The following is a 103,381-nucleotide window of genomic DNA, read 5'->3' as shown; positions in this document are numbered from 1 at the left end:
AAGTTATCCACAAGCAAAAATGCGGGGGATAAGTTGTGGATAAGTTGTGTGTAAAGAACAATTTTTTAATTAAATCAGTTATTTAAAAAATTTAACCAAAATAATTAGGCAAAACCCGGATATAAAGTTGACGCTATCCGTATAAATAGAGAAAATAGAGGGTTTTCTTAGGATCAATCATGAAAAGAACATACCAACCATCTGTAACGCGTCGTAAAAGAACCCATGGGTTTCGGGTTCGCATGAAAACCAAAGGTGGTCGCGCCGTACTTAATGCGCGTCGCTCCAAAGGTCGCAAAAGACTCGCAGTGTAATGAATTGAAATCGGCTCGAATCCAGGCGCTTTTGCGAACTAGGCCAACAAGCAGTGAAGCCTGGGCTATTTATGCCGAATCAAAAAACGAGCCCCCCCTCGATCTTGGCCTTGCAATTGCAAAAAAATTTGCCAAACGGGCCGTCGATCGCAATCGCCTTAAAAGAGCAGCGCGAGAGCTGACTCGCAACAAGACCCCTGGTAATTTTGTAGAGCTTGTCATTCGGCTAAAGCAGCCCGTGGGCCAATCCACGCGCGGCAGACTTCGTAACCCCGAATACCAAGAGCTTAAGAGCCAACTGCAAGGCTTGGTTTCATGAACCGATTATTGGGCTATTTAGTAAGGGCGTATCAACTCACCCTCTCACCTTTTGTGGGCGGACAGTGCCGTTTTGTGCCGAGCTGCTCAGATTACGCATGCGAGTGCTTAAAGAAACACTCTACGTTAAAAAGCATCGGTAAAATCAGTTGGCGAATTTTGCGCTGTAATCCTTGGTCGGCTGGTGGCTATGACCCGGTCGATCAAGAGCAAAACAAACAAAACTTTATACAAACAAATCATTGACTATGGACATTAAGCGCACACTCCTTTGGGCGGTATTAACGATTTCGGGCTTGATGCTCTATAACAATTGGCTTATCTATGATGGTCGCCAGGCGCTCTTTGGACCCACACCACTAACGCCTTCAAGTCAAACCCCAAGCCCGCTCAAGGCGTCAGAAAGTGTGCCCCCAGCTGCAAGCGCAACTCAAGCCCAGGTCGCGGCACCGGGCCAGTCACAAAAATCAGCCGACCTTCCTAAGGCGGAGAGCTTGCCCACCCCCCAGCAGGCTCCAGCATTTAATGTGGCCAATTTAGCCTCTGGCGAAAAACATACCATCAAAAATGATGTCTTAGAGCTCGAAATTAATACCACGGGCGCAAGCGTGGTTAGCGCAAAGCTATTGAAACAATTAATGCCCGACCAAAAACCAGTCGCCTTATTACAAATCACACCACAAAACCAATATTTTGTCCGATCCGGCCTTATCTCGGCAGGCAGTAATGAACTACCAAATCACACAGCCTCCTTTGTAGTCAGCAAAAACGGTCGTGTTGATAACAAATCGTTTGTAACGTTTGTAAATGAGCGCGGTGGGGTTCGTCTTGAAAAAACCTATTATTTGGTCGATGGAAGCTATGTCGTTGAGGTCGAACACCGGATCACTCAGCTCAATCAAAACAATGCCGGCGGCTTAGTTCTTTACAACGAAATCGTACGGGATAGCTCGGCCGTTAGCGACAGCGAGTTCTACAGCACCTTTACTGGCCCGGCGCTGTATACCGACAAAGATAAATTTCTTAAGATCAATTTTTCTGATATTGAAAAAAATAAAGCAGATATTCCTAAGCAAATCCCCGCTGGGGAACCCGGCTGGATTGCCATGGTGCAGCATTATTTTGCAAGCGCTTGGATACCAAGTGATAAATCGGTCAGAGACGTGTACGTTGGAAAGGTAGAGCAAAACCTGTTTCGAATCGGCTTACAGGTTCCAATTGCCGCAATAGCAACGGGATCCAGTTATGTTGAAAGCACACGCTTATTTATCGGCCCCCAGGAGGAAACGCTCTTGGAAAAAATTGCTCCTGGCTTTGACTTAATTAAAGATTACGGTTACCTCACGGTCATTGCAAAACCAATTTTTTGGCTCTTAGAACAAATTCATTCCTACGTTGCCAATTGGGGCTGGGCAATCGTTATTCTGACCTTCATTATTAAATTAGTTTTCTTCCCGCTTTCCGCTGCTAGCTATAAATCGATGGCACGCATGAAAGAAGTGCAGCCGCGATTAATGAATCTCCGCGAGCAATTTAAAGGTGATCCACAGAAATTAAATCGCGCCATGATGGATCTTTATAAGCAAGAAAAAATTAATCCCTTGGGCGGATGTTTGCCAGTGGTTGTTCAGATTCCTGTTTTTATTGCTTTGTATTGGGTCCTGCTTTCGTCGGTTGAAATGCGAAATGCGCCATGGATTCTTTGGATCAAGGATTTATCAGTACCCGACCCCTATTTCATCCTGCCAATCATTATGGCGGTGTCGATGTTCGTGCAAACGCGCTTGAATCCCACACCACCCGACCCACTCCAAGCAAAAATTATGCTGTGGATGCCCATTATCTTTTCTGTCATGTTCTTTTTCTTCCCGGCAGGACTGGTGTTGTATTGGGTGGTTAACAATATTTTGTCAATTGCTCAGCAGTGGCAAATTAATCAAATGTTTACTAAGCGACCGGCCAAATAAGCCTCTAAGGGTCGGGGTTGAATGCATAAAAATCCCATTGCTGCGATAGCAAGCCCTCGGGGCGCTGGCGGCGTTGGGATTATTCGTGCCTCTGGTTCTGACCTTATTGGACTTGCCAAAGCACTTCTTGGTGCTGAGCCGAAGCCCCGCTATGCGCATTATTTGGTTTTAAAAGATGCCCACCAACAGCAAATTGATCAAGTTTTGTTGTTGTTCTTTAGGGCGCCCGCTTCGTTCACCGGCGAAGATGTGCTTGAACTTCACTGCCACGGCGGATCGCGCGTCACGCAATTGGTCCTAAATCGCGTCATGGAGCTTGGCGCCCCCGACGGGATGAAGCTTGCTGAGCCCGGTGAGTTTTCATTGAGAGCGTTTTTAAATGGCAAGATTGATTTGGTGCAGGCCGAAGCCATTGCAGACCTCATTAATGCACAAAGCGACGCGTCCCTACGAGGAGCAAATCTTTCCCTGCAAGGACTCTTTTCAGAACAAATTAATCAGTTGATTGATCAAATCACGCAGTTACGAATTTTGGTTGAATCAACCCTTGATTTTCCTGAGGAAGAGATTGAGTTTATTGAGGCTGCCAATGCAAAGCAGCGCCTTGAAAAAATCATGAACGATTTAGAGCAGATTATTAAGATTTCGAGTCAAGGAAAAATTTTGCGAGACGGCATTCGTCTAGCGCTCGTTGGTCCTCCAAATGTTGGTAAGAGCTCTTTGTTAAATACATTGGTGGGAGAGGAAAGAGCAATCGTCACGCCAATTGCTGGCACGACACGTGATCGAATCATTGAAAATATTTCGATCGATGGTATACCTGTGCATGTAATTGATACTGCCGGGATTCGGGAGTCCAATGATGTTGTCGAGCAGATCGGCGTAGCCCAAACCTGGGACGAGATTGCTAAAGCCGACATCGTTTTGCTAATCCACGATGCTACACAAGGCCCCGAAACCAACTTTGCAGACATCAAAACAATGGTCAGGGAGCGCGTCCACTCGGGCGCCCATATTTTGGATGTGATGAACAAATTAGATTTGCTAGAGAGCCCGCAAGCAGCTTGCCTAAACACTGGAGGAGAATCGAAAGAAGTTTTTATTTCAGCAAAAACGGGCGAGGGTATTAAACAACTTCAGGAAACTATTTTGCATCTTGCGGGATGGGAGGGAAACGCAGAGGGCGGCATTTACACTGCGCGTTCGCGCCATCTTCGCGCCATCGTGCTTGCAAAAGAACATTTACAAAAAGCGATGGCGCACGGATTTGGTGGTAATCGCGCCTTGGAATTGTTTGCCGAAGAACTTCATTGCGCTCAAAATGACTTAGGTGAAATCACTGGAAAATTGTTGCCCGACGACCTACTGGGCAAGATATTTAGCGAGTTTTGTATTGGCAAATAAGCCGTCAATTTAATGTTACACAAATGTTAAAATTGTTATAAATTTTTCTAGCGCATTAAATAATCTTGTTAAAAATTAAACGGTTACGTTTGAGGGCCCAATGAATAAACCAGCCAATCCCGCCACAGTGAATCTAAATGTTCCAGCGTATGTAAAGAACGCAAAGTTGATTCAATGGGTTGAAGAAGTTGCCTCCCTAACCCAGCCTGATCAGATCCATTGGTGTGACGGCTCTCAGACCGAATACAATGAGCTGTGCGAGCTACTGGTTAAGGCCGGCAGCCTGAAGAGGTTGAATCCGCAAAAACGCAAGAATTCGTATTTAGCGATTTCAGACCCGATGGACGTAGCGCGCGTCGAGGACCGAACCTTTATTTGTTCAACCCATCAAGAGGATGCAGGGCCAACCAATAATTGGGTGGATCCCAATGAAATGCGCGCAACCTTAACCCCACTGTTTGAGGGTTGCATGCGGGGCCGCACGATGTATGTTGTTCCTTTTTCAATGGGCCCCCTCGGATCGCCAATCGCACATATTGGTGTTGAGTTATCCGATAGCCCATATGTAGCAATTAATATGCGCATCATGACGCGCATGGGCAAATCGGTTCTCGAGCTCTTGGGGACCGATGGCGAATTTGTTCACTGCGTTCATTCGGTTGGTAAGCCATTGGCTCCCGGAGAAAAGGACGCGGTTTGGCCCAATAATCCAACGAAATATATCGTTCACTATCCCGAAACGCGAGAGATTTGGTCGTTTGGTTCGGGCTATGGTGGTAACGCTCTTTTAGGAAAAAAATGTTTTGCTTTGCGAATTGCTTCAACCATGGGGCGCGAACAAGGATGGTTGGCAGAGCACATGCTGATTTTAGGAGTCACTTCTCCTGAAGGAAAAAAATACCATGTGGCAGCTGCCTTTCCGTCGGCTTGTGGCAAAACTAATTTCTCAATGATGATTCCCCCCAAAGGCTTTGAGGGTTGGAAGGTAACCACGGTTGGCGACGATATCGCTTGGATTAAACCTCGCAAAGATCCAAAAACGGGTCAAGTATGTCTTTATGCAATTAATCCAGAGTCCGGCTATTTTGGTGTGGCGCCTGGCACCAATCGCGAGACCAATGCCAATTGCGTTGACTCATTAAATGAAGACGTTATTTTTACTAACGTAGCGCTCACCGATGACGGCGATGTATGGTGGGAAGGCTTAACCGACACCCCACCAAGTCATTTAATTGATTGGCAGGGCAAAGATTGGACACCCGAAGATGGCAAAGCCGGTCGCTTAGCTGCGCATCCCAATGCACGCTTTACTACAGCCGCTATTAATAACCCCGCGGTTGATCCAAATTGGGATAACCCGGAAGGCGTTCCATTGGACGCGTTTATTTTTGGAGGCCGTCGCTCAAATACAGTTCCCTTGGTTAGCGAAGCTCGAAATTGGACCGAGGGCGTTTATATGGCCGCAACCATGGGCTCAGAGACGACTGCTGCGATTACCGGTAAGGTTGGTGTCGTGCGGCGCGACCCGTTTGCGATGATTGCGTTTGCAGGCTACAACATGAGCGATTATTTTCAGCACTGGCTCAATATGGGCAAGAAGCTTGAGACAGAAGGTGCCGCTTTGCCAAAAATCTATTTAGTAAATTGGTTTCGCAAAGATGAAAATGGCAAGTTTATTTGGCCAGGCTTTGGCGAGAATATGCGCGTTTTGGCGTGGATCTTGGGCCGCACCGAGAACAAAGCTGGCGCAACCGAAACCCCTCTTGGCCTGTCGCCAAGTCATGTGGATTTCAATTGGAATGGTTTGACCTTATCGCCCGAGCAATTTAATCAATCGACCGCGGTGCATGCTGATGATTGGAAGGTCGAGCTGGATTTGCACCAAGAGCTTTTTGATAAGTTGGCTAACCGCCTCCCAAAAGAACTGCTCGAAATCAAAACCAAGATTGCTAATCGCTTTCAAGCCTAAGCAGTTTGCTTGCAAAACCGGTTGATGTTCTCGTGATCGGTGCCGGGATTGCCGGCGCCTCGATCGCTAATGAATATCACCGCCTTGGTGTCTCGGTGTGTATTGTCGATAGTGCCTCCGGACCAGGTCGGGCAACATCAGCTCATGATGGTGCAATTACCCACCCAGCGCTTGGTCGCACAGCTAGCAGGTTACATCGTTTAGCGTTGGCCGCCTATCGGATGGTTGAGCTTGACTGTGCTGGTGCATGGGACCACCGCGGCGTTTTTGCCCTTGCCAAAATTGGGACCCCCTTTGATGAAGAGGCATTGCAAAATAAATTAACTCAATTGGGTATTACGGGTGATATTGGAGAATCTATTTCGGCCGAGGGTGCCCGAAGGCGTTTTGGGATTGAGCGCGCCGGCGTTTGGTTTCCTGGCGCTGGCTCCATCAATCTCGCGGCCCTATGTAAAGAACGAATTCTGTCTTGCAAGGAGTTGCAAACTATTTGGTCTAGCACCATCGAACATCTTGAATTTAAAGGCAACCTCTGGGGCGCTTTAGACAAAAATGGCAGCTGCATAGCGAGAGCACAAACAGTTGTCCTTGCAAACGCCTTTGGTGCTCAAAATCTTCTGAGCCCCTTTGCTCAAAAGCTTTATCTAAAGCCTGTGCGCGGCCAGCTTAGCATTTTTAGAATCGATCAACAGACTGATTTATTAGAGCACATTCCCAGAATAAATTTATCGGGAGATGGCTATTGCACCCCTCCTGTTTGGAATCCAGAGACCCAATCGTATCGATGGTTAGTGGGCTCAACTTATGATGAGAATCAGGACTCTACACAACCAAGTGCTGCGAGCGATGACCATAATCGTCGGCTGGCAGCAGGACTATTAAGACCTCAAATAATTGATGCAGCCAGACTAACGGTGGCTGATCAATTTGTCGGGGTGCGCTGCGTCAGCAAAGACCGACTCCCGATCATAGGGGCAATTTCGGGTATGCCAAACTTATATGTAGTCACTGCGCTTGGCTCGCGCGGACTGCTTTGGTCAACACTTGCATCAGCCCTTATTCCAGCCCTCTCTCATTCCTCGGACTTTGCTTTAGAGCGACTCGCACGTTTTGGTTTGGACTCCGAATCGCTTGCAGTCTTATCGCCCGCGCGCTTTTTGGCGGGCGCCTTAGCCTCAAATTCAAAACCAATTTTCCCCTTGGGATCTAAGGCGAGATAGGCCTTAAAGCCCCGCCCAGTGCGATTGGATTTAAAGTTAGTTAATAGATCGGTTTTACCTTCTTTTAAGAGCTTCTTAATCTGATCAGAAGACACTTCTTGCTGTAAAACGACTTTGCCAGTTTTAAAGTCACAGGTTTTAGCAGGACCCGTATTATGTTCGCAAACATAGCGCATGCCGTCCTCGTAGACCGCGCCAGAGCATTTTGGGCATACTCCAAGCGCTTCTTTGCCAGTGAAGTCGACTGCTTCCTCATCCTCTCCCCCCGAGTTGCCAAAATCAAACTCTAGTTTGAAGCCTGCATTGGGATAATCCGCATCATCAGGCGGTATCTCAGTAAGACGAATAATTGCCGCAAAAGGCCTACCCATTTTGCTGCGAAAGCCCTGCAAGGGCCCGATGGTTTTTTCTTTCAGTAACGATTCAACTTCTTCGTACTCAAATGCTCGACCGCCCGGGGTTTTGCTAATCGTAAAACCACAGGATTCGCAGGCAAAGCGTCGATAGTTTTCTTTTACGGCCTTGCCGCAATGCGGGCAAGGGGTTTTTAAAGTTGCGTAGTCGCCTGGAATGGTGTCGCTATTAAATTCTTTTGCACGCTTCACAATTTTTTGTGTCATTTGCGCAATTTCTTGCATGAAGGTGTTGCGATCGAGCTTTCCTTCCTCGATGAGCGCCAGCTTATGTTCCCAAGTTCCTGTCAGGTCGGGCTGGGTGAGCTCGGCAACGTCTAGACCGCGCAAAAGGGTCATTAATTGAAATGCCTTTGCGGTTGGAATTAATTCGCGGGCTTCACGAACGATATATTTTTCTGCCAACAGACCTTCGATGATCGCAGCGCGAGTCGCGGGGGTCCCAAGACCCTTTTCAGCCATTGCTTCACGCATTTCGTCATCATCGACCCATTTCCCCGCACTTTCCATCGCCGACAATAAGGTTGCTTCGCTATAGCGCGCCGGCGGCTTTGTTTTTAAAGGGACCAGCTCAACAGTTTCGTTTTGAACGGCCTCATTTTTCTGGACAGGCACCAGTTCATCGTCTGTTTGAGACGATTTACCATAAACAGTCAGCCAGCCCGGCTCAACCAACACGCGGCCCTCGGTTTTAAATTGATGGCCTGACACCTCGGTGATGCGGGTCGTGACTCGGTACTCGGCGGCAGGATAAAACACTGCCAAGAATCGCCGAACGACTAGGTCATACAGCTTTTGTTCGGGCTCGCTTAAATTTTTAGGCGCTTCGAGTGTAGGGATGATGGCAAAGTGGTCCGATATTTTGCTATTGTCAAAAATCCGTTTATTGGGTTTGACCCATGATTTTTTACCATCGCCTTTGAGGATTGCGGCTGCAAACGATCGGTACTCTTGAGCGTTTTCACCAAGCAGCGCGATGGTTTTTTGAACCGTATCCAAATAGTCTTCAGGCAGTGCGCGCGCATCCGTTCTTGGATAGGTTAGGACCTTATGGCGCTCATATAAGGCTTGTGCAAGCCCCAAGGTATTTTTGGCAGAGAAACCGAAGCGTGCGTTTGCTTCACGTTGCAAACTGGTGAGGTCAAAAAGTTGGGGCGCCAGTTGGGTCGCGGGTTTTGATTCTTCAGAGACGCCGCCCTTTTTTCCTCGACAAGCAGCCACAATGCTCTTAGCCGCAGCTTCGCTCCAGAGGCGATTTTCTCGTGCGTCAGGATCTGTAGGATCCTTTTTAAAATCGGGATTGATCCAGCGGCCCTCATAAACACCGGCTGCGGCAATAAACTCAGCACGCACCTCCCAGTAGTCTTTGGATACAAACTTCCGAATTTGTTCTTCGCGCTGGACAACAATCGACAGGGTTGGCGTTTGAACGCGCCCAACCGTGGTCAGAAAAAACCCACCACTCTTACTATTAAATGCGGTCATGGCTCGGGTACCATTAATCCCCACCAACCAGTCTGCCTCTGATCGGCAACGTGCTGCATCAGCAAGGGGAATTAACTCATCGTCCGAGCGTAGCTTATTAAAACCCTCCCGAATTGCAGCGGGCGTCATGGATTGAAGCCATAGACGCTCAATTTTTTGTGGTGCTTTGGCGTGCTGCGTAATTAAACGAAAGATCAGCTCACCCTCACGACCGGCATCGCAGGCATTAATAATTCGATTGACGTCTTTGCGTTTAATGAGCTTTTGTAAAACCTTTAGGCGGGATTCCGTTTTCGCAATAGGTCGCAGATCAAAATGCGGGGGAATCACAGGTAAATTAGCAAAGGACCACTTACCCCGTTTGACCTCATATTCGTCGGGGGCGGCAATTTCAAGAAGATGTCCGACGGCCGATGAGATCAAAAACGCATCATTCTCAAAATACTCGTCATGCTTTGTAAAGCCACCCAGGGCCTTAGCAATGTCGTTTGCTACGGATGGTTTTTCAGCAATAATGAGCGCTTTTGGGTGCTCGACGACTAAATTTTTTTTGCTGCTCGACTTTGTACTGGTTGCCACACTTTGCCTAATTAAGATAAGTTTTCTGCGCCCGGATATGGACTAAAAGGAAGACTAATTTAAACGTTTTTTGAAAGAAACCCTCTCCACCCCCTTTTTTATTATTAGCCCAGGTCTTTGTAAAAAGTCAAACAAGCTCCCAGGCTAGTAACCTCGAGACACAATAAAAATGTTTGAATTCAATGACTTACATGGATTTAAGCTCAATGAAAGCGGATGCTGGGTAATTCTTCAAGCACATCCTGGGCGCCCCTAACTAATTTCGCCCCTTCCTGAATCAGTTGGTGTGACCCCTCAAAAAGGGGTGATGTAATCGACCCAGGTAAAACGAAAACCTCTCTTCCTAGCGAGCTGGCTAAATAGGCCGTAATTAGGGACCCTGATTTTTGGGCAGCCTCAATCACCACAACTCCTAAAGAGAGGGCGGCGATGATTCGATTGCGCCTTGGAAAATGAAAGCCTTTTGGGCAGGTTCCTGGTGGGTATTCGGAGAGTAAAAGGCCTTGTAATGCGATGCGGGTTGCCAATTCGTGATGTTCAGGCGGATAAGTACGATCAAGTCCATTGCCGCAAACCGCGATGGTTTTGCAGGCCGCCCTAAGATCCAAGATGCCCCGGTGGGCGGCGCCATCAATTCCGTAGGCCATCCCGGAAATAATGTGATAGCCAGCAAGTCCCAGGGCGCTGGAAAAGTGCTGCGCCAATAAGAGTCCAGAGGGCGAGGCCTTGCGCGCCCCTACTATTGCTAGCATGGGCTGTGCCAATAACTGAATGTCCCCGATATAAAAAAGTCTTTTTGGTGGGTCACTTAGATCCAATAAGCGTTTTGGGTAATGCGAACACTCTTGTGTGATCGATTGAATTCGAAAATTAGCGGTTGATTGGAGTTGCTTGTGCATCCCTCATTGTTACGAGAGTAAAAAGGCTGCACTAGAGGGCCGGGCGGATTTGTTTGTAAGATAATTGGGATATGCCTGTTTTACCTATCCTTCATTATCCCGACCCGCGCTTGCATAAGGTTGCCAAGCCGGTCACTGTCGTTGATGAGCGAATCCAAACCATTGTCGCGAACATGGCACAAACCATGTATGAAGCCCCAGGGATTGGGCTTGCGGCCACTCAGGTCGATATTCATGAGCGCATTATTGTGATCGATACCTCCGAGGAGCGTGACCAATTAATGGTGTTTATTAATCCAGAAGTGGTGTGGGCTAGCCCTGAAAAGAAATCATGGCGCGAGGGGTGTTTGTCCGTCCCTGAATTTTTTGATGAGGTAGAGCGTCCCGAGCGAATTCGGGTGAAGGCTTTAAATCAAGATGGCAGGGCATTTGAGCTCGAGGCCGATGGTTTACTGGCAGTCTGTTTGCAACACGAAATGGACCACTTGCAAGGCAAAGTATTTGTTGAGTATTTGTCACCCTTAAAGCAGAGTCGAATTTCAGCAAAACTGAAAAAGCGGGCAAAAGAAATGGTTGGTCTTCGCTAAGCGAGACATCATGAAAATTATTTTTGCTGGCACCCCAGAGTTTGCCGCCACTGCATTGGCCGCGATACTTTCAGCGGGTCACGAAGTGGTGGCTGCTCTAACCCAGCCCGATCGCCCGGCGGGTCGCGGTTTGCAATTACAAGAAAGTCCAGTCAAGCGTCTTGCGAAGACTAACCATATTCCAGTATTCCAGCCACAAAGCCTGCATTTGCAGAACAAGGATGAGAAGCGGCTAGAGGAGGCTCAGCAGACTCTGGCTGCATTAGACCAGATGAATTTTGAGGCAGTCGTCGTAGTTGCCTACGGCCTTATTCTGCCGGCGGCATTTTTGGAAATGGCCAAGCGCTCCGGTCGCAGGGGTTGTTTTAATATCCACGCCTCACTATTGCCGCGTTGGCGCGGGGCTGCTCCAATTCAGCGAGCGATTGAGGCAGGCGATTCCAAAACTGGAGTGGCCATTATGGAAATGGAGCCCGGTTTAGATACTGGCCCCGTTTTAATCGATGAAGCATTGTTGATCTCAAATAACGATACCACCCAAACACTCCATGACCGCTTAGCGTGTTTGGGCGGCGAGTTAATCGTTAAGGCCTTGAAACACATTGCCGACACCCCCAACTTAATATTGCATCCACAGGATCCAAGCCAAGTGACGTATGCCCATAAGATTCTGAAAAGCGAGGCAAAACTGGATTGGACTAACGCTGCCGAGTTGATAGATCGCAAGGTGCGCGCACTCAATCCAGCACCCGGCGCAAGCACAGAGCTCGATGGCGAACGTGTGAAAGTGTGGCTAAGCCGTGTTCCAAAGGTGGTGAGTGATGCATGTAATGCAAGACCCGGCACGATTTTAGGTACAAGCGAGGAAGGCGTTTTGGTTCAGTGCGGGGATCGTGCGATTGAGCTGCTTGAGGTACAGAATGCAGGAGGTAAAAAGATTACAGGGCGGCAGTGGTTTTTAGGAAGAGCCAACGAAAAGACACAGTGTTTTTCATAAGAAGATTTGAGGGGACTTCAAACCCGATCGTTTAGAAATAATGGAGATAAGGCGATGTTTAATTTAGTCAAAACAGCGATCTTGATGGCCGCAATCACTGCTTTGTTTATCGTGATTGGCGGCATACTCGGTGGGCGAGAGGGCGTAGTGATGGCCCTACTCTTTGCCTTGGCCATGAACTTCTTTAGTTATTGGTATTCCGATCAATTGGTATTGCGCATGACTAATGCGCAAGAGGTTGATGAACATTCGGCGCCCCAGTTTTATGCCATGGTTCAAGAGTTGGCAGCACAAGCCGAACTACCAATGCCTAAAGTGTATTTAATTCACGAAGACTCGCCCAATGCATTTGCAACGGGCCGTAATCCTGAACATGCTGCGGTTGCTGCCACAACCGGCATCATGCGTATTTTGTCGAACCGCGAGTTGCGTGGGGTGATGGCCCATGAGTTGGCGCATGTAAAGCACCGCGATATTTTGATATCAACTATTGCTGCGACGATGGCGGGCGCTATTTCAGCGATTGCGAACATGGCGCTCTTGTTTGGAAATCGCCAATCGGATGGTCGTTCTGGCAATCCGATTGCTGGCCTACTAGTTGCTCTATTGGCTCCAATGGCTGCTGGATTAATTCAGATGAGCATCTCACGCGCCCGCGAGTACGAGGCCGATCGGGGCGGTGCGGAGATTGCCCAGGATCCAGAGGCACTTGCATCCGCTTTAGAAAAGATCCATCGCTATGCGAAGGGTATTCCATTTAATGCGGTAGAGCATCATCCGGAGACGGCACAAATGATGATCATGAATCCGCTGACCGCCTCTGGAATCTCGCAATTATTCTCAACCCATCCAGCAACAGAAGAGCGCGTCCATCGCCTGATGGAAATGGCACGAACGGGACGCTATCCTGCCTAAGATTCCCAATGATGATGGGGTTGCTAAGCGCAGCGCCCCCCTGGCCCAGCTAATACTTGCGACTAAAAAAGTCTTGATGCAGGTGGTGCACGAGGGGCGCTCTTTAACAACATTGTTCGACGTATTGAATGAAGCAGAGCGGCCTGCAATCCAAAGCCTGACCTATGCGACCTTGCGGGATTGGAATCATGCCCAAGCGCTTATTTCTAACTATGTGAGCAAAAAGCCCAGCAAGGAACTTGATGCGCTCCTGACGGTTGCAGCAATGCTGATCAAGAATCAGGGGGGCGCTCAAAACCAGTACACTGTTCCGACCATTGTGAACGAGGCAGTGAAGGCAGCGGGGATGTCGCCCAAGACAAAGCATGCCCAAGGACTCATTAACGCGGTATTGCGCAAAGTCGCCACTGCGACGCAAAACGCTAGCGCCCTAAAAAGTCGGTTTGGACTCCCGTATCCAGACTGGTGGCTAAGGCGAATTCAGGAAGCATATCCAGATCGGTGGGAGAGTATTTGTAGCCATCAACAAATGCCACCCCCGCTCACCTTGCGGGCCAATCAGATGATTAATACGCGCGCTGATTATGTCGCGAAGTTGGAAGGTTCGGGCATTACCTACCAAATCATTGCTGAGCTCGCTGGTGCCCCAATAGAGAGCGCGGTGATCATTGATACGCCGCTACCCGTTTCCCAGTTACCCGAGTTTATGAAAGGGGCCGTATCAGTTCAGGATGCGGGAGCTCAGCTTGCCCCAGTCCTATTGAGCCCACAGAAAGGCGAACGGCTGTTAGATGCGTGTGCTGCACCCGGAGGAAAGACCGCGCACCTTTTGGAGACAATTCTTGCCGAGCCAGCAGAATTCATTGCGCTTGAGATCGATCCAGAGCGCGCGAAGAAAATTGTGAATACGCTTACCCGGCTTCGGCTTCTCAATGATCAAGTGCACGTAATCACAGGCGACGCTAGTCGACGGGATTGGTGGGATGGCAATTTATTTGACAAGATCCTGTTGGATGTTCCTTGTTCTGCGTCTGGAATTGTGCGTCGTCATCCTGATATTGTCTTTTTACGAAGATCGGAGGATATAGAGCGCTTGGCGGAGACCCAACGGACTATTCTCGAGAATGCCTGGATGATGCTAAAAAATGGCGGCACATTACTGTATTTAACCTGCTCTATTTTTCCTGAAGAGGGTGAAGAGCAAATCACCCGGTTTGTGAAAGACCATTCAAATGCTTTACGATTAGAAGCGCCGGGCCAGCTGCTGCCAAGCGAGTATCACGACGGATTTTTTTATGGCTTATTAAAAAAGCATCAACCATGACCACCTTCTTACGACATTCTCTGTGGGGACTGGCTTGCCTGATTGCGGTGTGCCTGACCGGCCCTGCCCAAGCACAAGTCATCAAGGTGAAGCAGGCAGAGTTAGAAAAGGTTGAAAGCGCCTGGCTATTAAACGCCAATTTTGGAATTGAACTACCGCCTGGCTTAGAAAACGCCCTAAAAAAAGGAGTAACGTTCCACTTTCTGGTTCAGTTCGAGTTGACCCGCAGTCGTTGGTATTGGTTTGATGAAAAAGCGGTTAATGTTCAGCGTCAAGTACGCCTTTCGCATCAACCACTCATTAATCAATATCGCATCAACGCGGGAGGACTCGCATTAAACGCGAACTCATTGGTGGAGGCATTGCGGATCGCTGGCACGATTGGTGGGTGGAGCGTCATTGAGGCCACCGCGATCGATGCGGATAAACAATATGAGGCTGCGTTAAGAATGACCTTGGACCTTGGAAAGTTACCAAAACCTTTTCAGGTGGATGCACTTAATAGCCGAGACTGGTCCTTAAGCGGTGAGTGGTTGCGCTTTCCGTTTAACGCATCGATGAGCTCTGTAACGGGGCGCAAATAATGAGCTCTATATTTACCCTGAGCAATAAAGACTTTATTAAGCGCAGAGCCCTACCGTTAGTCACATTATTAAGCGGCCTGATTGCGTTGATTTTGCTGCTTCTTTTATCTACTGCCACATCCAATACCGAGTTCTTTGATCAATACTTCATTTGGTTGTATGCCGCCAATATTGTGGTGGGTATCTTGCTCTTGCTCACTATCATTATTTTGGCGGTGGTTATTGGCATTCGTTGGCGCAAGGGTCGATTTGGCACGCGCTTAATTGCAAAGCTCGCTATGATTTTTGCCTTGGTTGGGGTGGTGCCAGGACTTATTTTGTATAGCGTATCGTGGCAGTTTGTCTCAAAAAGTATTGAGACCTGGTTTGACGTCAAGGTGGAGTCTGCCCTGAACTCCGGCTTGGAATTAGGCCGTGTGACCTTGCGCATTGCCCAAGAAGAAATCCTGGCAGAAGGAAAGTTTATTGCAGAACAGGTGGTCCAGGTCCCGCCGGGTACGAGCTCAGAACAGGTTGGGGGCATGGTTGCCAAGATACGTAATCAGTTTGGGATACAAGAGGTGAGCTTATTTAATATGCAGCGCACCTTGATTCTCAGTACCGAATCTAGACCCCAACAATTTTTCCCAGCGCCCAGTGCTGAGGTCGTGGCCGAGGCCTTTCAGAAAAACGGCATCACCTTTCTCGATGAGATTGAGCTTACGAAGGGCCAGCCCGGGTACCGTGTACGTGCAATTGTCCCGATTGTTCGCCAAAAAGCCGTTCCAAGTAAGACCGGTTCCTCTAGATATGTTGATGATAAGTACTTCTTACAGCTGGTCCGATTCATTCCCGAGCCATTGGCTAAAAATATTTATGCAGTGGAGTCTGCGTATAGCGAATACCAAGAGAAGGCCCTTGGGCGCATTGGGCTGCGCAAGATGTATATCGGCACGCTCACCCTAACACTCTTTTTTGCTCTATTTGTTGCGGTGACCTTGGCGCTTCTCTTGGGTCGCCAATTGGCGCAACCATTATTGATGCTCTTGCGCGGCACCCAGGCCGTGGCACAGGGCGATTTAAGCCCTAAGCCCGAACTTGATACAGGCGATGAGTTGGGTATGCTGACCCGTCAATTTAATGTGATGACCAAGCAGCTCTCCGATGCGCGCGATTCGCTTCAGGAATCGAAATCCTTTTTGGAGACCGTGCTGGGTAATTTAACGGCTGGCGTTTGCATTTTTGATAACAACTTTAATTTGGCATCAAGCAACCCCGGAGCGGCAAAAATATTAGGACGAGACCTCTTACCAATCACAGGTAAGGCCCTTGGTACGGTTGCCGAGCTTGCGGAATTCGATAGCGCTGTCCGTGAAGGCTTTGCCACTCAAAATTTAATTACTTCAGCTAAAACGGAGGGGGCCAATAAAGCTGAGTTAGTGTGGCAAAAGCAAATCCAAGTCAATCCTGTTAATGAATATGAAAGTGATCTTGGCTCAACCCTATTTGTTCGGGGAACCCAACTTTCCCCCAGCCTAAAGATGATAGTGTTTGATGACATTAGTGACGTCATTGCGGCGCAGCGTTCGATCGCATGGAGTGAGGTGGCCAGGAGATTGGCGCATGAGATTAAGAATCCGCTAACACCTATTCAGCTATCAGCAGAACGCCTGCAGCAAAAACTGGTTGGTAAATTAAGCCCCGATCAGGATGAGATGATCGAGCGCAGCACCAATACCATTATTGGTCAGGTGCAAGCTATGAAGCAAATGGTCAATGAGTTCCGAGATTTTGCTAAGACCCCTAGCCCAACCCTGGGAAGTCTTGATTTAAATGGTTTGATTCAAGAGGTGATGGGTTTGTATGAGGGCAGCAATATTGGGGTTCGCTTGGATTCTAGGTGCCCGCGGGTCATGGGCGATCCAACCCAATTGCGGCAAGTGATTCATAATCTTTTGCAAAATGCTCAAGACGCTAGTTTAGAAACCAATCGGCCTCAACAACTCATCGAGATCACAACAGAGCTTGTACAAATTCAAGATGCCGATCAAAATAGATCCGCGGTGCGTATGACAATTACCGATAGCGGACCTGGTTTTCAGGCTAAGATATTGGCACGAGCATTTGAGCCTTATATAACAACCAAGTTAAAGGGAACCGGATTGGGATTGGCGGTCGTGAAAAAAATTATTGATGATCATGGTGCAAAAATCGAGATCCGTAATCGCAAACAAGGAGATGACGTATTGGGTGCCCAAGTATCCATTTTGTTTGTAAAGCTTGCTAGAGAGGCGGCCTAGCAATGGCAAGCATATTGGTGGTTGATGATGAGATGGGAATCCGTGAGCTCTTACACGAGATCTTGACGGAAGAAGGTCACACGGTTTATCCAGCAGAGAGCGCCAATCAGGCGAGAGCGGTGCGAGAGCAAATGGAGCCCGATTTGGTGCTTCTCGATATTTGGATGCCAGACACTGACGGTATCACTTTATTAAAAGAGTGGGCTCGAGATAATTTGCTAACGATGCCAGTGGTCATGATGTCTGGCCATGCAACCATTGATACGGCAGTTGAAGCAACTCGCATTGGTGCTCTTAATTTTCTGGAAAAGCCAATTGCACTCCAGAAGCTCTTAAAGACAGTCAGCAAAGCCCTTGAGCGCGCCCCCCTGAAAAAGCCAGATGAACTAGAGCCTCAAGTTCAATCGAAGTCAATTGATTTGCCGAAAACTGCAAATCAGGACGAATATATTGGTGGAATTGCAAAAAGCTACTACACCCTGCCACTGCGTGAGTCACGTGATCTCTTCGAAAAAGCCTATTTTGAATACCAAATGGTGGTCACGGGCGGTAGCATGACTCGTATCTCAGAGTTCACTGGACTGGAGCGAACCCATCTTTATCGCAAACTAAAAGCACTCGGCATTGATGTCACTAAAAAGCAAGAGTAATTGATCCTATATAATCTCAACTCTTGGCCTGGTAGCTCAGTCGGTAGAGCAGAGGACTGAAAATCCTTGTGTCGGTGGTTCGATTCCGCCCCGGGCCACCAAAATGCATCAAAACCACCTTCGGGTGGTTTTTTCTTTTTACACAGCAAACAAGAGCTTCATCATTATTTAATGGTGTAATAAGCGACAAGAATTACATATTGGGGAGCTCGTAATGAGAGAAATTTCAATTGATGATTTATCTTCCTTTGGTTTGTTGATCGGATTTATCGTAGTCTTTTTCATACTAATCGTGTATCACGGACTATGTTTGTGGGGTGCTCAATCTATATATCACCGGCACGCTAAAACACTGATTGCCAAAAATCAATACTTCAGAATGGAAATTTTTTTCTTCATGGGCCTATCCGCCCTTGCCTTAATTCATTTAAGTGAAATTGGAATACTTTCTATATTGGGACTAAAGCATGGAGTAGCAACCAGTATTGATCATGCAATTTTTGTGATTGGTAGTATTTACACGACTATTGGGGCAGAGGGGGCCGTTTCAAATTTACCAAGCCGATATCGCATTCTTGCTGTGGTTCTCTCTATGAGCAGTCTTTTTTGTTTTGCTTGGAGCACGGCCGTAATGATGGATATGATGCGAACTTATCGCAATATAAGAGCGGTTAACCAAAGCCCTGAATCTAGTTCTAATTAGTTCAGAGAAGTCATAGGATTTTTAATACTGACCTATCAAAATATTAACCATATGCCACTCTTCTAGATCTTTTGGGGTTACGTTAACGTCTTTAGCTTATCTAGGATCTCAACATGCTACTAGTAACCTCCATCATTGCTGCTACTCTGACAATTATTTTTATTAAGCTATCTTTCAATGTGATTAGTTTGCGCAGAAAGAATAAGGTTGCCTTGGGAAGCGGTGGCAATGAGGACCTAGAGAGGGCAATTCGTGCGCAGGGCAATTTTGCCGAGTATGTCCCTTTCGGAATTATTCTGATTGCCTGTTTGGAATTAAACGGAGCACCGCGGTGGTTAGTTCTTGTGCCAGGAATTTTTCTGATTATTGGACGTTTAATTCACGCTAAAGGTATCAATACTCCGCCTCCAGATTTCAGTTTGCGTGTGCTCGGCATGAAATTTACATTCAATACATTAATTGCCCTAGTGGTCTTGAATTTATGTTGGACCCTCTATCAATTGATGATTTAGGCGCTCTGTTTTAAATAAACACTATTGACTAGCTCAACCTAAAAACTAGAGGGTTATTGTCTCTGGGTAAATGGCCTCCCCATACAATGCTCAAAAATAACCTTTAGGACATTTATGCGTTTTTTGGCCATCATCGCATTCACTATTTCACTGTTAACTGGTTGCGCGTTACATAACTATGGAGACGACCAGTTTCAGTTAACGATGGCTGCCCATGGAAAAGACATTATGTGGGTGCCCACCAAGGTCGATACGGCGACACAGATGCTCGCACTGGCGCAAGTAAAGTCCGGGGATACAGTCTATGACCTTGGCTCGGGGGATGGTGTGATTCCGATACAAGCCGCCAAGCGCTATGGTGTTCGGGCTATTGGAATTGAATACAACCCGGATTTGGTTGCACTATCAAAGCGCAATGCAATTCGTGAGAATGTGCAAAATTTAGTGACCTTTAAGCAAGGCGATATCTTTGTTGAGGACTTTTCGTCGGCGACGGTCTTAACATTATTTTTGGGTGAGAGCCTTAATCTAAAACTGATGCCAACGATTTTAAAGATGAAGCCTGGAACCCGAGTGGTTTCAAATACATTTCGAATGGAATCCTGGATTCCTGATCAAGAGGTATCGGTTAGATCAAGCGAGACCACGATTGGCACATTAAATGAAACGATTTATTTATGGATCGTGCCAGCAAGCATCGATGGCATATGGGAATTTACTGGTTTACCGAGCTTAGACAAATCGACCATTCGGTTTGTTCAGAAAAAACAGTTTTTTGATGGAACGATTAATTCGTTAGGTAAGGGATCTTTAGCATTTGAGGACGGCCGAATTCGGGGAGATGCGATTCAATTTGATTTTGAGGGTAATGGAAAAAAATATTCGTTTAGAGGTCAGATCAGCGGAACTCAAATAAGGGGCTTGCTTAACGAAGATCCCAAATTGATGGTTGCCGGTAAACGTCTTTGATAAACTCTTGGCAGTGAATCGCCGGGTCATGTATTTATTAACTAGCATTTCTATCGATGTGAGATGGGGCCTAATAGACAAAAGAATTAATAACTGAGCCTGACACCTACAACGCACTTACCGTTAGCCCATTTTTAGCAGGATCACGCCCAGCAGAATGAGTGCAACACCAATCCAACGAATCGGAATATTAGGGTCACCAAAAACCAAGACCCCTAGGGTAAACGTACCTACTGCGCCAATCGACGTCCAAACGGCATAGGCCGTTCCAATCGGAATCTCCTTTAAAGAGTACCAAAGCAGGACCCCACTAAGCGCCATACTAATCACAGCAATGCCAATGCCCCAAATTTTCATATTGGGGAAGTCGGCAAGCTTTAATCTTAAGGGCCAGCCTATTTCGCAGACGCCAGCGAGAAGAAGCGAGATCCAGTAAATACTCATGAGTAATTAATCTTCTATGTGAATAAACTACGCTAGCATAGCAAAGATGAAAATATTGATCACTGGCGCCACGGGATTTATTGGGCGGCATTTAGTAAGTGGCCTATTGGAGGAGGGTTACTCGATCAGTGGCACCGCCAGATCTGAGGCCGATGCGCAATTTTTAAATCAGCGTGGGGTCAACACGACCCAAATCGATCTTCTATTGACGAATGATTTGCAATCCTTAGTTCGTGGTCACGACTGCCTGATTCATTGTGCGGCCCATGTTGGGCTGTGGGGCCCCAAATCACTCTATGAGAATCTGAATATTCAGTTAACGAAACGACTGCTTCAGGCCGCAACTCAAGAGAGCGTTGGAAAATTTATTTACATGAGTTGTGCAAATGTGGTTCTCAATGATTCTGTGCCGATCGAAGATGCAACTGAAGAAATGCCAATTTGCTATCAAGATTCATTGCGTTACGCTCACTCAAAGGCGCAGGCTGAACAATTAGTAATGTCGAGCGCATCAGAGTGTTTTACTACCATCGCATTGCGACCCGCCTTGGTTTGGGGTAATGGAGACATCATCGATCGCCAAATCGGACCTGCCGCAGATCGTGGACAGTTTGGTTGGTTTGGTCATGGTCGCTATCCTTATTCCACCTGCTATATCGGAAATTTATGCCAAGCCGTCTTGCAAGTGCTCACAGCAAATGTTGCTAGCGGAGCGTTTTTTATTCGGGACGAAGAACAACTGAATCTGCGCGAATTTCTGAGCGCACGACTTCAGGCCAGTGGCTATGCAGTGCCAACCCTATCGATCCCACTATCGCTTGCTTGGCCTTTAGCGCGATTTACAGAAAATGGCTGGAATTATTTGCCACTCAAAGGAGATCCTCCGCTTGTGCGTGAAGCGGTGCGTACTATGGGCTATCCACTCACCCTCTCCGTCGCTAAGGCAAAGAATGCGTTTGACTACCGTGCCCCATATTCGGTGGTTGAGGGCTTGGGGGCAATTCAGAGGTAGACCAATAAATCACTCAATATTTCGTAATACGAAATGGTGTGCTGAAAAATGAAACAAGCTCTCTTAAAAACCCATATAGAAGTAATGCTAATACTATAAGTAATTGATTTATATAGATTTATTTTGAAATATCCTGTGCTACATTGATTCCATCAAATTACTTTTTTCTTTTGGAGGATCTATGAATAGCAAGCTTGTTGACGAAGCGCCATACCACCCAGGTTATGAGGATGCGTCCTTTGAGCGGGTTGAGAACCCATTAATGACGGAATTAGCTCAATATCGCAAAATGAATGAGCGCTATATTGAAACTGCTAAGAAAATCGTTGAGTTTTTAGGTGCTGGCAGTAAGGCCGCAGCTTGAGACGTCGCTCCCCGATTAATAAAAAACCACCTTCGGGTGGTTTTTTATTGTTAACTCCATCCAACACCATGTCTCAAAACCGAAAGGATATCTTTCCATAGATAGACCAATCATAGGCCTGAAAGGTTTCCACCACCTGTTTGCTGGCGCCCACCGCAAACAAAAGATGTTTGTTTAGAGAATGAGTCACCATGGCATCTAAGGGTACAAACCAACCACCACCCGCGGTGTTATACAGAATCCCGTTTTCATCCCAAAAACGAATTTGTGTGCTAGGGGAGAGTTGTAATCCAATCGTGGGATACAGTTGAAGCGTGCGCAATAGCGGCGACTGCGATGGATTAACCGCAAACGAATTATTTTTGCTATCAAACCCGTACATGTAACGAACTAAAGGTGAAAAGTCAGATAGCAAGGACTTACTTGAGGACTGAGGAACAAACGACGCACTTACTTGTGGGCCAATCGCCCATTGACCGTTATTGCCAAATGGAAAAATAATACGACCACCTAGGTTTAGATTCCACTTGGGGAAAAAATCAGGAGGCATACCCCAAACAGTAAGCATCGTGTTGCCCGCACTAAATTGGCCGCTGCTTTGCCCCGGGGCTTCAGGCCCCCAAGTGGAGTTATAGGCAGTATCAATCCGAATCATGCCTTTCCAGTGATTGATCGATAGTGGTTGATAGAATCGAAGACGATAAATGTCGCTAAGGGTGCTATCACCATATCCATTTTGATAGACCCATAACTCCAAAATCGACTCCTTGCTGTAATTAAAGGAATCCGTTTTCAGTCTTAAGAGATTATCTGGCTCTCCTGCGGTATCGCCATCTTGAGCAAAGCCGTATTGAGTGAACAGTACAAAAAATCCACAGAATAGGGTTCTAAAAATTCTCATGACTTCATTGGCGTATGTATGAAGGAGTAACAAGATCTTGTATATTAGACTCCATAGCCACCAAAGGTATAAAAATGGGTATTAATAATTCAAAACCCGATCTTGAGCGACTCTTTGAGCAAAACCGGCAGTGGATCGAGTCGGTGACGAGTGCTGACCCAGATTATTTTTCAAGATTAGTTGATCAGCAAAATCCCGAGTATCTGTGGATTGGATGTTCGGATTCACGTGTTCCTGCCAACCAAATCGTCGGGCTCAAGCCTGGTGAGGTATTTGTTCATCGCAACATCGCCAATATCGTCGTTCATACTGACTTCAATGCCCTATCGGTGATTCAATTTGCGATTGATCGTTTAAAAGTTAAGCATATTATTGTGGTGGGGCATTATGGTTGTTCAGGAATTGCTGCCGCGCTGAATAATACCCGTATTGGAATCGCGGATAACTGGATTCGACACATTAAAGATGTGCACGATAAGCATCATCATGAGCTTTGTGCTATCAAAGAAGAGAATGCTCGATTAGATCGGCTTTGTGAGCTCAATGTATTAGAGCAGGTCATCAATATTGGACAAACCAATATCGTGCAAGATGCTTGGGCGAAGGGGCAAACCATTTCAATTCATGGTTGTATCTATCGACTGCATGACGGCTTGCTCAAAGATCTTCATACCAGCATCTCTAATCCCCAAGAGCTACATGATCGATATCATGCACAGTTAATGAGCCAAGGGTCGTCATGAGCGTTCATGTCATCGGAATATTTAAAATACAGAGCCCGCGAGATTTTGATGACTATCGTGCTCAGGTTGGCGCAACCATTGAGCTCTATGGAGGCAAGGTAATACGCAGGGGGGTTTGCGAGAATCCTTTTTGGAACCAGCTATACGCCGCGCCGTTTGATACCTTTGTTGAACTCAGTTTTTCAAGTCTAGAAGACGCAAAGCGTTGGGCCAATAGCCCCGAATACTCAGCATTACTTCCAGTGCGCGAGCGAGCGATGCAATTGACACTCTTTCCGGTATTGGTCTAAAAACGCTCTTCTTTGCCTAAGATACGCCACTGCCCACTTGGCAGTGATCCTAGGGTTATCTGACCAATGCGGATTCGTTTTAGACCAATAACATTGAGCTCAACGAGCTCACACATTCGACGAATTTGTCGTTTGCGTCCCTCTCGCAACACAAAACGGAGTTGATCTTCGTTTTGCCAGCCCACTTTAGCTGGCTTTAGTGCTTTGCCATCTAGCGATAGTCCGTGCTGCAAAGAGCGCAAACCCGCGTCTGACAATTTACCGCTGACACGAACCAGATACTCCTTTTCGATCGGACTATCTTCTCCGATTAACAACTTTGCGATCCGTCCATCTTGGGTAAGCACTAATAGACCCGAGGAATCAATATCAAGACGTCCGGCAGGGGCGAGGCCTTTAAAGATGGAGCGTTCAGTTCGCTGGGGCGCGCTCGCATATTGATTTTCGGGGACGATGAGAGACGCTGCTGGCTTATATTGTCCCTCATCATCTAAATGCGAAATATAGCCTACTGGCTTATTCAGCAAAATGGTGAGGCGTTGTTCTTGCTGACGCTTGGCCCCTGATCGTAACTCAATCGTTTGGTGCCGATAGGCCCGCGTACCTAATTCTTGAACAATCTCGCCATCAAGGGTTACCAAACCCTGTTCAATATAAGCATCTGCTTCCCGTCTCGAACATAAACCACGCTCGGATAGTAGTTTGGAGACCCGAATTTTTTCCATCACCAAAATATCAACCAAACTAGGCCAATAATTAACACCCACTTGCCAATGTAATAGATCTTGCGGTGTGAAGCCTTTAGCTTTTTCGTCTGCATGCGCAGTCGATAAAAATAAGTAAAGAGGATATTTACAAAACCGAGTGATTCACCCTCAACGTTTTGTGAGGCCGCAGCACTCATTACTTGTAAACCAAACCAGCGATTGAAGCCTCGCATCATTTTGGTGTGGAGTGGCCTCTCAATATCGCAAAACAAGACAATCCGTTGATGGTCGGTATTATTGGCTGCAAAGTGGATGTAGGTTTCATCAAATACAACTGCCTCGCCATCCTTCCAATAGTAGGGTTCACCATCGACATCGATAAAACAGTATGGGCTGTTCGGAGTCACGAGCCCCAAATGGTAGCGTAATGACCCAGCATAAGGATCGCGATGGCGAACCAATTTTGCTCCGGGAGGCAGCGAGGCAAACATGGCAGCCTTGATGCTTGGGATCGATTTAAGTAGCGCAACTGTTTGGGGGCAGGCCGCTTCGGCTGACGGCAGATCTTTGCCGTACCAGTATAAATAAAAGCGTTTCCAGCCAGTACGAAAAAAAGAATTAAAGCCAATATCGTTATAGCCAGTTGCTTGACGAATTTGCCCGCTATCTTGAAGAGCCAAGGCTTCATCCCGGATGATCTGCCAGCGATCTTTTAAGGGCTGTAGCTCTGGGAATGCATTAACAGGTAGGTAGGGGCTACGACCTACTTTAGAAAACAAATAAATCAAGGTATTAATGGGCGCTAATAACACCACATAATCAGTAAGGGAGCGTAGTAAGCCAAAGCGAACCTTGCCCCGAAAATAAATAAACAGGGCTGATCCTAAAAAAACCAGAAAAATACTATGACGAATCTCCATTCCGATCCCTACTTACGAAGCTGCGCCAGACGTCGTTGGATCTCTGCGTCAATTTTCTTCAACATAGCATCATCTGGATTTTTCCAACTGGCACCCGATTGATTGGCCATATAGACAACCGATGCCGCAAAATCGCTGACACTCAAATCGGGTTTCCCCCCCTTTGCGGGCATGCCACGAACTCCAACGTAGCCATGGGCCGTAATTTGGACCTGCCCTTCCTTAATGAGCGCCCCCCATTTGGCTTTATCACCCAGCTTTGGAGCTCCGGCCACTCCGGGGGTATGACAACTGGCGCAAACCTGCTGATAGGTCGACTCACCCGAGTTGGCCAATGAGGTACCTGAAAATAGAAGCAAGGCGTAGGCACTAAATAAATAAGAAGCTGTAATGGGGCGCATCATAAACTCATCCTCTTTAGTCAATTGAATCCAGTAAGATAGCTTTTTAATTCAGTCACTTATATGGCACGTTTTTTTCGATCACTTCTTATTTTAGTTCTGATTGGCGGCGTTTTAACTGCCGGCTATACCTATCTAATGCTTCATTGGAGCTATGCGGAGGGTGAGCGAGCTGGATATGTTCAAAAGTTTTCCAAGCGGGGCTGGATTTGTAAAACCTGGGAAGGTGAGCTAGCGATGGTCTCGATGCCAGGAACGATGTCTGAAAAGTTCTTCTTTTCGGTGCGTGATGATGCCGTTGTCAATAAGATTAACGCCAATATGGGGCGTAAAGTTGCATTGCAGTATGAGCAGCACGTTGGTTTACCGACAAATTGCTTTGCAGAAACTCAGTATTTTGTCGTTGACTTGGTCGTTTTGGATTAGTCATATCCTAAAAGGCTCTGCGGCCAATTTTTTTCAAAAGATTATTTATTTTTATAACATTTTGTGTTTACAATTGCGTCAGCGCATATGCGCAACATAATGAACAATCAACAAGGAGCTTCACTTGAATAAAGCAGACTTAATCGCAGCAATTGCTGACGATGCCGAGATTTCTAAAGCAAAAGCAGAGTACGCACTAAATTCTGCTATTGAGCACATCATCAAAGCAGTAACCAAGGGTGACTCAGTGCAATTAATTGGTTTTGGAACATTTGCCTCTGGCAAGCGTGCTGCCCGCATGGGTCGCAATCCAAAAACTGGTGAGCCTCTCAAAATTGCCGCTTCCAAGACTGTTAAGTTTTCTGCTGGTAAGGCATTTAAAGACGCTGTTAATAAGCGTAAAAAGTAATCGAGAGCGATCTCTTATAAACCCAGCTTCGGCTGGGTTTTTTATTGCCACCTAGCTTTGTACGAGTCGTCGGTGGCGATGGATACTCATTAAGATACCAGCCCCAAACCCAAGCGTAACAAGGGCTGTGCCGCCATAGCTAAGGAGTGGGAGCGGTACGCCAACCACCGGTAAGAGCCCAGTGACCATGCCGATATTGACAAAGGCATAGGTGAAAAAGATCATGCTAATGGCACCTCCCAAGAGGCGCGTAAATAAAGTAGGCGCATTGACTGAGATCGCCAGACCACGCTTAATCAGTGCAAAAAAGAGCAGGATCAAAAGAATATTGCCAAGAAATCCAAACTCTTCAGCAAAAACAGCAAAAACAAAGTCAGTATGTTTTTCAGGAATAAACTCCAAATGGGACTGAGTTCCTTCGCGCCAGCCTTTCCCAAAAAACCCACCGGAGCCAACCGCAATGACTGCCTGAATGGTATGAAAGCCTTTTCCAAGTGGATCACTAGATGGGTCTAGCAATGTACAAACTCTATTTTTTTGATACTCCCGAATGAATGGCCAAGTGACGTCGGGAGTACAAATGCTGCTACTAAATATAATCAGCAAAAGAGTCGCAATTCCGCCAATTACTACAACAGGAATGATCCAGCGCCAAGGTAAGCCTGCCAAAATAATGACGTAGAGGCCAGAGGCAAGCACCAATAGAGAGGTTCCTAAATCAGGCTGACGAGCAATCAAAAATACCGGTAAAGCTAGCAATAGCGCTGCCACCAGATAATCAAATCCTGAGCGAATCCCCTCGCGTTTTTGGAAATACCAGGCGAGCATGAGTGGTACCGCGATCTTCATAATCTCGGATGGCTGAATCACAATACCGACATTAATCCAGCGTCTAGCCCCCTTTTTGATTAATCCAAAAATAGCAACGGCGATTAGTAGGGCAATACCAATGCCGTATATCCAAACCGCAGCCATCTCCAGCCATTTGGGCGGAATCTGTGAAACAAGCCACATAATCACAAAGGCAATCAGAAGGTTGCGAACCTGATCGAGAATCGCTACCGTCGTTCCTTGGCCAGCCGATAAAAACACAAAGAAGCTAATCAAGGCAAGGGCTAAGAAGATAAAGCCCAGGCGAGAATCGAAGCCACTAAACGCTCGTAAAAGTAATGGTTTGAGACGAACTAAGGTACTCTTTTCCATTCCGGAATCTCCTTAGGCCATTTGCCATCAATATAGTAATCAAGCGCTTTACGAGCAATCGGTGCAGCATGCTGGGCACCAAAACCTGCATTTTCAACAATCATCGCAATTGCAATTTTTGGCTTGTCATTGGGCGCATACGCCACAAATAGAGCATGGTCACGTAAGAACTCAGGCGTTGAGGAATGATTATATGTTTTTGCATTCAAGCTAAATACTTGAGCCGTGCCTGTTTTGCCTCCTACGCTATATGGCGTATTCCGAAATGAAGATGCTGATGTTCCCGATCGATTTACCTCCACCATCGCTTTTTTAATCACTTCAACATTCTCTGGCTTGAGATTAATGCGATAACTTTCCTTAGGGGTCGTGAGTTCTTTTTGGCGCGTGAATGGATCTTCAATTGCTTTTGCAATGTGAGGCTTCATGACCACACCATAATTGAGTACATTTGCAAGCCCATGTGCTAATTGCAAAATGGTGAATGCGTTATAGCCTTGACCAATTCCGAGTGAGATCGTTTCGCCTTCGAACCACTTTTGTTGTTCGGGTTTTTTAAATGCTGTCTTTTTCCATTCCGTAGACGGTAGCACCCCTTTTGCTTCACCTTCGAGATCAATGCCTGTGAGCTGACCAAAGCCCAAGGGTTTCATAAAATCGTGCATCATGTTGACGCCCATGTCGCGCGCTAACAAGTAGTAGTAGGTATCGCAAGACTCCACAATGGATTTCTCCATATTAACCATTCCATGCCCGCCAACTTTATCGTCACGGAACGTGTTATTACCAAAGGTAAAAAAACCTGGATCAGCAATCGCATCTTCAGCCTTACGTTTGTTGAGCTCAAGTGCGGCTAATGCCATAAAAGGTTTATAGGTTGATGCGGGGGGATAAATTCCTTTCAGGGGCCGGTTATAGAGCGGCTTTTCCTTTGACTCGTTTAGCTCTTTCCAAGTAACTGGATCAATGCCTTCCACAAAGTCATTGGGATTGAAGTTTGGTTTCGATACAAAAGCCAGAACATCACCAGTCTCAGGTTCAATGGCGACAAAAGCGCCGCGATATTTACCATAGAGCTGTTCAACCAGAGCTTGCAACTTAATGTCAATTGAGAGAATGACATTTTTACCAGGGATGGATGGCCTACTGGATAGAGTGCGCACAGGCTTGCCGCCCGCGGTAATTTCGACCTCGTCGTAGCCCGGAACACCACGCAAGACCCTCTCATACGTTTGTTCAATGCCAATCTTCCCGACGTATTGAATACCAGGCAAGAATGCACCTTGAAGCGCATAAGGGTCTTGACTGCCTTTCGTGGTCTCAAGTTCGTTTTGCATCCGCTCCTTATCTTTTTGTGAGACGCGCCCAATGTAGCCAATTAGATGCGAGGCTAATTCGTTATAGGGATATTCACGAAAATTGCGCGCACTGACATCGACGCCAGGAAAGCGATAGCGATTTGCTAGAAACCGAGCCATCTCTGCCTCAGTCAGCATGGAGCGCAGCGGAAAGGTGCCCATGTTGCGAGAATCTTCCAAGGCGCGCTTAAAGTTACGACGATCTCTGGGGCCAATCTGAATAATTTCAGAGAGCTGATTAATCAGGTCATCGACGTTGCCTTTAATTTGAGAGGCGTCAACCTCTAGTGTCAGTGCTGAATAATTACGCCCAATCACAATGCCATTACGATCAATCAGCAATCCTCGATTGGCGGGGACTGGGACAATGGCAATTCGATTGCTCTCAGCAAGGGTTGAATATTGCTGGTGGCTAACAATTTGTAACCAAAATAAGCGGACAACGAGAAACCCAAAACAGATACCTACAAAGATCATTGCGATCCGCGCTCGCTCCTGAAACGAATAGAGATCGGGTTTTTTAATTGAGGACATGCTGCTTACAGGGGTCGATGGGGGTCGACATCAATGGGTCGTCGCTGTGGCAAGAGCAAAAGATAACTGGCAAGTGGCCAAAGCAGGGCCTCAATGGCTGCTTGGATAAGGCTCGTTAGACCCCACCAATAGATTTGCTCATTTAGAGCCCAAAGCACAATGACTGGAAAAATTGAAACTAAGGCAAAGATAGGAAATACGTTTAGGATTTGGGTGGTCACGGGCAAAGCAGTAATGCGGTGATGCCAGGCAATTGCAATGTACGCCACCAGTGAGTAACTAAAGGCATGAACTCCGAGCAAGGCCCCGCCATGAATATCCATTACTAACCCAAATACAAATGCTGTGATTACACCAACAAAGCGATGCTGATGGATGTTCCAAAACACAATGCAAATAATGAGCCAGTCTGGAACCCAGGCATGATTGCCCCAGGGTAAAAAATTCAATAACAGGGCGACGGATAGGCTAAAGTAAATAAAAGGTAGCTTGACCGGGCGAAGAATGTAGCCGCTTTGGTAATCAATCATGGCTGCCCCTTGGGTCGCGTTTGTCGTCGACCGGTCGATGATGGCGTACTACTATTTGAGGCTGGCTTGGCGTCGAACTGCGGGTCGTAGATTAAGGCAAGCGCCTGGAGATGACGATTGACTTCGGCAATCGGACTGCAAAAGACATTCGCGGAGTTTTGATCGAGATTGCGCTCGATTTTGATAATCACAGCCACCGCAAACCCTGGGGGATATACACCATCAACCCCTGAAGTTAGGAGAATGTCGCCAACCTCAAGATCACTGGCCACTGGTAAGTAACGCAGTTGCAATAACTGACCACGTCCGCTGCCGACCACTGCCGCGCGAAGTCCATTGCGTGCGACAAGGACTGGAACTGCAAAATCACGATCTTCCAATAAAGATACTTCGGCTGAATTGTCATACAGGCGAACCACTTGACCGAGAATGCCCATGTCATTGGCAATTGGTGAACCTAATCGTAGGCCTTGGTTTTCACCCCGATTAATCACAACGCGTTGGGAGATGGGGTTTGGTGGATTAAATAAAATTTCCACAGGAACCGTTTTAAACGTCACCTTTTTTTGCAAATCCAAGAGACTACGAAGATTTTGATTCTCAACCGCGAGGAGCGCAGATTGATTGGCTAGCAGCGAGAGTTCTGCTTGTCTTAATTTGAGAGCCTCATTTTCCTTTTCAAGCGTGCTGCGACTGGTTAAATAGTCACTACCCCCTGAAATCATCGAGCCAGGTAGAAGCATCAGCTGCTCAAACGGTCGCAGAACGATATTGACTTGGTTGCGAATAAAGTCCAGCGACTTGATCTGAAAATCAATAATCATGAGTGCCAGAGCAATCACAAGGCACGCAATTAACTTGGCAAGCGCAGGAATGCCTTGCTTGAAAAGTGGTGGGGCGCTATAGTGCACGGCCCGCTCCGGCGTTTAGCCGCCTATTCTTGTGAGAACACTCCACCTAATTTATCCATGCGCTCTAATGCAATGCCGCAACCACGTGCAACACAGGTCAGGGGATCTTCTGCGACATGGATTGGCAAGCCAGTTTCTTCCATTAAGAGGCGATCGAGGTCACGCAGTAAGGCGCCACCACCAGTTAGCATAATGCCGCGTTCCGCAATGTCGGCAGCAAGCTCAGGCGGAGTTTGCTCAAGGGCTGCTTTTACCGCAGTCACAATTTGATTAAGTGGATCAGTTAATGCTTCTAGGATTTCATTGCTGGTCACAGTAAAGCTTCGGGGAATCCCCTCCGAGATATTGCGCCCCTTGATTTCTAGTTCTTTGACTTCAGTGCCTGGGAAAGCAGAACCAATCGCTTTTTTAACTGCTTCAGCCGTTTGTTCACCAATGAGCATGCCGTAGTTCCGTCGGATGTAATTCGTAATTGCTTCATCGAACTTGTCTCCTCCAACCCGAACCGAACCTTTGTAAACAACACCACCTAAGGACATCACACCCACTTCAGTCGTTCCGCCACCAATGTCAACCACCATGGATCCCGCAGCTTCCGAAACTGGGAGCCCCGCACCAATGGCAGCCGCCATTGGCTCTTCAATGAGAAATACTTGAGAGGCACCCGCACCTAAGGCAGATTCACGAATCGCACGACGCTCAACTTGTGTCGAGCCGCAAGGCACACAGATAATGATTCGAGGGCTAGGTTTTAATAGTTTGCTCTCATGAACCATTTTGATAAATTGCTTGAGCATTTGCTCGGTGATGGTGAAATCTGCAATCACACCATCTTTCATGGGACGAATTGCTTCGATGTTTCCTGGCACTCGTCCTAACATGCTCTTTGCTTCGCGACCAACCGCCAAAATGGTTTTTTTGGCATTCGGGCCGCCCTCTTGGCGGATTGCAACAACCGAGGGCTCATCGAGCACAATACCCTTATCGCGCATGTAAATTAAGGTGTTTGCGGTACCTAGATCAATGGCTAGGTCATTGGAAAAATAGCTACGAAAGAGACCAAACATAATGTAAGTGGGAAAATAGAAATGTTAATTAGCTCAAAGATGAAATGATACTCTAGCACCCCATGGATATAAATGAAGTTCACCGTATAGCGAAGCTCTCTCGCTTGCAATTAAGCGCCTCAGAGGCCGAGGCGGTATTGCCACAATTAGAGGCCGTTTTTGCTCTCGTCGAACAAATGCAAGCGGTCAATACTGAGCAGATTGAGCCTTTGCCCCACCCCATTTTGTTTATAGAAGATTTGGCTCAGCCTTTGAGGCCCGACGCATGCATCGAGGCAAATACGCGGGAACAGAATATGGCGAACGCACCCGCGCAAGCCAAGGGTTACTTTTTGGTCCCGAGGGTGATCGAATGAATTGGCAGCACCAAACCCTGCAAAGTTTATCTAAGTCATTGATTAATAAAGAAATATCAAGCTTAGAGTTATGTGAGTTCTTTCTTGAGCGGATCACAAAATACCAGCATCTAAATGCCTACCTCGATGTTTTGCCAGACCAGACGCGAGAGCAGGCTAGACGCGCCGATCAGCTGATATCACAAGGGCTTGCGGGACCCTTAACCGGAATTCCGATTGCCCATAAGGATGTCTTTGTGACCAAAGAGTGGGCCACGACGGCGGCTTCCAAAATGTTGGCGGGCTATAAAAGCCCCTTTGATGCAGCCGTGGTAGCAAGTTTGGGCTTGCCAGATGCCGATAATCCAAAGGCTGCAGGTATGGTGTGTCTGGGCAAAACCAATATGGATGAGTTTGCAATGGGCTCCTCCAATGAGAACTCTGCATTTGGGGCTGCCCTCAACCCATGGAATAACGGGCGGGTCTCGGGCGGATCCTCTGGCGGTTCAGCAGTTGCCGTTGCCGCTGGATTGGCGCCAATCGCTACTGGGACCGATACCGGTGGATCGATTCGGCAACCAGCTGCTTTTTGTGGTCTGACTGGAATTAAGCCAACTTACGGTCGTGTTTCGCGATACGGCATGATTGCTTACGCCTCCTCATTGGATCAGGCAGGCCCCATTGGAAAAACCGCCGAGGATTGCGCTCTATTACTAAGTGCCATGTCGAAGCACGATCCCCGTGATTCAACATCCCTGGCTGATAGCGGCGAAGACTACGGACGTTTTCTGAATCAAGCTTGGTCGGGTGAAGATCCTAAAAAACCTCTATTGGGGTTACGCATTGGTTTGCCCAAAGAATTTTTTGCCGAGGGTCTGTCGCACGATGTAGCGCAAGCGGTGCTAGCTGCGAAAGAGGTGCTTCAGTCTTTGGGGGCTGTTGTTTGCGAAGTGAGTTTGCCTAAAACTAAGCTTTCGATCCCGGTGTATTACGTTTTAGCTCCTGCTGAAGCATCGAGCAACTTGAGTCGTTACGACGGGGTGCGTTATGGCCATCGTGCGAGCGAGTACTCTGATTTATTGGAGATGTATCAACGCTCCCGCAGTGAAGGTTTTGGTGAGGAGGTGAAGCGGCGCATTTTGATTGGAAGTTATGTCTTATCGCACGGCTACTACGATGCTTATTATCTGCAAGCCCAGAAAATTCGTCGCATTATTGCTGCAGATTTTGCGCAAGCTTTCACTCAGTGCGACGTGATTTTGGGACCTGTAGCTCCGGATGTCGCTTGGGGCCTGGGTGAAAAGAGCAAAGACCCCTTGCAGATGTACTTAGAAGACATTTATACCTTGTCAGCGAATTTGGCGGGTTTGCCAGCAATGAGCGCGCCTTGTGGATTCTCGGGCGATGGATTACCGATTGGAATGCAATTGATCGGAAATTATTTCTCTGAGGCTCGCCTATTGCAAGTGGCGCACCAGTATCAGCAAGTCAGCGACTGGCATCTGCGCAGACCCGAAGGGATAGCATGATGAAGTGGGAAATTGTCATTGGTCTCGAGACCCATACGCAATTACTAACGCAGTCCAAGATATTTAGTGGGGCGAGTACGCAATTTGGTGCTGCCCCAAACACACAAGCCTGCGCCGTTGATTTAGCGCTGCCGGGAGTATTGCCCGTTCTTAATCGACAAGCAGTTGAGCACGCGATTCGTTTTGGTTTGGCAATTGGTGCCCAGATTTCTCCGCGCAGTATTTTTGCCCGTAAAAATTATTTTTACCCCGATCTGCCTAAGGGCTATCAAATTAGTCAATACGAGATACCAGTGGTCGTCGGTGGACAAATTGAAATCGTTGTCGATGGTCAGACAAAGGTGATTGAGTTAACGCGAGCCCACTTAGAGGAAGATGCTGGCAAATCCGTTCATGAGAACTTTTCTGGCCCTCATGGCGAACCAGCTAGCGGGATTGATTTAAATCGAGCCGGCACTCCTCTTTTAGAAATTGTCACTGAGCCCGTAATGCGCAGTGCTGCTGAGGCGGTTGCTTATGCCAAAGCCCTTCATGCGTTAGTAGTGTGGTTAGGGGTATGCGATGGCAATATGCAAGAAGGCTCTTTTCGCTGCGATGCCAATGTATCGGTGCGGCCCAAGGGACAGAGTGAATTCGGGACGCGTTGCGAGATTAAGAATTTAAATTCTTTCCGATTCTTAGAAGAGGCAATTCAGTATGAAGTGCGACGCCAAATTGAACTAATTGAAGATGGCGGTACGGTTATTCAGGAAACGCGCTTATACGACCCCGATCTTCAAGAAACGCGCAGTATGCGCAGCAAAGAAGACGCACAAGATTATCGGTATTTTCCAGACCCTGATTTATTGCCACTCGTTATTCATGCGGATTGGATTGAAGAAATTCGCGCTGGTATGCCAGCATTGCCAGCGACGTTACGCGCGCAGTGGCAATCTGAATATGGACTAAGCCCTTACGATAGTCAGATCCTCAGTCAGGACCGTGCCACAGCTGATTTATTGATGGAGCTGGTCCGCCGTTTGGGCGCGAAACACGCCAAGACGATTGCAAACTTCATTACTGGCGATTTGGCCTCGGCTTTAAATCGCTCGAATTTATCCGCTCATGAATTACCAATTGAAATTGCTCAGATTGAGGCGCTACTTAATCGTTCTCTAGACGGAACGATTTCCAACAAGATTGCAAAAGAGATATTCATCTCAATTTGGGAGGATGCGCTCGCCAACAAACCGGCCATCCCAATTGATGAAATGATTGAGCAACGCGGATTAAAGCAAATTACCGACATTGGCGCCCTAGAAGCCCTCGTTGATGGGGTGTTACAGGCCAATTCAAAATCCGTTGAAGAGTTTAAGTCTGGCAAAGAGAAAGCCTTTAACGCCTTAATTGGGCAGGCGATGAAAGCCTCGCAAGGTAAAGCAAATCCTCAGCAGCTCAATGAGATATTGCGCAAGAAATTACAAAGTGGATAGGAAACGAAATGAGTGCTCCAGAGCTGAGTCAGGATGAACAAGAAGCCTTAGTGGCCCAATGGCTAAAAGCTTGCCCAGGATTTTTTGAGCGCCATGCTGAGGTCTTGCAAGAAGTTCGTCTAAAAGATCCCAACAGCGATCGAGCCATTTCGCTGCAAGAGCGGCAAATGCATTTGCTACGCTCACAAAACCAAGAGCTCAATGCACGCTTAAACGAAATGCTGCGTTTTGGCAGTCGCAATGACAAGACCCAAGTGGGAATGGTTGCTTGGTTACAAAAGCTCATTGAAGCGCAAGATACTCAGCAAGTAAATAGCGCGATCGAAAGTGGTCTTTCCTCTGTCTTTGAGGTCGAGGTTTGTAAAGTATTGCCAATTGATTCTGCGTTTGAGGCATTGTTAGAGCGCCCCATTTGCCAGCCCTTCGCAAAATGTCCGGATGTATTTAAAGAAAAGCTAGCTCATTTGCAGGCCAAGGATGATTGGCAGAGCGTAGCAATACTAGCAATGCCATTGGAGCAAAATCGCTTTGCCGGCTTAGCTCTTCTCAGTAAAGATGGCGAACGTTTTACAGAGGATATGGGCGTGTTTTATTTAAGACAAATTGCTGGTTTGGCTGCAGCAGCGTTGCGGCGGGTTGCCGGTTAAGCTCAAGGTAAGTAAACGATTGTGGACACTCTCTCGGCAAAGATCGAGGCTTACCTAAATAACTTGCATGTTGTGCGGCAATTATCAGTTCATACGATTAAAGCGTATCGCGCTGATTTAAAAATTCTCTGTGAGAGCGCGCAAGTCGAGCAGTGTGCGATTGATCAAATTAATCATGCACTCATTCGTCGTTGGACTGCAACGCTTCATGCGAAGGGATTGTCTGCGCGATCGATTGCTCGGGTTTTATCAGCGTGGCGCGGTTTTTATGACTGGCTCTTATTGGAAAGTAAAGGTCAGTCTGGCCTAGGCTCAAATCCCGTGGCTGATATCAAAGCGCCTAAGCGCAGTAAATTACTGCCAAAGGCATTATCGGTAGAGCAAGCGCTAGCCCTCATTGAGTTCGCCGCCAAAGAGGCGACTGAAAACGATAATTGGGAACTGAGTCGTGATTATGCTTTGATTGAACTTTTGTATTCATCAGGCTTGCGCCTCTCAGAGCTCCTAGGCCTAGATAGTGATCCTAGTCGAGATTCTTTAGGTTGGATTGATTGGCGCGCAAGTGAAGTTTCGGTTCTTGGTAAGGGCAATAAGCGCAGGACCATTCCAGTTGGCAAGCCCGCCATGGCAGCGTTACAGCGTTGGAAATCGCAACGCGCTTTATTAACGTTGCAGGATGAGCGAGCTTTATTTGTGTCTATTCAGGGTAAGCGGCTTGCGCCACGAACCGTTCAGGCCCGTTTGCGATCAATGGCTATTCGTGCCGGTTTGCCTACTCATGTGCACCCACATATGATGCGCCATAGCTTTGCCAGCCATGTACTGCAATCCTCACATGACTTGCGAGCTGTACAAGAAATGCTGGGTCACGCGAGTATTGCCAGTACGCAAATTTATACTGCGCTGGATTTTCAGCATCTAGCAAAAGCCTATGACAATGCTCACCCCCGCGCCAAAGTGAAGAGTAATAAAGCGTGAACTACAACATCATCCTTGAGGCGGGAAAAGAGCGGCCCATTGTGCGCAGGCACCCTTGGGTCTATGCCACTGCAATCAAGCGGGTTGATGGAAAGCCTAAAGCAGGTGCAACGGTTCAGATCCTGAGTCAAGATGGCCGCTGGATTGCCAAAGGAGCCTATAGTCCTTTATCTAAAATCCGCGTTCGCGTTTGGTCATGGAATGAAAGCGAAGCTATCGATCACGCCTTCTTTAAGCGCAAAATTAGTACCGCAATACAGCACCGGCAGCAATGGGTAAAAGATAGCAATGCGATTCGGTTAATTGCTGGGGAGGCCGATGGATTGCCCGGTCTGATTGTTGACCAATATGATCGCGTGATTGTTTGCCAGTTTCTGAGTGCAGGTGTGGAATATTGGCGAGACGCCATCATCAGTGCCTTACAAGAGCAAACCCAGTGCTCTTTGATGGTCGAGCGATCGGATGCCGCAGTGCGAGCACGAGAGGGATTAGCTGAGCAGAGTGGTATTTTGTCTGGCGAGCATGATGGCGAGCTCGTTTTGGTCAATGAGCATGGGATTCAGTATGGAATCGATGTGCTAGAAGGTCATAAGACCGGTTTTTATATTGATCAGCGCGATAACCGCAAGCTGGTGTCTGAGCTCGCAAGCAATCGCCGGGTGCTCAATATGTTTTGCTACACCGGCGGCTTCTCTTTGGCTGCTTTGCAAGGAGGGGCAAACAGCGTCATGTCAGTTGATTCATCGGGGGATGCCCTAGCGTTGGCACAGTGTCAAATGGCAATGAATGGCTATTCTCCGGAATTGGCCACTTGGCATGATGCCGATGCCTTTTCTACCCTTCGAGAATTGCGGGGCGCCCAGGAAAAATTTGATTTAATCGTCTTGGACCCCCCAAAGTTTGCCCCATCGGCTCAGCATCTTGAGCGTGCCCTAAAAGCTTATAAAGAGATTAATCGCGCTGCCTTGCAATTACTCAATCCGGGCGGCTTGCTATTTACATTTTCCTGCTCGGGCGCTGTTAGCCCCCAGCATTTTGAGCAAATGATCACCTCATCCGTGAATGAGGCTATGGCACATATGCAAGATCATGGAACAAGCTACCGGGTCATGCGGCGTTTGGCGGCGGGATTGGATCACCCGGTTCTGGCTAGTTTTCCGGAAGGGGAGTACCTCAAGGGATTGCTGCTCCAACGTACCCAATAATCGGTAAGATACTTCTTTATCCATTCTTTTTAAGAAATGACATCACGATGGCATTAATACCAGTAACGATTCTCACAGGATTTTTGGGCAGCGGTAAGACCACTTTGTTAAAACACATTTTGACCGGTGAGCATGGCAAAAAAATTGCGGTGATTGAAAACGAGTTTGGTGAAGAAAATATCGATAACGATATTTTGGTTCAAGATACGCAAGAGCAAATTGTGCAAATGAACAATGGCTGCGTATGCTGTTCGATTCGAGGCGATTTGGTTGAAGCATTAAATCAGCTATGGGAGCAGCGTAAGAGTAAAAAAATTCAGTTTGACCAGGTGGTCATTGAAACGACTGGTGTGGCAAACCCCGGTCCGGTTGCGCAAACGTTTTTTATTGATGATGACATTGCGAATCATTACGTGTTAGACGCCGTGGTTACCCTTGTCGATGCTAAGCACGGCCAGAAACAGCTCAACGAGCACGAGGAAGTTCAGCGTCAGGTTGGCTTTGCCGATCGCATCTTTATTACCAAAACAGACCTTGCAAGCCCAGAAGAAATTGCGGCTCTAAAAAATCGGTTGATGCATATGAACCCAAGAGCACCCATCCAAACGATTACAAAGGGCGTAGTGCCGCTCGATTCTGTCTTGGATTTGCGGGGATTTAATTTAAACGCGAAGCTTGATATTGACCCCCATTTTTTGGAAGAGGATGATCACGACCACAGCGAGTGCGGTCATGATCACCACCACGATCATGAGCATCACCATGACCATGGCCACAATCATCACCATCACCATGGGCATACCGATCGGATTCAATCATTTGTTTTTAAGAGCGACAAACCTTTTGATCACCGCAAGTTAGAGGACTTCTTAGGAGGGGTCTTGTCCGTGTTTGGCGAGAAGATGTTGCGCTACAAGGGCGTCTTGTATGTGAAGGGTTCAGCCCGCAAAGTGGTTCTTCAGGGCGTTCATGAAATGATGGGTAGTGATTTGGCTGGCCCATGGGGGGCAGAGGCCAAACAAACTCGGATGGTATTCATTGGAATTGATCTGCCAAAAGATACTTTGTTGGCCGGATTGGAAGGCTGCTTGGCTAACTAATTGAATTGATTGAATTACTGTACAATGCGCCGCCACGGTTGTATTTAAATAGCCATTGAAACTTTTATAGAAAGCGTAATAATGCACCCTTGAAAGTGCAATTAAGTAACTTTTAGTAGTAACCCTGATTGGCGATTTTGCTCTAGGGTTTAAGGTGTTGATTATTTGGAACGAAGGAAAAACGATGACGACAAAAGAAGCGAGTACCAAAGCGAAGTCTGCTGAGTCCAGCAAGAAAGCTTCTGGATCGTCCGCTAAGGGCGCCCCCCTAACTGAGGCTGATTTACTAAAGATGTCTGAAAAGGACTATATGAATGCCGCTCAGTTGGAGTTCTTTCGCACCAAATTGCAGGCGCTCAAAGAAGATATCTTAAAGCACGCGAGCGAAACAACCGAGCACTTACGTGAAAACATACTGGTCCCCGATCCCGCGGATCGGGCGACGATTGAAGAGGAGCACGCCCTAGAGCTCCGAACTCGAGATCGCGAACGAAAGCTCCTAAAGAAGGTTGAACAAGCCTTGGCTAGGATTGAGTCAGGTGATTATGGGTGGTGCGAAGAAACCGGTGAGGCGATTGGTTTATCACGCCTGATCGCTCGTCCAACCGCTAATCTCTCACTCGAGGCTCAAGAGCGTCGTGAGCTACGCCAAAAGTTATTTGGTGAATAGGATTTCTATTCATCATGACTAAAGCAGTACCAACACTCGCTGACATTCCGCCATTGTTGAAGGCCGAGATTCTGGCCGAGGCTTTGCCTTATATTCGGCAATACCATGGCAAAACCATTGTGATCAAATATGGTGGTAACGCCATGGTTCAAGAGCGCCTCAAAGAGAGTTTTGCGCGTGATGTGATTTTGCTAAAGCTAGTTGGCATGAACCCGGTCGTGGTTCATGGTGGCGGACCGCAAATTGATGAAGCCCTTAAGAAAATTGGCAAGACTGGCACCTTTATTCAGGGAATGCGGGTTACCGATGAAGAGACCATGGAAGTGGTTGAGTGGGTATTGGGTGGCGAGGTGCAGCAAGACATCGTGATGTTAATTAATCATTTTGGCGGCCAGGCCGTTGGCTTAACTGGTAAAGATGGCGGTTTGATTCATGCCAAGAAAATGATGGTTCCGAATGAACAAACTCCCTCTGGTGCGCCGATTGACTTAGGATTTGTCGGTGAAATTGAATCGATTAATCCAGCTGTGGTGAAAGCTTTACAAGACGATGCATTTATTCCCGTGATTTCACCAATTGGTTTTAGTGAAGAAGGCCAAGCCTATAACATCAATGCAGATTTGGTTGCGGGCAAAATGGCGGAAATCCTCAAAGCTGAGAAATTGGTGATGATGACCAATATACCGGGCGTTATGGATAAGGCGGGTAAGCTCTTGACTGATTTGAGTGCACGTGAGATTGATGCGCTTTTTGCAGACGGTACGATTTCTGGAGGTATGCTTCCTAAAATTTCATCTGCCTTGGATGCCGCCAAGAGTGGCGTGAACTCTGTTCATATTATTGATGGGCGAATTGAGCACTCCCTACTCTTAGAAATTTTGACGGAACAAGCTTTTGGTACCATGATACGTTCTAGATAAAAAATAATCATGAACAGCAGCGGTAGCCCTCTTCATCAAGAATCAGCTTCTGAGATTAGCGGGGGCGAGACCAAGACGCGTAAGCGCCCACGTCCAGGCGAGCGCCGCTTACAAATTCTGCAAATTTTGGCCGAGATGCTGCAAAACCCAAGTGGTGATCGCGTCACCACAGCCGCTTTGGCTGCCAAGATCGGCGTTTCAGAGGCTGCTCTCTATCGACATTTTGCTAGTAAGGCGCAAATGTTTGAGGGTCTAATCGCATTTATCGAGCAAACCATTTTTGGCCTCATTAATCAGATTAATCAAAAAGAGGAATTGGGCATTGCACAAGTGAAGGGGATGGTGCAAATGCTTTTGGTTTTTGCCGAGAAAAATCCCGGCATGGTGCGTGTTTTATTGGGCGACGCATTATTGCAGGAGGATGATCGCTTACAGGAGCGCATCAATCAAGTTTTGGATCGTGTTGAAACATCCCTAAAGCAATCGTTGCGGATTGCACAAAGTCAACATCAGGATGGGGCAGTTGCTGATACTGCTGGCTTACAGTCTGCGCTTCTGATGAGTTATGTGGTTGGTCGCTGGCATCGCTTTGCTCGAAGTGGTTTTAAGAAGTTGCCCAGCGAAGGAATTGAGCCAAGTCTACGAATTCTGCTGACTGCATGAGTGAGCTGCATCTTTCAAAGAAAACCTATCATTTTGATGCACCGCTAAGGTTGCAAAGTGGCGCTAGCATTGATCAATACGATTTAGTCGTTGAGACTTATGGACGACTGAATGCAAATACTAGCAATGCGGTTTTGATTTGCCATGCTCTAAATGCATCGCATCATGTTGCTGGTATAGACTCTGACAATGCCAATGAGTTGGGCTGGTGGGACAACATGGTTGGACCTGGAAAGCCAGTCGATACCAATCACTTTTTTGTGATTGGGGTGAATAATCTAGGTTCGTGTTTTGGCTCAACGGGCCCGATGAGCATCAATCCACAAACGAATGAACCTTATGGGGCTCGTTTTCCAGTGCTAACTGTTGAGGATTGGGTCAACGCACAAGCACGTCTAGCCGATCAAATGGGGATTGAGAAGTTTGCTGCAGTCATGGGAGGCAGTCTTGGCGGGATGCAGGCTATGTCATGGGCAATTCAATACCCAGAGCGCGTTGCCCATTGCGTGGTGATTGCCTCCACGCCAAAGCTTAGCGCACAAAATATCGCATTTAATGAAGTTGCGCGCAATGCAATTTTGTCAGACCCTGATTTTTATGGCGGTGACTATTACAAGCATGGCGTTGTTCCCAAGCGTGGTTTGCGCTTAGCCCGGATGGTGGGACATATTACCTATCTATCAGACGATGATATGGCTGAAAAGTTTGGCCGTGATTTGCAGCGTTTAGCTGGCGCGCCGGACGAGTATCGCTTCAGTTTTGATGTGGAGTTTGCCGTTGAGAGTTACTTGCGGCATCAAGGCGATAAGTTCTCGGGATATTTTGATGCCAATACGTATTTGTTAATTACGCGTGCGCTAGACTATTTTGATCCAGCAAAGCGTTATCAAGGGGATTTGAGTCAAGCCCTAGCGCATGCTCAAGCTAAATTTTTAGTCATCAGTTTTTCAACGGATTGGCGTTTTTCACCTGATCGTAGTCGTGAGATCGTGCAAGCCTTGCTCAATAACAAAGCCGACGTGAGCTATGCTGAAATTGATGCGCCGCATGGGCATGATGCATTCTTACTCAATGATGAACGCTACCATCGCTTGGTGCGAGCCTATTTTGCGACGATGGCGGAGGCGCAATGCAATTAAGATCCGATTTTGATGCGATCGCCAATTGGGTTGAAACGAACAGCTCTTTACTAGACTTGGGTTGTGGTGACGGCTCGTTCCTCGAGTTCATTCGTGCAAAGCGTCAAGCGATTACTTATGGCGTTGAAATTAAAGATAGTGCGGTATTGGCGTGTGTGGAAAAGGGCTTAAATGTAATCCAGCAGGATTTGGAAGGTGGTCTAGCGCTTTTCAAGGATCAAAGCTTTGATACTGTTGTGCTGTCTCAAACTCTACAGACGATCCATCAAACCGAGCGAATCTTGCGTGAGGTGGTGCGGGTTGGAAAGCAATGCGTTGTATCTTTCCCAAACTTTGGACACTGGTCGCACCGCTATGCAGTTGCGCTTGGCCGCATGCCTGTTTCGAAATCCTTGCCCTACGAGTGGTTCAATACCCCCAATGTACGAGTTCTGACGATTGCTGATTTTGAAGCCTTAGCCCACAAATTAGGAATTGAGATTTTGGGGCGGGTTGTTTTGCATCATGGCAAGACAGTCCACTGGCTACCTAATTTATTTGGTAGCATAGCAATCTACCGCGTGCGTGGAGCTAAATAGCATCCGCTCCTGGTTGAATGATTTACGGGTCTATCTTGAGTGGCCCAGCATTCGTATTTTCTTTCTAGGATTCTCGGCCGGCCTTCCTCTTCTCTTAGTATTGGGCACCTTAAGTTTTCGCCTAAGAGAGCTTGGCATTGATCGCAGCACCATTGGCTATTTATCGTGGGTTGGCCTGTTCTATGCTGGTAAGTGGCTCTGGGCTCCATTAGTGGATCGAGTACCAATTCCTGGGATCACAAAATACTTAGGGCGTCGGCGTAGTTGGTTGCTATTCGCTCAAGCGCTCATCATGATTGGTTTGGTGGGCATGGCCATGAACGATCCCAAGCAAGATTTACAGGTCATTATTTGGTTTGCATTATTAGTTGCCTTTGCTTCGGCCACCCAAGACATTGCACTTGATGCCTTTCGGATCGAGTCGGCCAAGGCAGAGTACCAAGCTGCTTTAGCGGCTAGTTATCAAACGGGTTATCGCTTGGCGATGATTTGGGCAGGAGCGGGCGCATTGTGGCTGGCAGCGCGCGCCGAAGAAAGCACTAGCCTCTACTTTGCCAACGCCTGGCAATTTGCGTATTTGATGATGGCATTGTCGATGGGGGTTGGTGTGATCACCACCTTACTGAGTCCTGAGCCCCAAATAGTTCAACTACCCAAAGCGCGCTCCGCAGGCGAGTGGTTGCACCAAACTCTGATTCAACCCTTTGCAGACTTTATTCGTCGATATCGTTGGCATGCTCTTTTAATTCTGGCGCTCATTGCTGTCTACCGCATTAGCGATGTTGTGATGGGTATTATGGCGAACCCGTTTTATGTGGACATGGGCTATACCAAGGATGAGGTGGCAGCTGTCACGAAAGTATTTGGGGTCATTATGACTTTAGTCGGCGCGTTTGTGGGCGGAATTCTGGCACTGCGTTTTGGAGTGATGCGCATTTTATTTCTAGGAGCCATTCTCTCGGCAGCCAGCAATCTTCTTTTTGCGTGGTTAAGCACGCGCGGCCATGATCTAACAGGTTTAATTTGGGTGATCTCCGCGGATAATCTGAGCTCCGGTATCGCGTCAGCCGCGTTTATCGCTTACCTTTCTTCATTAACCAATGTTCAATATTCAGCAACGCAATACGCATTATTTAGTTCGATGATGCTATTGCTGCCAAAATGGCTGGCCGGATTTTCTGGGGTGTATGTCGATCGATTTGGTTATGAAACCTTTTTTATTTCAACCGCATTGATTGGCATCCCAGTACTCATCTTGATTGGAATCGCGATTCGGATGCAGGTTAAAGGGTCCAATCATATTCAATCATAAGTGGCGCATGGTCTGAGAAGCGCTGTTTTTTATAAACACTCGCCTTCTTAGCGGATTTGCCAAACTCTGGTGTGGCGATTTGATAATCAATACGCCATCCAACATTATTGGTATACGCTTGGCCGCGTTGACTCCACCAGGTATAACAAGTATCACTCGCATGGGGCTCGAGATGTCGATAGACGTCCATATAGCCTTCTTCGGTAAACAGTCTGGTTAGCCAAGCGCGCTCTTCCGGTAAGAACCCTGAATTCTTTAAATTACCTTTCCAGTTTTTTAAATCAATCTCGTGATGTGCAATGTTGACATCCCCGCACAAGACAATCTGTCGCCCTTTGTTTCTAAGCTCGATGAGGTGGGGTAAAAACGCATCCAGAAACCGAAATTTTGCTTCTTGTCGTTCGGGAGAGCTGGAACCAGAGGGCATGTAGACTGAGACCACCGACAGGGAACCGATCGAAATTTCAACATAGCGCCCTTCAGCATCAAATTCAGGGTTACCAAATCCAATTTGCAAGTCATCGATGGGGTGGGGGGTGAAGATCCCGGCACCGCTATACCCTTTTTTCTCGGCGTAATGAAAATAGGCATTGAGTCCACCAGGAGTAAGGATGGTGCTGTCTAGGTCAGCCTCTTGGGCCTTGAGTTCTTGGACACAGATAAAATCAGCACGCTGATCGTGCATCCACTCCATAAAGCCTTTTTTGGCCGCTGAGCGAATGCCATTGAGATTGGCAGAAATGATGCGTAACATACAGACCTATGAGTGTAAATTCAGAACAAATTCAATCGGACTTTATTCAATTCGCGCTAGAGGCAAAGGTATTGTCCTTTGGCGAGTTTAAAACGAAGGCCGGGCGATTGTCCCCCTATTTTTTTAATGCCGGTCTCTTTAATGATGGCGCACACCTGGGAAGGCTTGGTGAGTTTTATGCCCAAGCGCTCCTCGGATCCAAAGTTGATTTTGATATGCTTTTTGGCCCCGCGTACAAAGGTATTACCTTGGCAGCGAGTGCGGCGATTGCACTAGCACGCTCTGGACGTAATACCCCGTTTGCCTATAACCGCAAAGAGGCCAAAGATCATGGCGAAGGCGGAACCTTAATTGGTGCTCCGGTTTGTGGTCGGGTTGTCATTATTGATGATGTGATTTCAGCGGGTACCTCAGTGCGCGAGTCGGTTGATTTAATTGAGCGAGCCGGTGCCAAGCCTTGCGCAGTATTAATCGCGCTCGATCGCATGGAAAGATCCGGAGACGCAGTTAATATTGGCCAATATTCTGCGGTACAAAGCGTCGGGCAAGAATTTGGTTTACCAGTGATTGCAATCGCTAATTTGGATAGCCTGATGCGTTATTTGCAGCAATCGCATGATCAGCAATTGCAAATGCACCTACCTGCAGTTCAAAATTACCGCACTCGGTACGGGATTTAAAGCGTATCTAAATCAATTTCGCCCCGATACACAGTCTGAGTGGGTCCACGCATCAAAACGGGGGCGTGGGGATTTTGAAAGCCATCCCACAAAATTTCGAGTTCCCCGCCACGGGTGCTTACCTTTACTGGGGAGTCCAGTAGTCCACGGCGGATGCCCGATACCACTGCAGCACAGGCTCCAGTACCGCACGATAGGGTCTCGCCTACGCCACGTTCATAGACTCGCAATCGAATTGTGTGGCGATCAAGAACTTGCATAAAGCCTGCATTGACTCGACTCGGAAAAGCAGGGTGCGACTCAATCAGCGGCCCATCCATTAATATCGGCGCACTATCAATATCTTCGACTACTTGAACGGCATGAGGGTTACCCATGGACAGAGCGGCAATCCAATCGGCATGTGCGCCGCTATTGCGACTAAGCGGAAGTGCATAAAGGATTTCATGCAATTCTTGTTTGCTCGTCAGGCCCGCGGGATTAAATGGAATGTCTTGAGGGGTAAAGATGGGACTGCCCATATCAACTTCCACATACCCATTAGCCAAGCGTTTGAGAGTTAGAAGACCATTGCGGACTTCAACTCGGATTTGATCTTTAGTGCTGAGACCTTCCTCATGAACAAAACGAACAAAGCATCTCGAACCATTACCGCATTGCTCGACTTCACCGCCATCCGCATTCAAGATGCGGTATTTAAAGTCGACATCTGGCAGGCTACTTTGTTCCACAAGCAAGATTTGATCGGCCCCGATACCAAGTTGACGATGGGCTAGCTTGCGCCAAATCGTAGAGGTAATCGATCGAATGTCTTGGCGAGTTGCATCAATCACAATAAAGTCATTGCCAGCGCCATGCATTTTAGTAAAGCGTAATCGGGTCATAACATGTATTTGATGAATATGGACTAATCATACAAGCTTGCTTCGCCTGGCGGGCGATATTTGAAGCGCTTATGAACCCAATAGTATTCAGCGGGCCGTTGACGAATTTCTTCTTCAAAGTACTGATTTAATCGCGCAGTGTCAGATACTGGATCATCGCTTGGAAAATTTGGTAACGCTTTATGGATTTTGCAAATGTATTTACTCTGGTCCGCATTCAGCGTTGTGATCATGAGGCATACTTCCGCATCACATGCTTTTGCTAGACGTGATATCGCAGTGATCGTATTGGTTGGAATGCCAAAGAAGGGAACAAAAACCGAGTCTTTAGGGCCAAGATCAATATCGGGTGCAATGACCACAAAATTGCCCTTGCGAATTTCTCGAATTAAGTCAAAAAGCCTATTCTGTCGATTAATAGACTTCGCACCGAAGCGATTACGCCACTCAATAATTTTTTGATTAAAAAATGGGTTCTTCATATTTTGATAAAAGCCAGCACCTCGCTGCCAACCATTTTTTTCCCCAAGGGCGGAGAGCGCCATGAATCCACATTCAAAACCGACAAAATGGGGGATCACTAAAATCCGAGGTTTGTTATCCCCCAAAGGAATTTCGGTCTCAATGTCGACCATCGAGAAAATTTGTTCTGCACTGCCAAGCCAAACCCGGCTTCGCTCAATCACTGCGCGCCCCAAGAGGCGCCAGTGTTCATTGGCTAAGGTTTGTATTTGGTGGCGGGTCAGATTTGGAAAACACAGTTCTAAATTACGAAGAACTACGTATTTGCGTTGGTGAGGCAGACGCCCGAATAGTGATCCGAGGGCATATCCGATTTGAACGATCCACTCATAGGGCAGGAAAGCAAAAAGCTTAAGAATGCTCAGGCCAATGTAATTGAGAAGGGTGTGTAGCCAGCTCATCGAGTAATTTAGCCTTGGGGCGGAAGCTCAGCGCCCTCTGGATGTTTATAGCGGTTGTATGACCAAATGAATTGCTCCGGGGCCTCAAGAATGACTGTTTCAATTGCCTCGTTCATTTGTGTGGCCGCCTGATGGGGATCCTCTGAAAATGCGTTTAGGCGTTGCGCTTTAATGATCCAGCCTTGGCCAAGCGATTTACGAATGGCTGAAAACAAGATGACGGGGGTTCGATTGCGATTCGCTAACCGAGCGGGCAGTGGGGTCGTATAAGCGTAGCGATTAAAAAACTTCACCCACACTCCATCGCCGCCACTCGGCACTTGATCTGGAAGAATACCAATCGCCTCACCCTCTTGAAGGGCTTTGACCATTTTTCGTACTCCTTGCAGATTGGTGGGTACAAAGTGCATATTGGGATAGGCGCGTTGCTCCTCAATTAAATCATTTAGCCACTCTTGACGAGCCGGACGATACAAAATGGTAGCTGGAAAATGAGTGGCCAATATGCGGGGGATGATTTCAAAGCCGCCCAGGTGGGGTGTGAGCATCACCAAGCCTCTACCCTCTTGAACCGCTTGATTGACTGAGCTCCAGTCTTGAACGTCAGCCAGTTGAAGGGCCCTTTGGGGGTTATGCCAGATCCAAAGGCTATCGATAAAAAGCATGCCAGAGGCTGCGGCCGCTCTTAGCGGATGGATTGTCCTGCCATGAAGCTGCATCGCATAGTGATAGTTTTCTTGAAATAAACCACGAAAATGAGGGGAAAAGGTATAGGCCAGAATCCCGCCCAAGCCACCCAGAATCTGGGCCAAACTCAAGGGGAGGCTGGCAACACCTTTTAGAATGAAATGCAGGGCCCAATGTGACATGTGCTAATGATATTCAATTCAAAATGGGGTTTGGCAGCCAGTTCTTAGATGCGATAAAATTTATACATTCGCCGAGTTAAAGACAACTTGCGGGGCGAATTAAAAAAATCTGCTAAAGCGTCGCCGTTGTATTCCCCGGCACGTGTTGTCAGTGCTTAATTAAATGGAGAATAGAATGGCCAATAATTATTTCTTTACCTCAGAATCGGTATCTGAAGGACATCCCGATAAAGTTGCAGACCAAATCTCAGACTCGATCTTAGATGCTATTTTGGCGCAAGATCCAAAGGCGCGGGTTGCCGCTGAGACACTTTGTAATACCGGCTTAGTGGTTCTGGCTGGTGAAATCACCACCAATGCCAATGTTGATTACATCCAAGTCGCACGGAATACTTTGCGCGAGATTGGCTATGACAACACTGAATATGGCATCGATTACAAAGGCTGCGCTGTTTTAGTGGCCTATGACAAACAAAGCCCAGATATTGCGCAAGGGGTTGATAAAGCGCATGATGACGGATTGGATCAAGGCGCAGGCGATCAGGGATTAATGTTTGGCTATGCCTGCGATGAGACTCCCGAGCTAATGCCTTTGCCTATTTATTTGTCGCATCGTTTAGTTGAGCGTCAATCTCAATTGCGTCGCGACGGGCGTCTAAATTGGCTACGCCCCGATGCAAAATCCCAAGTGACCTTGCGCTATGTCGATGGAAAGCCTGACTCGATTGATACGGTGGTGCTATCGACACAGCATGCTGCGGATATTCCTTTGGAGAAATTACGTGAAGCGGTGATTGAAGAAATTATCAAACCCGTTTTACCTAAGCATTTAATCAAGGGCGATATTAAATATTTAGTAAACCCAACCGGTCGTTTTGTGATTGGCGGCCCCCAAGGCGATTGCGGTCTTACCGGACGCAAAATTATTGTGGATACCTACGGTGGCGCCGCTCCTCACGGTGGCGGTGCATTCTCTGGGAAAGACCCATCGAAGGTTGATCGATCGGCGGCCTATGCTGGCCGGTATGTTGCCAAGAATGTGGTGGCTGCTGGTTTGGCCAGTAAATGCCTCATTCAGATCTCGTATGCGATTGGTGTGGCTCGTCCTACATCGGTGATGGTTAGCACCTTTGGTACTGGCAAGATTGCGGATGAGCAGATTGCAAAACTGGTATCTGAGCATTTTGATCTGCGTCCGAAGGGTATTGTGAAAATGCTTGATCTCTTGCGGCCTATTTATAAAAAGACCGCTGCATATGGCCATTTTGGCCGCGAGGAGCCGGAATTCACATGGGAGCGCAAGGACAAGGCGGCCACTTTGAAGACTGCGGCAGGCCTCTAGTCGAAAATTGATTACAATTTAGGCAAATCCTTCAAGGAGCGTTGCAAGGGGCGAATCGTCGCCCCCCAGGCTTGAAGGGGAGTTACCCAGTAACTTCATTGCAACTGCGCTCGCTAACCCGAATGCTAGTGGTTAGCGAGTCAATACTGGCTCCACTTGCATTCTTTAGCTGGAGCTATTTATGAATACCGTTGCTGATTTAAAGTTAAATGGCGATTTTGCAATTGCCGATATCGGTTTGGCTGACTTTGGCCGTAAAGAAATCAAAATTGCCGAAACCGAGATGCCTGGTTTGATGGCGATTCGTGAGGAGTTTGCCGCAAAGCAGCCATTACGTGGCGCGCGCATCACCGGGTCACTGCATATGACCATTCAGACTGCAGTACTGATTGAAACGCTTGAGGCCTTGGGTGCCGAAGTGCGTTGGGCTTCATGCAATATTTATTCAACACAAGACCATGCCGCCGCCGCAATCGCTGCGAATGGCACCCCGGTATTTGCGATTAAAGGCGAGACCCTTGAACAGTATTGGGATTTCACTCACAAGATCTTTGAGTGGGCCGACGGCGGCTACAGCAATATGATCTTGGATGACGGTGGTGACGCAACTCTACTGCTGCATTTAGGAACCAAGGCTGAAAAAGACCAAGCCGTTCTAAATCATCCGACGAGCGAAGAGGAGCGCATTCTCTTTGCGGCGATTAAGAGCAAATTGGCGATCGACCCCACATGGTACTCAACCCGGTTAGCGAAGATTAACGGCGTTACCGAAGAAACCACAACGGGTGTGCATCGTCTCTATCAAATGCACGCCAAGGGCGAATTGCACTTCCCGGCCATTAACGTTAATGACTCGGTTACCAAGAGCAAATTTGATAACTTGTACGGTTGCCGTGAATCTTTAGTTGATGCGATCAAGCGTGCGACCGACGTGATGATTGCCGGCAAGGTTGCCGTTGTGGCTGGTTATGGTGATGTGGGTAAAGGCTCGGCTCAAGCATTGCGAGCCCTCTCAGCTCAAGTATGGGTTACAGAGGTTGATCCAATCTGTGCGCTTCAGGCCGCGATGGAAGGATATCGCGTAGTCACGATGGAGTATGCCGCCGATAAAGCCGATATTTTTGTGACTGCGACCGGTAACTATCATGTCATCACGCACGATCATATGAAGAGGATGAAAGACCAGGCGATTGTGTGCAACATCGGTCACTTTGATAACGAAATTGATATCGCTAGTATTGAAAAATACCAATGGGAGGAAATTAAGCCACAGGTTGATCACGTGATCTTCCCGGCGGCCAACGGTCTTCCAGAAAAGCGCCTCATTATTTTGGCCAAGGGCCGTTTAGTGAACTTAGGCTGCGGTACTGGACACCCTTCGTATGTCATGAGCTCTTCGTTTGCGAACCAAGTGATTGCACAGATTGAGCTCTGGGGAGCGGCAGGAACGAACAAATATCCTGTTGGGGTTTATACCTTGCCTAAGCATTTAGATGAAAAGGTTGCCCGTCTGCAACTGAAGAAATTGAATGCACAGTTGACAGAGCTTTCAGATCAACAAGCGGTTTATATTGGCGTTAAGAAAGAAGGCCCATTTAAGCCTGAAACCTACCGTTACTAAAAGGCTGAAAGGTCTGCTATGGAATTAAGCGTCGAGTTCTTTCCCCCTAAAACCCCGGAGGGGGAGGCGCGCTTGTTGCAAACGCGAGAGCGAATAACAGCGGCATTGCAGCCCGCCTTTTACTCGGTGACCTTTGGTGCGGGTGGATCGACTCAATCAGGAACCTTGCAAACGGTTGAAGCGATTCATCGATCAGGAGAGGTGGTCGCGCCCCACTTATCCTGTGTCGGCAGCTCTAAAGAACTAATTACAAAGCTTCTCTCGCAATATAAGGCATTGGGTATTAAACGAATTGTGGCGCTGCGTGGTGATTTACCCTCCGGCATGGGTCAGTACGGTGAGTTGCAGCATGCCAATCAGTTAGTGGAATTTATTCGCCAAGAGACCGGTGATTGGTTTCATATTGAGGTGGCTGCTTATCCAGAGACTCATCCGCAGGCACAGTCGCCAAGTAAGGACATCGCCTACTTTGCCCAAAAAATTAAGGCCGGTGCTAACTCAGCGATTACCCAATACTTCTTTAATAGCGATGCGTATTTTCGGTTTGTAGATGACGCTTATCAATTAGGCGTTGATGTGCCTGTAGTTGCGGGCATTATGCCCATTACGAGTAGTACCCAATTACTGCGTTTTTCAGATGCATGCGGCGCAGAAATACCGCGCTGGATTCGTCTACGTCTTTTGGCATATGGTGATGACAGCGCTTCGATCAAGGCCTTTGGTGAGGATGTGGTGAGCACATTGTGCGAGCAGCTCATCGTTGCTGGAGTGCCAGGGCTGCATTTTTATTCCCTAAATCAAGCAGAGCCCGTGATTCGCATTGCGCAGAATCTGCAATTGGACCAAGCCTCTAAGACTTAATCGGGTTTCGATAGACTCCAGTATTTGTGATCAGCAGGTCTAGTGCTTGGTCATGAGCTTCGGGAGTCCAGCGATCAAGATCCAGTGCTTGCCAGTCAAACGCAATACCAACCGTTGTAAATCGATGCCCTGCTTGCTTTAAAGAAGCAATGGTGCGATCGAAATAGCCTCCTCCATATCCAAGCCGCCAGTATCGATTCTGATAACTCAGCCATCCAACACAGGGGATTAGGATGCAGTCGGGGTTCTTGGGTTGTACACCGCTTGCGGTCGGATCGGGTTCCGCAATCCCATAGGTATTGTGAATCAGGGGGTCGGAGTCCGACCAGGTATAAAAACTCAACTGCCGATCAGCCCTAACTTTAGGTAACAGGAGGCATCGATCTGAGTTCGAGGATCGCCACTTACGCAGGGGCTGGCGTAGATCAAGTTCCTCGCGATAGGGCCAGCAAAATGCAATGGATTGATACATCCCTGCGTCTTGGAACAGAAATTCATGAAAATGCGATAAAAAATGGGTGTATGCAGAATCAAATTGGGGGGATCGAGCAAATGACGTGCGCTGACTCAAAAGATCCTGTCGAATTTGATGAATAGGGGTATGCATGGCACTTATTATCGGGTGAAAATAGCAAAATGAATCAAAATTTTGCATTTATGCCAAAACACCCGATCAAGCACTTTCTTCTTTTAGCGGTCCTAGTACTTTGCTTGGGTGCCTGGGAAAGCGGCTTTGCTAAAAAGTCGAATGTCAGCAAATCTTCCCCGGGCCAGCCCGCTCTGTATGAACTCACTGAAGCGGATAAATTATTTATTGAGTTACGCGATGCCGCACGGCGAAATGATGTGCCAAAAACTCAACAGCTCTCAGCGCAATTAAGTAACTATCCAGATACAGATTATGTTCGGTATTTTCGGATCAAGCCGCAAATGTTTGATAAAGGGAATGAAGCAAGAGCTGACTCCTCAGTCGATGAGGAGGTTGGCGCTTTTCTAAAAACCTATGAGGGGACCGCGATCGGCGATCGGATGCGTAATGATTGGTTATTGGTTCTTGGTAAACGGAAAGATTGGGCTCAGTTTGATCAGGAATATCCCAAATTTGTCTTAGATGACGATACCAATGTGAAGTGTTATGCGCTTCATTCACGACTTGTGAAGCAAGAGGACGCAAAGCGAGTTGGTCAAGATGCACTCAAAATCATGATTGATCCACGCCAGTTTGGATCAGCTTGCCAAGAGTTGGTACCGGCATTAGTCCAGGCAAATGGTCTATCCAACTCTCAGGCCAGAGCGCTTGGTCGCGCTGCTGCTGAAATGAATTTTGAAACCGCAGGGCGACGCATTGGTGGAGAAGATTCGATTGCTAGCATTGTGCGCAGCGCAAGGGCGGATCCGAGTAAAACCTACCGTGACTTTTTGCAAACCAACTTACGCTATAACAAAGAAGATCAAGCGCAGGCATGGGGTGTGATTGGGCAATTTTTAGCGAAGCGCCTAGATCGAAATGCATACGATGCCTATCGACGCCAACAACAATTAGGTTTTAATTCTTTGCTATCCGCAGAAACGCAGGAATGGAAAGTGCGTACAGCCTTACGAGCTCATGATTGGGAGCTGGTGCGCGAGTCGATTGGATCGATGAATCCGGTCGTTCGTCAGCGTGATCCTGCATGGACCTATTGGTACGGAAGGTCATTGAAAGAATTGGGAGACCCTGAGAAAGCCAATGCGCAGTTTCAATTACTCGAAGACCAGTTTAATTTTTATGGACAGTTAGCGCGCGAGGAGTTGGGTAAACCGATTGTGATTCCACCTAAGGTAAAAGTTAGCGATGCTGACATCAAAGAGATGGGGAAACGCCCTGGATTTACTCGGGCTGAGCGTTTTTATGCCATGAATCTTCGCTTTGAAGGAAATCGTGAGTGGAACTGGGAGTTGCGCGGCATGAGCGATCGCCAATTACTAGCTGCCGCAGAATATGCCAAACGAATCCATTTATATGATCGAACAGTCAATACAGCTGATCGTACGAAAGGCGAGCATGATTTTGGCTTGCGTTATCCAATGCCCTTTAAAGATCAACTCAGTCCGATTGCTAAAAATATTGATTTGAACTTAGCCTGGGCCTATGGTTTGATCCGTCAAGAGTCTCGGTTTATTACCAATGCCTCATCGTCAGTGGGCGCTTCGGGTTTGATGCAAGTGATGCCCAATACCGCGAAGTATGTTGCTAAGAAAATTGGCATGAATTCGTATACCAATGAACGTCTTAAAGAGACGCAAACCAATTTGACCTTGGGAAGTCATTACTTAAATATGGTTTTAAAAGACCTCGATGATTCTTGGGTATTGGCATCCGCCGCCTATAATGCCGGCCCATCTCGGCCAAAATCGTGGCGAGAACGATTAAATCAATCCACTGAGGGTGCAATTTTTGTGGAATCCATTCCCTTTAATGAGACTCGTACCTACGTGAAGAATGTGCTTGCCAACGCGAGCTACTATTCGCTTTTAATGGATGGGCAAACCACTCCCATGAAACAACGGCTTGGAGTGATTGCGCCTAAAACTGCTGTATTGAGTGAACTACCATGAAACATGACATTTTATTAATTGGCGGGAGCGGCTTTGTTGGTAAAGCCATTAGCCAGAAGCTACAAAGCAAAGGCTACTCCGTCTTGATTCCATCGCGGCGTTATAGCGCCATGCGCGACCTTCGACTATTACCCAGTGTGACCTTAGTTGAGGCAGATGTGAATCAGCCTGGAGTCATTGAGCGATTGTGTGGGGATGTAAAGCCCCACGGGGCGGTTATCAACTTAGTTGGGATCTTGCAAGATCAAGTAGCGAAACCATATGGCTCTGGTTTTAAAAGAGCCCATGTGGATTTGCCTCAGGCAATCATTGAGGCCATGAAAGCTAAGCAACTCAGACGCTATCTGCATATGAGTGCTTTGGGTGCCGATTCGAATGGCCCTTCAATGTACCAACGCAGCAAAGGCGACGGTGAGAATCGGGTGCGAGCCAGTAGTTTAGATTGGACCATTTTTAGACCATCGGTCATTTTTGGAGAGCATGATCAGTTCATTAATACCTTTGCTAATCTAGCGAAGATATTTCCGGTGATTCCATTGGCATATTCATATGCAAAGTTTCAGCCAGTGAGCGTAAATGATGTTGCTAGTGCGTTTGTCATAGCTCTAACTCACCCCATTACCATTCATCAGAGCTATGATTTGGTCGGTCCTGAGGTGTTCACGATGAAACAGTTGGTTGAGTTTGCGGCTCGCAAAGCGGGTAAGGATCGCCTCATTGTTTCATTACCAGATTGGGTTGGATACCTGCAGGCCTTGGCATTTGAGTTTGGCCCGGGCCCCACCCTAATGTCACGTGACAATATTGCCTCTATGAGTATTCCCAATGTATTGCCCGCGGGCGGAAAAGACGCTTTGGTTGATGAGTTTAGGATTACCAAACAGCGTATTGAGAGTTTACTCACTTGAAGATTTATCAAGTTGGCGGTGCGGTGCGGGACCGTTTGCTTGGAAGAGCGGTTCATGATGTTGATTACGTGGTGGTTGGCACCACAGCCGATGAAATGATGCAAAAAGGATTTCGGCCAGTGGGTAGTCATTTCCCAGTGTTTTTACATCCCATCACGAATGCGGAATATGCCCTAGCTAGGACGGAACGCAAAACAGCACCGGGCCACCAGGGCTTTACTTTTCATGCAGACCCAAGCGTGACTCTGGAGGAGGATCTACAAAGACGCGACTTGACCATCAATGCCATGGCCCAAGAGGTCAACAAGAGCGGTGAGCCAGTCGGGGAGATTGTCGATCCTTATGGTGGTCAGGCTGACCTAGGGGCAGGTGTATTACGGCACGTCTCGAATGCCTTTTTAGAAGACCCTTTAAGGGTATTGCGCGTCACCCGATTTGCAGCACGTTTTCCAGATTTTCAGATCGCCCCCGAGACCCTCATTCTTATGAGACGAATGGTTGAAGCGCGTGAATTAGAAACCTTATCAAAGGAGCGCATCTGGCAAGAACTAGCGCGCGCTATGGAAGAAACAGAGCCGCTCCGTTTTATCGAAACACTCAATCAGTGCAATGCCCTAGCAGATGTTTTGCCAGCCAGCTTTGAGAAATGGTGGCATCAGGAAGAACTTCAAAAGAGCATTCGGCATGCAATGCATTTGGTTGTCGCGGCGCGCCCCGAGCTAAATCAGCGTATCGCCTGTTTATTAAGAACCATTCCTCCAGCCGAAATCCAGGAGTGGGCTCGTGGGTCGAAGGTGCCAAATGAGATCGCTGAATATTGCCAGATTGCGGCGGATTTTGAGTCAGTCCACTCCAAATTAATTCCAACCGATATTCTGGCATTTTTTAATCGGGCTGATTTGTGGAGAAAGCCTCATCGCATCACTGAACTGCTCACTCTTTTTGAGGCTCTGGGCATTGATATGGCAGTTTGGCAAAAGCTAGTTAGTAATTTGATGGGTATTGATGCCGGACAAATTGCGAAGTCTGTAAGCCAACGCTCAAACACCAATGAATTGGGTAAAGCAATTCATGCAGAGCTTGAGAGGGTGCGTCTCTTGACCATTCAAGAAGCGCTGTCTTAATAAACCCGGTTACGACCCCCAAAGCCAGGGAGTGCGTAGAGGTCTAAACCAAGACCCTTTAAGTTCTTGCCAAAAGCCAATACTTTAAAGAGTTCCCCCATTTCCGCCTCAGAGATTAATTTCTGTATTCCATTCGATATGGCGATCATCTGTTGAGGGTCGCGCGGGTCGGATTGCTGCAATACTAGATCGGCAATACCAGCATCCAATAAGTACGATGCTTGGCTAGAAAAAAATGACTGAGAATTTTCTTCGTTCTCAATTGAATGCAATAGGTTCGAGAAATTAATGTGACAGGTAATATCCGAGATACCGGGTAGGGCAAGTACATTGCTTAGTGCTTGATGATGGAAGTGTGCCATGAGTGTGCCGGTATTTCGTTGCGGGTGGTAATACTCCTGCTGGCGAAAGCCGTAGTCAATCATCAGCAATAAACCCTGTTCGAGCCGATCAATCACTTTTGCAAACCAAGCCTCAGCCTGAGGGTGAATTTCAGTCATATATCCATCGCTAGCGCAGTCGATCAATGGCTGAACCCCTAGTTTTTCACCGGATACGGATATAAGAAATTGATCAGGCTCTGTTCCAAGTCCCACCCCGGCATAGTGCCAGGCATGGTTTTGATACACAATGCGTTCACAGGGAATCGCATCGAGTACTTCATTAGCCAGAATGACTCCATGAAAAGCCGGCAACACATCTGTATGCCACAGGCAACATGTTTGAATCCCATGACCTTGGCAAGTGTCCAGGAGTAATGCCTGTTGACGCTCAATCAAATTCGCTGACACATCAATGATGTGATATTCATCTAGGTCAAAGCCGCAACGGTGTAGATCTAACAGGATCGTCTTGGCAAGCTGTCCAGTCCCCGCACCGATTTCAATGATACGAGTCGGTTGTCCCTGCTTTCTTAAGCCCTCTAGCACCGGCAGAATCGTATTAACGATGGTTTGGCCAAAAAATGGACTGATTTCAGGGGCAGTGATGAAGTCACCAGAACGACCAAATTTTTCTAGGGCGCTGGTGTAATAACCAAGGTTTGGCTGATACAGGGCGAGCTCCATGTAGCGTGAAAAGGGAATCCAACCGCCTTTTTCCTGAATTTCATGGGAAATTTTGGTTAGGATAGCCTTTAAATGCTCCACTTGCGCCTGTGTCAGGTTAATATCCATAGCTCGCTAGTCTAAGTGAGTTTTTCCATAGCACATGAAAACAATGGCAGATCGAACAGTATTGGTCACGGGGGCAGCTAAGCGCCTTGGTCGAGAAATCGCCTTGTATTTTGCTCGTGAGGGCTGGAATGTCATTATTCATTATGGCCAATCCGCCCAAGACGCCGAAGCCGTTGTTGATGAGATGCATGGATTGGGAGTCAAAGCAATGGTGTTGCAGGCAAATCTATCACGCCAAGCAGAGATCGAAACTCTAATCAAAAAAAGTATCGACCAATTCTCAAGAATTGATTGCTTGATTAACAGTGCTGCGATTTTTGAATACGATCGGCCGAGCCAAGATGGTCATCTAGTGAGCGCAGACCTGATTGAGCGGCATACTCAAATTAATCTAGCGGCTCCAGTATTAATGGCACAAGCAATGTTTTGTCACCTTAAGACTCAGCCAATCAGCAAAGACTTTGTTCCTGCAACGATCCAAATACTGGATCAAAAGTTAATCAACTTAAATCCAGATTATTTTTCGTATACGCTTTCCAAAAGTGCATTATTGACTGCAACCGAAATGATGGCCCGCGATTTTGCACCATATATGCGCTCCGTTGGTTTGGCCCCTGGAATTACTCTGCCATCGGGTGATCAAAGTCAATCTGAGTTTGAGAAAGCCCATCAGGTCACTCCGCTGGGGCATTCATCTAGTGCGCAGGATATTGCGAGCGCCGCATTTTTCTTAGCCAATGCCAATTCGATTACGGGCACCACGCTGTATGTCGATGGCGGACAACATTTACTAGCATCTGATCGCGATGTGATGTTCAAAATTAAATAATAGGTTCTATGCACTCCTTACTATCTCATCCAAGCCTGATTCATTGTCGACGCCTCTTTTTGAAAGACTATGAGGTTTATATCAATATTGGTGTACATGATTTTGAGAAGCGCGCTGAGCAGAGGGTGATCTTTAATGTCGAGATTTATGTTCCCTTGGAACTAAATACCCCGAAGCAAGATCGCTTAGAAGAGGTACTTGATTATGATTTCATTCGCAAAACCATTGCAGAGCGCGTTAAACGCGGCCATATTCATTTACAAGAAACCCTCTGTGATGAAATCGTGGCAGCAATTCTTGAGCATCCAAATGTGATGGCAGTCCGAGTTAGTACTGCAAAGCCCGATGTCTATCCAGATTGTGAGGCAGTTGGCGTTGAAGTCTTTAAGATGAAGCAATCGCAAGGCTAATGGGAGCCGCAGATGGTTGACCCCCGCAAGCAAGCATTTGAAGAGAATAAGTTAGATAAAAAACTATGCCGCCTGGTTGGTCAGGCTATCGGTGATTTTGGCATGATTGCCGATGGCGATAAGGTGATGGTATGTCTGTCCGGTGGTAAGGATAGCTATACCTTGCTTGATATTTTATTGAAGTTGCGTGAGCGGGCGCCAATTTCATTTGATCTAGTCGCTGTGAACTTAGATCAAAAACAGCCCAATTTTCCCAGTGACACGCTACCTAATTATTTACGCCAACTCAATATCCCTTTTCATATTGAAGAGCAAGATACCTATAGTATTGTGAAGCGGGTGATTCCTGAGGGCAAGACAACTTGTGGATTGTGTTCTCGTTTGCGACGCGGAATTTTGTATCGAGTGGCCGATGAGCTTGGGGCAACTAAGATTGCCTTGGGGCATCACCGAGACGACATCCTAGAAACATTACTGCTCAATATGTTTTATGGAGGTAAGCTAAAGGCAATGCCACCCAAATTACGCTCAGATGATGGACGTCATTTGGTCATTCGGCCGCTAGCCTATGTTCCTGAAAAGTTGATTGAGCGCTATGCGCAATCGATGGAGTTTCCAATTATTCCTTGTGATCTATGTGGCAGCCAGCCAAACCTGCAAAGGGCTGCCATGAAGAAATTATTACGTGAATGGGAAAAAGAATTTCCTGGTCGGATTGAAAACTTGTTTCGCTCCCTGCATCACATTGTTCCATCCCATCTATTGGATCAAGATGCCTTTGATTTTCAGAATCTATCCATTCATTCAGATTTGACCCAGTTCGTTAAATCGTATGAAGGCGACCGTGCAATTGATGAAGGAGTTGATGTATGTGCTACAACAGAGCCTTCCTGGTCTTCGCTCACCTGGATCGATAAAGATTAGAGTACGTTTATCCGCATCAGTGGGATGCTTCTAAGCCCTATAATTAATCCCATGAATATCGTCATCTTGGCTGCTGGGCAAGGCAAGCGCATGAAGTCCGCTTTGCCAAAGGTATTGCAGCCCCTAGCGGGTAAGCCATTACTTCAGCATGTGCTTGAAACTGCATTAGCGCTTGCGCCCAAGACCGAGCCGATTGTTGTGATCGGGCACGGCGCACAACAGGTTCAAGCATTCTTAGCCCATTTGGCTGATTTGGATCAGCGCTTTAGTAAGGTAAAGACCGTTTTGCAAAAAGAGCAAAAAGGAACGGGTCATGCGCTATTGCAGGCCTTGCCAAAGCTCAATCCTGGGGCGCCCACGCTGGTGTTGTATGGTGATGTACCCCTGTGCTCTAAGGAAACTTTGAATACGCTAGTCCGCTTAAGTGATGGGGCAGTTGGTTTGCTAACCCATCATATGCAAAATCCATATGGCTATGGGCGCATCGTGCGAGATGTCGATAACAATGTGCAAGCAATTGTTGAGGAGAAGGATGCCAATCCAGCCATTCGCTCGATTTCAGAAATTAATACTGGCATCATGGCTTTGCCCACCAAGCAATTGGGCAAGTGGCTAAAGGGGATTAAAGCTAAAAATGCCCAAGGTGAATATTACTTAACGGATGTGATCACCATGGCAGTTAAGGCGGGCGTCCCAGTCCGCTCTGCTCAGGCAACCCATGATCATGAAATCCTAGGTGTCAACAGCCGTGCACAATTAGCTGAGTTGGAGCGTGTGTTACAGACTCAGATTGCGCATGCGCTTTTAGAGAATGGTGTCACGCTGTTTGATCCCGATCGAATCGATGTCCGCGGTGAGCTGCGTTGTGGCAAGGATGTATGGATTGACGTTGGTTGTGTTTTTGAGGGAAGCGTAACCCTGGCCGATCAGGTTCGCATCGGACCCTATTGCGTCATTAAAGATACGCACATTGGCGAGGGCACTGTAATCGAAGCGTTTAGCCATCTCGATGGGGCTAGGATCGGTCCTACGAATCGCATTGGACCCTATGCGCGGATTCGGCCGGGCGCTCAACTGGCAGGCGATGTTCATATTGGTAATTTTGTAGAAATTAAAAATAGCAAAATTGCATCACAGAGCAAAGCCAATCACTTAGCGTATGTGGGTGATTCGATTGTTGGATCACGCGTCAACATTGGCGCAGGCACGATTACTTGCAATTACGATGGAGTTAATAAGCACCAAACAGTGATTGAAGACGATGTATTTATTGGCTCGGATACGCAGTTGGTTGCCCCTGTAAAGGTAGGCAAAGGTGCGACGCTAGGCGCAGGAACCACGCTTACCAAAGATGCGCCCCCGGGCAAATTAACGGTATCACGGGCAAAGCAAATTTCGCTTGAATGGCAACGCCCCACGAAATTGAAAAGTGCGTCGCTAAAAACAAAAAAGATCGCTCGAAAGTAAACCCTTTTTATGTGTGGAATCGTTGGAGCAGTCGCTAAAACAAATGTCGTCGACACCTTAATCGAGGGACTGCGACGCTTAGAGTATCGGGGTTATGATTCTTGCGGTTTTGCCGTGATTGATACTCAGCAAGCGGGTCATCCGATCGAGCGAGCTAGAACTACTGCGCGTGTGGCTGATTTGGCAAAGCAAGCCCAGGACTTTTGTGGTCAGGTTGGGATCGCGCATACGCGTTGGGCAACGCATGGTAGACCCGATACGCATAATGCCCACCCCCATATTTCAAATGGACAAATTGCGGTTGTGCATAACGGCATTATCGAAAACTATGAGGTACTACGCGATCAGTTAAAAGCATCTGGCTATATGTTTGAATCAGAAACCGATACCGAGGTCATTGCCCATTTAGTTCACCAGGAATTTATTAAACTTGGCAAGCCAGATTTAAAGAGAGCGGTTGCACAAGCCATAGAACAATTAAAAGGTGCTTATGCGATTGCTGTGATTGCTCAAGCCGAGCCCCATCTCTTGGTGGGTGCCCGTGCAGGCTCACCCCTCATTATTGCTATCGGTGATGACGGCCACTACTTATCTTCAGATGCGCTTGCTTTAGCCGGTAAAGCCAAAACCATGGCTTATTTGGAAGAGGGTGATCTGGTTGCTTTGACTGTCAATGGATTTGAGGTTTGGGATCGAACCGGTCAGATGATGCAGCGGGAAATTACACCGATGCCTGTTCAAGCACAAGCAGTTGAATTGGGACCCTATCAACATTTCATGCAAAAAGAGATATTTGAGCAAGCCCGTGCGGTCTCCGACACCATTGCTAATATCGCTGAACTTGGCCCGGCTTTATTTGCTGCGAATTTGCAAGAATGGCAGGAGTTTGATCAGGTATTGATTCTTGCTTGCGGGACAAGTTATTACTCAGCCTGTGTGGCTAAATATTGGTTTGAAGACATTGCGAAGATCCCCACGCAAGTTGAAATTGCGAGCGAATACCGGTATCGACAATCGATTCCAAATCCAAGAACTTTGATTGTGGTTGTCTCCCAATCTGGAGAAACGGCAGACACCTTAGCCGCCTTACGTCATGCCAAAGAGCTAGGTCATCCACTAAGCTTATCGATTTGTAATGTGGCGTCGAGTGCGATGGTGCGAGAAACCCAATGGCACTTTTTGACTCACGCCGGCACTGAAGTTGGGGTAGCGTCTACTAAAGCGTTTACTACCCAATTGGTTGCCTTGTACTTATTGGCTAATACGATTGCCAAACGCTCGGGGCATTTATCACCTCTTGCTGAGAAAAAAGTACTCGATGATTTACGCCATTTGCCCCAAGCTATTCATGCTGTATTGGCACTAGAGCCACAAATTATTGCTTGGAGCCAGGCATTCGCGAATTGTCAAAATGCGCTTTTCTTAGGGCGTGGTTTACATTTCCCAATCGCCCTTGAGGGCGCCCTAAAGTTAAAAGAAATTTCTTATATCCATGCGGAAGCTTATCCAGCTGGTGAGCTCAAGCACGGACCGCTTGCTTTAGTGACTGAGGCGATGCCGGTTGTTACCGTAGCGCCTAATGACTTGTTGCTCGAAAAACTGAAATCAAATATGCAAGAGGTCAAAGCTCGCGGAGGTCGCCTTTATGTCTTCGCTGACCAGGGTACCGAAATTAGAAGTGAAGATGGTATTCAGGTGATTCGCTTACCAGAGCATTACGGTAATTTATCCCCGCTATTACACGTTATTCCGCTCCAGCTCTTGGCTTATCACACCGCAGTAGCCCTTGGTACAGATGTTGATAAACCACGTAATTTAGCTAAAAGCGTTACGGTCGAGTAATTCATCCAAAAGTAAGCTCGTTGTGGTCAAATAATAGGTGTGAAGAGCCTTTTCGATTTTCAATCTTCTCTTTGTCATTCCATTTCGCTAAATCCACTCAAGCATGGCTTTAGTCTTTTGGTTTGCCTTGGCTTAACGGCCTGCGCTGTGGGTCCAGACTTTAAAAAACCCGATGCTCCAAAAGTTGCTTCTTATACAGAAAAACCCGTTTCCTCAGAGTTGGCAACTGCACCAAGTATTGGTGGAACAAAACAGTCCTTAGATCCTGCTGCTGATATTCCAGCGGAGTGGTGGTCTCTGTATCGTTCCCCTGAATTAGATACACTCATCAAGCAAGCTTTAAAGCGGAATCCAACCCTAGCCTCAGCCGATGCAACTTTGCGAGCTGCTCAAGAGAATGCGAACGCAGCCTTTGGATCTTTATTGTTTCCAAGTATTGGTTTGGGAGCATCAGCAACGCGTCAACAAATTACGCCGTCGACCTTTGGACTCAGCTCAGGCAATCCAAACATATTCAATCTTTACAATACCTCGGTTTCCGTAAATTACAACTTGGATGTATTTGGAGGGGCGCGACGTGCCGTGCAGAGCGCCCAGGCTCAAGCAGAAATCACCGGATTTCAATTAGAAGGTGCTTATCTAAGTTTGACAGCCAATATTGTCACGACGGCAATTCGCGAGGCTGCACTTCGTGCTCAATATCAATCCAATTTAGAGATCTACGAGTCCCAGAAAAATCTGGCTGATCTAATTAGTAAGCAGTTAGAAATAGGAACAGCATCGCGCGTTGATCTAACTTCACAGGTTTCGCTTGCAGCCAGCTCACAAATTGATTTATTGAATATTGATAAGAATCTTTCGTTTACCCGGAATCAACTGGCAGTTTATGTGGGCGATTTTCCTGGTAATGCACAGTTGGCCAAGTTTGACCTGACCAAGTTAAACCTTCCTGAACGTATTCCACTTTCGATTCCATCCGATCTGGTTCGTCAACGCCCCGATATTCGTGCCGCCGAAGCGTATATCAAGTCAACAAATGCACTGGTGGGCGTAGCCACCGCTAATCTCTTACCCCAAATTACCCTAAGTGGTGCGATGGGCTCGCAGGCCTTAACGACCGGCGCCCTATTTGGACCAAATGCTGCCATTTGGTCTGTGGCTGGCGGGGTATTTCAGCCTTTATTTCAGGGCGGGGCCTTACTCGCGCAGCGTCGTAGTGCAATCGCCACCTATGAAGCCGCGGTTTTTCAGTACCAAGCGACTGTGCTGAATGCATTTCAAGAAGTAGCAAATGCATTGCAAGCCCTTGAAAGTGATGCACTTGCGTTGCGAGCAGCGTCGGAAGCTGAACGCAACGCCTTGGAGTACCTCAATTTATTAGAGGAACAATATAAACTTGGCACTGGCAGTTATCTCGCGGTATTAATTGCTCAGCGACAGTATCAGCAAACTAAATTCCGCCTGATTGATGTGCAAGCAAGCCGTTTTGCGAATACTGCCGCATTATTTGCTGCACTGGGTGGTGGCTGGTGGAATCGCAGTGGCCCCGCTTTTCAGGCCCAAGCCAGTGAGCAAGTTAATCCGCCTAAACAAAGTCATTAAGAGATCGATTCATGAATCTAGTTCATCAACTCATCGCATGGATAAAAAATACGCTTCTCACTGAGAAAACCCTTAGGCTGATCTGGGCACCATTTGCTTGGATTGGGGCTCGTCTGCGCCCGCGTGAGCGTTTTAAAAAGACCAAAGCATACGCCGCTTTAATGCAAATGCCCCCCTTAAAGCGTCGCATGATTGTGATGCTGGTTGGGGTATTTATTTTGTTAGGTCTAATCTTCGGATTTAACCAATTAAAAACATTCATGTTTAATCGGTTTATGGCGGGCATGGGGATTCCTCCTGCGACGGTGACCACTACTGTTATTGAAAAACAAGAATGGCAACCCCGCATGAACAGTGTCGGTAATGTGCGCGCATTCCGGGGCGTTGATCTAAGCACCGAAGTTGGTGGATTGGTTGTAAAAGTTCCTGTGAAATCTGGTGTGGATGTTAAAGAAGGTTCATTACTCATTAAGCTCAATGACTCCGCGGATGTCGCCCAACTAAACTCTCTAAAAGCGATGGCGGATTTAGCGAAGGTCATTAATGAGCGCGATAAGGCTCAATTAGCGATTCAGGCAATTAGTAAGAATGTCTATGACACGAGCACTGCGGATATGAAGGCAAAGCAAGCGCAGGTAGAACAGCAAATTGCTTTAATTGCCAAAAAGAATCTCAAGGCTCCATTTAGCGGTCGGGTTGGCATCGTCACGATTAATCCTGGACAGTATGTCAATCCTGGTGACAAGCTATTAACCTTGCAAACCATTGATCCTATTTTTGTGGATTTCACCTTGCCGCAAAGCTCGGCTGGGATCATCGAGGTAGGTCAAACTATTGAGTTGCAGACCGACGCGTTTAAAGAAACACCGTTTGTCGGAAAAATTACAGCTGTTAGTCCCAAGGTAGAGCTCAATACCCGCAATATCCAGATTGAGGCTCAAATTAGCAATCCAGATAAGAAGCTCTTGCCTGGTATGTTTGCGAACGTCAATATTAATTTAGGCGATAAGGTTGAGTTACTCACCTTGCCTCAAACCGCTGTTACTTACAATCCTTATGGCAGTACCGTGTTTATTGCCAAGAAAACTAATCGCCTAGATAAAAAAGGCGTGCCTGTTCTTGAGGCGCAGCAATTATTTGTCACCACTGGGCCGACCCGGGGTGACCAGGTTGCCATTCTCAAAGGTTTGGAGCCTGGTATGACGGTTGTCACCAGTGGGCAATTGAAATTAAAGAATGGCACTCCCTTAATCGTGAACAACAGTGTCTTGCCAGTTAATTCACCGGATCCAAAACCACAAGAGCAATGAGTCAAGATTTTCAGCGCCATCAATGGACGGATTTATTTATCCGTCGTCCTGTACTTGCAATCGTGGTCAGCTTGCTGATTTTGCTATTGGGCCTCAAAGCAGTTGGTTCATTGCCCGTCAATCAGTATCCACAAACTCAAAATGCAGTAGTAACCATCACGACCACTTATTTTGGTGCGGATCCAGAAACAATCGCGGGATTTATTACCCAACCCCTGGAAGGAGCCATAGCTCAAGCCCAGGGCATTGATTATTTATCCTCCATTAGTATCAGCGGTGTTTCCACGATTACCGCTACCCTGCGCCTAAACTACGATGCTAATCAGGCGCTTACTCAGATTAATACGCAAATTAGTTCGGTGCGTAACCAATTGCCACCCCAAGCACAGCAGCCGATTTTGACAGTTCAAGTGGGTCAAACGACTGCGGCAATGTACATGGGGTTCTATAGTGACGACATCGCCAATAACAGCATTACTGATTACTTATTGCGTGTCGTTAAGCCTAAGTTGGACTCAATTAACGGTGTGCAAAATGCCGAAATCCTAGGTGGTCGGAAATTTGCTCTGCGCGCCTGGCTCGATCGTGACCGAATGGCAGGCCTTGGTGTTGCTCCAGACGATGTATATGCAGCACTGGCAGCTAATAATTATTTGGCCCCCGTGGGAAGCACTAAGGGGCAAATGGTTTCGGTGGATTTAGTTGCCAATACCGACCTCCACTCTTTAGATGAGTTCCGTAAATTAATTATTAAGCGTAATGGTGCAGACATTGTGTACTTGGATCAGGTTGCAACGGTCACTTTGGGATCTGAGGATTACAACAATAATGTTGCGTTTAATGGTAAGCAGTCGGTCTTCATTGGTATTAAGGTCGCGCCCGATGCAAACCTATTGGATGTGGCTAAGCGGGTTCGTGATGCATTCCCCGATATTCAGAAGCAATTGCCAACTGGCTTAAATGCCAAGATTGTGTATGACTCGACCGATTTTATTAATACCTCGATTCAGGAAGTGGTCCAAACACTTCTAGAGGCCTTAATTATTGTGACGGTTGTAATCTATCTATTTTTAGGTAGTTACCGTGCAGTTGCGGTACCCGTACTTGCTATGCCATTGTCATTGATCGGCACGTTTTTCATGATGCAAGTCCTTGGTTACTCGATTAACCTACTGACATTATTAGCTTTGGTATTGGCGATTGGTTTAGTTGTGGACGATGCCATCATTGTGGTCGAAAACGTTGATCGCCACATGAAAGAGGGTAAGTCGCCGCTCGAGGCATCTCTGATTGCAGCGCGTGAGTTGGGTAATCCGATTCTGGCGATGACGATTGTATTGATCGCTGTTTATATCCCGATTGGATTTCAGGGGGGGTTAACGGGTGCCCTATTCACCGAGTTTGCATTTACTCTAGCAGGCGCGGTCGCAGTTTCTGGGGTGGTTGCATTAACCCTATCACCCATGATGTGTTCAAGACTATTTTCGCAAGAGGAAGAGATGTCTCCTTTTGTGAAAAAGATTGATCGAGTGTTTGAAGGTGTGCGACATTCCTACCAAAACATATTGCGCGATCTGTTATCAACTTGGCAGGTCATTATTGTGATGGGCGCTTTATTGCTAATCGGGGTTGTGTACCTCTATGCGACTGCTCGCTCTGAACTTGCTCCCACCGAAGATCAGGGTATTGTTTTAGTCTCAGCGGTTGGACCACCCAATTCCACCGTGAATCAAATGCAAGGGTATGCCGATCAAGTTTTTCAGATTGCGAGTAAAGAACCTGAATACAAACAAATGTTTCAGATCACCAGTCCAAATTCAAGTTTTGGTGGCGTGATTATGAAAGATTGGGATGAGCGTAGTCGTAGTGCTAGCAAATTCCAAGAAGATCTTCAAAATAAATGGAATAGCATTGCAGGAACACGTATTGCTGCATTCCAGTTTCCAGCACTGCCAGGTGCGCAGGGCTTTCCGGTTCAGGTAGTCATCAATACAACCGAACCCTATTCCAATTTAAATGAGGTATCCCAAGCAGTTCTTGATAAAGCTAGGCAAAGTGGTATGTTCTTCTTTGTCGATTCTGATCTAAAGATTGATAAGCCACAAGACGTATTGCAAATTGATCGTGAGAAAGTCGCTGCCTTAGGGATGACTCAGCGTGATGTGGGTAATGCTTTATCTGCTGCGTTGGGCGGTGGCTTTGTTAATTACTTCTCGGTGGCAGGCCGTTCCTATCGAGTTATTCCGCAGGTAAAGCAAGCGGATCGCTTAAATCCTGATCAGATTTTGGACTATTACATTAAAACCCCGACAGGGGCAATGATTCAGGTGAGAACGATTGCGACGATACAAAGTCGTGTCGTACCCCAATCCATTAATCGTTTTCAGCAGTTAAATTCAGCGACGATTAGTGGTGTTAGTACTCCATTTGTCTCGCAAGAAGAGGTTTTGAATTTTCTGGGTCAAGCGATTAAAGAAGCTGCACCATCCGGCTATTCGATTGATTATGCAGGCCCATCACGTCAGTTCAAGGCTGAGTCGGGCGGATTTTTGGTAACGATGATGTTTGCTGTATTAATCGTCTTTCTCGTTCTTGCCGCTCAGTTTGAGAGCTTCCGGGATCCCTTGGTTATTTTGGTCTCTGTGCCATTGGCGCTATTTGGGGCATTAATCTTTATCAATCTTGGATTTACCACCTTAAACGTTTATACCCAAGTGGGATTGGTAACCTTAATGGGATTAATTAGTAAACACGGAATTCTGATGGTGGAGTTTGCTAATGAGCTTCAAGTCGCCGGACGATCAAAGTTAGAGGCTATTGTTGAGGCAAGCAGTGTGCGCCTGCGCCCAATTTTGATGACAACCGCCGCGATGGTACTGGGCGTCATTCCACTCGTGATTGCCTCAGGGGCTGGGGCAGCTGGCCGTCAATCGATGGGGATCGTGATCTTTACGGGCCTTGCAATCGGGACATTATTTACTTTATTTGTAGTGCCCGCCATGTATCTCTACATCGGTGCTGATCACCAGCAAAAGAAATTTAAGCAGGTTTAATTACTATTCAACCGCTTTGGTAAATTGGGTTGATTTGCAAATCTGGTCGTACCAACGGGCAATGTGATTTAACTCTGCGCGTGGACCCGTTTTGTCTGGGTATTGATCGCTCAGCATGAACCAGCGCTTGACACATAGGGTCAGAACAATGTCACCTAAGTGGAAGTTCGGGCCTGAACAATAGGCCTCTTTGCTCAAAACATCATCCAGGATTCTGAGCAATTGATTGGATTCTTGGAATGTCTTATGGATTGCTGCGTAGTCTCTTTCGGCCTCAGGAATGCGTGTTAATCCTAAAAACGGGATACGAAGCGCTGGCCACAGGGTTGTTAATTGCCAATCGAGCCACTTATCGGAGGCTGCCATTTGAGCAAGGTCAAGCGAGAAGCGCTTGCGATCAGCATATTTATGTGCCAAATAGCGCATGATGGAATTTGACTCCCAAAGGATTAACTCACCATCTCGTAAAGTCGGTACTAAACCGTTGGGGTTTAGTGCTAAAAACTCGGGCGTTTTATTAACGCCAAAGTGGAGACCTGCATCGATCCGTTCAAAGTCGCGTCCTTCAACAAGGCCCAGTTCGGCAAGTATCCACAATACTTTTTGAACATTAATGGATGATTTTCTGCCCCAAAGCGTCATCATCAGAGGCTCCCTTCTGGATCAAATGCAAGTTGTGTAAATTGGCTATGTGCAAACAGCAATGGTTGTAAATCTGGATCATGTTCAATCGCTAAAACGCGAGCCACAACAATTTGATGATCGCCACCATCATGTACTGCAACAGTCTCGCACTCGTAATAGGCGGCACAGTCTGCGAGTTGATATAAACCACTACTATTGATACTGTGATTTAGTTCAAGAATATTTTTCTTGATCAGCTTGGCAAAAATGAGAGCCAGATTCTTTTGATTGGCTTCTAAGACATGAATCAGCTGTCGTCGTCCAACACCAAAACAATCTTTCAGGTCAGATTGTTTGCCAATGCTCCATAAAATGAGGGGGGGCGATAGGGATACGGTATTGAATGAGCTTACGGTGATGCCGACCGGTTTTTTTTCAGAATTAAGCCCCGTGATTACCGTGACACCAGTTGGAAAGCTAGAAAACGCTTGTCTTAACTCGAGGGATGAGAATTGAGTTTGCAATGAAAAAACTTTACTTGGCTGGATTGATTTTGGTAGTGGGAATAGGAGCCAGGGCTTCATTTTCATCGGCTCTGACACATTTAAACCGATAATCTTTGCCTGCCTTGGAAATAAAACTGGCACCCATATAAAAGTCATCTTTACAGACTTTATTTGCAAAATCCATTACTTGCTGAGGATCGGCGCTCGAGTTAATGAGGCGCATATTGCCGAGAGACATCGTTAGCTCGGTCGAAGCGCACGCACTTAAAACAAGGGGGGTCGCAACTATTAATACAATACGTTTCATGAAAAGCCCCATAATCGATCCTGGAACAGTAGGATAAACGGTTTTAATAAACTACACGCATTCAATATTTAATCTATTTTGGAATCCTCTATGTTTAAAGCCATTTTAATTAATAAAGACGAACAAGGTTATCGCGCTCAATTAAGTGATATTGATGAGAGCGTCCTTCCAGAGGGGGATGTCCGTATTAAGGTGCATTACTCCACCTTAAATTACAAGGATGGCTTGGCAATTACAGGTAAGGGCCCAATCGTTCGGCAATTTCCCATGATTCCCGGAATTGACTTAACCGGCGAGGTGATTGAAAGCAAGAATCCTGAGTTTAAAGTTGGTGACCTGGTTGTATTAAACGGTTGGGGTGTGGGGGAGTCTCACTGGGGGGGCTTGGCCCAATTGGCAAGCGTAAAGTCCGAATGGCTCATTCCATTGCCTAAGGCGTTTACATCCAAACAATCCTTAGCCATTGGTACAGCCGGTTACACCGCGATGCTATGCATTATGGCACTTGAAAAACATGGCCTGAAGCCTGCTGATGGTGAAATCTTGGTGACCGGTGCAGCTGGCGGAGTAGGGAGTTTTGCAATTAGTCTTTTACATCAATTGGGCTACACCGTTGTCGCCAGTAGTGGTCGCCCTGAGGAAGCAGATTATTTGAAAGCACTTGGCGCATCCGAAGTGATTGATCGTGCCTCCTTATCTCAGCCAGGTAAACCCTTGGCGAAGGAGCGCTGGGCAGGAGTAGTTGATTCAGTGGGAAGTCATACCTTAGCCAATGCATGTGCTGCAACTAAAGCCAATGGTGCAGTTGCCGCCTGCGGTCTAGCGCAGGGAATGGATTTTCCGGCTACGGTTGCCCCATTCATCTTGCGGGGCATTACCCTCTATGGGATCAATAGCGTTACTCAGCCCAAGCAAAAACGTATTGAGGCTTGGGCCCAACTCGCATCCTTGTGTAAACCTGAGCAATTAATGACGATTGCTAAGGAAATTGCCTTGGGTGAGAGTATTCAATATGCTGAAGATTTGATGAACGGCAAGGTTCGTGGTCGGGTGATTGTGGACGTTAATCGCTAGAGTTGGCACTTGCCTGTCGTAAGGTGAGCGCCAACCAAACTGCCTCTTTTTCTGCCTCACTCAAGACAGACCAATTTGCAATTTCTTCGATGCTTCGAAAGCAGCCATAGCAGTAGTTTGATCTTGGATTCATTGCACACCAGTTGACGCATGGCGAGCCAATGCTGCCATCTAAGTTTCGAATCATCAGAAGTTATCCGGGAAAATATTTCTAAGCCGTAACGACTGATCATACTCAATGAAATCAGGAATTTCGCCTGCGAGTAAACGATTCTTATACGATTGCCACATTGCAGGTTGAAATAAATCAGCATGGTGCTTGAGTAACAGATCACGGATTTGATCGTTGCCGAGCAAAAATGTTTTGTAAGTCTCTGGAAAAATATCTTTAGGGCCAATGCGATACCAGGGCTCGCTTGCCATTTCATCATCCTCATTGCGTGGCGCAGGAACTTCTCGGATTTCGCAATCGGTTAAGTATTCAATTTCATCGTAGTCGTAAAAGGCGACTCGTCCATAGCGCGTGACCCCAAAGTTTTTATAAAGCAAGTCGCCTGGAAAAATATTGGCCGCGATGAGATTTTTTATTGCTTCGCCGTACTGAATCACGCCATCCTCAACCTCAGCGGGCGAGCCCTCTTGAAGGCGAATATTGAGAGGGGTCATGCGCCGTTCGATATAAAGATGTTTGATGACTAATTCGGCATCAGGGCCTTCGCCACCGCTGAACTCAAGCAATGATGTACAGTGCTCTTCAAGCTCGGCTAGTAATTCGGGGGTAAACCGATTTAACGGAAAGGCAACATTGGAGAATTCTAGAGAGTCAGCCATTCGTCCAACCCGATCATGCTGCTTAACCAATTGGTATTTCGCCATAATTTGATCGCGCGAGGTTTCTTTGGGTGGCGGAAAATAATCCTTAATGAGCTTAAATACATAGGGATAGCTCGGTAGATCAAACACCAGCATTACTAGGCCCCGAATTCCGGGGGCGATTCGAAATTGATCGGTGGAATGCATCAGGTGATGCTGAAAGTCTCGGTAAAACAGGTTCTTACCGTGTTTTTGCAGTCCAATCATATTGTAGAGTTCAGCCCGGGGTTTATGCGGTAAGAGACTTCGCATAAATGTGACATAAGCCGATGGGACCTCCATATCAACTAAAAAGTAACTATGTGTAAAACTAAAAATGAGACGCAGATCGACTTCCGAGAGTAAGATGCCATCAATAACCAATTCACCTTTTGGGTTATGCATCAGAGCCAGCACCAGGGGAGAAATCTTTTCTCCATTAATAATGCGCCCCATAATGTAGGCAGTCTTATTACGAAAAAATAATGTGCTTAAGGTGTGAATCTGAAAATCTGTAGAGCTCGTTGTGTCCGACAGAGACTGCTTGATAAGTTTGGTCGTTAGGTCAAGGTCACGATCTAAATTTTCAAAGGAGTTCTGAAGGTCAAAACTGGTAATCAAACTTTTTAGGACCGGTTGAAGACCTTGAACATCGCCTGGGTAGTATGCCCGGTAGGACGGCTTTGAGGGCGCCTCATCGTTTTCTAAGTATTCGGTTGATATCGTGGGGCGGACAAAAATAAATTTGTTATTGAAATACCTGCTTGCAAGAATCCGTGTGGTGACCGAGTTAAAAAACGTTTCCGCTAATTCTGGTTGATGAAGATTGGATAGAAGTCCGATGTAATGCAATTTCACCTGTTGCCAAATTTCATCGGACAAGGCAGGGGCATCAAACTCTACCTCCAGATGGTGGGCTGTTTCAATGACCCGTTGGTCATAAAAAGTGATCCGATCACGTAATAGTTGGCGAATACCATGCCAATCTTGGTTCTCAAATGCTGCTTTGGCTAAGCGGCCAGCGTCTCTAAAAATACTGTAATGGCGCATGAACCCCTGAAGCAGGGTTTGGGCCATATCAAAAGCGACTTGCGAGGATAATAGTTTTGGAAACGGATTGTTCATACTAAGAGTGTATCTAGCAATTAATTAGGATTCAAAGATGACCCAGCCAGGCCCCACAGGCAATAATCATGCAACAAAGCAATTGGTCTATCCATATGGGGAGACCCTAGTAGCACAGGGAGAAACGCTGGAAGTTGCTCCCGGAGTCTATTGGATACGAATGCCCCTGCCATTTGCCCTTGATCACATTAATTTGTGGCTCTTACGGGATCAATTGGATGGCCAAGAGGGTTGGACCATTATTGACTGTGGAATTACGAGCGACCTTACGAAGTCGTGCTGGGAATCCATCTTTGCCAATCATCTCCAAGGGCTACCTATTTTGCGGGTGTTGGTTACCCATATGCATCCAGATCATATTGGCCTTGCTCATTACTTGTGTGAGCGCTGGAAGGTCGGGTTATGGATCTCGATGAGTGACTTTCTGATGGCTCAATGGTTAAGCAGCAAGGAGGGCGGCGCTGCGATTGGTTCTACGCCAGGTAATGGTGGAACGGCTGATCACTATGCGCGCCATGGCTTGCAGCATGCTGAAGATCTCGAGCGTATTCGTAGTCGTGCTGACTATTACAGTCGCTTAGTGCCCGAAGTGCCCAAACGGTATCGCCGCATTATGGATGGTGACCATATTCAAATCGGTGAGCGTGATTGGGTCGTATCGATGGGCTATGGGCATGCACCTGAACATGCCACGCTCTATTGCGCATCCTTAGGAATCTTTATCTCAGGTGATATGGTCTTGCCCCGCATCTCGACCAATGTCAGTGTCTATGATGCCGATCCCGATGCAAACCCTTTAGATCTCTATTTACGATCAATCGATCGTTGGCGCTCATTACCTGCCGATACCTTCGTTTTGCCATCGCATGGCAAACCATTTCAGGGGTTACATGAGCGGATTGAGCAATTGCATGAACATCATCGGGCCCGGTTGAGCGAGACCGTGTTCGCCTGTCAAGAGCCGCGAACTGCCTATGAGATTATTCCAGTTTTATTTCGGCGCCCGCTTGATAACCATCAGCTCAGCTTTGCCATGGGCGAAGCTATTGCTCACTTGAACTATCTGTGGCACCAGAAGATCTTGCAGCGCTCTTTGAGCGCGGACGGGATTTGGCGGTTTTGCGCTCTCTCGACTTAGATTCTGAGGAACCTTCGGTGCCCGATGGACTGGGGGGATTGGCCATCGCCTCACCAAAGGATTTGATCGCCATGAGGGTAGCACGCTGCACCTCAAGGGTCTGAATGGTTGACTTTAGAACATTGAGGTTCATGCTCAGCCAAGACTCAACGCTTTTGAGATCTTTGATACGCTTATCCAATTCCTCAATGTCAAAGGTTGGCATTGCGCCATTAAAGCCTGACATGCCACCACTCATGTCTGGCATAAAAGAGGCTCCGGGGCCCCCACTCGCATTCTGACCCCACATCGTTTTGAACATTTCTAGGCTTTGGTTAAAGTCAGGTATTGCGCCAAACATATTCTCTCCTCGCGGGCTAAATAATCCCATTATCGATAAAATGATGGGTCAATGAAGATTAATACGAGTTCTGCGCCAATGCAATCCCAAGGAAGTCAATCTAAGCCTGCTTTGTCTTATACCCGAGGCGCCATTCTTCCTGCCTTATTAAGAGAACGAATCTTAATTCTGGATGGGGCGATGGGGACCATGATTCAGCAGAAAAAATTTACGGAAGAGGATTATCGGGGTTTAAAAACCACTCAGCGCTTTGCCAATCATCCGATTGATCTCAAAGGCAACAATGAGTTACTGGTGCTTACTCAACCAGAAGCCATCTTGGATATTCATCGTCAATACCTTGAGGCGGGTGCTGATTTGATTGAAACTAATACTTTTGGCGCCACTTCGATTGCACAAGAGGATTACAAAATGCCAGAGTTGGCGCGCGAGATGAATGTGCAGGCAGCGAAGCTCGCACGTCAAGCCTGCAACGAATACTCAACAGCCGACAAGCCCCGTTTCGTAGCTGGTGCCATTGGACCGACTCCAAAGACTGCGAGCATTTCGCCAGATGTGAATGATCCAGGCGCTCGCAATGTTAATTTTGATAGTTTGCGTGCTGCTTACCGCGAACAAGTTGAAGGACTATTTGAGGGTGGCGTCGACTTACTCTTGGTAGAAACCATTTTTGATACGTTGAATGCCAAAGCCGCATTATTTGCAATCGATGAGTTTTTTGAAGAATCCGGTGAGCGCTTACCGGTCATGATCTCAGGAACGGTCACTGATGCCTCAGGCCGAATTCTTTCGGGTCAAACGGTCGAAGCATTTTGGAATAGTTTGCGCCATATTAAGCCTCTCACGTTCGGATTAAATTGCGCTCTTGGCGCAGCATTAATGCGACCCTATATTGCTGAATTGGCACGTGTTTGCGATACAGCGGTCTCATGTTACCCGAATGCTGGCTTACCAAATCCAATGAGTGATACCGGTTTTGATGAAACCCCCGAAGTGACCTCGGGACTTGTCGATGAATTTGCTCGTGATGGGTTAGTCAATCTGGTCGGTGGGTGTTGTGGAACAACCCCGGACCATATTCGTCAAATTGCAAAAGCGATGATTAAAAGAAAGCCTAGGCCTTTTCATAGTGACCGGACCGAGGAAGTGGCATGAGCAAAGCAACGATGCAGCCCATGCGCTTATCTGGGCTAGAGCCTTGTAATATTTCGCCCCAAATTGGCTTTGTGAATATTGGTGAGCGCACTAATGTGACCGGTTCAAAAGCGTTCTCCCGCATGATTTTGAATAATCAATTTGACGAAGCGCTCGCGGTTGCTCGTCAGCAGGTTGAGAATGGCGCCCAAATGATTGATATCAATATGGACGAAGCCATGCTCGATTCAGAAGCGGCGATGGTGCGTTTTCTAAATCTGATAGCTTCCGAACCCGATATCGCTCGAGTGCCCATCATGATTGATTCGTCCAAGTGGACTGTCATTGAGGCGGGACTGAAATGCATCCAAGGGAAGCCGATCGTTAACTCAATTTCGTTGAAAGAGGGTGAGGAGCAATTTAGGCAGCAGGCAAAATTGATTAAACGCTACGGAGCAGCCACCGTGGTGATGGCATTTGATGAAAAAGGCCAGGCCGATACGTATCAACGAAAAATAGAAATATGCCAACGTTCATACACGATCTTGGTGAATGAGCTGGACTTTCCGCCTGAAGATATTATTTTTGATCCCAATATTTTTGCGATTGCTACGGGGATCGAAGAGCATGATAACTATGCGGTGGACTTTATCGATGCTACCCGTTGGATTAAAGAACACTTACCAGCCGCCAAAGTAAGCGGTGGTGTGTCGAATGTGAGCTTCTCCTTCCGGGGCAACGATCGGGTTCGTGAAGCGATTCATACGGTCTTTTTGTACCATGCCATCCAAGCAGGTATGGATATGGGAATTGTGAATGCCGGTCAACTTGGCGTATATGCTGACTTAGACCCTGAGCTGCGAGAGCGTGTTGAAGATGTGGTCCTAAACCGCTTTGTGGAGAAAGACGGCCAAACGCCGACGGAGCGTTTACTCGCGATCGCGGATCAATACAAAGGCGGGGGCATCAAGCAAGAAGAAAATTTGGTGTGGCGCGAGGCGCCCGTGCGCGAGCGCTTAACCCATGCACTTGTCCATGGCATTACCAATTTCATTGTGGACGATACCGAGGAACTGCGTGCTGAAATTATGGGTTCAGGCGGAAGGCCCATTGAAGTGATTGAGGGGCCCCTCATGGATGGAATGAATGTGGTCGGCGATTTGTTTGGTGCTGGCAAAATGTTTTTGCCTCAAGTGGTCAAGAGTGCACGGGTGATGAAGCAGGCTGTGGCCCATCTAATTCCCTATATCGAGGAAGAAAAGAAGCAATTGGTTGCGGCTGGCGGGGAGAGTAAAGCCAAGGGCAAAATCGTGATTGCAACGGTCAAAGGCGATGTGCATGATATTGGAAAGAACATCGTAACCGTTGTCTTGCAATGTAATAACTTTGAAGTGGTCAATATGGGGGTAATGGTTCCCTGCGATCAAATTTTAAAGAAGGCGAAGGAGGAAAATGCCGATATCGTTGGCCTATCTGGACTAATTACACCCTCTTTGGAAGAGATGACCTATGTTGCCCAAGAAATGCAGCGGGATGCGTATTTCAGGGAGAAAAAAACCCCATTACTGATTGGTGGCGCAACCACTTCACGTGTTCATACGGCCGTTAAGATTGCTCCACATTATGAGGGCCCAGTGGTTTATGTCCCCGACGCATCGCGCTCAGTTTCCGTTGCTTCAAGTTTGCTTTCAGATGAGGGTGCGAAAAAGTTTGTGCAGGAGTTGCTGACCGATTATGAGCGCATTCGTCATCAGCATGCGAATCGAAAGAGCACCCCATTAATTAGCCTAGAGGCTGCTCGTGCCAATCGTGAGTCAATTGACTGGACGAATAGTCAACCTGTTAAGCCAAAATTTATTGGCCGACGGGTCTTTAAAAATTACTCATTAGCTGAGATTGCCAAGTTTATCGACTGGACTCCATTTTTTCAGACCTGGGACCTTGCAGGTAAATTCCCTGCTATTTTGGATGATGAGGTTGTGGGGGTTGAGGCTCGCCGCGTCTACCAGGATGCGCAAGCCATGTTGGAAAAACTCATTAAAGGCCAATGGCTCCAGGCTGATGCGATTATTGGTCTTTTCCCTGCCCATAGTGATGGTGACGATATTTTGTTTTATGCCGATGAGGAACGCTCGCAACCATTTCTTGTATGGCATAACTTAAGACAGCAAGCCGAGCGCCCCATCGTCGATGGTGTGATACGCCCCAACCGGTGTTTAGCAGATTATGTCGCTAGTAAAGCCAGTGGTGTGCGCGATTACGCAGGTTGCTTTGCGGTGACTACGGGTCATGGGGTTGACGAAAAAGTCGCTCAATTTATGGCTAAACACGATGACTACAGCGCCATCATGCTCAAAGCGCTGGCCGATCGTTTAGCGGAGGCATTTGCGGAGCTCATGCATTGGCGGATCCGAACTGATCTTTGGGGGTATGTAGCTAATGAGCAACTGACTACAGATGATTTAATCGATGAAAAATATCAAGGGATTCGTCCGGCTCCTGGCTATCCAGCCTGCCCCCAGCATGATGTCAAGCAAGCCATGTTTGCCGCCTTAAAAGCAGACGAAATTGGCATGAGTCTCACAGAGTCATTGGCCATGAATCCTGCATCGAGTGTGAGTGGCTTCTATCTGGCCCATCCGAATGCGCAATACTTCAATGTCGGAAAGATCGGGATGGATCAGGCGGAGGATTTAGCTAAGCGAAGCGGTCAATCGCTTGATCATATCAAGCGTTCGCTAGCCAGTTCTTTGGATTAGTCGTCTACACACCCCAGACTACTGGCTCCTGGTCTTTTAGCGCCTGACGCAGTAGTTCAAGAAACGGGTAAGCCCTTCGCCCCAAGGGGTCAGAATCGGTCGATTGATCCTCGTCATCGCTAGTACCTGAACTGGATGCGTTATTTTGTTTAGTATCAATGGCGGCCTGTAGTCGTTCGATGTATCCCGGAATTTGTTCTGGTAGAAAAATACCCTGATTCTCGAATGGGCGGCCAATGGCATTAAAAATCCGATACGTCAGATCATCTAGCATAATGACTGGGGCTGCATTTTTGGTCTGAAATTGATGAATCATGCTTCAAGCTTACCATCACTGATAAACTTTCATTTCTATGTTGTCCAGCCAAAAAACTCAGCTCACGCAATGCATCACCAATGCTTTGAATGCCTTAGCGCAAGAGCGTGGACTTGCAGCTGGTGATTTTCCGATTCCGCATTTAGAGCGACCTAAAGTTGCTGACCATGGTGATGTTGCGTGCAATATTGCCTTGCAAATTTCGAAGGCATGGAAGTCCAATCCACGCGAGTTAGCACAGGCCATTCTTGGCCAATTAAATCAATTTCCAGACTACGGACAACTAATTGCAAGCGCCGAAATTGCTGGGCCTGGGTTCATTAACTTCCGTTTGAGTCTTGCGGCCAAGTCTACGGTAGTAGGGCTTGTATTGCGTGAGGGCGCGCGTTTTGGGCGACGGGATAACATGGGTACGCCAGACCCGAGCGTACCTAAGCGGGCCATGATTGAATTTGTATCTGCCAATCCCACTGGACCCTTGCATGTTGGACACGGGCGTCAGGCAGCTCTCGGTGATGCCTTAGCCAATCTTCTAGACAGCCAAGATACCAATGTGCATCGGGAGTTCTATTACAACGATGCCGGTGTTCAGATTCATAATCTTGCGCTATCGGTACAGGCACGTTTACAGGGTTTAAATCCCAAAAGCCCCAACTGGCCTAAGGAGGCCTATAACGGTGAATATATTGCTGAGATTGCTGAGTCCTACCAAGGTGCTGGCTATGATCAGTCTGACCTAGAGCAAATCCGTCAATATGCAGTCGCCTATTTGCGCAAAGAGCAAGACATTGATCTAAAAACCTTTGGCGTGCAATTTGACCAATTTTATTTGGAATCCTCTTTATATACCGATGGAAGCGTTGAGCAAGTGATTGGGGATCTACGGGCGGTTGATAAGACCTATGAGGCAGATGGCGCTTTGTGGCTAAAAACTACGTTAGATGGTGACGATAAAGACCGTGTGATGCGCAAGTCCGATGGCACCTATACCTATTTTGTTCCGGATGTGGCATATCACATCAATAAATGGAGTCGCGGTTTTGAAAAAGTGATTAATGTTCAGGGTAGTGACCATCATGGCACGATTGCGCGGGTACGGTCTGGAATACAGGGGGTGGCACAAAAACGGGACTGGCCGATTCCGATCACCTATCCCGACTATGTGTTGCATAAGATGGTTACAGTCATTCGCGATGGTGAAGAGGTCAAGCTCTCCAAACGCGTTGGCTCGTATGTCACGCTGCGAGATTTAGTTGAATGGTCTGGTGGCATTCACCCACAAATGACCGGTGATGAGCGTAATTTGGCGCTGCAGCGAGGGCGTGATGCGGTTCGCTTTTTCTTGATCTCGCGTAAAGCAGATACCGAGTTTGTATTCGATGTGAATTTAGCTTTGCAACAGAATGATGAGAACCCCGTCTTTTATGTGCAATATGCCCATGCACGGATTTGTTCGATTCTCCAGCAATGGGGTGGGGAGTCTAGGGCCTTAGAGCATGCCAATTTGAGTCTGCTGGACAGTAAGGCGGCTGATCACTTACTGCGGCGGTTGTCGGAGTATCCAGAGATATTGGCTAATGCCGCGCACGATTTGGCCCCTCATGCCGTTGCCTTCTATCTGCGCGAACTCGCCGGGGATTTTCATACCTTCTATAACGCAGACCGCGTCTTAGTGGACGACGAGCAACTTAAATTGGCACGCTTAGCCTTGTTGGCGGCTACACGGCAAGTCTTGGAAAATGGCCTAAAAATCTTAGGGGTTAGTGCCCCACAAAAGATGTAATTTCGTCTGCTTGCTCGCATTTTTGAGCAAGGGTTAAGATAGAGGACATGGCTGACATTAAATCATCTGACGCACTAGAAAAGCGAGATGCGACCCAACTGCTGGGCTCACCCGAGTCGGGCGGAATGATCATGGGTGTTCTGATCGGTGTTTTTGTTGGGGTTGGTTTAGCACTCATTGTGGCGTGGTATTTAATGAAATCGCAGCCGCAAGAAAAGCCAGGGGTTCGAGCCCCAAGCGCCCCCGCTTTTATGAAGCCTCTTCCACCAAAATCAGACAATGAAACCGAGGAAGAAACTGCAGTTGCTCCACCTCAGCTTGATCTCAATAAGCCACTGCAGACCAAGGTTCCCGGTATTGGTGGAGCCGATCCTGCGCGCGATCCAATTGCAGATATTGCAGCGGGTAAGACCCCCGAAGCGAAGCCTGAGCCCAAAGCGGATACCTTGTTTTATGTTCAGACCGGAGTATTTAATCAGCGCACCGAAGCCGATGCACAAAAGGCAAATTTAGCGATGCAGGGCATTCAGGCGCAACTGAGTGAAAGTGCGGTTGATGGAAACTCAGTTTGGCGAGTTCGAATCGGCCCATTTGGCAGTATTGAAGATACTACCTCGGTTCGCAGTAAATTAACCATTCTTGGAATTAAACCCACCGTTATTCGTGTAAATCGATCATGAAATCGTTATTCAAAACCCTTATCCTGATCTTGGCCTTATTTGGCCTGCAATCATTCGTGCTTGCACAAGCCCCGATTAAGGTTGAAGAAGGTTTTGATTACCGCGTTTTACCGATTGCCCAGCCAATCGATGTCAAAGGCAAGGTCGAGGTGATTGAATTCTTTTGGTATGGTTGCCCCCATTGCTTTGAGTTTGAGCCCGATCTAAAGGCTTGGTTAAAGCGTCAGAATAAAGATGTCGTATTTAAGAAAGTGCCCATTGCCTTCCGAGATGAACTCATGCCTCACAGCTTATTGTTTTATGCCCTGGAGTCTTTAGGAAAAGGCGAAGCGCTTAATGACAAAGTGATGTTTGCCATGCATCGTGAAAACAAGCGACTCCTGAATGAAAACGAGATTGCCGATTGGGTCGCCGCTCAAGGCGTTGATCGCAATGCATTCTTGGCGGCCTATCGCTCGTTTGCCGTTCTTTCAAAAGCCCGGGCTGCTAATCAGTTAGGGAATGCCTACCGAATTGATGGTGTGCCAACCGTGGCGATTCAGGGGAAATACATCACATCGCCATCGATTGCTGGATCGCGCGCGAAGTCGATTCAGGTGATGGATTTCTTAGTGAATAAAGTCCGCAAAGACGGCTACAAATAGATTTAGATCTTCACAAACTTACGCAATATCCAAAAATAGATTGGGTAGGGCAAGATCCGTAAGAACTTTAAAAAGCCTGAAAAGCGTTTAGGGAAATGAATATCAAATTCTCCATGTGCAATTCCATCTAGGATTTCATTAGCAGCGGTCTGCGCGGAGATGAGGGCCGGCATTTCAAAATCATTTTGAGCAGTTGCCTCGGTTTCCACAAAGCCTGGAGAAATCATATGAACCCCGATACCCTTGGGCTGCAGATCATAAAACAAGGTTTCGCAGAAATTAATCATGGCCGCCTTTGTCGGCCCGTAAGCCAAGGCCTTGGGTAAACCACTATAGCCTGCAACACTACCGACAATGGCAATATGTCCGCTACCGCGGGCAAGCATTGCCGGTAATACAGCACCAACTGCGCGCATCGGGCCCAAGAGATTCGAATCGACAGTTTTCTCAGCGTCGGCCATATTGAAGGTATCTGCTCGCATTGGAATATAAATACCGGATACAAAAAGCAGCAAATCAATGCCGCCCCATTCCTTCTCAATCTTCTGATATGCCTCTTGAATATCAGCCTCACGCATCACATCAACAGGTAGGACTAGATAATCGTCCTTTGGATGAGTCTGCGCAATTGCCTCAAGGCGTTCGATGCGACGACTAGATAGTGCAACTCGTGCACCTTTTTGAAAAAGGGCCTTGACGCAAGCCTCACCAATGCCACTTGATGCTCCAATCACCCATACGCGTTGTTGTTGGTAGTTAGTAATCGCCGGTTGTTTCATTACCTGACCTATTTCGGTTGGTGGCTGAGCGTAAATTGAACGACATCAATATTTTGTTCTTTAAAGCCAGCTGCGCAATACATGAGATAAAAGTTCCATAACCGAATGAAAGGCTCATCAAACCCGAGTTCTCGGATTTCAGGAATTTTTTGATTAAAGTGCTCATACCAAATACAAAGTGTTTTGGCATAGTCATGCCCAAAGGCGAATTCACATTCGATCTGTAGCCCCGCCTGTTGTACATAGTGTTTAAATGCTTCTCGGGAGGGCAGCATCCCCCCCGGAAAAATATACTGCTGGATAAAGTCCGTGCTTTTACGATAGCGGTCAAACAGATTTTCAGCAATCACAATCGTTTGAATGCATGCTTTGCCATTTTGTTTCAGGCAGCGAGCAATGGTTTCAAAATACATCGGCCAATATTGCTCGCCAACCGCTTCAAACATTTCAATGGAGGCAATCCCATCAAACTGATCCTTGCAATCCCGATAGTCTTGAAGTCGTACTTCATGGCGATTGGGCGACTGTCGATTGATGCGATCCATTGCAAATGACTGCTGTTCAGTCGAGAGGGTGAGTCCTGTAACCCGGTGACCGGCAAGGGCTGCCTCTTCCATAAATCCACCCCACCCACAACCGATCTCCAGAATCTTGCTATTGGGTTGAAGTGCCAGAGAGTTTAGGATGTTGCGATATTTTGCTCGTTGTGCGAGCTCCAAGCTTGCATTGGAATCAGCCTGAAACCAGGCGCTTGAGTAGGTCATGCTGGGATCAAGCCACAGTCGATAAAACGCATTACCAAGATCGTAGTGCGCATGAATATTTTTTTTGCTACCCGCCTTATTGTTTCGGTTTAGAAAATGGCGAAATCGATACACTAGTGACCCGAACCAATTCCCGTAAATGGCACGCTCAAGAATATTGCGATTCTTAACGGCGAGGTCGAGTAACTTCTCAAGATGGGGGCTATCCCAATCCCCGCGGATATACCCTTCAGCAAATCCAATATCACCATGTCGCAAAATATCTTGGAATGTAGACCAGCGATGGAACCGAATCTCAGCATGTAAGGAATCGGCTCGATTTCCAAATTCACGCTGCTCGCCATTTGGAAAAGTCATCACCAAGTGACCGATGGATAATTGTTTTAAGAGGCGCTCAATGGTTCGGGCGGCGAGGCTTAGTTTTCCATCCGCCGGTAATTTTTCAGTGCGCGATACCGATAATTTGTGGAGCAGGGATTGTCCGGGTCGAATCATGAACTCACTTCAATTCTGGGAGGCGTTGGTTTTGAGTGAAATGGTACCCCCTTTAGCCAAAGTTTGAGGGCTTGCCAATGAATGCGCGCAATCACGCCAAAGGTCATCATCGGGTAGCGCAGCTTCGCACGGCTTAAAGCAGAGCGTGATAGGGGAAAATCTTGACCGCTAATGCTGGTGTAGATCAGTGGCTGATGATCGGTGTAAAGCTCAATGCGACAGACCGAATCCATTTTGCGTTGACTGTCTTTGGAAAAAAGAAACCGAAACCGATACTCGCCAGAGACATCACAAAATGGCGATACATGAAAAATTTTATGACTAATCAGTGTTTCACCTGAAAAAATCTCATCGCAATCTTTTTTGTGAAGCAGGTAACAGTGCCGCTCACCAAAAGTGTTATTCACTTCAGCTAAGATCGCTCGTACTGCTTGATGCGCATCCGTGTAGATCCAAAAGCTGACGGGATTAAATACATAACCTAGTACCCTTGGAAATGTTTGTAGCCAAATTTCTCCATCAGGGATTGAAATGCCCTCTTGCGCAAAAAGAGACTCTGCCCAGCTCAGGGAATTTTCCATGCCGTGGCCATGATCACGATCGTAAAACGAGTAAAAGGCCCACTGGTTATCCCCCATGCCATATTGCTTGAGAAGATTGGGGTTGCGATTACGCTCTCGCATCGGGATCTTTAGTGTGAAGACTCCGTAACTAAAGCGATTGCTTACCGGCCTTAAGCGGCTGTGCTTGACTTGACCAAAATTAATTAGTGGATGCGCCATCGATCGCAATGCTAATGCTTTATCTCAGTTTGCCGATTGCAAGGGCGGACGCTTGAGCGGGGCATGGAGCGAGGCAACCAGATCGGCCGCCACTAATTCTCCCGAGCGAAGACCATCTTCATGAAAGCCGTATCCTGTCCATGCGCCACAGAACCAAATTCCCGCCTTCCCTTGAATTAATGAAAGATTCTTCTGTGCCGAAATCGCTTTGGCATCAAAAATGGGATGTGAATAGGAAATCTCTTTAAAGACCAACTCAGGTTTTGGTTCAACCAGAGGGTTAAGGCTCACAATAATCGGATCTTCATGCAATGCGGCTGGGAGGGGTTGTAGCTTATTGATGAGATAGTCCACGCTAACCGATTGGATCTGATTTTTGGTGTAAGTGGTTTTATAGTTCCAAGCCGCCCAGCAGCGCTTGGTCTGAGGTAAAAGGCTGGCATCACGGTGCAAGACTGCACGATTTGCTTGATAGGGTATGGCGGCTAAGAGCGAGCGATCAAATTCATCAATTCCATGGAGTAGCTTTAGGCTTTCATCGCTATGGCAAGCCATGATGACTTCGTCAAAATAATGAATCCCTTGAGAACTAATCAATTCAACACGCTTATCTGGGCTTTGTGCATCTGGCACATTCACTTTTTTGACCGACTCACGAATGAACTTAAATCGCTCTGGATGCATGGCCTTGATTAGTCTTGCCACATACTCTTTCGATCCTCCCTTCACGGTTAGCCACTGTGGACGATTATTGACCTGCAAGAGCCCATGGTTATGACAAAACCGCACCATGGTTTCGATCGGAAACTCTAGCATCTGTTGGGTGGGGCATGACCAGATCGCACCAATCATGGGTAAAAAATACCACTCCCGAAACGATTGACTAAATCCATGTTCATCGAGAAATGAGGCGATCGATTGCAACTGCTTGGGATCGGCGCTATGTCCAGCGCTTACCTGTTTCGTTGCTAGCGCAGTTGCTAAGCGATTAAAACGTAGGATATCGGCAACCATTCTCCAAAATGCTGGGCGGAGTAGGTTCTTTCGTTGCCCAAATAAAGTATTAAGGTTGTCGCCCGACCATTCTAGGGAGTGATCAATAGAAACCGAGAAGGTCATTTCCGATAAGGCAATTGGAACCTGCAATTCCTCGAATAAACGCGTTAAGCGGGGATAGGTTTTTCGGTTAAAGACTAAAAACCCAGTATCCACGGCGCACTTGATTACACCATTGCGGTCCGGAACCTCAATATCAACGGTGTTGCTATGTCCACCAATATGCGACGCTTCCTCAAATAACGTGACATGAACCCCTGCATTTTTCTGTAATGCATATGCGCAGCCTAAGCCAGAGATGCCGGCGCCAACAATCGCAACTTTCTTGTGGGGCATGGAATGGGAAGGGGTGTTCACGAGGCTTTAGACTTTAGTAGTTTTTCAATTTCAGAGGTAATCGATTTGCTATCGGGTTTCGTTAGGCTATTAAAGGAATCAACAATATTACCGTCACGATCAATCAGGTACTTGTAAAAATTCCACTTCGGTGTGGTACCCGTTTTGGCAATCAACATCTTAAATAGAGGATTCGCCTCTTTGCCACTAACCGAGCTTTTAGCAAACATTGGGAATTTTACATCGTAGGTATTTTTACAAAACTCCGCGATTTCTTTATTCGATCCGGGCTCCTGTTGTCCAAAATCATCCGATGGGAAGCCTAAAATCACAAAGCCACGATCTTTATAGCGCGCATAAATTTTTTCAAGCGACTCATACTGACTGGTGAAACCACAAAAACTAGCCGTATTCACCACCATGACAACCTTGCCTTGGTATTGGCAAAGATTTTGTGGGGCTTCATCCTGTAGCCTTGGAAAGGTATACGAAAGTGCAGGGCTACACTGATTGGCCGACGGGTTGGCCTGGGCATCATTCGAATTTAGTATGGTCGTTACACCAAACAGGAAAATCATGATTAACCATTTCATCAAGAATCCTCACTTTTAAGCCAGAAACCTTGAAGTCTACCGTCTTCCGCCTTCTTTTGTGTTTTAGGGAAAATTACCCCTTTAATTCAGGATCGGGCAGGGTTTTAGGTAGGAATCATCTAGAATTTGGTCTATGACGCAGCCAATCTTGAAGCCCCCTGCTTTTGAAGCAAAACTATGTGCCGCTAGCGGGGATTTAGAGGCAAAGTTAAGGTCTTTGGCTCGCCCCATGGTTTTTACAAATGGCGTGTTCGATCTTTTGCATCGGGGACATGTCAGTTACTTGGCACAAGCCCGCCAGCTTGGCAATAGTCTGGTCGTGGGGGTTAATTCAGATGCATCGGTGCGCATGTTAGGAAAAGGTACTGATCGCCCGATTAATGGGCAAGAGGATCGAATGGCCCTCTTGGCGGCGCTTGAAAGCGTTGATTTGGTAGTGCTGTTTTCAGAGCAGACCCCTGTCGAGTTGATTCGTAGGATCCGTCCAGATATTTATGTCAAAGGCGGAGACTATGCAATCGAGTCTTTACAGGAAACCAAGGTTGTGAAAGCATGCGGAGGCAAAGCATATGCCATTCCTTTTATATATGAGCGTTCCACCACGAACCTGCTTGGCAAGATTCGTTCTTAGTTGGTTTTGACTTGGGTATTGAGCCAAGCCCAGAGTCCTCGGAGCACCAAACTCGGCATTTTTTCTGCGGGGATCTGATTGTGAATCAGCCCATCAAATAAGGTGGCAGCATGACCACCAACGATCCATACACGAATAACAGCTTGATGTCGCTGTTTAGCAAAATCCATTGCCTGTGCAATCGCCCCCAGATGAGCTAACCGCGATCCCTCATCAATTGCGCTGGCAGTATCTAATCCAATGCCAGTCGCTGCTTGATTAAGGCTCGCTACATTGAGGCCGGCGGTATGTTGCAATAGGCCTTCACGCATTAGTCCCAGACCCGGCAGAATCCAACCACCATAGTGCATTCCATTGCCACCCAAAAAATCAATGGTTGTTGCGGTACCGGCACTAATTACTAAGGTGTTGTCATTGGATAGCTCTCGTGCAGCAATTAATGCAGCCCAGCGATCAGCACCCAGGGTGTGGGTATTTTGGTATTGGGTGCGCAGAGATGGATATGATGAGTCTCCGAGCAGACGAAACTGTGGGCAGTGTTGCCAGGGCTGAAGTAGCTCATTGAGCTGTTGGACTGCGGATTCTGTCGCCACACTACATAGTCCTATCGCACTTGGGGTTGGAATGGTATTGAGAATGTAATGAGCCAGTTCATCACGGTGCTCTTTTGAGCCTAGTAACTTCGTATCAATGGCGCCGGAGTGATTCCATAATTTTTTATCACGCTCGACGGGATTACGTTTGCTATCCACGCTAGCCCACTTAAGGCGCGAGTTACCAATATCAATCAGTAAGAATGAGCTCATAGATGCTTTCTTAAAGAGACATCTCCGGCATAGATCGCTGTTAACTCAGTATTGCCAGGTTCTTGTAGTAAAAGTGCACCCTCTTCATTAATACCATGTGCAATGCCTGTTTGCTTAACTACCCCAGACTCTGAAATGCTCACTGGCTGATCGCGGTAGGCATCCCAAAAATCCCATTGCGAGCGAAAAGGTGCAAATCCATTTTTAGCAAAGAGCTCTAGATAGTCACCTAGGGTATTGAGAATGGCGAGCCAAACTAAATCAGCTTCCATCGGCATGTTCTTGTGATTAAGTTCTGAGAGTGCGCTAATGGGCAGTTGCGCGGCATCTTCTAGGGATTTGGAATGGCTTAAGTTCATGCCGATTCCAATAATCATCCAGACTGGCTCATTTGGGTTGGAGCCCGAAAGTTTCCCCCCTTCAATCAGAATTCCGCCTAATTTTCGTTCCTTGATCAGAAGGTCATTGGGCCACTTTAGTGAGAGACCATCTTGCCGCAGACTCATTTCATCAAGCCCAAGACTCTTGGAGATCCCCTGGATCACCGCGAGTCCGCAAACAAGACTTAGCCCATGTAGAAATTGTTGAGGCTGATTAAACGGATAAGCGAGTGAGAACGACAAGGAAACATTGGGTTCCGCAAACCAATGTCGGCCAGATCGCCCTTTGCCCTTGGTTTGGTGTTTGGCTAAGCGGGAGACGGGGTCGATGAGCGCCCCAGCGCGCCAACGCGCCATTAGATCATCGTTGGTTGATTCAGTTTCGGCGATGCGCTCAAGAATGCAATTCCAGTTCATTTGTCTATTGTAGAAAGGTCTCGATAGAATGGGTACATATGTCAGGTAAAGCTAAAAAAGACCTTACTCAAGAACGTACCGATGCGCCCAGAGTACCTCAGCGTATTCATTGGCCTTTACAGGCAATGCCGCTGGCTCGGGCAATAGCCATCATTTATGTTTTGCTGATTGGCTATGGATGCTTAAACCCTTTTAATGTGGATTGGAAGTTTGGTTTGGATCCATTTGCGTGGTGGTCTGGTCCCTTACCTAAATACATCACCTTATTTGATGTAACGATTAACGTTTTGGGGTACATTCCTTTAGGCTTTATTTTGGTGTTTGCGCTTTATCCTCGCTGGCAAAGATTTCGAGCAATTGCCATTACCTTAGTATTTAGTGCCCTTCTATCGGGTGCAATCGAGAGTGCGCAAAGTTGGTTGCCCACCCGAGTTCCGACACAAATTGATTGGATCGCTAATCTAATGGGTGCCCTGATCGGTGCCCTTTTAGCTCAACCCTTAGGCCCACACTGGTTATCTGGAACGGCACTGCGTAAGCGCTTTGATTACTGGTTTGGCACACGTTGGTTAAGTGTTGCCCTATTCATCTTGTTCCCGTTTGCACAAATTTATCCCCAAAGCGCATGGTTGGGAATGGGCTTTTTGGGTCTTGGTATCAATCCGGTTGCAAGCTGGGGTTTTGATGGAATGCATCATACGATTTATGAGGCTTTAGTGACAGGCCTTAGTTGGTTTGGCGTTTGCCTATTCTTTTCTTTGGCCCTACGCAACAATATTCCTAAGTTACCTTTACTGGCAGGTTTATTAGTGATCACGATCATGATCAAATCATTCTTTACATCCTTACAGTTTGGTTCGGAGTTTGGCTTTGTGTGGTTGAGTGCGGGTGCCATTTGGGGAATGGTATTTAGTAGTCTTCTGGCTAGTATTTTTATGCGTTTTTCAACCGGCATGCGCCTCATCGCCTGTATCAGCGCCCTAGTGGCTCTTATGATTTTGGTGAACTATTTTCCTGATAACCCCTACTTCACCATTAGTCTGCCGCGATGGAATCACAGCCGTTTAGCCCATCTCAACGATTTAATGCAATGGCTATCTTGGCTATGGTTGCCAGTAGCATTCATTTGGCTGATACATTACGCCCGACGCGCAACTCACTAAGTTCGGCTAGAAGGGTCATCCATCGATATAATTTCAAGGATGAGCTATCAATACCACCTATTCTTTTGTTTAAACGAGCGGAGTAATGGCGATGATTGCTGTGCTCGGCATAATGCCCAAGCCCTATTCGATTTCACAAAAAAACGGGTCAAAGAGTTAGGGCTCAACGGCGCAGGTAAGGTACGCGTCAATAAAGCGGGCTGTTTAGATCATTGTGCGAATGGCCCTGTCATGGTGGTTTATCCCCAGGGTGTGTGGTACTCCATGATCGATACCGAAGATGTGGAAGAAATTATCGACTCTCATTTGATGCAAGGTAAACCTGTCGAACGTTTAATGATTTAATTGAACGATTAGGCATCGCATGAACAGTCGGACCCAAACCATTACGATCTCAGGCCCCGTTGGCCAGATTCAGCTCTCGATTGATTTGCCAGAGAGTCTCAAACAAAATCCCCATACTGAGCTTCGAGGATTAGCCTTGATTGCCCACCCTCACCCCCTGCTCGGTGGCACCATGGATAACAAGGTGGTGCAGACCTTAGCAAGAACGTTTAATCAGTTGGATTACGTATGCGTGAGACCCAATTTTCGGGGGGTTGGTTTATCAGAAGGCGTACATGATGAGGGGCGTGGCGAGCTCGACGATCTGATTTGCATTAGCGATTGGATGCGTACCCCAGGAGCTTGGATGCAAAGCCTACCAAATGCCAATGAGCAGCTCTGGATTCCCCACGTCAATCAATTACCTTTGGCGCTAGCCGGTTTCTCCTTTGGCAGTTATGTGGGCACCCATTTGGTTCAAAAACTCGCTGAACTTGGGCGACCGGTAGAGCGCTTTGTGATGGTGGGTAGCGCAGCCGGTAAATGGGAGTTGGCCGAACGTGTTCCCGCCGATACGATTGTGATTCATGGAGAAAATGATGAGACCATTCCATTGAGTGCGGTATTCGATTGGACTCGCCCTCAAGAATTAACCGTGCATGTTGTACCAGGAGCCGATCATTTTTTTCATCGCAAGTTACATTGCATTCGCAATATCATTTTGTCTAACTGGTTGGGCTTTCCGAGAACATCATCATGAACACCAATACTCCTGCGGAGTCTTTGATTCAGTACCCGTGTGATTTTCCAATCAAGGTAATGGGTAAAGCAGCCCCCGAGTTTTTGCCGGCAGTAATTCATATCGCCAAGCAATTTGATCCTAATTTTCAGGAGACAAGCATTGAAGAGCGGCCATCACGTGATGGTAATTACCTGGGTCTAACCATTACAGTGCATGTAACCAGTCGTGAGCAGCTCGATGAAATTTACCGAACCCTATCCACGCATCCCTTGGTGAGCGTCGTACTCTAGTGAGCTGCGATGCAGGCTAGCCCAGTACAAATTCGGTTTTTGGGCTTGGTGGAATACCAGCAAGCTTTTGATGCTATGCAACGGTTTACACAGGATCGCTCTGCAACAACGGTTGATGAGGTGTGGGTTTTGCAACACCCCCCAGTCTTTACCTTGGGCTTGGCTGGAGAGCCAACGAATTTACATACTCCGATTGATTCGATTCCACTCGTTGCAGTTGACCGTGGCGGTGAGATTACTTATCACGGGCCAGGCCAAATCGTGATTTATTTGTTATTGGATCTCAAACGCAAGAAGCTCTTTGTGAAAGAGCTGGTTCGGCGCATTGAAGAAGCGCTTATCCAGACTCTAGTTGATTACAAGGTAATGACGGAACGCAAGCCCGGTGCCCCTGGTATTTATCTTAGTGAACAGTCTCAGGTATCACCGTCTCTTTGGGGCGCCAAGATTGCAGCCTTGGGGCTTAAAATTACCAAACAATGCAGTTACCACGGTTTAGCACTGAATATTGATATGGATTTATCACCCTTTAAAGCAATCCACCCCTGTGGCTATAAGGGCTTACAAAGCATTGATCTTAAGTCATTAGGAATCAACGAGAATATTGATACCGTTGCAGGAACTTTACTGAATCACCTACAACAGCAGTTGCAACTGGAACCTGTTTGATGAGCGATCTAAAAAAAGAATACGATCCCCTGCAAAAACAAAAATCGGCGGATAAGACCGCACGGATTCCGATCAAGATCGTGCCTCTAGCCGAGACCCTAAAAAAGCCCGACTGGATTCGGGTCAAAGCTGCATCAAGCAGTTCACGCTTTAGTGAGATTAAACAGATTCTGCGTGAGAACCAGTTGGTCACCGTATGTGAAGAGGCGAGCTGTCCCAATATTGGCGAATGTTTTGGTAAAGGTACTGCCACCTTTATGATCATGGGCGATAAGTGCACCCGCCGGTGTCCGTTTTGTGATGTCGGTCATGGCAGACCTGATCCCTTAGATGCACAAGAACCGCTGAACCTCGCGAAGACAATAGCCGCACTCAAACTTTCGTATGTGGTGATTACAAGCGTCGATCGTGACGATTTGCGTGATGGAGGCGCCCAGCATTTTGTCGATTGCATTCGTCGCACCAAAGAGCTCTCACCTTCCACTCGTGTTGAGGTGTTAGTGCCTGATTTTCGGGGCCGACTTGAAAAAGCTTTGGATATATTTGCGAACGATCCACAGGGCTTGCCCGATGTCATGAACCATAACCTTGAAACCGTACCGCGCTTATATAAGCAAGCCAGACCAGGGTCAGACTATGCACACTCATTGAAGTTATTAAAAGACTTCAAAGCGCGCTTCCCACAGTTACCAACCAAGAGTGGTTTGATGGTTGGATTGGGCGAGACCGATGAGGAGATCTTAGAAGTAATGCAGGATATGCGTGCACACGATATTGATATGCTCACCATTGGTCAGTACCTTGCTCCCTCGAATCACCATTTACCCGTATTGCGGTATGTGCATCCAGATACCTTTAAAGAGTTCGAGCAAAAAGCCTATGCGATGGGTTTTAGCCATGCGGCAGTTGGTGCGATGGTGCGCTCAAGTTATCACGCCGATCAACAAGCCCATGAGGCTGGCGTTGTATAGGGCATTACGCATAGCTGGGCTAGCTACTCTTTGTATTCTGATCGTAGCGTGTAGCCCCCGGTTTGATTGGCGCACTATTAAAAATGACGCCCAGGGCTATGCGGTGATGTTTCCGAGTAAGCCCCAACTGATTGAACGCAGCATCACCTATCAAAAGACTTCTCTAAAGCAAACCCTGGAGTTCGCCAAAGTCGATGAGGATGTGTTTGCGGTGATGACCACACAAATACCAGCAACGATTGCGACCCAGATCACACTGGTTGAACAGATGTTACAAAATGCCCTATTGCGACAAGCAAATACAACTCAATTTAATTTAGTTAAAGATGCTGCCAGTCAGATTGGTCCATCGGGTCAAGTCAAGCAAGTCACACAAGATTATTATTTACATCTTCCAGAAAACAAAAAAGTGATGCGAGTGCGGTGGCTCATTAGACCGGCAGCGAATGACTCTGTAAACCTGTATCAAATTAGCGTCATTCGGACGGGTCAGTCCAGCCAATTAGAGTCTGTCCTCAATCAAGAAAACATTACTATTTTTTTTGATGAGTTTCGACCTAACTAAGTACTAAATGAGTCAGACGCATTATTCCCATTGGTATGGAAGGCCCAATGATTATCTAAAGCTACCTCTTGAGGGCGGGTTTGCATTACGGATTTTCTTATGCTTTGCCATGGCCTACTTCATGTCCTATGCATTTCGGACGATTAACGTGGTGATCGCTCCTGATCTTGTGCGTGATCTGCAAATTAGCAATGCGGATTTAGGACTCTTATCCTCGGCTTATTTTGTTGGCTTCGGAATGACGCAAATTCCCTTGGGTTTGGCGCTTGATCGCTTTGGCCCACGTATTACAGAGGCATGGGTGATGACCCTTGCTGTGATTGGTGCTGTTATGTTTGCCTTAGCCGAGAACTTTAATACGCTCGTCATCGCACGGGTCTTGATTGGGATGGGAGTATCCGCATGCCTGATGGCTGCATTCTCAGGTTTTAGGGCATGGTACGCACCTTCTCAACAAGGACAATTAGCCTCAGCCATGTTGGTATTTGGAACGAGCGGTGCCCTAGCAAGCACATGGCCAGTTCATCTGGTCACGCCTTATATCGGTTGGCGAGGTGTCTTTCTAGTACTTGCCGGTTTATCGTTTTTGGCAATTTTGATTTTGTACTTTGGTTTACCGGTGAGAAAACAAAATCAGAAATACCTGCAACCGAATCACGAGGCACCCAGCTCACAAGCCAATTTATCGTGGCAAAGTTATCAGCCGATTTTGACCAATCCATTTTTCTGGCGCATCCTGCCACTCGGAACATTTTGTTATGGCGGGTTTATTGCAATACAAACCTTATGGTTTGGTCCTTGGCTGATTGAGGTGATGGAGTATCACCCTAGTACTGCCGCACAAATCGTTTTTGGTTTTAATACCGTACTTCTCTTTGCCTATCTCTTTAATGCGTGGATCTTGCCTAAGTTAGCCAAGCGCGGAGTTGATACTATGCGTTACATGACCTGGATGGTTGGCGCATCGATGATCATGCAGGCCTGTGCGTATTTTTGGCAAACGCCCTTGGTATGGATCTGGTGGTATCTATTTGCTATTACCTGCGCCTCGTTTGTGTTGGCGCAGAGCATTATTGTTTTGTATTTCCCTAAACATTATTCGGGAAGAGTTAGTACCACCTATAACCTGACACTCTTTATTGGTGCCTTTATTGTGCAATGGGGCATTGGTCATTTATTGGATTTAGGTATTGCCTTAGGTTGGAATAAAACGAGTGCTTATGATTTAGCGCTAGCAGTATTTCTAGTAGTGCAAATTGCTGGCTTTATTTGGTTCTTGATTGCACCCAAATATTTTCCAGCTACCTTCTTTCGAGATGATGAAGCTGAAGATGAGGTCGTAAAGATCTAAATCATTACGACTTGTTTTCAAGGGCCGCCACTTTTGCTTCAAGCGCCTCTAACTTCTCACGAGTCTTAGCTAAGACCTTGGACTGAATATCAAACTCTTCGCGTGTAACCAAATCCATGCGCTGAAAACCCTGGGTCATCATGGCCCGAACATTTTTTTCAATGTCTTTGGCAGGTGAGTTACGAATCACCTCACCAATCTTGTTTTGCATATCGACCGCAATGGTCTGCATTTGCTCGAATAGTTGACTGGGTTTTTGCATAAGCAAATTGTAGGGCGAAGCCAAAGACCTTGCATGCCCAAAGCTGGTGCACGTAATGATCCTAAATGATGCATTTATTTGGTGCAAAAGCCCATAAAAACCCAGATATTCACCAAATTAAGCCCCAATGAAGGCAAACCCAAACCTAAAAAATTAACTAAATAATTGATTTAAAACAATATTTAAGAATCTGGCACGCTTATTGCAGGACTAAATGTGTAGTGCATTTTTTCATTCAACCAGAAGGGAGTATTTATGAACACTTTTAAGAAAACCACACTCGCTCTAGCGATCTCAGCATTGGCGGGTGGCGCCATGGCGCAATCTGCGCCTGCTGAAGAGAAGAGCCCAATCTCTGCAAACGTAACAATTACTAATGACTATCGTTATCGAGGAATTTCTCAAACGAACTACCAACCCGCAATTCAGGGTGGATTTGATTACGCTCATGAGAGTGGCTTCTATATTGGTAACTGGAACTCAACAATTAACTGGGTGTCGAACGCGACTAGTAATGGTGTCCAAGCACCGCTAGAAATGGATTTCTATGGCGGCTTTAAAAAGGAGCTAATAGCCCCTGGATTTGCCTCTGATTTTGGAGTTTTGCAATATTTTTATCCCCAAACGGGAGGTAACTATAACGGAATGATCCTTAATCCAAATACAACCGAAATTTATGCTGCTCAAAATTTTACATTTGGACCAGTATCCGGTTTTGTTAAAGTCAATTACTCGTTAACAAATATTTTTGGTATTCCAAATTCTTCCGGATCTTTTTATCCTGATTTGACTGTTAATTACGATACGGGAATCTGGGGCATTACTGCTAATGGACATATTGGATATCAATATATCGCGGGTCAACCCGTATCATCAGGTCCGTTATTGCAGCCCGAGACAAATATTAGCTATACCGATTGGAAGCTTGGTTTAACTAAGGATTTTGGTGGTGGCCTGGCCTTATCTGCATCTTATGTGAGTACTAATGCAAACCCCGTCTGGTGGAATACCTTTACTAAAGGTGGAACATCAGCCGGCCGCGGTGGCGCCGTTGTTGCCCTCACCAAAACCTTCTAATCCCCCTCACTATCTAGGAGATATGCATGAAAATGATTACCGCAATCATCAAGCCTTTCAAGCTTGACGAGGTGCGTGAGGCTCTCTCAGAAGTTGGGGTTTCAGGCATCACCGTTTCAGAGGTGAAAGGCTTTGGTCGACAAAAGGGTCACACCGAGTTGTATCGCGGTGCTGAGTATGTCGTTGATTTTTTACCCAAGGTTCGTATTGAAGCTGCGGTAGAAGATGGCATTCTCGATCGCGCCATTGAGGCGATTGAGAAATCAGCACGCACAGGCAAGATTGGTGATGGCAAGATTTTTGTCTCTTCCATCGAACATGTCGTTCGTATTCGTACCGGTGAAACCGGTACCTCAGCACTATAAGGGGTTAACCATGTTGAATTGGATGAAACGTCTCGTTGCTGTTGGCGCCATGGCGCTTGCGGTGACCACAACGACAGGTGCGCTAGTTTCTCCAGCGTATGCTGCCGATGATAAAAAAGCTGCTGTGACTGCGCCTGCCGCAGCTCCTACGGCTCCAGCTGCTGCCCCGTCAGCAGATCCTGCCCCAACGCCTAACAAAGCCGATACCGTTTGGTTGACAGTTTCTACCGCTTTGGTGATGTTGATGACCTTACCGGGACTTGCACTGTTTTATGGCGGTTTGACGCGAAGTAAGAACGTCTTATCAGTTTTGATGCAATGTATGGTGATGTTCTCTTTGGTGGCAGTGTTATGGGCCATTTACGGATACAGCTTTGCATTTACCGAAGGTAATGCATTCTTTGGCGGTTTAGATCGGCTCTTCCTGTCAGGCATGACTCCGGATAGTACGGGAGCAACCTTTAGTAAAGGTGTTGTGATTCATGAGTACTCGTTCATGGCATTCCAAGCAACCTTTGCATGTATCACCTGCTGCCTGATCATTGGTGCATTTGCTGAGCGCGCTAAGTTCTCTGCAATCTTGTTGTTCATGATCATTTGGTTTACGTTTAGCTATCTGCCAATTGCACACATGGTTTGGTTCTGGGCAGGCCCAGATGCAATCAAAGATGCCGCAAGTCTTGAAGCAGTCACTGCGAGTGCTGGTTGGTTATGGCAAAAAGGCATGCTGGACTTTGCTGGCGGTACTGTAGTTCACATCAATGCAGCGATTGCTGGATTGGTTGGTTCCTACGTAGTTGGCAAGCGGATTGGCTATGGTAAGGAAGCAATGAAGCCCCATAACTTGGTCTACACCATGGTTGGTGCATCACTCTTGTGGTTTGGTTGGTTTGGCTTTAACGCTGGTTCTGCTCTTGAAGCCAATGGCAGTGCCGTACTTGCTTTAGTAACCACACTGTTTGCAACTGCAGCAGCAGTTCTAGGTTGGACCGTAGCGGAATGGATGACCAAAGGTAAACCCTCGATGTTGGGCGCCGCCTCTGGTTGCGTTGCAGGCTTGGTTGCAATTACACCCGCAGCAGGTTTTGTTGGTCCCATGGGCGCCATCATCATTGGCTTTGTTGCTGGAGTTTTGTGCCTATGGGGTGTATCTGGCCTCAAGCGCATGCTCGGTGCCGATGACAGTCTCGATGTGTTTGGTGTTCACGGCGTGGGCGGTATTGTCGGTGCAATTCTGACGGGTGTATTTGCTGATCCTGCTTTGGGCGGTGCTGGCATCTGGGATTATGTAACCAATGCAGTTGCTACCGAATATTCAATTGGTAGCCAGGTATTCATCCAAGCACAGGGTGTGGTAGTGACTCTGATTTGGTCTGGCGTGGTTGCGTTCATTGCTTTCAAGATCGCGGATATGGTATTTGGATTGCGCGTGAAGGAAGAGGAAGAGCGCGAGGGTCTTGATATCACTTCTCATGGAGAGGCTGCATACGAGTCCTGATTTAGGGTTGTAATAGTGTTTTAGTGATTTTTTACCCCTCACTAGGCGGCACTGGTTGGTTGCCTAGTTTTTAAGCGCGGAATCGCAAGATTCCGCGTCTTTCTTTCAAAAAACTTACAATGCGGATATGGTCCCGCATCTTATAACCGCCTTAAGTGGCCCCCTCTTAGAGCTTGAGTCGAAAGTCCTCGAAGCAACCCCAACGATTGAGCGCTGGTTTCGCTTGGAATGGCAGGAGCATACCCCGCCGTTTTATTGCTCGGTCGATCTGCGTAATTCCGGATTTAAGCTCTCTCCAGTTGATACCAATTTATTTCCGGGTGGATTTAATAATTTATCTCCAGAAATGTTGCCTTTGGCTGTTCAGGCCGCTATGGCGGCGATCGAGAAAATCTGTCCCGAGGCCAAAAATTTATTATTGATCCCAGAGCGACATACACGCAATACCTTCTATCTGCAGAATATTGCGTGCTTATCATCGATTCTGCGTCAAGCGGGATTAAATGTTCGTTTGGGTACTCTATCGGACGATATTAAAAAGCCGACTACGATCGAATTACCGGAGGGCGGCAAATTAGTTTTGGAGCCACTGACGCGTTTAGGTTTACGCAAGACCCGTTTGGGCCTAAAAGATTTTGATCCCTGCTCTATTTTGCTAAACAACGACTTATCCGCTGGTATTCCGCCAATCCTCGAGAATGTATACGAGCAATACTTGTTACCAGGTTTGCATGCGGGCTGGCCGATTCGTCGTAAATCCAATCACTTTCAGGCGTATGAAGAGTTGGCCAAGAAATTTGCCAAACTAATCAATATTGATCCATGGATGATTAATCCGTATTACGCCCGTTGTACGGGGATGGATTTTCATGAGCAAAAGGGCGAAGAGCAATTACTCGCAGCCGTTGATCAGGTGCTCAAAAAGACCGCTAAGAAATACCGTGAGTATGGCATTAAAGACAAGCCCTATGTAGTCGTCAAGCCCGACGCGGGAACCTATGGAATGGGTGTGATGGTTGCGCACGACCCCAATGATTTAAAGAACTTAAATCGGCGTGATCGGAACAAGATGAGCGTCGTTAAAGAGGGTCTTGAGGTCAGTGACGTGATTGTTCAAGAAGGTGTCTACACCTTTGAAAAGGTCAATGAAGCAGTAGCCGAACCCGTGGTTTATATGATTGATCGTTATGTCGTCGGGGGTTTCTATCGGGTTCATACTGACCGTGGACCTGATGAGAATTTGAATGCTCCTGGTATGCATTTTGTGCCCCTCGCGTTTGAGCAAAACGCCATGCCAGATATGAAAGCAAAGCCAGGCAGCGCAGCACCAAACCGTTTTTACTTATATGGCGTTGTGGCACGTTTGGCTCTGTTGGCTGCATCGCTTGAGCTTGAGCGCACCGATCCGGATGCCGAGGCCGCTTAAGTCTGGCCATGAAGTTTTTGTTTATTGCCGATCCACTCGATTCATTGAAGGTCGAGAAAGATAGCACTTTGGCCATGATGCGTGCCGCACAGGCTGCGGGGCATGCGATTTGGTATACCCAAAGCCATGATTTGGTGTGGGGTCAAGGCAAGGCCAGAGCGCGTTGCCAAATGATTGAACTTTTGGATGGTGAGCATTGGTATGCGCTAGGTTCTTTTGAGGAGCATCCGCTGGAATATTTTTCAGCGGTCTTGATGCGCCAAGATCCACCATTTACGGTGGAGTATTTGACGAGCACTTGGATCTTATCGGCCGCTGTTTTGCAGGGAGCGCGGGTATTTAATTCGCCAGATGCGGTTCGCAATCATTCTGAAAAACTCTCGATTACGGAGTTTCCGCAATTTATTCCCCCGAGTTTAGTAACGCGCGATATTCATGCGATCCGCGATTTTCATCAGCTACATCACGACATTGTGATTAAGCCGCTCGATGGTATGGGTGGCATGGGCGTATTTCGGGTGGGACCGGATGGCCTTAATTTGGCAAGCATTGTTGAAACCCTAGGTGAGAACGGTTCGCGCACCCTGATGGCGCAGCGTTACTTGCCCGAAATTACTTCTGGAGATAAGCGGGTTCTGCTCATTGGGGGCGAGGTCATGCCTTATGCCTTGGCGCGCATTCCGCAGGGCTCGGAGATTCGTGGGAACTTAGCCGTTGGCGGGAAAGGACTGGCGATGGCCTTGACAGCGCGCGAAGAAGAAATTGCAAATCATTTAGCGCCTATTCTGGCTAAGCGCGGCCTGTTCTTAGTGGGCCTTGACATGATCGGCGGTTACTTGACCGAGATTAATGTGACAAGCCCAACTTGTTTTGTAGAAATCACTCAACAAACGAATTTGGATATTGCTCAAAAATGGCTTACATTGCTTGAAAAGGAGCTCATTTAAGGTGCCAGGAATTCTAATTGTTGCCCACACCCCAATTGCCGGATCGATGCTTGGTTTTGTTGAGCACACATATGGCAAGGTGCCAGATCGTATGGCTGCAGTTGATATTCCTCCGTATGAAGACACCAAGATTAGTTTTGATCGTGTCTATGAAGCAGCTACCCGGGTCCAAAGTGAATACGGCATATTGGTCTTAACGGACGTTATGGGGGCTACCCCGGCCAATGTTGCTACCCGGCTTGCCAAATCGGAACATTTTCCGTGCAAAGTAATTGTGTTGGCTGGCGTGAACTTACCAATGCTCATGCGGGCGATTTCATATCGGGGTGCCGGGGTGGAATCGGTTGCTCTTAAAGCGATGCAGGGCGGTCAAAACGGCATTATTCGTTTAGGAGCGCCCTCATTAATGGCAGATGCCGATCTTATCTTGAATCAGAATGCAGGAACGAGCGATGCCAAAAGTTGATATCGAAATTATTAATAAGCTCGGTCTGCATGCGCGTGCGTCCGCAAAGTTATCACAACTCGCCAGTGAGTACCCGTGCGAGGTTTTTATGAGCAAGAACGGCCGACGTATTAATGCTAAAAGTATTATGGGCGTGATGATGCTAGCTGCCGGTATGGGTAGTAGCGTTACGATTGAGACTGTTGGCGAGAGAGAAGACGAAGCCCTAAAGAAAATTTGTGAGTTGATTGACAATCGATTTGGTGAGGGCGAGTAGGAATGACTTTTGCGCTCCATGGCATTGCAGTCTCTAAGGGCATTGCGATTGGCAAAGCTGTATTAATTTCCAGAGCTGCTCTTGAAGTCAGTCATTACCTCATTGAGCCCGGGACTGAAGAGGCTGAAGCCAATAAGTTACTCGAGGCATTTGATTGTGTGCGCCAAGAGCTCAATACGCTTAAAGCTGCTTTACCCAAAGATGCCCCACAGGAGATGGCGGCATTTTTAGATGTTCATCAGCTAATCCTCTCGGACCCAACCTTAGCTGAAAAGCCCTTAGCCCTAATTCGGCAAAAACGCTTAAATGCTGCTTGGGCCTTGACCACCGAGCTCAATGACTTGCTTGAGCAGTTTTCTGAAATGGATGATCCGTATTTAAAGGAACGTGGTAATGATATTCGGCAGGTGGCTGAGCGAGTCCTGAAGGCGCTGCAGTCGCATAACCGTCAGACCGTGATTGGCGGTGAGGGGTTGATTACCGGACACTTTGAAGACGACACGATTGTGGTGGCGCATGATATTGCACCCCATGACATGTTACGGTTTAAAGAGAATGCGTTAAGTGGCTTTGTAACTGATTTGGGTGGGAAAACCTCTCACACCGCGATTGTGGCGCGTAGCCTAGAGATACCGGCAGTCGTGGGTATTCGTCAT

General features: G+C 47.2%; 107 protein-coding genes, 1 tRNA gene, 1 pseudogene and 1 riboswitch (1 of these 110 only partly in view). Of the genes and pseudogenes, 76 read left to right on the top strand and 33 right to left on the bottom strand.

The features are described 5' to 3' along the window. The first annotated feature begins 179 nt into the window (after positions 1-179). The 7 genes and pseudogenes from rpmH to QUE61_RS09475 form a co-directional block, all read left to right on the top strand. The gene (rpmH, locus tag QUE61_RS09505) at positions 180-314 is read left to right on the top strand and encodes a 50S ribosomal protein L34 (RefSeq protein ID WP_108509260.1); all 135 of its coding nucleotides are present in this window, start codon (positions 180-182) and stop codon (positions 312-314) included. A gap of 4 nt (positions 315-318) precedes the next feature. Next, positions 319-633: a ribonuclease P protein component gene (locus QUE61_RS09500; RefSeq protein WP_286306976.1), complete on the top strand. Its 315-nt coding sequence runs from the start codon at positions 319-321 to the stop codon at positions 631-633. Continuing rightward, a complete protein-coding gene (gene yidD, locus QUE61_RS09495; protein WP_286306975.1) occupies positions 630-878 on the top strand; it encodes a membrane protein insertion efficiency factor YidD in 249 nt (82 codons plus the stop codon). The genes QUE61_RS09500 and yidD overlap by 4 nt, the downstream gene beginning before the upstream one ends. 2 nt (positions 879-880) lie before the next feature. Further along, entirely contained in the window at positions 881-2,599 is a 1,719-nt protein-coding gene (gene yidC / locus QUE61_RS09490) for a membrane protein insertase YidC (protein ID WP_286306974.1), read from the top strand. Positions 2,600-2,620: 21 nt separating this feature from the next. Further along, a complete protein-coding gene (gene mnmE / locus QUE61_RS09485; protein ID WP_286306973.1) occupies positions 2,621-4,003 on the top strand; it encodes a tRNA uridine-5-carboxymethylaminomethyl(34) synthesis GTPase MnmE in 1,383 nt (460 codons plus the stop codon). Between the two features lie 100 nt (positions 4,004-4,103). Next, positions 4,104-5,972 (top strand): phosphoenolpyruvate carboxykinase (GTP), encoded by a 1,869-nt coding sequence (locus tag QUE61_RS09480; protein WP_286306972.1) that lies wholly within the window; start codon positions 4,104-4,106, stop codon positions 5,970-5,972. Between the two features lie 32 nt (positions 5,973-6,004). Next, positions 6,005-6,967 (top strand): annotated as a pseudogene (locus QUE61_RS09475) (FAD-dependent oxidoreductase); the annotation flags it as partial. A 77-nt stretch (positions 6,968-7,044) separates the two neighbouring features. On the opposite strand, the gene QUE61_RS09470 reads toward QUE61_RS09475, so the two are convergent. Together QUE61_RS09470 and dprA are read right to left on the bottom strand one after the other, a co-directional pair. Then, positions 7,045-9,669, bottom strand: coding sequence for a DNA topoisomerase III (locus tag QUE61_RS09470; RefSeq protein ID WP_286306971.1), 2,625 nt, complete (start codon positions 9,667-9,669; stop codon positions 7,045-7,047). A gap of 203 nt (positions 9,670-9,872) precedes the next feature. After that, positions 9,873-10,568, bottom strand: a complete 696-nt coding sequence (gene dprA, locus QUE61_RS09465; RefSeq protein ID WP_286306970.1) for a DNA-processing protein DprA — start codon at positions 10,566-10,568, stop codon at positions 9,873-9,875. 71 nt (positions 10,569-10,639) lie between these two features. On the opposite strand from dprA, the gene def reads away from it, so the two are divergent. The 11 genes from def to QUE61_RS09410 all read left to right on the top strand — a co-directional run bounded on the left by def (position 10,640) and on the right by QUE61_RS09410 (position 20,088). Beyond that, on the top strand, positions 10,640-11,155 hold the full coding sequence (gene def / locus QUE61_RS09460; RefSeq protein WP_286306969.1) for a peptide deformylase: 516 nt from the start codon (positions 10,640-10,642) through the stop codon (positions 11,153-11,155). Positions 11,156-11,165: 10 nt separating this feature from the next. Next, positions 11,166-12,152, top strand: a complete 987-nt coding sequence (gene fmt, locus QUE61_RS09455; protein WP_286306968.1) for a methionyl-tRNA formyltransferase — start codon at positions 11,166-11,168, stop codon at positions 12,150-12,152. Positions 12,153-12,206: 54 nt separating this feature from the next. Beyond that, a complete protein-coding gene (gene htpX / locus QUE61_RS09450; RefSeq protein ID WP_286306967.1) occupies positions 12,207-13,067 on the top strand; it encodes a zinc metalloprotease HtpX in 861 nt (286 codons plus the stop codon). Then, positions 13,057-14,391 (top strand): 16S rRNA (cytosine(967)-C(5))-methyltransferase RsmB, encoded by a 1,335-nt coding sequence (gene rsmB, locus QUE61_RS09445; protein ID WP_353506512.1) that lies wholly within the window; start codon positions 13,057-13,059, stop codon positions 14,389-14,391. The genes htpX and rsmB overlap by 11 nt, the downstream gene beginning before the upstream one ends. Next, positions 14,388-14,975, top strand: a complete 588-nt coding sequence (locus tag QUE61_RS09440) for a DUF4390 domain-containing protein (protein ID WP_286306966.1) — start codon at positions 14,388-14,390, stop codon at positions 14,973-14,975. Before rsmB ends, QUE61_RS09440 begins: the two co-directional genes overlap by 4 nt. Further along, positions 14,975-17,254 carry a sensor histidine kinase gene (locus QUE61_RS09435; RefSeq protein WP_286306965.1) on the top strand — a complete coding sequence of 760 codons (2,280 nt, stop codon included), beginning with the start codon at positions 14,975-14,977 and terminating at the stop codon, positions 17,252-17,254. Before QUE61_RS09440 ends, QUE61_RS09435 begins: the two co-directional genes overlap by 1 nt. 2 nt (positions 17,255-17,256) lie before the next feature. Further along, positions 17,257-17,904, top strand: a complete 648-nt coding sequence (locus tag QUE61_RS09430; RefSeq protein ID WP_286306964.1) for a response regulator — start codon at positions 17,257-17,259, stop codon at positions 17,902-17,904. A gap of 25 nt (positions 17,905-17,929) precedes the next feature. After that, a tRNA-Phe gene (locus QUE61_RS09425) sits at positions 17,930-18,005 on the top strand. A 113-nt stretch (positions 18,006-18,118) separates the two neighbouring features. Next, on the top strand, positions 18,119-18,607 hold the full coding sequence (locus QUE61_RS09420; protein ID WP_286225400.1) for a hypothetical protein: 489 nt from the start codon (positions 18,119-18,121) through the stop codon (positions 18,605-18,607). 113 nt (positions 18,608-18,720) lie between these two features. Beyond that, entirely contained in the window at positions 18,721-19,119 is a 399-nt protein-coding gene (locus QUE61_RS09415; RefSeq protein WP_286306963.1) for an MAPEG family protein, read from the top strand. A 114-nt stretch (positions 19,120-19,233) separates the two neighbouring features. Further along, positions 19,234-20,088 carry a methyltransferase domain-containing protein gene (locus tag QUE61_RS09410; RefSeq protein ID WP_286306962.1) on the top strand — a complete coding sequence of 285 codons (855 nt, stop codon included), beginning with the start codon at positions 19,234-19,236 and terminating at the stop codon, positions 20,086-20,088. A gap of 123 nt (positions 20,089-20,211) precedes the next feature. Here QUE61_RS09410 and QUE61_RS09405 read toward each other — a convergent pair whose 3' ends face one another. Further along, positions 20,212-20,532 carry a DMT family transporter gene (locus QUE61_RS09405; RefSeq protein WP_286306961.1) on the bottom strand — a complete coding sequence of 107 codons (321 nt, stop codon included), beginning with the start codon at positions 20,530-20,532 and terminating at the stop codon, positions 20,212-20,214. A 46-nt stretch (positions 20,533-20,578) separates the two neighbouring features. On the opposite strand from QUE61_RS09405, the gene QUE61_RS09400 reads away from it, so the two are divergent. Both QUE61_RS09400 and QUE61_RS09395 read left to right on the top strand, forming a co-directional pair. Continuing rightward, positions 20,579-21,544, top strand: a complete 966-nt coding sequence (locus tag QUE61_RS09400) for an NAD-dependent epimerase/dehydratase family protein (RefSeq protein ID WP_286306960.1) — start codon at positions 20,579-20,581, stop codon at positions 21,542-21,544. A 181-nt stretch (positions 21,545-21,725) separates the two neighbouring features. Continuing rightward, entirely contained in the window at positions 21,726-21,908 is a 183-nt protein-coding gene (locus tag QUE61_RS09395; protein WP_286306959.1) for a hypothetical protein, read from the top strand. Positions 21,909-21,981: 73 nt separating this feature from the next. On the opposite strand, the gene QUE61_RS09390 is transcribed toward QUE61_RS09395, so the two are convergent. After that, a complete protein-coding gene (locus tag QUE61_RS09390; protein WP_286306958.1) occupies positions 21,982-22,809 on the bottom strand; it encodes a hypothetical protein in 828 nt (275 codons plus the stop codon). Positions 22,810-22,883: 74 nt separating this feature from the next. Between QUE61_RS09390 and can the strand changes: the two genes are divergently transcribed. Then, positions 22,884-23,552: a carbonate dehydratase gene (gene can / locus QUE61_RS09385; RefSeq protein WP_286306957.1), complete on the top strand. Its 669-nt coding sequence runs from the start codon at positions 22,884-22,886 to the stop codon at positions 23,550-23,552. Further along, complete coding sequence (locus QUE61_RS09380) at positions 23,549-23,842, top strand: DUF1330 domain-containing protein (RefSeq protein ID WP_286306956.1); 294 nt, start codon at positions 23,549-23,551, stop codon at positions 23,840-23,842. The genes can and QUE61_RS09380 overlap by 4 nt, the downstream gene beginning before the upstream one ends. On the opposite strand, the gene QUE61_RS09375 is transcribed toward QUE61_RS09380, so the two are convergent. Genes QUE61_RS09375 through QUE61_RS09365 form a run of 3 tightly spaced genes read right to left on the bottom strand, consistent with a single transcriptional unit; the run spans position 23,839 to position 25,873 of the window. Next, positions 23,839-24,567, bottom strand: a complete 729-nt coding sequence (locus QUE61_RS09375) for a pseudouridine synthase (RefSeq protein WP_286306955.1) — start codon at positions 24,565-24,567, stop codon at positions 23,839-23,841. The two genes, QUE61_RS09380 and QUE61_RS09375, sit on opposite strands and share 4 nt — an antisense overlap. Next, complete coding sequence (locus QUE61_RS09370) at positions 24,567-25,463, bottom strand: aspartyl/asparaginyl beta-hydroxylase domain-containing protein (protein ID WP_286308353.1); 897 nt, start codon at positions 25,461-25,463, stop codon at positions 24,567-24,569. The genes QUE61_RS09375 and QUE61_RS09370 overlap by 1 nt, the downstream gene beginning before the upstream one ends. 14 nt (positions 25,464-25,477) lie before the next feature. Further along, the gene (locus tag QUE61_RS09365) at positions 25,478-25,873 is read right to left on the bottom strand and encodes a c-type cytochrome (protein WP_286306954.1); all 396 of its coding nucleotides are present in this window, start codon (positions 25,871-25,873) and stop codon (positions 25,478-25,480) included. 60 nt (positions 25,874-25,933) lie between these two features. Here QUE61_RS09365 and QUE61_RS09360 point away from each other — a divergent pair, with 60 nt between their 5' ends. Next, positions 25,934-26,296, top strand: coding sequence for a hypothetical protein (locus QUE61_RS09360; protein WP_286306953.1), 363 nt, complete (start codon positions 25,934-25,936; stop codon positions 26,294-26,296). A 124-nt stretch (positions 26,297-26,420) separates the two neighbouring features. Further along, positions 26,421-26,705: an HU family DNA-binding protein gene (locus tag QUE61_RS09355; protein WP_108509234.1), complete on the top strand. Its 285-nt coding sequence runs from the start codon at positions 26,421-26,423 to the stop codon at positions 26,703-26,705. A gap of 51 nt (positions 26,706-26,756) precedes the next feature. Here the strand turns inward: QUE61_RS09355 and rodA are convergent, their stop codons facing one another. From rodA to QUE61_RS09330, 5 genes are read right to left on the bottom strand one after another with little or no spacing between them, the layout of a single operon-like run. Beyond that, positions 26,757-27,908: a rod shape-determining protein RodA gene (gene rodA, locus QUE61_RS09350; RefSeq protein ID WP_286306952.1), complete on the bottom strand. Its 1,152-nt coding sequence runs from the start codon at positions 27,906-27,908 to the stop codon at positions 26,757-26,759. Next, complete coding sequence (mrdA, locus tag QUE61_RS09345; RefSeq protein ID WP_286306951.1) at positions 27,890-29,800, bottom strand: penicillin-binding protein 2; 1,911 nt, start codon at positions 29,798-29,800, stop codon at positions 27,890-27,892. The genes rodA and mrdA overlap by 19 nt, the downstream gene beginning before the upstream one ends. Positions 29,801-29,805: 5 nt before the next feature. Next, positions 29,806-30,330 carry a rod shape-determining protein MreD gene (gene mreD / locus QUE61_RS09340; RefSeq protein ID WP_286306950.1) on the bottom strand — a complete coding sequence of 175 codons (525 nt, stop codon included), beginning with the start codon at positions 30,328-30,330 and terminating at the stop codon, positions 29,806-29,808. Then, positions 30,327-31,241: a rod shape-determining protein MreC gene (gene mreC / locus QUE61_RS09335; protein ID WP_286306949.1), complete on the bottom strand. Its 915-nt coding sequence runs from the start codon at positions 31,239-31,241 to the stop codon at positions 30,327-30,329. Before mreC ends, mreD begins: the two co-directional genes overlap by 4 nt. A 23-nt stretch (positions 31,242-31,264) precedes the next feature. Then, entirely contained in the window at positions 31,265-32,308 is a 1,044-nt protein-coding gene (locus tag QUE61_RS09330; protein WP_286306948.1) for a rod shape-determining protein, read from the bottom strand. A 62-nt stretch (positions 32,309-32,370) separates the two neighbouring features. Between QUE61_RS09330 and gatC the strand changes: the two genes are divergently transcribed. The 13 genes from gatC to QUE61_RS09265 all read left to right on the top strand — a co-directional run bounded on the left by gatC (position 32,371) and on the right by QUE61_RS09265 (position 44,856). Then, complete coding sequence (gatC, locus tag QUE61_RS09325; protein WP_286306947.1) at positions 32,371-32,664, top strand: Asp-tRNA(Asn)/Glu-tRNA(Gln) amidotransferase subunit GatC; 294 nt, start codon at positions 32,371-32,373, stop codon at positions 32,662-32,664. Continuing rightward, positions 32,661-34,172: an Asp-tRNA(Asn)/Glu-tRNA(Gln) amidotransferase subunit GatA gene (gene gatA / locus QUE61_RS09320; RefSeq protein WP_286306946.1), complete on the top strand. Its 1,512-nt coding sequence runs from the start codon at positions 32,661-32,663 to the stop codon at positions 34,170-34,172. The genes gatC and gatA overlap by 4 nt, the downstream gene beginning before the upstream one ends. Continuing rightward, positions 34,169-35,644 (top strand): Asp-tRNA(Asn)/Glu-tRNA(Gln) amidotransferase subunit GatB, encoded by a 1,476-nt coding sequence (gatB, locus tag QUE61_RS09315; protein ID WP_286306945.1) that lies wholly within the window; start codon positions 34,169-34,171, stop codon positions 35,642-35,644. The genes gatA and gatB overlap by 4 nt, the downstream gene beginning before the upstream one ends. 8 nt (positions 35,645-35,652) lie before the next feature. Beyond that, positions 35,653-36,291 (top strand): DUF484 family protein, encoded by a 639-nt coding sequence (locus tag QUE61_RS09310; RefSeq protein WP_286306944.1) that lies wholly within the window; start codon positions 35,653-35,655, stop codon positions 36,289-36,291. A gap of 21 nt (positions 36,292-36,312) precedes the next feature. Further along, positions 36,313-37,269 carry a tyrosine recombinase XerC gene (locus QUE61_RS09305; protein WP_286306943.1) on the top strand — a complete coding sequence of 319 codons (957 nt, stop codon included), beginning with the start codon at positions 36,313-36,315 and terminating at the stop codon, positions 37,267-37,269. After that, positions 37,266-38,474 carry a class I SAM-dependent rRNA methyltransferase gene (locus tag QUE61_RS09300; protein ID WP_286306942.1) on the top strand — a complete coding sequence of 403 codons (1,209 nt, stop codon included), beginning with the start codon at positions 37,266-37,268 and terminating at the stop codon, positions 38,472-38,474. Before QUE61_RS09305 ends, QUE61_RS09300 begins: the two co-directional genes overlap by 4 nt. Positions 38,475-38,521: 47 nt before the next feature. Further along, positions 38,522-39,574 (top strand): CobW family GTP-binding protein, encoded by a 1,053-nt coding sequence (locus tag QUE61_RS09295; protein WP_286306941.1) that lies wholly within the window; start codon positions 38,522-38,524, stop codon positions 39,572-39,574. A 184-nt stretch (positions 39,575-39,758) separates the two neighbouring features. After that, a complete protein-coding gene (gene dksA / locus QUE61_RS09290) occupies positions 39,759-40,244 on the top strand; it encodes an RNA polymerase-binding protein DksA (protein ID WP_286306940.1) in 486 nt (161 codons plus the stop codon). Between the two features lie 14 nt (positions 40,245-40,258). After that, on the top strand, positions 40,259-41,164 hold the full coding sequence (gene argB / locus QUE61_RS09285) for an acetylglutamate kinase (RefSeq protein WP_286306939.1): 906 nt from the start codon (positions 40,259-40,261) through the stop codon (positions 41,162-41,164). 9 nt (positions 41,165-41,173) lie between these two features. Next, positions 41,174-41,827 (top strand): nucleoid occlusion factor SlmA, encoded by a 654-nt coding sequence (gene slmA, locus QUE61_RS09280; protein WP_286306938.1) that lies wholly within the window; start codon positions 41,174-41,176, stop codon positions 41,825-41,827. Next, complete coding sequence (metX, locus tag QUE61_RS09275; RefSeq protein WP_286306937.1) at positions 41,824-42,966, top strand: homoserine O-succinyltransferase MetX; 1,143 nt, start codon at positions 41,824-41,826, stop codon at positions 42,964-42,966. The genes slmA and metX overlap by 4 nt, the downstream gene beginning before the upstream one ends. Then, positions 42,957-43,544, top strand: a complete 588-nt coding sequence (gene metW / locus QUE61_RS09270; protein WP_286306936.1) for a methionine biosynthesis protein MetW — start codon at positions 42,957-42,959, stop codon at positions 43,542-43,544. The genes metX and metW overlap by 10 nt, the downstream gene beginning before the upstream one ends. Continuing rightward, positions 43,531-44,856, top strand: coding sequence for an AmpG family muropeptide MFS transporter (locus tag QUE61_RS09265; RefSeq protein ID WP_286306935.1), 1,326 nt, complete (start codon positions 43,531-43,533; stop codon positions 44,854-44,856). Before metW ends, QUE61_RS09265 begins: the two co-directional genes overlap by 14 nt. Here QUE61_RS09265 and QUE61_RS09260 read toward each other — a convergent pair. Continuing rightward, positions 44,828-45,610, bottom strand: a complete 783-nt coding sequence (locus QUE61_RS09260; protein WP_286306934.1) for an exodeoxyribonuclease III — start codon at positions 45,608-45,610, stop codon at positions 44,828-44,830. The genes QUE61_RS09265 and QUE61_RS09260 overlap by 29 nt on opposite strands. A gap of 8 nt (positions 45,611-45,618) precedes the next feature. Between QUE61_RS09260 and pyrE the strand changes: the two genes are divergently transcribed. Next, positions 45,619-46,290: an orotate phosphoribosyltransferase gene (gene pyrE, locus QUE61_RS09255; RefSeq protein WP_286306933.1), complete on the top strand. Its 672-nt coding sequence runs from the start codon at positions 45,619-45,621 to the stop codon at positions 46,288-46,290. Here pyrE and dapF read toward each other — a convergent pair. From dapF to QUE61_RS09240, 3 genes are read right to left on the bottom strand one after another with little or no spacing between them, the layout of a single operon-like run. Continuing rightward, positions 46,287-47,174 (bottom strand): diaminopimelate epimerase, encoded by an 888-nt coding sequence (dapF, locus tag QUE61_RS09250; protein ID WP_286306932.1) that lies wholly within the window; start codon positions 47,172-47,174, stop codon positions 46,287-46,289. The two genes, pyrE and dapF, sit on opposite strands and share 4 nt — an antisense overlap. 23 nt (positions 47,175-47,197) lie before the next feature. Then, entirely contained in the window at positions 47,198-48,097 is a 900-nt protein-coding gene (locus QUE61_RS09245) for an LpxL/LpxP family acyltransferase (protein WP_286306931.1), read from the bottom strand. A gap of 8 nt (positions 48,098-48,105) precedes the next feature. Then, on the bottom strand, positions 48,106-48,966 hold the full coding sequence (locus QUE61_RS09240; protein WP_286306930.1) for a lysophospholipid acyltransferase family protein: 861 nt from the start codon (positions 48,964-48,966) through the stop codon (positions 48,106-48,108). A gap of 175 nt (positions 48,967-49,141) precedes the next feature. Between QUE61_RS09240 and metK the strand changes: the two genes are divergently transcribed. The 3 genes from metK (at position 49,142) to metF (ending at position 52,790) form a co-directional block, all read left to right on the top strand. After that, positions 49,142-50,308, top strand: a complete 1,167-nt coding sequence (gene metK / locus QUE61_RS09235; RefSeq protein WP_286306929.1) for a methionine adenosyltransferase — start codon at positions 49,142-49,144, stop codon at positions 50,306-50,308. Between the two features lie 27 nt (positions 50,309-50,335). Next, positions 50,336-50,427: riboswitch (S-adenosyl-L-homocysteine riboswitch) on the top strand. A 62-nt stretch (positions 50,428-50,489) separates the two neighbouring features. Then, entirely contained in the window at positions 50,490-51,929 is a 1,440-nt protein-coding gene (gene ahcY / locus QUE61_RS09230; protein WP_286306928.1) for an adenosylhomocysteinase, read from the top strand. Between the two features lie 18 nt (positions 51,930-51,947). Then, the gene (gene metF / locus QUE61_RS09225) at positions 51,948-52,790 is read left to right on the top strand and encodes a methylenetetrahydrofolate reductase [NAD(P)H] (RefSeq protein ID WP_286306927.1); all 843 of its coding nucleotides are present in this window, start codon (positions 51,948-51,950) and stop codon (positions 52,788-52,790) included. Here metF and QUE61_RS09220 read toward each other — a convergent pair. Next, positions 52,780-53,397 (bottom strand): 5-formyltetrahydrofolate cyclo-ligase, encoded by a 618-nt coding sequence (locus QUE61_RS09220; protein ID WP_286306926.1) that lies wholly within the window; start codon positions 53,395-53,397, stop codon positions 52,780-52,782. The two genes, metF and QUE61_RS09220, sit on opposite strands and share 11 nt — an antisense overlap. Positions 53,398-53,426: 29 nt before the next feature. On the opposite strand from QUE61_RS09220, the gene QUE61_RS09215 reads away from it, so the two are divergent. Genes QUE61_RS09215 through QUE61_RS09205 form a run of 3 tightly spaced genes read left to right on the top strand, consistent with a single transcriptional unit; the run spans position 53,427 to position 57,420 of the window. Next, complete coding sequence (locus QUE61_RS09215; protein WP_286306925.1) at positions 53,427-55,388, top strand: lytic transglycosylase domain-containing protein; 1,962 nt, start codon at positions 53,427-53,429, stop codon at positions 55,386-55,388. Next, a complete protein-coding gene (locus tag QUE61_RS09210; protein ID WP_286306924.1) occupies positions 55,385-56,296 on the top strand; it encodes a complex I NDUFA9 subunit family protein in 912 nt (303 codons plus the stop codon). Before QUE61_RS09215 ends, QUE61_RS09210 begins: the two co-directional genes overlap by 4 nt. Then, a complete protein-coding gene (locus QUE61_RS09205) occupies positions 56,293-57,420 on the top strand; it encodes a polynucleotide adenylyltransferase (RefSeq protein ID WP_286306923.1) in 1,128 nt (375 codons plus the stop codon). Before QUE61_RS09210 ends, QUE61_RS09205 begins: the two co-directional genes overlap by 4 nt. Here QUE61_RS09205 and QUE61_RS09200 read toward each other — a convergent pair. Continuing rightward, positions 57,417-58,595 carry a class I SAM-dependent methyltransferase gene (locus QUE61_RS09200; protein WP_286306922.1) on the bottom strand — a complete coding sequence of 393 codons (1,179 nt, stop codon included), beginning with the start codon at positions 58,593-58,595 and terminating at the stop codon, positions 57,417-57,419. The two genes, QUE61_RS09205 and QUE61_RS09200, sit on opposite strands and share 4 nt — an antisense overlap. Before the next feature lie 34 nt (positions 58,596-58,629). Between QUE61_RS09200 and QUE61_RS09195 the strand changes: the two genes are divergently transcribed. The 8 genes from QUE61_RS09195 to QUE61_RS09160 all read left to right on the top strand — a co-directional run bounded on the left by QUE61_RS09195 (position 58,630) and on the right by QUE61_RS09160 (position 70,032). Next, complete coding sequence (locus tag QUE61_RS09195; protein WP_286306921.1) at positions 58,630-59,424, top strand: SDR family oxidoreductase; 795 nt, start codon at positions 58,630-58,632, stop codon at positions 59,422-59,424. Between the two features lie 8 nt (positions 59,425-59,432). After that, positions 59,433-59,834: a dihydroneopterin aldolase gene (locus QUE61_RS09190; protein WP_286306920.1), complete on the top strand. Its 402-nt coding sequence runs from the start codon at positions 59,433-59,435 to the stop codon at positions 59,832-59,834. Between the two features lie 12 nt (positions 59,835-59,846). Continuing rightward, positions 59,847-60,758, top strand: coding sequence for a tRNA 2-thiocytidine(32) synthetase TtcA (gene ttcA, locus QUE61_RS09185; protein WP_286306919.1), 912 nt, complete (start codon positions 59,847-59,849; stop codon positions 60,756-60,758). A 51-nt stretch (positions 60,759-60,809) separates the two neighbouring features. Beyond that, the gene (gene glmU / locus QUE61_RS09180; RefSeq protein WP_286306918.1) at positions 60,810-62,225 is read left to right on the top strand and encodes a bifunctional UDP-N-acetylglucosamine diphosphorylase/glucosamine-1-phosphate N-acetyltransferase GlmU; all 1,416 of its coding nucleotides are present in this window, start codon (positions 60,810-60,812) and stop codon (positions 62,223-62,225) included. A 9-nt stretch (positions 62,226-62,234) separates the two neighbouring features. After that, the gene (gene glmS, locus QUE61_RS09175) at positions 62,235-64,067 is read left to right on the top strand and encodes a glutamine--fructose-6-phosphate transaminase (isomerizing) (RefSeq protein WP_286306917.1); all 1,833 of its coding nucleotides are present in this window, start codon (positions 62,235-62,237) and stop codon (positions 64,065-64,067) included. 39 nt (positions 64,068-64,106) lie between these two features. Further along, positions 64,107-65,669 (top strand): efflux transporter outer membrane subunit, encoded by a 1,563-nt coding sequence (locus QUE61_RS09170; protein WP_286306916.1) that lies wholly within the window; start codon positions 64,107-64,109, stop codon positions 65,667-65,669. A gap of 167 nt (positions 65,670-65,836) precedes the next feature. Beyond that, a complete protein-coding gene (locus QUE61_RS09165) occupies positions 65,837-66,979 on the top strand; it encodes an efflux RND transporter periplasmic adaptor subunit (protein WP_286308352.1) in 1,143 nt (380 codons plus the stop codon). Next, positions 66,976-70,032: an efflux RND transporter permease subunit gene (locus QUE61_RS09160; protein WP_286306915.1), complete on the top strand. Its 3,057-nt coding sequence runs from the start codon at positions 66,976-66,978 to the stop codon at positions 70,030-70,032. Before QUE61_RS09165 ends, QUE61_RS09160 begins: the two co-directional genes overlap by 4 nt. 3 nt (positions 70,033-70,035) lie before the next feature. Here the strand turns inward: QUE61_RS09160 and QUE61_RS09155 are convergent, their stop codons facing one another. Genes QUE61_RS09155 through QUE61_RS09145 form a run of 3 tightly spaced genes read right to left on the bottom strand, consistent with a single transcriptional unit; the run spans position 70,036 to position 71,469 of the window. Next, the gene (locus QUE61_RS09155; protein WP_286306914.1) at positions 70,036-70,677 is read right to left on the bottom strand and encodes a glutathione S-transferase family protein; all 642 of its coding nucleotides are present in this window, start codon (positions 70,675-70,677) and stop codon (positions 70,036-70,038) included. Beyond that, on the bottom strand, positions 70,677-71,180 hold the full coding sequence (locus QUE61_RS09150; RefSeq protein WP_286306913.1) for a flavin reductase family protein: 504 nt from the start codon (positions 71,178-71,180) through the stop codon (positions 70,677-70,679). The genes QUE61_RS09155 and QUE61_RS09150 overlap by 1 nt, the downstream gene beginning before the upstream one ends. 10 nt (positions 71,181-71,190) lie before the next feature. Next, positions 71,191-71,469, bottom strand: a complete 279-nt coding sequence (locus QUE61_RS09145) for a hypothetical protein (protein WP_286306912.1) — start codon at positions 71,467-71,469, stop codon at positions 71,191-71,193. A 90-nt stretch (positions 71,470-71,559) separates the two neighbouring features. Here QUE61_RS09145 and acuI point away from each other — a divergent pair, with 90 nt between their 5' ends. Next, on the top strand, positions 71,560-72,543 hold the full coding sequence (acuI, locus tag QUE61_RS09140) for an acrylyl-CoA reductase (NADPH) (protein ID WP_286306911.1): 984 nt from the start codon (positions 71,560-71,562) through the stop codon (positions 72,541-72,543). On the opposite strand, the gene QUE61_RS09135 is transcribed toward acuI, so the two are convergent. Both QUE61_RS09135 and aceK read right to left on the bottom strand, forming a co-directional pair. Then, positions 72,533-72,730, bottom strand: coding sequence for a DUF1289 domain-containing protein (locus tag QUE61_RS09135; RefSeq protein WP_286306910.1), 198 nt, complete (start codon positions 72,728-72,730; stop codon positions 72,533-72,535). The two genes, acuI and QUE61_RS09135, sit on opposite strands and share 11 nt — an antisense overlap. After that, positions 72,730-74,520, bottom strand: coding sequence for a bifunctional isocitrate dehydrogenase kinase/phosphatase (aceK, locus tag QUE61_RS09130; RefSeq protein ID WP_286306909.1), 1,791 nt, complete (start codon positions 74,518-74,520; stop codon positions 72,730-72,732). The genes QUE61_RS09135 and aceK overlap by 1 nt, the downstream gene beginning before the upstream one ends. 37 nt (positions 74,521-74,557) lie before the next feature. Here aceK and QUE61_RS09125 point away from each other — a divergent pair, with 37 nt between their 5' ends. Next, complete coding sequence (locus QUE61_RS09125; protein ID WP_286306908.1) at positions 74,558-75,658, top strand: MBL fold metallo-hydrolase; 1,101 nt, start codon at positions 74,558-74,560, stop codon at positions 75,656-75,658. On the opposite strand, the gene QUE61_RS09120 is transcribed toward QUE61_RS09125, so the two are convergent. Continuing rightward, on the bottom strand, positions 75,564-75,998 hold the full coding sequence (locus QUE61_RS09120) for a PhaM family polyhydroxyalkanoate granule multifunctional regulatory protein (protein ID WP_286306907.1): 435 nt from the start codon (positions 75,996-75,998) through the stop codon (positions 75,564-75,566). The two genes, QUE61_RS09125 and QUE61_RS09120, sit on opposite strands and share 95 nt — an antisense overlap. A gap of 78 nt (positions 75,999-76,076) precedes the next feature. Between QUE61_RS09120 and QUE61_RS09115 the strand changes: the two genes are divergently transcribed. Beyond that, positions 76,077-77,153: a homocysteine S-methyltransferase family protein gene (locus QUE61_RS09115; protein ID WP_286308350.1), complete on the top strand. Its 1,077-nt coding sequence runs from the start codon at positions 76,077-76,079 to the stop codon at positions 77,151-77,153. After that, complete coding sequence (metH, locus tag QUE61_RS09110) at positions 77,150-79,891, top strand: methionine synthase (protein WP_286306906.1); 2,742 nt, start codon at positions 77,150-77,152, stop codon at positions 79,889-79,891. Before QUE61_RS09115 ends, metH begins: the two co-directional genes overlap by 4 nt. Before the next feature lie 4 nt (positions 79,892-79,895). On the opposite strand, the gene QUE61_RS09105 is transcribed toward metH, so the two are convergent. Then, entirely contained in the window at positions 79,896-80,207 is a 312-nt protein-coding gene (locus QUE61_RS09105; RefSeq protein ID WP_286306905.1) for a DUF1840 domain-containing protein, read from the bottom strand. 37 nt (positions 80,208-80,244) lie between these two features. On the opposite strand from QUE61_RS09105, the gene argS reads away from it, so the two are divergent. The 3 genes from argS to QUE61_RS09090 are packed head-to-tail and all read left to right on the top strand — an operon-like array spanning position 80,245 to position 83,314. Continuing rightward, positions 80,245-81,990, top strand: a complete 1,746-nt coding sequence (gene argS / locus QUE61_RS09100) for an arginine--tRNA ligase (RefSeq protein ID WP_286306904.1) — start codon at positions 80,245-80,247, stop codon at positions 81,988-81,990. A gap of 47 nt (positions 81,991-82,037) precedes the next feature. Continuing rightward, the gene (locus QUE61_RS09095; RefSeq protein ID WP_286306903.1) at positions 82,038-82,670 is read left to right on the top strand and encodes an SPOR domain-containing protein; all 633 of its coding nucleotides are present in this window, start codon (positions 82,038-82,040) and stop codon (positions 82,668-82,670) included. After that, positions 82,667-83,314 (top strand): thiol:disulfide interchange protein DsbA/DsbL, encoded by a 648-nt coding sequence (locus QUE61_RS09090; protein WP_286306902.1) that lies wholly within the window; start codon positions 82,667-82,669, stop codon positions 83,312-83,314. The genes QUE61_RS09095 and QUE61_RS09090 overlap by 4 nt, the downstream gene beginning before the upstream one ends. A 2-nt stretch (positions 83,315-83,316) precedes the next feature. On the opposite strand, the gene QUE61_RS09085 is transcribed toward QUE61_RS09090, so the two are convergent. Genes QUE61_RS09085 through QUE61_RS09065 form a run of 5 tightly spaced genes read right to left on the bottom strand, consistent with a single transcriptional unit; the run spans position 83,317 to position 88,104 of the window. Further along, positions 83,317-84,093, bottom strand: coding sequence for an SDR family NAD(P)-dependent oxidoreductase (locus tag QUE61_RS09085; protein ID WP_286306901.1), 777 nt, complete (start codon positions 84,091-84,093; stop codon positions 83,317-83,319). A gap of 8 nt (positions 84,094-84,101) precedes the next feature. Continuing rightward, positions 84,102-85,352 carry an SAM-dependent methyltransferase gene (locus QUE61_RS09080; protein ID WP_286306900.1) on the bottom strand — a complete coding sequence of 417 codons (1,251 nt, stop codon included), beginning with the start codon at positions 85,350-85,352 and terminating at the stop codon, positions 84,102-84,104. Next, on the bottom strand, positions 85,349-86,134 hold the full coding sequence (locus QUE61_RS09075; RefSeq protein ID WP_286306899.1) for a DUF1365 domain-containing protein: 786 nt from the start codon (positions 86,132-86,134) through the stop codon (positions 85,349-85,351). The genes QUE61_RS09080 and QUE61_RS09075 overlap by 4 nt, the downstream gene beginning before the upstream one ends. 24 nt (positions 86,135-86,158) lie before the next feature. Further along, positions 86,159-87,547: an NAD(P)/FAD-dependent oxidoreductase gene (locus tag QUE61_RS09070; protein ID WP_286306898.1), complete on the bottom strand. Its 1,389-nt coding sequence runs from the start codon at positions 87,545-87,547 to the stop codon at positions 86,159-86,161. Then, a complete protein-coding gene (locus QUE61_RS09065; protein WP_458574740.1) occupies positions 87,544-88,104 on the bottom strand; it encodes a glutathione peroxidase in 561 nt (186 codons plus the stop codon). Before QUE61_RS09065 ends, QUE61_RS09070 begins: the two co-directional genes overlap by 4 nt. A gap of 148 nt (positions 88,105-88,252) precedes the next feature. Here QUE61_RS09065 and rfaE2 point away from each other — a divergent pair, with 148 nt between their 5' ends. Further along, on the top strand, positions 88,253-88,750 hold the full coding sequence (rfaE2, locus tag QUE61_RS09060; RefSeq protein ID WP_286306896.1) for a D-glycero-beta-D-manno-heptose 1-phosphate adenylyltransferase: 498 nt from the start codon (positions 88,253-88,255) through the stop codon (positions 88,748-88,750). Here rfaE2 and QUE61_RS09055 read toward each other — a convergent pair. Both QUE61_RS09055 and QUE61_RS09050 read right to left on the bottom strand, forming a co-directional pair. Then, a complete protein-coding gene (locus tag QUE61_RS09055; protein WP_286306895.1) occupies positions 88,747-89,556 on the bottom strand; it encodes a type III pantothenate kinase in 810 nt (269 codons plus the stop codon). The genes rfaE2 and QUE61_RS09055 overlap by 4 nt on opposite strands. Continuing rightward, on the bottom strand, positions 89,553-90,353 hold the full coding sequence (locus QUE61_RS09050) for a biotin--[acetyl-CoA-carboxylase] ligase (RefSeq protein ID WP_286306894.1): 801 nt from the start codon (positions 90,351-90,353) through the stop codon (positions 89,553-89,555). Before QUE61_RS09050 ends, QUE61_RS09055 begins: the two co-directional genes overlap by 4 nt. A 38-nt stretch (positions 90,354-90,391) precedes the next feature. On the opposite strand from QUE61_RS09050, the gene QUE61_RS09045 reads away from it, so the two are divergent. From QUE61_RS09045 to QUE61_RS09010, 8 genes are read left to right on the top strand one after another with little or no spacing between them, the layout of a single operon-like run. Continuing rightward, entirely contained in the window at positions 90,392-91,516 is a 1,125-nt protein-coding gene (locus QUE61_RS09045; protein ID WP_286306893.1) for a VanZ family protein, read from the top strand. A 39-nt stretch (positions 91,517-91,555) separates the two neighbouring features. Continuing rightward, positions 91,556-91,861, top strand: a complete 306-nt coding sequence (locus tag QUE61_RS09040; protein ID WP_108509177.1) for a (2Fe-2S) ferredoxin domain-containing protein — start codon at positions 91,556-91,558, stop codon at positions 91,859-91,861. 19 nt (positions 91,862-91,880) lie between these two features. Next, on the top strand, positions 91,881-92,600 hold the full coding sequence (locus QUE61_RS09035) for an alpha/beta hydrolase (protein ID WP_286306892.1): 720 nt from the start codon (positions 91,881-91,883) through the stop codon (positions 92,598-92,600). Beyond that, on the top strand, positions 92,597-92,872 hold the full coding sequence (locus QUE61_RS09030; RefSeq protein ID WP_108509175.1) for an HP0495 family protein: 276 nt from the start codon (positions 92,597-92,599) through the stop codon (positions 92,870-92,872). The genes QUE61_RS09035 and QUE61_RS09030 overlap by 4 nt, the downstream gene beginning before the upstream one ends. Positions 92,873-92,881: 9 nt before the next feature. Further along, positions 92,882-93,541, top strand: a complete 660-nt coding sequence (gene lipB, locus QUE61_RS09025; protein WP_286306891.1) for a lipoyl(octanoyl) transferase LipB — start codon at positions 92,882-92,884, stop codon at positions 93,539-93,541. After that, entirely contained in the window at positions 93,541-94,512 is a 972-nt protein-coding gene (gene lipA, locus QUE61_RS09020) for a lipoyl synthase (RefSeq protein WP_286306890.1), read from the top strand. Before lipB ends, lipA begins: the two co-directional genes overlap by 1 nt. Further along, on the top strand, positions 94,493-95,077 hold the full coding sequence (locus tag QUE61_RS09015; protein ID WP_286306889.1) for a hypothetical protein: 585 nt from the start codon (positions 94,493-94,495) through the stop codon (positions 95,075-95,077). The genes lipA and QUE61_RS09015 overlap by 20 nt, the downstream gene beginning before the upstream one ends. A 7-nt stretch (positions 95,078-95,084) precedes the next feature. Next, positions 95,085-96,428, top strand: coding sequence for an MFS transporter (locus tag QUE61_RS09010; protein WP_286306888.1), 1,344 nt, complete (start codon positions 95,085-95,087; stop codon positions 96,426-96,428). A 4-nt stretch (positions 96,429-96,432) separates the two neighbouring features. Here the strand turns inward: QUE61_RS09010 and QUE61_RS09005 are convergent, their stop codons facing one another. Beyond that, on the bottom strand, positions 96,433-96,690 hold the full coding sequence (locus tag QUE61_RS09005) for an accessory factor UbiK family protein (RefSeq protein WP_286225334.1): 258 nt from the start codon (positions 96,688-96,690) through the stop codon (positions 96,433-96,435). Positions 96,691-96,945: 255 nt separating this feature from the next. On the opposite strand from QUE61_RS09005, the gene QUE61_RS09000 reads away from it, so the two are divergent. The 8 genes from QUE61_RS09000 to ptsP form a co-directional block, all read left to right on the top strand. After that, positions 96,946-97,767, top strand: a complete 822-nt coding sequence (locus QUE61_RS09000) for a TorF family putative porin (RefSeq protein ID WP_286306887.1) — start codon at positions 96,946-96,948, stop codon at positions 97,765-97,767. 26 nt (positions 97,768-97,793) lie between these two features. Continuing rightward, the gene (locus QUE61_RS08995) at positions 97,794-98,132 is read left to right on the top strand and encodes a P-II family nitrogen regulator (protein ID WP_108509169.1); all 339 of its coding nucleotides are present in this window, start codon (positions 97,794-97,796) and stop codon (positions 98,130-98,132) included. A gap of 10 nt (positions 98,133-98,142) precedes the next feature. After that, on the top strand, positions 98,143-99,630 hold the full coding sequence (locus QUE61_RS08990) for an ammonium transporter (protein WP_286306886.1): 1,488 nt from the start codon (positions 98,143-98,145) through the stop codon (positions 99,628-99,630). 127 nt (positions 99,631-99,757) lie between these two features. Then, on the top strand, positions 99,758-101,056 hold the full coding sequence (gene gshA, locus QUE61_RS08985; RefSeq protein ID WP_286306885.1) for a glutamate--cysteine ligase: 1,299 nt from the start codon (positions 99,758-99,760) through the stop codon (positions 101,054-101,056). Between the two features lie 8 nt (positions 101,057-101,064). Continuing rightward, the gene (gene gshB / locus QUE61_RS08980; RefSeq protein ID WP_286306884.1) at positions 101,065-102,003 is read left to right on the top strand and encodes a glutathione synthase; all 939 of its coding nucleotides are present in this window, start codon (positions 101,065-101,067) and stop codon (positions 102,001-102,003) included. Position 102,004: 1 nt separating this feature from the next. Beyond that, positions 102,005-102,469 (top strand): PTS sugar transporter subunit IIA, encoded by a 465-nt coding sequence (locus QUE61_RS08975; protein ID WP_286306883.1) that lies wholly within the window; start codon positions 102,005-102,007, stop codon positions 102,467-102,469. Continuing rightward, positions 102,456-102,725 carry an HPr family phosphocarrier protein gene (locus tag QUE61_RS08970; protein WP_286306882.1) on the top strand — a complete coding sequence of 90 codons (270 nt, stop codon included), beginning with the start codon at positions 102,456-102,458 and terminating at the stop codon, positions 102,723-102,725. Before QUE61_RS08975 ends, QUE61_RS08970 begins: the two co-directional genes overlap by 14 nt. A 2-nt stretch (positions 102,726-102,727) precedes the next feature. Continuing rightward, positions 102,728-103,381, top strand: partial view of a phosphoenolpyruvate--protein phosphotransferase gene (gene ptsP / locus QUE61_RS08965; protein WP_286306881.1) — the 5' portion only. Its footprint extends 1,101 nt past the window's final position; the window shows 654 of its 1,755 coding nt (coding positions 1-654); the start codon lies at positions 102,728-102,730; its stop codon lies off the right edge, out of view.

Origin of the sequence: Polynucleobacter sp. HIN5 (genome assembly GCF_030297555.1) — a bacterium.
Classification (GTDB): Bacteria; Pseudomonadota; Gammaproteobacteria; order Burkholderiales; family Burkholderiaceae; genus Polynucleobacter.
The sequence above is the reverse complement of the archived record's forward strand: the minus strand, read 5'-3'. Positions and strand labels throughout refer to the sequence as shown.

Coding starts and splice junctions, on each gene's coding strand:
- QUE61_RS09040 (WP_108509177.1), top strand. CDS start 91,556: ATGAGCTATCAATACCACCTATTCTTTTGTTTAAACGAGCGGAGTAAT.
- dapF (WP_286306932.1), bottom strand. CDS start 47,174: ATGACCCGATTACGCTTTACTAAAATGCATGGCGCTGGCAATGACTTT.
- metF (WP_286306927.1), top strand. CDS start 51,948: ATGGAATTAAGCGTCGAGTTCTTTCCCCCTAAAACCCCGGAGGGGGAG.
- QUE61_RS09360 (WP_286306953.1), top strand. CDS start 25,934: ATGGCACGTTTTTTTCGATCACTTCTTATTTTAGTTCTGATTGGCGGC.
- QUE61_RS09165 (WP_286308352.1), top strand. CDS start 65,837: ATGCCCCCCTTAAAGCGTCGCATGATTGTGATGCTGGTTGGGGTATTT.
- QUE61_RS09120 (WP_286306907.1), bottom strand. CDS start 75,998: ATGTTTGGCGCAATACCTGACTTTAACCAAAGCCTAGAAATGTTCAAA.
- can (WP_286306957.1), top strand. CDS start 22,884: ATGGGTATTAATAATTCAAAACCCGATCTTGAGCGACTCTTTGAGCAA.
- QUE61_RS09295 (WP_286306941.1), top strand. CDS start 38,522: ATGGCATTAATACCAGTAACGATTCTCACAGGATTTTTGGGCAGCGGT.
- QUE61_RS09400 (WP_286306960.1), top strand. CDS start 20,579: ATGAAAATATTGATCACTGGCGCCACGGGATTTATTGGGCGGCATTTA.
- QUE61_RS09440 (WP_286306966.1), top strand. CDS start 14,388: ATGACCACCTTCTTACGACATTCTCTGTGGGGACTGGCTTGCCTGATT.
- QUE61_RS09200 (WP_286306922.1), bottom strand. CDS start 58,595: ATGGATATTAACCTGACACAGGCGCAAGTGGAGCATTTAAAGGCTATC.
- QUE61_RS09010 (WP_286306888.1), top strand. CDS start 95,085: ATGAGTCAGACGCATTATTCCCATTGGTATGGAAGGCCCAATGATTAT.
- pyrE (WP_286306933.1), top strand. CDS start 45,619: ATGAGTGTAAATTCAGAACAAATTCAATCGGACTTTATTCAATTCGCG.
- aceK (WP_286306909.1), bottom strand. CDS start 74,520: ATGAACAATCCGTTTCCAAAACTATTATCCTCGCAAGTCGCTTTTGAT.
- QUE61_RS09310 (WP_286306944.1), top strand. CDS start 35,653: ATGAGTGCTCCAGAGCTGAGTCAGGATGAACAAGAAGCCTTAGTGGCC.
- QUE61_RS09260 (WP_286306934.1), bottom strand. CDS start 45,610: ATGTTACGCATCATTTCTGCCAATCTCAATGGCATTCGCTCAGCGGCC.
- metK (WP_286306929.1), top strand. CDS start 49,142: ATGGCCAATAATTATTTCTTTACCTCAGAATCGGTATCTGAAGGACAT.
- QUE61_RS09415 (WP_286306963.1), top strand. CDS start 18,721: ATGCTACTAGTAACCTCCATCATTGCTGCTACTCTGACAATTATTTTT.
- QUE61_RS09195 (WP_286306921.1), top strand. CDS start 58,630: ATGAAAACAATGGCAGATCGAACAGTATTGGTCACGGGGGCAGCTAAG.
- yidD (WP_286306975.1), top strand. CDS start 630: ATGAACCGATTATTGGGCTATTTAGTAAGGGCGTATCAACTCACCCTC.
- QUE61_RS09005 (WP_286225334.1), bottom strand. CDS start 96,690: ATGCAAAAACCCAGTCAACTATTCGAGCAAATGCAGACCATTGCGGTC.
- QUE61_RS09090 (WP_286306902.1), top strand. CDS start 82,667: ATGAAATCGTTATTCAAAACCCTTATCCTGATCTTGGCCTTATTTGGC.
- QUE61_RS08990 (WP_286306886.1), top strand. CDS start 98,143: ATGTTGAATTGGATGAAACGTCTCGTTGCTGTTGGCGCCATGGCGCTT.
- QUE61_RS09145 (WP_286306912.1), bottom strand. CDS start 71,469: ATGAAACGTATTGTATTAATAGTTGCGACCCCCCTTGTTTTAAGTGCG.
- def (WP_286306969.1), top strand. CDS start 10,640: ATGCCTGTTTTACCTATCCTTCATTATCCCGACCCGCGCTTGCATAAG.
- QUE61_RS09420 (WP_286225400.1), top strand. CDS start 18,119: ATGAGAGAAATTTCAATTGATGATTTATCTTCCTTTGGTTTGTTGATC.
- dksA (WP_286306940.1), top strand. CDS start 39,759: ATGACGACAAAAGAAGCGAGTACCAAAGCGAAGTCTGCTGAGTCCAGC.
- mrdA (WP_286306951.1), bottom strand. CDS start 29,800: ATGTCCTCAATTAAAAAACCCGATCTCTATTCGTTTCAGGAGCGAGCG.
- QUE61_RS09055 (WP_286306895.1), bottom strand. CDS start 89,556: ATGAGCTCATTCTTACTGATTGATATTGGTAACTCGCGCCTTAAGTGG.
- QUE61_RS09080 (WP_286306900.1), bottom strand. CDS start 85,352: ATGATTCGACCCGGACAATCCCTGCTCCACAAATTATCGGTATCGCGC.
- QUE61_RS09240 (WP_286306930.1), bottom strand. CDS start 48,966: ATGTCACATTGGGCCCTGCATTTCATTCTAAAAGGTGTTGCCAGCCTC.
- QUE61_RS09375 (WP_286306955.1), bottom strand. CDS start 24,567: ATGGAAAAAATTCGGGTCTCCAAACTACTATCCGAGCGTGGTTTATGT.
- dprA (WP_286306970.1), bottom strand. CDS start 10,568: ATGCACAAGCAACTCCAATCAACCGCTAATTTTCGAATTCAATCGATC.
- QUE61_RS08970 (WP_286306882.1), top strand. CDS start 102,456: ATGCCAAAAGTTGATATCGAAATTATTAATAAGCTCGGTCTGCATGCG.
- rodA (WP_286306952.1), bottom strand. CDS start 27,908: ATGGAAAAGAGTACCTTAGTTCGTCTCAAACCATTACTTTTACGAGCG.
- QUE61_RS09435 (WP_286306965.1), top strand. CDS start 14,975: ATGAGCTCTATATTTACCCTGAGCAATAAAGACTTTATTAAGCGCAGA.
- QUE61_RS09155 (WP_286306914.1), bottom strand. CDS start 70,677: ATGATGACGCTTTGGGGCAGAAAATCATCCATTAATGTTCAAAAAGTA.
- QUE61_RS09085 (WP_286306901.1), bottom strand. CDS start 84,093: ATGAAACAACCGGCGATTACTAACTACCAACAACAACGCGTATGGGTG.
- QUE61_RS09065 (WP_458574740.1), bottom strand. CDS start 88,104: ATGATTTTCCTGTTTGGTGTAACGACCATACTAAATTCGAATGATGCC.
- QUE61_RS09480 (WP_286306972.1), top strand. CDS start 4,104: ATGAATAAACCAGCCAATCCCGCCACAGTGAATCTAAATGTTCCAGCG.
- fmt (WP_286306968.1), top strand. CDS start 11,166: ATGAAAATTATTTTTGCTGGCACCCCAGAGTTTGCCGCCACTGCATTG.
- QUE61_RS08995 (WP_108509169.1), top strand. CDS start 97,794: ATGAAAATGATTACCGCAATCATCAAGCCTTTCAAGCTTGACGAGGTG.
- QUE61_RS09405 (WP_286306961.1), bottom strand. CDS start 20,532: ATGAGTATTTACTGGATCTCGCTTCTTCTCGCTGGCGTCTGCGAAATA.
- QUE61_RS09330 (WP_286306948.1), bottom strand. CDS start 32,308: ATGTTTGGTCTCTTTCGTAGCTATTTTTCCAATGACCTAGCCATTGAT.
- QUE61_RS09410 (WP_286306962.1), top strand. CDS start 19,234: ATGCGTTTTTTGGCCATCATCGCATTCACTATTTCACTGTTAACTGGT.
- QUE61_RS09095 (WP_286306903.1), top strand. CDS start 82,038: ATGGCTGACATTAAATCATCTGACGCACTAGAAAAGCGAGATGCGACC.
- acuI (WP_286306911.1), top strand. CDS start 71,560: ATGTTTAAAGCCATTTTAATTAATAAAGACGAACAAGGTTATCGCGCT.
- QUE61_RS09015 (WP_286306889.1), top strand. CDS start 94,493: ATGAGGCTGGCGTTGTATAGGGCATTACGCATAGCTGGGCTAGCTACT.
- QUE61_RS09135 (WP_286306910.1), bottom strand. CDS start 72,730: ATGATTCGAAACTTAGATGGCAGCATTGGCTCGCCATGCGTCAACTGG.
- glmS (WP_286306917.1), top strand. CDS start 62,235: ATGTGTGGAATCGTTGGAGCAGTCGCTAAAACAAATGTCGTCGACACC.
- QUE61_RS09395 (WP_286306959.1), top strand. CDS start 21,726: ATGAATAGCAAGCTTGTTGACGAAGCGCCATACCACCCAGGTTATGAG.
- QUE61_RS09045 (WP_286306893.1), top strand. CDS start 90,392: ATGTCAGGTAAAGCTAAAAAAGACCTTACTCAAGAACGTACCGATGCG.
- mnmE (WP_286306973.1), top strand. CDS start 2,621: ATGCATAAAAATCCCATTGCTGCGATAGCAAGCCCTCGGGGCGCTGGC.
- argB (WP_286306939.1), top strand. CDS start 40,259: ATGACTAAAGCAGTACCAACACTCGCTGACATTCCGCCATTGTTGAAG.
- QUE61_RS09365 (WP_286306954.1), bottom strand. CDS start 25,873: ATGATGCGCCCCATTACAGCTTCTTATTTATTTAGTGCCTACGCCTTG.
- gatB (WP_286306945.1), top strand. CDS start 34,169: ATGATGAAGTGGGAAATTGTCATTGGTCTCGAGACCCATACGCAATTA.
- mreD (WP_286306950.1), bottom strand. CDS start 30,330: ATGATTGATTACCAAAGCGGCTACATTCTTCGCCCGGTCAAGCTACCT.
- metH (WP_286306906.1), top strand. CDS start 77,150: ATGAGCAAAGCAACGATGCAGCCCATGCGCTTATCTGGGCTAGAGCCT.
- QUE61_RS09430 (WP_286306964.1), top strand. CDS start 17,257: ATGGCAAGCATATTGGTGGTTGATGATGAGATGGGAATCCGTGAGCTC.
- metX (WP_286306937.1), top strand. CDS start 41,824: ATGAGTGAGCTGCATCTTTCAAAGAAAACCTATCATTTTGATGCACCG.
- QUE61_RS09030 (WP_108509175.1), top strand. CDS start 92,597: ATGAACACCAATACTCCTGCGGAGTCTTTGATTCAGTACCCGTGTGAT.
- QUE61_RS09245 (WP_286306931.1), bottom strand. CDS start 48,097: ATGAGCTGGCTACACACCCTTCTCAATTACATTGGCCTGAGCATTCTT.
- QUE61_RS09105 (WP_286306905.1), bottom strand. CDS start 80,207: ATGATTCATCAATTTCAGACCAAAAATGCAGCCCCAGTCATTATGCTA.
- argS (WP_286306904.1), top strand. CDS start 80,245: ATGTTGTCCAGCCAAAAAACTCAGCTCACGCAATGCATCACCAATGCT.
- ahcY (WP_286306928.1), top strand. CDS start 50,490: ATGAATACCGTTGCTGATTTAAAGTTAAATGGCGATTTTGCAATTGCC.
- QUE61_RS09190 (WP_286306920.1), top strand. CDS start 59,433: ATGCACTCCTTACTATCTCATCCAAGCCTGATTCATTGTCGACGCCTC.
- QUE61_RS09000 (WP_286306887.1), top strand. CDS start 96,946: ATGAACACTTTTAAGAAAACCACACTCGCTCTAGCGATCTCAGCATTG.
- QUE61_RS09220 (WP_286306926.1), bottom strand. CDS start 53,397: ATGCATACCCCTATTCATCAAATTCGACAGGATCTTTTGAGTCAGCGC.
- QUE61_RS09115 (WP_286308350.1), top strand. CDS start 76,077: ATGCAATCCCAAGGAAGTCAATCTAAGCCTGCTTTGTCTTATACCCGA.
- htpX (WP_286306967.1), top strand. CDS start 12,207: ATGTTTAATTTAGTCAAAACAGCGATCTTGATGGCCGCAATCACTGCT.
- QUE61_RS09215 (WP_286306925.1), top strand. CDS start 53,427: ATGAATCAAAATTTTGCATTTATGCCAAAACACCCGATCAAGCACTTT.
- gatC (WP_286306947.1), top strand. CDS start 32,371: ATGGATATAAATGAAGTTCACCGTATAGCGAAGCTCTCTCGCTTGCAA.
- QUE61_RS09075 (WP_286306899.1), bottom strand. CDS start 86,134: ATGGCGCATCCACTAATTAATTTTGGTCAAGTCAAGCACAGCCGCTTA.
- metW (WP_286306936.1), top strand. CDS start 42,957: ATGCAATTAAGATCCGATTTTGATGCGATCGCCAATTGGGTTGAAACG.
- QUE61_RS09160 (WP_286306915.1), top strand. CDS start 66,976: ATGAGTCAAGATTTTCAGCGCCATCAATGGACGGATTTATTTATCCGT.
- gatA (WP_286306946.1), top strand. CDS start 32,661: ATGAATTGGCAGCACCAAACCCTGCAAAGTTTATCTAAGTCATTGATT.
- yidC (WP_286306974.1), top strand. CDS start 881: ATGGACATTAAGCGCACACTCCTTTGGGCGGTATTAACGATTTCGGGC.
- QUE61_RS09050 (WP_286306894.1), bottom strand. CDS start 90,353: ATGAACTGGAATTGCATTCTTGAGCGCATCGCCGAAACTGAATCAACC.
- QUE61_RS09210 (WP_286306924.1), top strand. CDS start 55,385: ATGAAACATGACATTTTATTAATTGGCGGGAGCGGCTTTGTTGGTAAA.
- QUE61_RS09390 (WP_286306958.1), bottom strand. CDS start 22,809: ATGAGAATTTTTAGAACCCTATTCTGTGGATTTTTTGTACTGTTCACT.
- glmU (WP_286306918.1), top strand. CDS start 60,810: ATGAATATCGTCATCTTGGCTGCTGGGCAAGGCAAGCGCATGAAGTCC.
- lipB (WP_286306891.1), top strand. CDS start 92,882: ATGCAGGCTAGCCCAGTACAAATTCGGTTTTTGGGCTTGGTGGAATAC.
- lipA (WP_286306890.1), top strand. CDS start 93,541: ATGAGCGATCTAAAAAAAGAATACGATCCCCTGCAAAAACAAAAATCG.
- QUE61_RS09380 (WP_286306956.1), top strand. CDS start 23,549: ATGAGCGTTCATGTCATCGGAATATTTAAAATACAGAGCCCGCGAGAT.
- ttcA (WP_286306919.1), top strand. CDS start 59,847: ATGGTTGACCCCCGCAAGCAAGCATTTGAAGAGAATAAGTTAGATAAA.
- rpmH (WP_108509260.1), top strand. CDS start 180: ATGAAAAGAACATACCAACCATCTGTAACGCGTCGTAAAAGAACCCAT.
- gshB (WP_286306884.1), top strand. CDS start 101,065: ATGAAGTTTTTGTTTATTGCCGATCCACTCGATTCATTGAAGGTCGAG.
- slmA (WP_286306938.1), top strand. CDS start 41,174: ATGAACAGCAGCGGTAGCCCTCTTCATCAAGAATCAGCTTCTGAGATT.
- rfaE2 (WP_286306896.1), top strand. CDS start 88,253: ATGACGCAGCCAATCTTGAAGCCCCCTGCTTTTGAAGCAAAACTATGT.
- gshA (WP_286306885.1), top strand. CDS start 99,758: ATGGTCCCGCATCTTATAACCGCCTTAAGTGGCCCCCTCTTAGAGCTT.
- QUE61_RS09035 (WP_286306892.1), top strand. CDS start 91,881: ATGAACAGTCGGACCCAAACCATTACGATCTCAGGCCCCGTTGGCCAG.
- QUE61_RS09125 (WP_286306908.1), top strand. CDS start 74,558: ATGACCCAGCCAGGCCCCACAGGCAATAATCATGCAACAAAGCAATTG.